The 115343-nt window shown below is 63.0% G+C and carries 84 protein-coding genes, 3 tRNA genes, 1 pseudogene and 1 riboswitch (2 of these 89 running past the window's edge); of the genes and pseudogenes, 37 read left to right on the forward strand and 51 right to left on the reverse strand.

Features of this window, described 5'->3' with window-relative positions; translation table 11 throughout:
* A protein-coding gene (locus BMY67_RS01540) for a metallophosphoesterase (RefSeq protein ID WP_245744831.1) crosses the window boundary here: on the reverse strand, nt 1-3673 show its 5' portion. The gene continues 248 nt to the left of window position 1, outside the view; 3673 of the gene's 3921 nt are visible here — the first part of the coding sequence; its start codon is at nt 3671-3673; the stop codon falls past the left edge of the window.
* A 244-nt stretch (nt 3674-3917) separates the two neighbouring features.
* Here BMY67_RS01540 and BMY67_RS01545 point away from each other — a divergent pair, with 244 nt between their 5' ends.
* Nucleotides 3918-5159, forward strand: coding sequence for a Pycsar system effector family protein (locus tag BMY67_RS01545; RefSeq protein WP_092767644.1), 1242 nt, complete (start codon nt 3918-3920; stop codon nt 5157-5159).
* A gap of 101 nt (nt 5160-5260) precedes the next feature.
* On the opposite strand, the gene BMY67_RS01550 is transcribed toward BMY67_RS01545, so the two are convergent.
* Nucleotides 5261-6433 (reverse strand): DUF2652 domain-containing protein, encoded by a 1173-nt coding sequence (locus BMY67_RS01550; protein WP_092767646.1) that lies wholly within the window; start codon nt 6431-6433, stop codon nt 5261-5263.
* Between the two features lie 99 nt (nt 6434-6532).
* On the opposite strand from BMY67_RS01550, the gene BMY67_RS01555 reads away from it, so the two are divergent.
* Nucleotides 6533-6604: transfer RNA gene (locus BMY67_RS01555), tRNA-Arg, on the forward strand.
* Nucleotides 6605-6769: 165 nt separating this feature from the next.
* Here BMY67_RS01555 and BMY67_RS01560 read toward each other — a convergent pair.
* The gene (locus BMY67_RS01560; RefSeq protein ID WP_092767648.1) at nt 6770-8434 is read right to left on the reverse strand and encodes a hypothetical protein; all 1665 of its coding nucleotides are present in this window, start codon (nt 8432-8434) and stop codon (nt 6770-6772) included.
* 179 nt (nt 8435-8613) lie between these two features.
* A complete protein-coding gene (locus BMY67_RS01565) occupies nt 8614-9321 on the reverse strand; it encodes a response regulator (protein WP_092767650.1) in 708 nt (235 codons plus the stop codon).
* 103 nt (nt 9322-9424) lie between these two features.
* Between BMY67_RS01565 and BMY67_RS01570 the strand changes: the two genes are divergently transcribed.
* Complete coding sequence (locus BMY67_RS01570) at nt 9425-10915, forward strand: nicotinate phosphoribosyltransferase (RefSeq protein WP_092767652.1); 1491 nt, start codon at nt 9425-9427, stop codon at nt 10913-10915.
* Between the two features lie 203 nt (nt 10916-11118).
* Here BMY67_RS01570 and BMY67_RS01575 read toward each other — a convergent pair whose 3' ends face one another.
* Complete coding sequence (locus BMY67_RS01575) at nt 11119-11595, reverse strand: hypothetical protein (RefSeq protein WP_143069659.1); 477 nt, start codon at nt 11593-11595, stop codon at nt 11119-11121.
* A 78-nt stretch (nt 11596-11673) separates the two neighbouring features.
* Nucleotides 11674-11838: a hypothetical protein gene (locus BMY67_RS19240; protein ID WP_177189644.1), complete on the reverse strand. Its 165-nt coding sequence runs from the start codon at nt 11836-11838 to the stop codon at nt 11674-11676.
* 367 nt (nt 11839-12205) lie between these two features.
* Here BMY67_RS19240 and BMY67_RS01580 point away from each other — a divergent pair, with 367 nt between their 5' ends.
* Complete coding sequence (locus tag BMY67_RS01580; protein WP_092767656.1) at nt 12206-13459, forward strand: AAA family ATPase; 1254 nt, start codon at nt 12206-12208, stop codon at nt 13457-13459.
* 1 nt (nt 13460) lies between these two features.
* Entirely contained in the window at nt 13461-14066 is a 606-nt protein-coding gene (locus BMY67_RS01585) for a DUF4276 family protein (protein WP_092767658.1), read from the forward strand.
* 64 nt (nt 14067-14130) lie between these two features.
* Here BMY67_RS01585 and mfd read toward each other — a convergent pair whose 3' ends face one another.
* Nucleotides 14131-17610 (reverse strand): transcription-repair coupling factor, encoded by a 3480-nt coding sequence (mfd, locus tag BMY67_RS01590; RefSeq protein ID WP_394333350.1) that lies wholly within the window; start codon nt 17608-17610, stop codon nt 14131-14133.
* A 322-nt stretch (nt 17611-17932) separates the two neighbouring features.
* On the opposite strand from mfd, the gene BMY67_RS01595 reads away from it, so the two are divergent.
* The 3 genes from BMY67_RS01595 (at nt 17933) to BMY67_RS01605 (ending at nt 20713) form a co-directional block, all read left to right on the forward strand.
* Nucleotides 17933-18145 (forward strand): hypothetical protein, encoded by a 213-nt coding sequence (locus BMY67_RS01595; protein WP_092767662.1) that lies wholly within the window; start codon nt 17933-17935, stop codon nt 18143-18145.
* A 193-nt stretch (nt 18146-18338) separates the two neighbouring features.
* Nucleotides 18339-19079 (forward strand): metal-dependent hydrolase, encoded by a 741-nt coding sequence (locus tag BMY67_RS01600; RefSeq protein ID WP_092767665.1) that lies wholly within the window; start codon nt 18339-18341, stop codon nt 19077-19079.
* Nucleotides 19080-19699: 620 nt separating this feature from the next.
* Nucleotides 19700-20713, forward strand: a complete 1014-nt coding sequence (locus BMY67_RS01605) for an NYN domain-containing protein (RefSeq protein WP_317040316.1) — start codon at nt 19700-19702, stop codon at nt 20711-20713.
* Between the two features lie 188 nt (nt 20714-20901).
* On the opposite strand, the gene BMY67_RS01610 is transcribed toward BMY67_RS01605, so the two are convergent.
* Nucleotides 20902-21366, reverse strand: a complete 465-nt coding sequence (locus BMY67_RS01610; protein ID WP_092767669.1) for a PaaI family thioesterase — start codon at nt 21364-21366, stop codon at nt 20902-20904.
* Nucleotides 21367-21438: 72 nt separating this feature from the next.
* Here BMY67_RS01610 and BMY67_RS01615 point away from each other — a divergent pair, with 72 nt between their 5' ends.
* Nucleotides 21439-21741 (forward strand): Mpo1-like protein, encoded by a 303-nt coding sequence (locus BMY67_RS01615; protein ID WP_092767671.1) that lies wholly within the window; start codon nt 21439-21441, stop codon nt 21739-21741.
* A gap of 69 nt (nt 21742-21810) precedes the next feature.
* On the opposite strand, the gene BMY67_RS01620 is transcribed toward BMY67_RS01615, so the two are convergent.
* The gene (locus BMY67_RS01620; RefSeq protein ID WP_245744833.1) at nt 21811-22281 is read right to left on the reverse strand and encodes a GNAT family N-acetyltransferase; all 471 of its coding nucleotides are present in this window, start codon (nt 22279-22281) and stop codon (nt 21811-21813) included.
* A 131-nt stretch (nt 22282-22412) separates the two neighbouring features.
* Here BMY67_RS01620 and BMY67_RS01625 point away from each other — a divergent pair, with 131 nt between their 5' ends.
* Entirely contained in the window at nt 22413-22901 is a 489-nt protein-coding gene (locus tag BMY67_RS01625; RefSeq protein ID WP_092767673.1) for a YajQ family cyclic di-GMP-binding protein, read from the forward strand.
* A 42-nt stretch (nt 22902-22943) separates the two neighbouring features.
* Entirely contained in the window at nt 22944-23717 is a 774-nt protein-coding gene (locus BMY67_RS01630) for a TerC family protein (RefSeq protein WP_092767675.1), read from the forward strand.
* A 49-nt stretch (nt 23718-23766) separates the two neighbouring features.
* Here BMY67_RS01630 and BMY67_RS01635 read toward each other — a convergent pair whose 3' ends face one another.
* From BMY67_RS01635 to BMY67_RS01645, 3 genes are all read right to left on the reverse strand, one after another.
* A complete protein-coding gene (locus tag BMY67_RS01635) occupies nt 23767-24564 on the reverse strand; it encodes a J domain-containing protein (RefSeq protein ID WP_092767677.1) in 798 nt (265 codons plus the stop codon).
* Nucleotides 24561-24977 carry a hypothetical protein gene (locus BMY67_RS01640; protein WP_092767679.1) on the reverse strand — a complete coding sequence of 139 codons (417 nt, stop codon included), beginning with the start codon at nt 24975-24977 and terminating at the stop codon, nt 24561-24563. The genes BMY67_RS01635 and BMY67_RS01640 overlap by 4 nt, the downstream gene beginning before the upstream one ends.
* 99 nt (nt 24978-25076) lie before the next feature.
* Nucleotides 25077-25619 carry an RNA methyltransferase gene (locus BMY67_RS01645; RefSeq protein WP_092767681.1) on the reverse strand — a complete coding sequence of 181 codons (543 nt, stop codon included), beginning with the start codon at nt 25617-25619 and terminating at the stop codon, nt 25077-25079.
* 314 nt (nt 25620-25933) lie between these two features.
* Here BMY67_RS01645 and mutS point away from each other — a divergent pair, with 314 nt between their 5' ends.
* From mutS to BMY67_RS01675, 6 genes are all read left to right on the forward strand, one after another.
* Nucleotides 25934-28660, forward strand: coding sequence for a DNA mismatch repair protein MutS (mutS, locus tag BMY67_RS01650; RefSeq protein WP_245744913.1), 2727 nt, complete (start codon nt 25934-25936; stop codon nt 28658-28660).
* 227 nt (nt 28661-28887) lie between these two features.
* Nucleotides 28888-28963: transfer RNA gene (locus BMY67_RS01655), tRNA-Gly, on the forward strand.
* A 48-nt stretch (nt 28964-29011) separates the two neighbouring features.
* Nucleotides 29012-29503, forward strand: coding sequence for an HNH endonuclease signature motif containing protein (locus BMY67_RS01660; RefSeq protein ID WP_092767684.1), 492 nt, complete (start codon nt 29012-29014; stop codon nt 29501-29503).
* Between the two features lie 8 nt (nt 29504-29511).
* Nucleotides 29512-29595, forward strand: a tRNA-Leu gene (locus tag BMY67_RS01665).
* A 141-nt stretch (nt 29596-29736) separates the two neighbouring features.
* Complete coding sequence (locus BMY67_RS01670) at nt 29737-30717, forward strand: AAA family ATPase (protein ID WP_245744834.1); 981 nt, start codon at nt 29737-29739, stop codon at nt 30715-30717.
* A 103-nt stretch (nt 30718-30820) separates the two neighbouring features.
* Nucleotides 30821-31051 (forward strand): hypothetical protein, encoded by a 231-nt coding sequence (locus BMY67_RS01675; protein WP_092767688.1) that lies wholly within the window; start codon nt 30821-30823, stop codon nt 31049-31051.
* On the opposite strand, the gene BMY67_RS01680 is transcribed toward BMY67_RS01675, so the two are convergent.
* The 4 genes from BMY67_RS01680 to BMY67_RS01695 form a co-directional block, all read right to left on the reverse strand.
* Complete coding sequence (locus tag BMY67_RS01680) at nt 31048-32313, reverse strand: lipopolysaccharide biosynthesis protein (RefSeq protein ID WP_092767690.1); 1266 nt, start codon at nt 32311-32313, stop codon at nt 31048-31050. The two genes, BMY67_RS01675 and BMY67_RS01680, sit on opposite strands and share 4 nt — an antisense overlap.
* Before the next feature lie 100 nt (nt 32314-32413).
* Complete coding sequence (locus BMY67_RS01685) at nt 32414-33652, reverse strand: glycosyltransferase (protein ID WP_092767692.1); 1239 nt, start codon at nt 33650-33652, stop codon at nt 32414-32416.
* 252 nt (nt 33653-33904) lie between these two features.
* On the reverse strand, nt 33905-35584 hold the full coding sequence (locus BMY67_RS01690) for a T9SS type A sorting domain-containing protein (protein WP_092767694.1): 1680 nt from the start codon (nt 35582-35584) through the stop codon (nt 33905-33907).
* A 306-nt stretch (nt 35585-35890) separates the two neighbouring features.
* The gene (locus tag BMY67_RS01695; protein WP_092767696.1) at nt 35891-38725 is read right to left on the reverse strand and encodes a TonB-dependent receptor; all 2835 of its coding nucleotides are present in this window, start codon (nt 38723-38725) and stop codon (nt 35891-35893) included.
* Nucleotides 38726-38879: 154 nt separating this feature from the next.
* Here BMY67_RS01695 and BMY67_RS01700 point away from each other — a divergent pair, with 154 nt between their 5' ends.
* On the forward strand, nt 38880-39785 hold the full coding sequence (locus BMY67_RS01700) for a YicC/YloC family endoribonuclease (RefSeq protein WP_092767698.1): 906 nt from the start codon (nt 38880-38882) through the stop codon (nt 39783-39785).
* Nucleotides 39786-40120: 335 nt separating this feature from the next.
* Nucleotides 40121-40666: a hypothetical protein gene (locus tag BMY67_RS01705; RefSeq protein ID WP_143069660.1), complete on the forward strand. Its 546-nt coding sequence runs from the start codon at nt 40121-40123 to the stop codon at nt 40664-40666.
* Nucleotides 40667-40995: 329 nt separating this feature from the next.
* Here the strand turns inward: BMY67_RS01705 and BMY67_RS01710 are convergent, their stop codons facing one another.
* From BMY67_RS01710 to BMY67_RS01760, 11 genes are all read right to left on the reverse strand, one after another.
* Complete coding sequence (locus BMY67_RS01710; RefSeq protein WP_092767702.1) at nt 40996-42303, reverse strand: M28 family metallopeptidase; 1308 nt, start codon at nt 42301-42303, stop codon at nt 40996-40998.
* A 126-nt stretch (nt 42304-42429) separates the two neighbouring features.
* A complete protein-coding gene (locus BMY67_RS01715; RefSeq protein WP_143069661.1) occupies nt 42430-42837 on the reverse strand; it encodes a VanZ family protein in 408 nt (135 codons plus the stop codon).
* A gap of 21 nt (nt 42838-42858) precedes the next feature.
* Nucleotides 42859-43239, reverse strand: coding sequence for a glycine cleavage system protein GcvH (gene gcvH, locus BMY67_RS01720; protein WP_092767706.1), 381 nt, complete (start codon nt 43237-43239; stop codon nt 42859-42861).
* 287 nt (nt 43240-43526) lie between these two features.
* Nucleotides 43527-50975 (reverse strand): T9SS outer membrane translocon Sov/SprA, encoded by a 7449-nt coding sequence (gene sov / locus BMY67_RS01725; RefSeq protein ID WP_245744836.1) that lies wholly within the window; start codon nt 50973-50975, stop codon nt 43527-43529.
* A gap of 207 nt (nt 50976-51182) precedes the next feature.
* Nucleotides 51183-51788, reverse strand: coding sequence for a Holliday junction branch migration protein RuvA (ruvA, locus tag BMY67_RS01730; RefSeq protein WP_092767708.1), 606 nt, complete (start codon nt 51786-51788; stop codon nt 51183-51185).
* A gap of 211 nt (nt 51789-51999) precedes the next feature.
* Nucleotides 52000-54276 carry an NADP-dependent malic enzyme gene (locus BMY67_RS01735; RefSeq protein WP_092767710.1) on the reverse strand — a complete coding sequence of 759 codons (2277 nt, stop codon included), beginning with the start codon at nt 54274-54276 and terminating at the stop codon, nt 52000-52002.
* Between the two features lie 152 nt (nt 54277-54428).
* Nucleotides 54429-55019, reverse strand: coding sequence for a hypothetical protein (locus tag BMY67_RS01740; protein ID WP_143069662.1), 591 nt, complete (start codon nt 55017-55019; stop codon nt 54429-54431).
* Nucleotides 55020-55272: 253 nt separating this feature from the next.
* Nucleotides 55273-57255 (reverse strand): LysM peptidoglycan-binding domain-containing protein, encoded by a 1983-nt coding sequence (locus BMY67_RS01745; RefSeq protein WP_092767714.1) that lies wholly within the window; start codon nt 57253-57255, stop codon nt 55273-55275.
* A gap of 199 nt (nt 57256-57454) precedes the next feature.
* Nucleotides 57455-58858, reverse strand: a complete 1404-nt coding sequence (gene gatA / locus BMY67_RS01750) for an Asp-tRNA(Asn)/Glu-tRNA(Gln) amidotransferase subunit GatA (protein ID WP_394333348.1) — start codon at nt 58856-58858, stop codon at nt 57455-57457.
* Between the two features lie 162 nt (nt 58859-59020).
* Nucleotides 59021-59404: a Sec-independent protein translocase subunit TatA/TatB gene (locus BMY67_RS19695; RefSeq protein WP_218144587.1), complete on the reverse strand. Its 384-nt coding sequence runs from the start codon at nt 59402-59404 to the stop codon at nt 59021-59023.
* Nucleotides 59405-59415: 11 nt separating this feature from the next.
* Complete coding sequence (locus tag BMY67_RS01760) at nt 59416-59649, reverse strand: Sec-independent protein translocase subunit TatA/TatB (RefSeq protein WP_092767718.1); 234 nt, start codon at nt 59647-59649, stop codon at nt 59416-59418.
* A gap of 309 nt (nt 59650-59958) precedes the next feature.
* Between BMY67_RS01760 and BMY67_RS01765 the strand changes: the two genes are divergently transcribed.
* Nucleotides 59959-60915, forward strand: coding sequence for a GAF domain-containing DNA-binding protein (locus BMY67_RS01765; RefSeq protein ID WP_092767720.1), 957 nt, complete (start codon nt 59959-59961; stop codon nt 60913-60915).
* A gap of 338 nt (nt 60916-61253) precedes the next feature.
* Here BMY67_RS01765 and BMY67_RS01770 read toward each other — a convergent pair whose 3' ends face one another.
* The 7 genes from BMY67_RS01770 to BMY67_RS01800 all read right to left on the reverse strand — a co-directional run bounded on the left by BMY67_RS01770 (nt 61254) and on the right by BMY67_RS01800 (nt 69406).
* Entirely contained in the window at nt 61254-62618 is a 1365-nt protein-coding gene (locus BMY67_RS01770; protein WP_245744838.1) for a murein hydrolase activator EnvC family protein, read from the reverse strand.
* Entirely contained in the window at nt 62602-63375 is a 774-nt protein-coding gene (locus BMY67_RS01775; protein ID WP_092767722.1) for a lipoprotein insertase outer membrane protein LolB1, read from the reverse strand. The genes BMY67_RS01770 and BMY67_RS01775 overlap by 17 nt, the downstream gene beginning before the upstream one ends.
* Entirely contained in the window at nt 63368-65185 is a 1818-nt protein-coding gene (locus tag BMY67_RS01780) for a tetratricopeptide repeat protein (RefSeq protein WP_245744840.1), read from the reverse strand. The genes BMY67_RS01775 and BMY67_RS01780 overlap by 8 nt, the downstream gene beginning before the upstream one ends.
* A 125-nt stretch (nt 65186-65310) precedes the next feature.
* Nucleotides 65311-66324 (reverse strand): sugar phosphate nucleotidyltransferase, encoded by a 1014-nt coding sequence (locus BMY67_RS01785; protein WP_092767726.1) that lies wholly within the window; start codon nt 66322-66324, stop codon nt 65311-65313.
* A gap of 135 nt (nt 66325-66459) precedes the next feature.
* Nucleotides 66460-66894, reverse strand: coding sequence for a dUTP diphosphatase (dut, locus tag BMY67_RS01790; RefSeq protein WP_092767728.1), 435 nt, complete (start codon nt 66892-66894; stop codon nt 66460-66462).
* Between the two features lie 91 nt (nt 66895-66985).
* Complete coding sequence (locus tag BMY67_RS01795; RefSeq protein WP_092767730.1) at nt 66986-68485, reverse strand: polysaccharide biosynthesis C-terminal domain-containing protein; 1500 nt, start codon at nt 68483-68485, stop codon at nt 66986-66988.
* A 129-nt stretch (nt 68486-68614) separates the two neighbouring features.
* Entirely contained in the window at nt 68615-69406 is a 792-nt protein-coding gene (locus BMY67_RS01800) for an enoyl-CoA hydratase/isomerase family protein (RefSeq protein ID WP_092767731.1), read from the reverse strand.
* A 244-nt stretch (nt 69407-69650) separates the two neighbouring features.
* Here BMY67_RS01800 and mscL point away from each other — a divergent pair, with 244 nt between their 5' ends.
* Both mscL and BMY67_RS01810 read left to right on the forward strand, forming a co-directional pair.
* Nucleotides 69651-70073 (forward strand): large conductance mechanosensitive channel protein MscL, encoded by a 423-nt coding sequence (gene mscL / locus BMY67_RS01805; protein ID WP_092767733.1) that lies wholly within the window; start codon nt 69651-69653, stop codon nt 70071-70073.
* A 178-nt stretch (nt 70074-70251) separates the two neighbouring features.
* Nucleotides 70252-70725, forward strand: a complete 474-nt coding sequence (locus BMY67_RS01810) for a hypothetical protein (RefSeq protein WP_092767735.1) — start codon at nt 70252-70254, stop codon at nt 70723-70725.
* Between the two features lie 145 nt (nt 70726-70870).
* On the opposite strand, the gene infB is transcribed toward BMY67_RS01810, so the two are convergent.
* From infB to BMY67_RS01830, 4 genes and pseudogenes are all read right to left on the reverse strand, one after another.
* Nucleotides 70871-73954 carry a translation initiation factor IF-2 gene (gene infB / locus BMY67_RS01815; RefSeq protein WP_092767737.1) on the reverse strand — a complete coding sequence of 1028 codons (3084 nt, stop codon included), beginning with the start codon at nt 73952-73954 and terminating at the stop codon, nt 70871-70873.
* Between the two features lie 448 nt (nt 73955-74402).
* A pseudogene (gene nusA / locus BMY67_RS01820) lies at nt 74403-75638 on the reverse strand (transcription termination factor NusA); the annotation flags it as partial.
* Between the two features lie 148 nt (nt 75639-75786).
* The gene (locus BMY67_RS01825; RefSeq protein ID WP_177189645.1) at nt 75787-76266 is read right to left on the reverse strand and encodes a ribosome maturation factor RimP; all 480 of its coding nucleotides are present in this window, start codon (nt 76264-76266) and stop codon (nt 75787-75789) included.
* A 120-nt stretch (nt 76267-76386) separates the two neighbouring features.
* Entirely contained in the window at nt 76387-79878 is a 3492-nt protein-coding gene (locus BMY67_RS01830) for a DUF7948 domain-containing protein (protein WP_092767741.1), read from the reverse strand.
* A gap of 149 nt (nt 79879-80027) precedes the next feature.
* On the opposite strand from BMY67_RS01830, the gene BMY67_RS01835 reads away from it, so the two are divergent.
* The 5 genes from BMY67_RS01835 (at nt 80028) to BMY67_RS01855 (ending at nt 85696) form a co-directional block, all read left to right on the forward strand.
* Nucleotides 80028-81161, forward strand: coding sequence for an endonuclease/exonuclease/phosphatase family protein (locus BMY67_RS01835; protein ID WP_143069663.1), 1134 nt, complete (start codon nt 80028-80030; stop codon nt 81159-81161).
* A 342-nt stretch (nt 81162-81503) separates the two neighbouring features.
* Nucleotides 81504-83003 (forward strand): cysteine--tRNA ligase, encoded by a 1500-nt coding sequence (gene cysS, locus BMY67_RS01840; RefSeq protein ID WP_092767744.1) that lies wholly within the window; start codon nt 81504-81506, stop codon nt 83001-83003.
* Between the two features lie 124 nt (nt 83004-83127).
* Nucleotides 83128-84138, forward strand: a complete 1011-nt coding sequence (locus tag BMY67_RS01845; RefSeq protein WP_092767746.1) for a M28 family peptidase — start codon at nt 83128-83130, stop codon at nt 84136-84138.
* A gap of 268 nt (nt 84139-84406) precedes the next feature.
* On the forward strand, nt 84407-84898 hold the full coding sequence (locus BMY67_RS01850) for a hypothetical protein (protein WP_092767748.1): 492 nt from the start codon (nt 84407-84409) through the stop codon (nt 84896-84898).
* Between the two features lie 21 nt (nt 84899-84919).
* Nucleotides 84920-85696: a MutS-related protein gene (locus tag BMY67_RS01855; RefSeq protein WP_092767750.1), complete on the forward strand. Its 777-nt coding sequence runs from the start codon at nt 84920-84922 to the stop codon at nt 85694-85696.
* Between the two features lie 94 nt (nt 85697-85790).
* Here the strand turns inward: BMY67_RS01855 and BMY67_RS01860 are convergent, their stop codons facing one another.
* Nucleotides 85791-86696 (reverse strand): S66 peptidase family protein, encoded by a 906-nt coding sequence (locus BMY67_RS01860; RefSeq protein WP_092767752.1) that lies wholly within the window; start codon nt 86694-86696, stop codon nt 85791-85793.
* A gap of 145 nt (nt 86697-86841) precedes the next feature.
* Between BMY67_RS01860 and BMY67_RS01865 the strand changes: the two genes are divergently transcribed.
* On the forward strand, nt 86842-87948 hold the full coding sequence (locus BMY67_RS01865; protein WP_177189646.1) for an alpha/beta hydrolase: 1107 nt from the start codon (nt 86842-86844) through the stop codon (nt 87946-87948).
* 193 nt (nt 87949-88141) lie between these two features.
* Here the strand turns inward: BMY67_RS01865 and BMY67_RS01870 are convergent, their stop codons facing one another.
* The 4 genes from BMY67_RS01870 to BMY67_RS01885 form a co-directional block, all read right to left on the reverse strand.
* Nucleotides 88142-89470, reverse strand: coding sequence for a homoserine dehydrogenase (locus BMY67_RS01870; protein ID WP_092767756.1), 1329 nt, complete (start codon nt 89468-89470; stop codon nt 88142-88144).
* A complete protein-coding gene (gene metX, locus BMY67_RS01875) occupies nt 89460-90488 on the reverse strand; it encodes a homoserine O-acetyltransferase MetX (protein ID WP_092767758.1) in 1029 nt (342 codons plus the stop codon). The genes BMY67_RS01870 and metX overlap by 11 nt, the downstream gene beginning before the upstream one ends.
* Nucleotides 90489-90642: 154 nt before the next feature.
* Nucleotides 90643-92022: an O-acetylhomoserine aminocarboxypropyltransferase/cysteine synthase family protein gene (locus BMY67_RS01880; protein WP_092769541.1), complete on the reverse strand. Its 1380-nt coding sequence runs from the start codon at nt 92020-92022 to the stop codon at nt 90643-90645.
* Between the two features lie 377 nt (nt 92023-92399).
* A riboswitch (SAM riboswitch) is annotated at nt 92400-92522 on the reverse strand.
* 349 nt (nt 92523-92871) lie between these two features.
* Complete coding sequence (locus BMY67_RS01885; protein ID WP_092767760.1) at nt 92872-93165, reverse strand: LysM peptidoglycan-binding domain-containing protein; 294 nt, start codon at nt 93163-93165, stop codon at nt 92872-92874.
* A 236-nt stretch (nt 93166-93401) separates the two neighbouring features.
* Here BMY67_RS01885 and BMY67_RS01890 point away from each other — a divergent pair, with 236 nt between their 5' ends.
* Both BMY67_RS01890 and BMY67_RS01895 read left to right on the forward strand, forming a co-directional pair.
* Nucleotides 93402-93821: a lipocalin family protein gene (locus tag BMY67_RS01890; protein ID WP_143069664.1), complete on the forward strand. Its 420-nt coding sequence runs from the start codon at nt 93402-93404 to the stop codon at nt 93819-93821.
* Between the two features lie 170 nt (nt 93822-93991).
* The gene (locus BMY67_RS01895) at nt 93992-96595 is read left to right on the forward strand and encodes an erythromycin esterase family protein (RefSeq protein ID WP_092767764.1); all 2604 of its coding nucleotides are present in this window, start codon (nt 93992-93994) and stop codon (nt 96593-96595) included.
* 24 nt (nt 96596-96619) lie between these two features.
* On the opposite strand, the gene BMY67_RS01900 is transcribed toward BMY67_RS01895, so the two are convergent.
* On the reverse strand, nt 96620-97714 hold the full coding sequence (locus BMY67_RS01900; protein ID WP_092767766.1) for a lysylphosphatidylglycerol synthase transmembrane domain-containing protein: 1095 nt from the start codon (nt 97712-97714) through the stop codon (nt 96620-96622).
* A 356-nt stretch (nt 97715-98070) separates the two neighbouring features.
* Here BMY67_RS01900 and dxs point away from each other — a divergent pair, with 356 nt between their 5' ends.
* From dxs to BMY67_RS01915, 3 genes are all read left to right on the forward strand, one after another.
* Nucleotides 98071-100011, forward strand: a complete 1941-nt coding sequence (gene dxs / locus BMY67_RS01905) for a 1-deoxy-D-xylulose-5-phosphate synthase (RefSeq protein ID WP_092767768.1) — start codon at nt 98071-98073, stop codon at nt 100009-100011.
* Between the two features lie 197 nt (nt 100012-100208).
* A complete protein-coding gene (locus BMY67_RS01910) occupies nt 100209-100757 on the forward strand; it encodes a YceI family protein (RefSeq protein WP_092767770.1) in 549 nt (182 codons plus the stop codon).
* Nucleotides 100758-100969: 212 nt separating this feature from the next.
* A complete protein-coding gene (locus BMY67_RS01915) occupies nt 100970-101479 on the forward strand; it encodes a Dps family protein (protein ID WP_092767772.1) in 510 nt (169 codons plus the stop codon).
* A 55-nt stretch (nt 101480-101534) separates the two neighbouring features.
* Here the strand turns inward: BMY67_RS01915 and BMY67_RS01920 are convergent, their stop codons facing one another.
* Genes BMY67_RS01920 through BMY67_RS01930 form a run of 3 tightly spaced genes read right to left on the reverse strand, consistent with a single transcriptional unit; the run spans nt 101535 to nt 104346 of the window.
* Nucleotides 101535-102059 carry a hypothetical protein gene (locus BMY67_RS01920; protein ID WP_092767774.1) on the reverse strand — a complete coding sequence of 175 codons (525 nt, stop codon included), beginning with the start codon at nt 102057-102059 and terminating at the stop codon, nt 101535-101537.
* Nucleotides 102056-103291 (reverse strand): AAA family ATPase, encoded by a 1236-nt coding sequence (locus tag BMY67_RS01925; RefSeq protein ID WP_092767776.1) that lies wholly within the window; start codon nt 103289-103291, stop codon nt 102056-102058. Before BMY67_RS01925 ends, BMY67_RS01920 begins: the two co-directional genes overlap by 4 nt.
* Before the next feature lie 53 nt (nt 103292-103344).
* Nucleotides 103345-104346, reverse strand: coding sequence for an SRPBCC family protein (locus BMY67_RS01930; RefSeq protein WP_092767778.1), 1002 nt, complete (start codon nt 104344-104346; stop codon nt 103345-103347).
* A gap of 79 nt (nt 104347-104425) precedes the next feature.
* On the opposite strand from BMY67_RS01930, the gene BMY67_RS01935 reads away from it, so the two are divergent.
* Entirely contained in the window at nt 104426-105187 is a 762-nt protein-coding gene (locus BMY67_RS01935) for an alpha/beta fold hydrolase (RefSeq protein WP_177189647.1), read from the forward strand.
* 13 nt (nt 105188-105200) lie between these two features.
* On the opposite strand, the gene BMY67_RS01940 is transcribed toward BMY67_RS01935, so the two are convergent.
* On the reverse strand, nt 105201-107336 hold the full coding sequence (locus BMY67_RS01940; protein WP_092767782.1) for a M48 family metallopeptidase: 2136 nt from the start codon (nt 107334-107336) through the stop codon (nt 105201-105203).
* Between the two features lie 314 nt (nt 107337-107650).
* Nucleotides 107651-108649 carry an aspartate-semialdehyde dehydrogenase gene (locus tag BMY67_RS01945; protein ID WP_092767784.1) on the reverse strand — a complete coding sequence of 333 codons (999 nt, stop codon included), beginning with the start codon at nt 108647-108649 and terminating at the stop codon, nt 107651-107653.
* Nucleotides 108650-108810: 161 nt separating this feature from the next.
* Here BMY67_RS01945 and BMY67_RS01950 point away from each other — a divergent pair, with 161 nt between their 5' ends.
* The 3 genes from BMY67_RS01950 (at nt 108811) to BMY67_RS01960 (ending at nt 114471) form a co-directional block, all read left to right on the forward strand.
* Nucleotides 108811-111417 carry a lamin tail domain-containing protein gene (locus BMY67_RS01950; RefSeq protein ID WP_092767786.1) on the forward strand — a complete coding sequence of 869 codons (2607 nt, stop codon included), beginning with the start codon at nt 108811-108813 and terminating at the stop codon, nt 111415-111417.
* Nucleotides 111418-111664: 247 nt separating this feature from the next.
* Nucleotides 111665-113152 carry a DUF1800 domain-containing protein gene (locus tag BMY67_RS01955; RefSeq protein ID WP_092767788.1) on the forward strand — a complete coding sequence of 496 codons (1488 nt, stop codon included), beginning with the start codon at nt 111665-111667 and terminating at the stop codon, nt 113150-113152.
* A gap of 110 nt (nt 113153-113262) precedes the next feature.
* A complete protein-coding gene (locus BMY67_RS01960; protein WP_092767790.1) occupies nt 113263-114471 on the forward strand; it encodes a DUF1501 domain-containing protein in 1209 nt (402 codons plus the stop codon).
* A gap of 24 nt (nt 114472-114495) precedes the next feature.
* On the opposite strand, the gene BMY67_RS01965 is transcribed toward BMY67_RS01960, so the two are convergent.
* Both BMY67_RS01965 and BMY67_RS01970 read right to left on the reverse strand, forming a co-directional pair.
* Complete coding sequence (locus BMY67_RS01965) at nt 114496-115206, reverse strand: hypothetical protein (RefSeq protein WP_092767792.1); 711 nt, start codon at nt 115204-115206, stop codon at nt 114496-114498.
* 94 nt (nt 115207-115300) lie between these two features.
* Nucleotides 115301-115343, reverse strand: partial view of a transporter gene (locus BMY67_RS01970; protein WP_092767794.1) — the final stretch only. The gene runs 827 nt beyond the window's last position; the window shows 43 of its 870 coding nt (coding positions 828-870); its start codon lies beyond the right edge, outside the window — the gene reads right to left on this strand; its stop codon occupies nt 115301-115303.

The following is a 115343-nucleotide window of genomic DNA, read 5'->3' on the forward strand; positions in this document are numbered from 1 at the left end:
TGGCAAACACCGACGAGCGGCCGGCGTAGCGGGTGCGGCGGTAGCCGCGCAGGTTGGTGGTGCCGCCCAGCGTGTTGGCCTGGTAGAAGCGGTAGTCGCCCAGGTTGCGGGTGGCCCCGATGCGGCCGGCCCAGGTGAGCTGGAACGGGAAGTTGGGCGAGAGGTAGAAGCGCGCCTCGGTGGCCAGGCGGCCGTAGTTGAGCTTCTCGCCGCCCAGCTGCCGGTTGTACTCGGCCGAGTTGTAGATGCGCAGGCCAATGCGCGGGTTTTTGGGCGAAGAGGCCACATCGAGATTGAGGTAGGCCTTGCCGCCCAGGTAGCGGTTGAGCTGGAAGTCGGAGGGCCGGATGCCCACAGCGGCGGTACCGGGCAGAACCTCGCCGGTTACCTTATCAATCCCCTCCGCAATCTTGCTGCCCACCTCATTGCGCGACACCCGAAACTGGTCGTACTGGGGGCCGAAGCCAAACTTGAGGAAGCTGAAAATGTCCTTTTCCAGCATCGGGTTCACGTACAGCCGCGAGAAGCGGACGCGGTAGGTGTCGTTGATGTCGCGGTTCGTTACCCGGCCCTCCTGGTCGGCCAGCACGTTTTTGGTGTCGTTGCCCAGGCCGAAGTAGTTGTAGAGCAGCTGCGGGCCGTAGAGCTGGGCGTCTACCCGCAAATCGAGCTTGCCAATCAGATCCACGAAGTGGCCCTTGTAGCGCACGTTGTAGGCGCTCTGCGAGGGCGAGTAGTTGGCCGCCAGGCTCTGCTCGGAGGCGTAGGGGTCTTTGCGGAAACCGTAGGTGCGGTAGATCACGCCGCCGCCCAGAAACAGCCGGTCATCCACGTTGTAGCCGAAGTACAGCGTGGGGCCGAAGTAGTTGAGCGTGTAGTCTTTGCGGTCGGTGCGGGTGTGCTGGTCGTAGCGGCTCACGTCGAGGCCGGGCTCCAGGCGCAGGCGGGCGTCGGGGCCGGCCACGATGACGTTGCCGGTGTCGGCGTCGAACACCTGGAGGTGGTGGGCCAGCCCGCGCACGTTCGAGCGGTCGACAATCGAGTCGCGCTCGGTGCCGCCGATGATGCGGATGAGCGGGCCCTTCTTCACGTCGCCGGTCAGCTCGTACTGGTCTTCGCCGGCAAAGCCGTAGAGGCGCAGCTCCTTGGTTTCCTTGTTGTCGAAGGTGCGGTCGAAGAGCATCTTCGTGAGCTTGCCTTCCTTGTTGATTTTCTGGACCGTGACGTGGGTTTTGCCGGGCAGGCGCTCCACCACAAACCGCTCGCGCTTCTTTGAGCCCTTCACCTCCGTTACCTTGCTCAGCAGGCCCGAATAGTCGGCGGCTACCTGGGGCAGCAGGTCGCGGCGGCTTTTCAGCTTGGCCACAATTTCGGGGCCGTGCAGGGCGTAGATATCGGCCGGGAAGCCGCCTTTGATGGCGTCCTCAATCACCTTATCGGTGAGGCCGGCTTTCATTTCCTGGGCCTGCTGCACCCACTGCTCGCGGGTTACTTCGGCCAGGTACACGCGGTCGTTGCTCAGGGCCGTCAGGTTCAGGCCCTTCCAGTCGGCGTAGTCGTAGCCGAAGTTCTGGAAGTTGCGGATGGCCCATTTGCGCGAGGCCAGGTAGGGCAGCAGGCCGTCGCCCTTGAAGAAGGCAATGTCGCGGTCTTCGGGCACGGCCGTGAAAATCCGGTCGCCGTCCTTCTGCTTCTTTTCGGCCCAGCGCCACTGGTCCTCGTGCCGGTCCCAGTCGCCAATCCACATATCAAACAGGCGCGAGCGGGCGAAATCCACCTGCTTCACGCGGTTGTCGTTGTCGTCGGTAATGCGCTCAAACACCTTGTCGGTGCCCACCAGGTTTTCGGCGAAGTCCAGGCTTTCCACGTTGCTCTGGTCGTCCTTGGCGTCTTCTTCGAGCGTGCCGGTTACGTTGCCAAAGCGGGGCAGGTACTGGCCCAGCAGCGGGTCCTGCGGAATGTAGCGCAGCTCGGGGTTGGTGTGCAGAATACCCGCGGCCGTGCCCAGCCTGGGCAGGGCCACGGCGGCGTAGGGGTGCTGGGCCGAAATCTGGTCCTGGAGCACGTCGGCGGCCGCGCCGGTGCGCAGCGAGGCCGGCAGCACGGCCGCCGGGTCCTTATCAATGCCGCGGAAGCTGAACAGGCGGCCTTCTTCGTTGCGCAGCTTGAGCGAAGTCGTCTGCTTGCCGCCGCCTACTTTGTAGGGCGTCAGGCCGCCCTTTTCGGTGGCCAGGTCGAGCACCGGAAACCTGACGGGCGTGGCCCACTCTTTCCGGTAATGCTCGCCGAACAGAAACTTATGAAACTTGCCGCGGTCGGCGTAGCGCGGGTTCACGGCCACCGTCACGGTCGAGTCGCGGAAATCGGGGCGGTTGGCCAGGGCCGCGGCACTGGCGCCGGTCGGCCCGTCGGCTACGGCTACCTCGGCCTGGCGGGCGTACATGGGCGTACGGAACACGAGGCGACCGGTGTCGCCGGTGCCCTCGGGCACGTAGTATTCCACCCACACCTCGCCGTTGTCGTAGTAGTTCACCCGCGAAAAGCCCTTCTCCTTGTCCGAAAACAGGGCATCGCCGCCGGAGCCGGGCTTTACGTGCTGGGTTTTGCAGCCCGAGCCACTGATGATGTGGTTGAGGGTGCCCTCCTTGAAATACTGGAGGTTGTGCTCGTGGCCGGCCGCGTACACAATGTTGGGGTACTTCTCAAAGATGTCCATCAGCCCCTTTTTATACGCCTGGTAGGCGGGGTGCGGAATATCCTGGCTCACGCCGCCGTACTTGCGGGCAAACGGGTAGATGGAGCCGATGACGGGCAGCGGCAGGTAGGCGTACTTGAAAACGATGGAGAGCGGGAAGATATGGTCGCCGAGGGTGAAGTAGCCGCCGTGGATGCCGTCGGAAAACAGCGGGTGGTGGGCTACTACCACAATGTTTTTGCCGGCGTTGCGCTGGATAATGTCTTCGAGGCGAGTGAAGAAGTCGGTTTCGTTGGCCACGCCGCAGTTGCTGTTGCCGCCCGCGGGCCGCTCGCCGCTGGTTTGCAGAAACCACTGCGAGTTGATGGCAATCATCACCAGATCATCCTGCAAGCGGATTTCCACGGGGCCGGGGCAGGCGTCGCGGGGCAGGAAGAAGTCGCCGGTGTAGGGAAAGGCCGAGGAGTCGGAGCGCAGGTAGTCCTCCACGAACTGCTGCTCGCGGTTGACCTGCTCGACGGCGCCGCGCTGGCCCTGCTTCCAGTCGTGGTTGCCGGGTACCATGTACTTCTCGCCCTGGTAGTCGCGCAGGGTTTTGAGCTGGTCCACCATGCGCTGCTCCGAAACTTTGCGGTCGAAGGCGCCCTCGCGGGGCAGGCCGTACTCGTAGATGTTGTCGCCCAGAAAGACGGTGGTGCTTTTCGCGCCGGCCGCCAGAATCTGCTTGCGCATGAAATTGAGCGAGGGCTCGCCGCCCTCGGCCTCAATCGTGGGCTTGCCCACGTCGCCAATCAGAAACATCGAGTAGCGGATGCGGGAGCTGTCGGGTGGCGTTTTCGATTCCCAGTTGACGCCCGCGCCGCGGTAGTTGGGCCGCTCGGGGTGCGCCGTCTGGGTCTTAACCTTCTTCTGCGCCCAGACCGGGGAGGTAGTGCCAAGCAGGGCCAGCAGCAAAGTCAGCAGATACTGTCGATTCATACAATAGATAAGGGAGTGCAAAGTCGGAGGGGGCAACCGCCGGGGCCGCCCGCAGGCAGCACAACAAAAAAGAGTGTAAACTTACCCAAGCCACTGCACAAACGCTGCCTGGACCGGGCCGGTGTGCTGCCCTACGCAATTCGCGGAAACACGGTTGGGCCCGGCGCGCCAACTTCCCGGCCCCGAATAGCGTTGTAAGCCCGATTGGCCCCCGCTACCTCTTCCCGCGCCCCTGCTCTTCCCGATGGAAACCGCTCTTACCCCGTCTCCGGCCAAGGCCGAAATCATTAAAAACGCCAAGGCCCACGTGCTGGCGCTGCTCGAAGAAAAGCTGCCCGGCAAGCTCGTGTATCATTCGCCCAAGCACACGATGCAGGTAGTGAAGGAGGCCCGCGCCCTGGGCGAGGCGGCCGGGCTGGAGGCCCCCGACCTGGAGGCGCTGGTGCTGGCGGCCTGGTTTCACGACGCCGGCTACATCGATACCTACGACGGCCACGAGTTTCGCAGCGCCGAGCTGGCGGGCGAGTGGCTCACCAGCCAGGGCTATCCGGCCGAGCGCACTGCGCTGGTGCAAAGCCTGATTAAGGCCACGCACCGCGACTCGGAGCGCCGCACGCAGTTGGAGCGGCTGATGGTGGACGCCGATATGAGCGGCATGGGCCGCGAAGACTTTTTTGCCAACGGCGAGCTGCTGCGCACCGAGTGGGAGGCCGCCCTGGGCCGCACCTTCAGCAACCCCGAGTGGGCCGAGAGCCAGCTCGATTTCCTGACCACCGCCCGCTTCTACTCGCCCGAGGGCAAGAAGCGCTATTCGGAGCAGTTCCGCGAAAACATCAAAGCCCAGCGCAAGGAGCTGAAAAAGAAGGAGAAAAAGCTAAAAAAGAAGGAGGAGGAGGCCGAAGGCACCTTTGCCGAGCCCAAGCGGGGCATCGAAACCATGTTCCGCACCATGTACAGCAACCACATGAAGCTGTCGGATATGGCCGACAAGAAGGCGAGCATGATGATTTCGCTCAACGCCGTGCTCATGTCGCTGATCATCACCTACTTCGGGGCCAAGCTGGGCAGCAAAACGGCGGCCCTCTCCAATGTGGGCCTCATTCGTAACCCCATTATTGCCGTGCCCATGGGCATACTGCTGGCCACGGCGCTGGGCTCGGTTATCACGGCCATCCTGTGCGCCCAGCCCGACGTCACGAGCTTCAAGTGGCTCAAGCGCAGCCCCCAGATTGCCACCAACCGCCGCGTGAACCTGCTGTTCTTCGGCAACTTCAGCAAGCTCAGCCTCGACGACTTCCAGGACGGCATGCACCAGCTCATGAAATCGGGCGAATCAGTGTACACCAACATGATAACCGATGTGTACTACCTCGGCGACGTGCTCACGCGCAAGTACCGCCTGCTGCGCCTGAGCTACACCATCTTCATGGTCGGCCTGATCCTGACGGCCCTCTCCTTCGGCATCGCGCTGCTGTATAAGATGTGAGTTAGGGCTTAGGTGATAGGGCTTATGATGACAGAACTTCCCCTAAGTCCTAAACCCTAAACCCTAAGTCCCTAAGCCCCTAAGCCCTACCACCTAAACCCCTAAGCCCTAACTTCCACCAACCCGGCCAGGCCGCGTACCGAGCGGCCCAGCCAGCGGTGCAGGCGGCGCAGCTGGCCGAAACGGACGAGGCGCGAGCTGCTGGCCACGTGGCCGTAGCGCAGCTCCAGCGTGAGCAGGCAGGCGTGCCCGGTTACGGGCTCGATATGGAAGAACAGCAGGGCGTTGGGGAAGAGCCGGAAGTGCGAAATCTTCTCCACGTAGGTGTAGCGGCCGTCGTCGTCGCGCAGCACCTGCACGTTCTGAAAGTCGATCTGGCCATTGAGCACATCTACCTTGTAGCTGGTGCCCAGGCGGCCGGCCTTGCTGACATCGAAGTGGCTGGCGGTGGCGCCGGCCAGCCAGCAGTGGCGCAGCCGCAGCGCCCCCACCACCCGCAGCACGTGCTCGGCCGGTACGGCCAGCAGCCGGCGCACCTTCAGGCGGCCGCCGCGGCCGGGCAGGGGCTCGTCGGTGGCGGCCGAGCCGGGCACCGAGGGCGCGCTTAGCAGCAGCCGCAACGGCGAGAGGTAGGCGTAGTGGTAAGGCGTGTGGCCCAGGTACTCGTAGTGCGTGGAGCCGGGCAGCAGGCGCGTCCAGGCGAAGGCGTGGGCCAGCTCGGCCGGTGGCTGGGTGCTGGTGTAGCCCTCCGAGAGCAGCACGTACTCGGCGCCCGGAATGTTGTTTTTCAGCAGCCGGTGCACCACAATCACGTCGTGGCCCATCAGCTTGGTGTACTCGCGGATGCGGGCCACGCTCACGCGGCCGTAGTGCACCACAATCTTGAGCGTGAGCACCAGCTCGCGCAGGGCGGCAGCCAGCTCCGAGTCGGTGTCCTGCTCCACCAGCAGCAGGTAGTTCTGAAAGTCGAGGTAGATGCGGCGGCACTGGCGCACCAGCTCCAGGGCCGAGGGAGGTGGGCCGAGCCGGTAGAACAGCACGGCGTCGCCCTGAATCTCGTTTACCTGGAGGTGCAGGATGTTGGCTTCGATGAGGATTTCGAGCAGATCGGCCACCAGAAACGGGGCCTGCGCGCTGCCCGACTGCTCGATGAAGCGCGTGAAGCCGCTGATGTCGGGAATGAAGAGCAGGGCCGGCTGCTGCCCGTCGAAGGCCGAGGTGGCCGCCGTGCCAATCTGCCGCCGGCGGGCCTGTAAATCTTCCAGTACGCCCATACAAGTGTGAAAAGAGCGCCTACGCAACGCCCGAGGCCGAAGATACGGGCAATTTGGCCCGCCTGTGCTTTCGGCGTACCTTTGGGGCCGGCTTGTACTGGCTGCGTAGTTTAATGGATAAAACGAGCGTTTCCTAAACGCTTGATATGGGTTCGATTCCCGTCGCGGCTACATACAGCAAATTTCAGGTTGCTATACAGGATGTAGAGACGCCAGATGTTGCGCCTCTACATCGTGTACCTGAACTCGAAATTTGCGCTAAAACCGCCCTTACGAATTCGTAAAGGCGGTTTTTCTTTTATCGAAATATAGGCAGCGGCTACCGCCTGCCCATCACTATTCCACTGCCAAGCGGCCGGCGTAGGGCTGGCCCAGCGCATCGGTGGTCTGCACCACATACAGGCCAGGCGTGAGGCCCCGGACCGAAAACGACGCATCGGGGGCCAACAAAGCGGTGCGCACGCGGCGGCCCAGGCCATCGAATACCTCCACGGGGCGGCCGGCGGGTAGCCCCCGCAACCGCACGCGGCCGTTGGCGGGGTTGGGCGCCAGAAGCAGGGCGAGTGGGCGTGCGGCCGGCGTGCCTAGCACGGTAGCCCCCAGCAGGGCCACGAAGCTGCCCGCTGCCGGAGTGCTAAGGGTCAGCTGACCGAAGGCAGCCGGGCTGCTGTAGCTGCCCAGTACCTGCACGGCCCCATTAGGGCCCAGGCCCAGGCCGGTGCCGTAGTCGGGGCCGGGGCCGCCCGCCTGCTGGGTCCAGCGCACCTGCCCCTCGGGCGAGTAGGCCGCCACTAGCACGTCGCTCTGGCCACTGCTGGTTAGCTTTTGGGAGCCCACAGTAATCGTTTTCGAGAAGTAGCCCGTTACGTAGGGCGCGCCGCCGGGGCCCAGCGTGAGGGCCAGCAGCCGGTCATCGTCGGGGCTATTAACGGTTTGGGCCCACTGCACCTCGCCGGTTGGGTCGTACTTGAGCAGGAAGCCATCGGAGCTGCCGTTGTTGGGCAGCGTGAACAGGCCGGCCCGCACCGAACCCTGCGAATGGCCCACCACGTACAGGTTGCCCGCCGCATCGGCCGCCGCCTGCCGCACATCGTCGGGCTGCGGACTGCCCAACTGCCGGGCCCACTCCAGCCGGCCGTCGGGCGCGTAGCAGAGCACCGCGGCATCCAGCTGGCCGAGGCTGCCGAGGGTGCCCCCGCCCGGCAGCTGCAAGCCCACCGTGAAATGGGGCAGCAAGTACACCCGGCCGGCCGGCGTGGCGGCCAGCAGGGGCAGGCGGTAGTCGTTGGGCCCGTAGGAGAAAGCGGCCCTGAGCGTCTCTACCTGGCCCGTGGCGGCGTTCAGGCGGGCCAGGTAGGCGGTGTTGGAGGTGAAGTTGTCGGGCGACGTGAGCGGGGTGGTGCCCAGTACGAAATAGCCCGTCATGGCACCCGTCAGGTACAGGTGGCCGCTGGCATCCAGGGCCAGACCTGAGCCTGCCGAGTAGTTAAAGTCGTTGCTCTGCTGCACCCATTGGGGCGCACCCTGGGGCGAGTAGCGGATGCAGAACGTTTTGGACTGGGTGGTGCCGCGGCTACTCAGCGCCAGGCCGCTGCCCAGGTCGATGTTGCCCACGAAGGCCCCCATAACGTAGGCGTTGCCGGCCGCATCCACCACCACGGCCGCCGCGCCATCGGCGCCGGCCGAGCCCAGCTGCCGTACCCACAGCACGGTGCCGTCGGCGGTGTACTTGGCCAGAAAACCGTCGGGGCCGCCCTGGCTGACGAGCGTGACGCCGCCCACGGTGGTGGTGTTGCTGAAGGTGCCGGCCTGGTAGAGGTTGCCCTCGGCATCGGCTGCCACCACGGTGGTGCCGGTAGCCATGTTGGCCCCGGCGCCCACGGCGCGCACGCTGGTCCAGGGCGGGGCCACGGTGGGTTGGGCCACCGCGGCCGAGGTGGCCGTCAGTAGCAGGCCCGCGAAAGAAGCGGCCAGACGGCCGGGCAGCGTAAAGAATGGCATAATAGGCGGAGAAGATAGGGGGTGAGAGGCGAAAGACAGGGGAACTACTGCTTGTTGCTACCTACCGGCCCGACGAAGGGTCGGGGGCAAGCCCGTTTTCTGCCTCGGGCCTTTGTTTCCAGTCAGGTAGTACCGCGCGTGCTGTAAGGCCGAGCCAACCGGCAAAGCAGAACCAGAGTTTACCCAATCAGGCCGGCGCGCATGGCGTAGCGGATGAGGTCGGCCGTGTTCTTGGTTTGGGTTTTCTCGATGATGTTCTGGCGGTGGGTTTCGATGGTGCGCTTGCTGGTGAAGAGCCGGTCGGCAATTTCGGCGTTGGTGAAGCCCTCGGCAATCTGCTGCAACACCTCCAGCTCGCGGCCCGACAGCTCGGCGTGGCCGCCCGTGGGGGCGGCCGGGGCGACGGGGGCGGGCCAGCCGCTGCGGGGCAGGTAGGGCAGGGCCGTCAGCGGGTCGGGAGCGGGCGTGCGCTCCACCAGGCGGCGCAGCAGGTTCAGCCCGATTTCGGTGCACAAGAAGGGCTGGTTGGCCGCCACCGTACGGATGGCGTGGATAATTTCGGTGCTGTCGGCGTTTTTGAGCACGTAGCCCAGGGCGCCGGCTTCGAGCATGCGGTGCACGTAGTTTTCGTGGTCGAGCATCGACAGCACCAACACCCGCACCTGCGGAAACTGCGCGCGCAGCAGGGGCATCACCTCGAAGCCGTCGAGCACGGGCATGTTGATATCGAGCAGCACCACGTCGGCGGGGGTGTGGGCCAGCAGCTCGAGCAGGGCCTGGCCGTTGGCGGCCTCGCCCACCACGTGCAGGTCGGCCTCGCGGGCCAGCAGGGCCCCAATGCCGTCGCGCAGAATCGTGTGGTCGTCGGCGAGCAGAATTCGAATCATAGGGTGGGGGCGGATAGTACAAGTATACTACGAAACAGGCGCTGCCCGGGCCCGAATTAAATTATCTGCGTAAGCTTGCCCGACCAATCGTTGCTTTGCTCCTATGAACCCAGCTCCCCTCTCGGGCCTCTACGCGCCCTCGCTCAGCCTGCTCACCGACTTATACCAGGTTACCATGGCCTACGGCTACTGGCAGCAGGACCTGCAGGATCGCGAAGCCGTGTTCCACCTCTACTTCCGCCGTCCGCCGTTTCAGGGCGGCTACGCCGTGGCCGCGGGCCTGGCCTACGTGGCCGATTTCCTCGAAAACCTGGCTTTCTCGGAGGATGATCTGACGTATCTGGGCAGCCTGAAGGGGGCCAAGGGCACGCCGCTGTTCCCTCAGGAGTTCCTGGAGTATCTGCGCACCATGGAGTTCAGCTGCGACGTCGACGCCATGCCCGAGGGCACGGTGGCCTTCGCCAACGAGCCCCTGATCCGGGTAACCGGGCCGCTGCTCCAGGCCCAGCTCATCGAAACGGCGCTGCTCACGCTCGTCAACTTCCAGACCCTGATTGCCACCAAGGCCGCCCGTATTCGCGAGGCCGCCGGCGCCGATACGGTGCTCGAGTTCGGCCTGCGCCGCGCCCAGGGCCCCGATGGGGGGCTTTCGGCCAGCCGCGCCGCGTATCTGGGCGGGGTCGATGCCACCAGCAACGTGCTGGCCGGCCAGCGCTTCGGCATTCCCGTCAAGGGCACCCACGCCCACAGCTGGGTGATGGCCTTCGAGGACGAGGAAACCGCCTTCACCGCCTACGCCCGCGCCTTCCCCGACGACTCGGTATTTCTGGTCGACACCTACGACACGCTCGAAGGCGTGCGCAAAGCCATCAAAGTGGCCCGCGCCATGCGGGCCGAGGGCCACGAGCTGGGCGGTATTCGCCTCGACTCGGGCGATTTGGCCTACCTGAGCCGCGAGGCCCGCGAGCTGCTCAACGAGGCCGGCTTCCCCGACGTGCGCATCGTGGCCAGCAACGACTTGGAGGAAAACCTGATTACCAGCCTCAAGTTGCAGGGTGCCAAAATCGACACCTGGGGCATCGGCACCCAGCTGGTAACGGCCTACAACCAGCCGGCGCTGGGGGGCGTGTACAAGCTGGCCGCCCTGCGCAAGCCCGACGACTCGGGCTGGGATTTTACCATCAAGCTAAGCGAGCAGCTGGCCAAAACCAGCATCCCCGGCATCCTGCAGGTGCGCCGCTACGAAACCGACAAAGGCCAGCCCCGCGCCGACATGCTCTACAACACCGCCGAGCCGCTGCCCGAAGGCCCCCTGGTCATCATCGACCCCCTCGATGCCACCCGCCGCCGCACCGTGCGCGCCGAAACACCCTCCCGCGAGCTGCTGGAGCCTGTGTTCCGCCGGGGCCGGCTGGTGCAGCCGCTGCCCCCGCTCTCCGAAAGCCGCGCCCGCGCCCACCGCGAAGTGCTGGCCCTCGACCCCAGCATCCGCCGCTTCCTCAACCCCCACACTTACCCCGTGGGCCTCGAAGAAACCCTCTACAACTACCGCAACCACCTGATTCTGGAAAAGCGCGGACTAGGTGCGGAGTAGAAGGGAAGTAGCAGAACGAGCAAAAAGGAACGTCATTCTGAGCGAAGCCGGAGGCGGAGTCGAAGAATCTCGCGTGCAATGGTAACCCTGTCGTCAGGAATTACTGTGGCACGCGAGATTCTTCGACTTCGCCTCCGGCTTCGCTCAGAATGACGTTCCTTTTCTCACTTCTCCCCAAATCACCACCTCACCACCTCACCACCTCACTTCTCGCTCCGGGCGGCCGTGTTAATCGTTTGGCGGGCCGACTGGTAGGCGGTGTAGAAGGCGGGCTGGGGGCGCTGGTAGCGCAGCAGGTACTTATCGAGGCGGTTGCGGAGCAGGTTGTTGGCCTGGCGCAGGTCGGTGCTGATTTGTTGCTTGAGGGCCTTGCCGGTGGCTACGGCGGTGCGGGGCGTGGTGAGCTCCTGGCGGAAGGTGTCGAGGGCGGCTTGCAGGTCCTGGAACTCCTGGGGCGTTACGTTTTGCCGGGCCAGGGGCTGGGCGTGCTCGGTGGCGCGGCGGTGCAGGTTGGCCCCGATGCGCAGCAGGTCGTTGTCGGGTTGGCGCTGGAGCTGCTTTTCGGTGTAGTCGGCGTCGGTGTGCAGGTTGATATCGTCCTGCTCGTCGGCCAGGGCCAGCAGGGCGGCGGCGACTTCGGCGGCGCGCCGGGCCAGTAGCTGCTTGGTTTGCTTTTTCACGGCGCCGGGCTGGGCGGGCGTCACGGCGTTGCGCTGGAGGTCGGCGGTGGGGTCGAGGGCCGCGACGAGGGCGGCCAGCTAATCGTGGGCTTTGCCGAGGGCCTGGTTGGTGGCGTAGAGGTCGGCGTGCTGGTCGAGCACGGCCAGGGTGGCTTGCAGCATGGCCAGCTTCGCCCGTTGGGTATCGTTAATAAGGGTATGAGGGTTAGGGAATTTACAGCCGTAATATAGAAACTGCCGCAATACGATGCGTCAGCGAAGCCCAGGAATATTTCGGCCGCCACCCCCGCGACAGGCCTACCAGCGCCCGCTACGACCCCACTCCGCCCCGCGACGACTTCAACGGCCATGTTATGGGTTCAACTCGCCACGTTATAGGTTCAATCGGCCGCGTTATGGGTTCGAACGCTCACGTTATAGGTTCAGCTGGCCGCGTTATGGCTTCGAATGCTCACGTTATATGTTCAATTGGCCACGTTATGGGTTCAACTGGCCGCGTTGTAGGCTGCATGCGGGGCGTGGTAGGTTTGATTGGCAATGCACGCCGTAGCACGCTGTATGTACTCTACATACATAAACCCGTACTTTGTAGCAACTACCCCTTTGCCCCATGACCGACGCCCCCGGCTACCCCCGCCTCACCTACCTGCGCATCAAAAACTACCGTGCTCTGCGCGACGTAGAGCTGCGCGACCTGATGCCGCTGACGGTGCTCATCGGCCCCAACGGCAGCGGCAAATCCACGGTCCTCGACGCGCTGGCGTTTCTGGCAGAAGCGGTGAGCGGCAACCTGCAACAAGCCTGGGAAAAGCGGAACCGGTTTGCCGGCATGCGCACGCGGGGGCAGGAGGGGCCGATTGAGTTTGAGGTGGAGTTGGATACTGAATCAGGGCTGATTAGATATTATCTAATCATAGATGGAGATGATAGTAAGCTCAGTATATCAGAAGAAGGATTCTACTTGCCAGATGGTCGAGTATTTGGGAATGGTAAACTCTTCAAAGCCTTCCCGTCGGAAAAAGGCACTACCACCGGACTAACCTCTGAATTGATTAATTCGGATCATGATAAAGAAGGCAGAGAAGTGCCTTCGGACAACAAGCAAGTTTATCTGAGTGGTGTAGGAACCTCAATGCTGGGGTATGCTTTTGCATACAATCTCAGAATTAGCCCTTACGCACATTCTGTCAAGGATTTACTCCAGTCCTACCGTTTTATCCACCTCACTGACGACCACTTAAAGGGCTACTCCGATGCCGGGCCGCAGGAGAAGCTGTCGTCCAACGGCGACAACTTGCCCAACGTCCTGTACTACCTGCACGAGCGTCACCCCGAGGCGCTGGCCCGCATTACGGCGCAGCTCCGGCGCTGGGTGCCGCAGCTGGCCGACGTGGTGCCGGAAATAACGTCCGACGAGCGGCTGCTGCTCCGTTTTAAGGATATGGCGTTTGAGAAGCCGCTGCCGGCGCAGTATATGTCGGACGGCACGATGCGGCTGGCGGCCCTGCTGACGCTGCTCTACGAGCCCAATGCCACCGGCCTGCTGGGCCTGGAGGAGCCGGAAAACGAGTTGCACCCACGCCTGCTACCCCGCTTGGCGGAGGAACTACTGAAGGCTACCGAAACGCGGCAGCTGCTGGTGGCTACCCATTCGCCGGCTTTGTTGAACAGTATGGAACCGGAGCAGGTCTGGATTCTGCACCGGGGAGCCGACGGGTACACGCAGGCGTCCAGGGTGGCCGATATGCCCGACATCGTGGCCATGGTGGAGGAAGGTTCGCCACTGGGCTATCTGTGGTCGCGAAACTTCTTTGAGGTAGGCGACCCGCTGGCTTCCCCTTCTGCTACGTCAACCCAGGAGTAAGATGCGCGTCGAATTTCTCCTAGAAGAAGAGTCGGCAGAGGCAGCGTTGAAAATCCTGGTGCCGAAGCTCCTGCCGCCGCATTACGTTGCCAGGTTTCGGGTGTTTGAGGGCTGTACCGATTTGCTGCACCAACTCACTGACCTACTGAAAGGCTACCGGCGTCGTATCAGTCAGCCTGGCCAGCAGGATTTGCGCATCGTGGTATTGCTGGATGCGGATGGCATAGCCGCCCGTCGGCTGGCCCAAATGGAGGCTTCGGCGGCCACTGCGGGGCTGTTAAGCTACGCCCAGGCATCGGCCGGGCAAGTATTTTATGTGCTGAATGCGTTGGCTGTGCAGGAGTTGGAAGCCTGGTTTCTAGGGGACCGACAGGCTATTCAGGCGGCTTATGCACGGGTGCACGCGCATCATTTCAGTGGCTTGCCCGCCGACCCTGACACAATTCCTGACGCGTGGGAAACCTTGCTGCGCGTTTTGCAAAAAGCAGATGCGCGGGCTAAAAAAGGGAAAGTACGGTGGGCTGAATCTATTGCCCCACACTTGGATATACCGGCGAATAAGTCGCCAAGCTTTCAGGATTTCTGCCAAGGGCTGGCGCTGTTGTAAAGCAAAAGGCCGCCTTTCCAATCTGGAAGCGCGGCTTTTTGCTTTAGAATAATCCTCAATCCTCCTACACCCCCACCGGCTCCTCGCTGCCTAGCTCGCTGAGCAGGCGCTTGGCGGCGGCCACGCTGGGCACGTGGCTGATGCTGAAGACGAGCTGCTGCTTGCGCTCCTTCATGCTGGCCGAGTTGGGGTGGGTCTGCACGTAGGAGAGGATGTTACCGAAGGTGTCGCCCTGGAAGTAGGCCTCGTTGTTTTCGGCCGGGATGTAGCCCTTGAGCACGTTTTTCTTGTAGCTCAGGCGCTCGAAGCCGGCGTGGCGGCCCTGCCAGCGCAGGCGCACGATGTCGGCCAGCTGCTCCACTTCGGGCGGCAGCGGGCCGAAGCGGTCGGTCATGCCGGAGAGCAGCTTCTGGAGCTGCTCAGGGCCTTTGGCGCGGTCGAGTTTGCTGTAGAGTTGCAGCCGCTCCGACACGTTGCTCACGTAGGTGTCGGGGATGAGCACCTGGAGGTCGGTTTCGATGTTGCACTCCTGCACGCCGGCGGGCTTGGCGGCCTCTTGCAGGCGCTGGGTGGGGTCGCCGAGGAACAGGTCGCGGAACTCGGTTTCCTTGAGCTCGGTCACGGCCTCATCCAGAATCTGGTGGTAGGTTTCAAAGCCCAGGTCGTTGATGAAGCCCGACTGCTCGCCGCCCAGCAGGTTGCCCGCGCCCCTAATGTCGAGGTCGCGCATGGCCACCTTGAAGCCGTCGCCGAGGTCGGAGAATTCTTCGAGCGTGCTCAGGCGCTTGCGGGCATCGGAGGGCAAACCGGCCACCGGGGGCGTGAGCAGGTAGCAGTAGGCCTTTTTGTTCGAGCGGCCCACGCGGCCCCGCATCTGGTGCAAGTCGCTCAGGCCAAACAGGTGGGCGCGGTTGATGATGATGGTGTTGGCGTTGGGAATGTCGAGGCCGCTTTCGATGAGGTTGGTGCTCACCAGCACGTCGTACTCGCCGTCCACGAACTTCATCATGCGCTTTTCGAGCTTGTCGCCCTCCATCTGCCCATGAATGTAGGTCACGCGGGCATCGGGCACGAGGCGCACAATCATGCCGGCCAGCTCCTCGATGTCCTTGACGCGGTTGTGCACGAAAAACACCTGCCCGCCGCGCTTGATTTCGCGGGCCACGGCGTCGCGAATCAGCAGCTCGTCGAACACGTGCAGCTCGGTTTGCACCGGCTGGCGGTTGGGCGGGGGCGTGGCAATCACGCTCAAATCGCGCGCGCCCATCAGCGAGAAGTGCAGGGTGCGCGGAATGGGCGTGGCCGAGAGCGTGAGCGTATCCACGTTCACCTTCAGCTCCTTGAGCTTGTCCTTGGTCTTGACGCCGAACTTCTGCTCCTCATCAATAATGAGCAGGCCCAGGTCCTTGAACTTGATGTCTTTGTTGGTGAGGCGGTGGGTGCCGATGAGGATGTCGGTTTTGCCCTCGGCCACCCGGCCCAGCGTCTCCTTTATCTGCTTGGTGCTCTTGAAGCGGTTGACGTACTCCACCGTTACGGGCAGGGCCGAGAGCCGCTCCCGAAACGTTTTATAGTGCTGCATGGCCAGAATGGTGGTGGGCACCAGCACGGCCACCTGCTTGCCATCGGCCACCGACTTAAACGCGGCCCGGATGGCAATTTCGGTTTTGCCGAAGCCCACGTCGCCGCACACCAGCCGGTCCATGGGGTGGGGCTGCTCCATGTCGTGCTTCACGTCTTCGGTGGCCTTGCCCTGGTCGGGGGTGTCTTCGTAGATGAAGCTCGACTCCAGCTCGGCCTGCATAAACGAGTCGCGGGCGAAGGCGTGGCCGGGGGCGGTTTTGCGCTTGGCGTAGAGCCGAATCAGCTCGGCGGCAATGTCCTTCACCTTCTTCTTGACGGCCTTTTTCTTGTTTTCCCACTCCGGCGAGCCCAGCTTGCTCATGGTGGGCGGCGTGCCCTCGGCCCCGCTGTACTTGGCAATCTTGTGCAGGGCGTGAATGCTCACGGTCAGCACGTCATCATCCCGGTAAATCAGCCGGATGGCCTCCTGCATCCGGTCGTTTATCTCCACCTGGGTGAGGCCCGCGAACCGGGCGATGCCGTAGTCCTGGTGGGTTACGTAGTCGCCGGGTACCAGGGTGCGCAGCTCCTTGAGCGTAAGGGCCTTTTTCTTGGAGAACTTGCGGCCCTCCTGGGCCCGGTAAAACCGCTCGAACAGCTGGTGGTCGGTGTACACGAGCAGCTTCAGCGTCTCGTCGATGTACCCTTCGCGCAGGCCCAGCAGCAGGTGCTGGAACTGCACGTTGTTGTCGAGCTCGTCGAAAATGGTGCGCAGCCGGTCGGCCTGCCGCACCGATTCGGCGGCGATGATATTGGTGTAGCCCTGGGCCTGGTACTCGTTGAGGTTTTTGAGCAGGCGCTGGAAGTCCTTGTTGAAGCTGGGCTGGGGCCGGGCCGCGAACTGAAACTCCTCGCCGCTCTTGAAGTAGAACCGCTTGCCAAACTCGGCCACCGCGAAGCCTTCCAGCAGCTTCTTGAAGCTCTTGCCCGACTCAAACAAATCGGCCGGCTTGCTCACAATCTGCATCCCCGCCGCCCCGGCCAGCAGCTCCTGAAAGTTGGCCTCGGCCCGCTCAAAAGACTCCGTAACCACGTCCAGCGTCTGGCGCAGGTCCTTGGCCCAGATGGCCGTATCGGCCGGAATGAAATCGAGAAACGCCTCCCGCGTCTCCTGCAACAGCTTGGTCTGCACGTTGGGGATGATGCTCACCTGGCTCTTCTTGTCCACCGACAGCTGGCTCTCGGGGTCAAACGTGCGAATCGTCTCCACCTCATCCCCGAACAGCTCGATGCGGTAAGGCAGCTCGTTGGCGTAGGAGAAAATGTCCACGATGCCGCCGCGCACCGCGAACTGCCCCGCCTCGTACACGAAGTCGCTCCGCTCAAAGTCGTACTCGGCCAGCATCTCGCTGATGAAGTTGACATCGAGCTTGTCGCCCACCTTCACGATAAACGTGTTGGCCACCAGGCTTTTCTTGTTGATAACTTTCTCGAACAGGGCCTCGGGGTAGGTGACGATGAGGGCGCCCACCCCACCCCCCGACCCCGCCCTCGCTTGATGCGCGACATCCTCCGGGAGAGGGGGAGCCTGACGATTGTCCTCAGATATATTTACATCAGACTTTGGTTTTTTATCGGGACTGGCTCCCCCTCTCCCGGAGGGGAGGGGGTCGGGGGGTGGGGTGCGCGAGTTCAACCGGTTCAGCACCTCGGCCCGCATCAGCACGTTGGCGTTTTCCGTTTCGTCGAACGCATACGGCCGCTTGTAGGAGCTGGGGAACATGAGCGGCTCCTCGTCGGGCAGCAGGTGCTGGAGGTCGGCCAGGAAGTAGGCGGCCTCGTCGCGGTCGTGGAGGATGAAGAGCTGGGGCTGCTGGGGGTAGGCCTGGTGCAGCGCGGCGGCCAGCACGGCATCCTGGGAGCCCACCAGCCCGCGCAGGTGCAGGCGGGCGGGGGCCTCGGTGTCAGCGGCTTTGTCCAGCGAGCGGCGGGTGGCCGGGTTGAGGCGGGCGCCCACGGTCAGCACGGTGGGGTCGAGGAGGTAGAGCTTGAGGAAGTCGGAAACCTGCAAAGGGAGGAGCGGCTAAGGCGAAAGTCAGAGTAAAGGCACGGCAAACCTAGTGCGGCCGGCAACGGTAGAAGCCCGGCCGGAGGGAAATCCGGTCGGGCAGTACGGGCACACGGCGCGGCGGGCGCGCTAGTCAATACCACCGCCGGCCCCCGAAAGTTTCCGCCGCTTTTACTTGTTCGCGTCGTACCTTCCGGCCTCACGCGGCACCAGCGGCGGCCCCGCACGTAAAGCTATGGCAGACAAGCAACCAGCCCCGGGCGAGCAGGAGTGGAACGGCATCGTGCAGCAGCTCCGGCTGATATGCGAGCACGTGCAGCAGGATGGCCCCCTGCCCGAGCAGGAGCAGGCCCAGGCCGAAAATGCCTTCCGCCAGTGCCTGGCCCACCTCGAAAACCAGGTGCAGGATATGCGCAGCGGCCTGAAAGGCAGCGGGGGAAGTTTTTAGGATATAGAAATTAAGCCCGGAACGTCATGCTGAGCGAAGGCGAAGCCGTAGTCGAAGCATCTCGCGTGTAACAGTAATCCTGCCGTTAGAAACTAGCACTGCGGTAGAGATGCTTCGACTACGGCTTCGACTACGGCTTCGCCTTCGCTCAGCATGACGTTCCTTTGTAACCGTTCATTTCCTCCCCCTACAATTGCGCGGTTCTTCTCACCTGGCCATTGGCCTGATTACCGGCGTGGCCGTAGCGGGCCTCGTGCCGGGCGTGCCCTTCTCGCCGGCCGGTATTGCCCTGGCCGGCTTCTCGGCCCTGGCTCCCGACCTCGACCACCCCAACTCCCGGCTTAGCAAGCGGCTCGGCTTCGCCCAGAATTACGTGCGCTGGGCCTTTGTGGCCGTGGCCGCCGTGGTGGCGGCCTATGCCCAGTGGCAGCTCACCCCCGGCCCCGACCGGCGGCTGGCCTTCACGGTGGCGCTGGCCTTCGGGCTGGTGGGCGCGGCCATGCAGGGCGAGGCCACCCGCAAGCTGGCGCTGCTGTTTACGGGCCTGTGCACGGTGGTGGCGGGGCTGTACACGGGCTTCGTGTGGCTCAGTATGCTGGGCTGCTTTATTGCGCTGGCGCCCTTCACCAGCCACCGCTCCTACACCCACACCATCTGGGCGGCGGGGGCCTGGACCTACATCGGCCACCTGGCCAACCAGAGCCTGGGCTGGCACGGCGTGGCCCTGTTTGCGGGCGGCGGCTACCTCTCGCACCTGCTGGCCGACTCGCTCACCAAAGCGGGCGTGAAGTGGTTTATGCCCGTGTTCGACCGGAGCCTGGGAATCCCGCTTATCCGCACCGGCTCGGGGAGCGGCAACATGCTCGAAGTGATTATCTGCGTCGTGTATGGGGCGCTGGTGCTGGGCCTGGTGGTGGGCCGGTTGCAGTTCTGACGCGCAGGGGCCGGCAGCGCGGCCAGCCGGGATGGTCAATTCGGTTTGTCTGCTGAAAGAGGAGGTTGGACAGTGAAAATACTGGTTTGACCGAATTCTGCGGCCGAGCTTAGTGTTGAAAGGTATCTTTCGTCGGTCTAACTCAAAAGCCCCGCAGTCGGTGGGAACAGGAGAGGAGGAAGGTAATTGGATTTATACAGGAACGTTCGGCAGAATACGGTGACCATCAGGGCAGCCAGCCGCGGCCAGTTAAGGGATATTAAGAAATTAGTATTCTATAGATTGGCTTAAAAGCCGGATATGCTTTACTATTGCACTGCAATTCGTAATCACTTTATAAGCGGTTCTACCAGCCAGTGCCCGGTAGCAACCCCTGCAAGCAGTCCCGTGGCCGCGGGTTTTCAACCGGCCAGCCAGTTGCCCCGATAAGCGGTTTAGCTGGCCCTCCGCTCCGCTGCCGGATGCAGGCGCTCCATTTCCGCCATGGGCCGGCGTTCTATCGGAACCGCAACAACCTGTACCTTTACTCCGGCTTCGGCTGTGTAGCTAACCGTTCTTCTTTCGACCACAACCATTCCGCATACTTTTTTCGCGCTTAACCAGATTTCTTTATGAACCAGATGAATAGCCCGCTGATCAGGATTGGTATTTTCTATGATGGCAACTATTTCCTGAAAATCAGTGATTACTACTACTTCCAGCACGATCGTAAAGCCCGTATCAGCCTCGAAGGCCTGCATGAGTTTATCCGTCATCAGGTAGCCGAAGAAGAGGATGTCGACGTGCGCCTGAGCCAGATCATCGACTCGCACTTCTTCCGCGGCCGCCTCTCGGCCACTGAGGCCCGCGACAAGGACCGCCTGTTCCACGACCGGCTCCTCGACGATATCCTCATGAACATGGGCATCGCCACCCACTACATGCCCCTGAAAACCCGCGACGGCCGTCTGCAGGAAAAGGGCATCGACGTGTGGTTGTCGCTGGAGGCCCTGGAACTGTCCATCCACAAGAGCCTCGACGTGGTGGTGCTTATCGCCGGCGACTCGGACTACGCGCCCCTCATCAAGAAGCTCAACACCGTGGGCACGCGCGTCATGCTGCTCAACTGGGACTTCAAGTACACCGATTTCAAGGGCGAAAACCGCGTAACGCGCGCCTCGCAGCAGCTGCTCGACCAGGCCACTTACCCGGTGCAGATGCACGAAATCATCGACCAGGGCCTCACCGACGGCGACGACCTGATTGAGTCGCTGTTTGTGAACACGCCCGAGCCGGCCGCTTTCCCCAGCACCAAGCCCGTGCGCCCCACCGGCCCCACGGCTGCCGGCCCGGTTGGTACCATTGGCATGAGCACCATCAAAAACCTTAAAAACGGCTTCGGCTTCGTGGTGATGCCGCCCAACAACCTGTTCTTCAGCTACGCCGATATGGCCGAGGGCGACTTCAACGAGCTGCAGGAAGGCGACTGGGTGGAGTTCACGGTAGGCCGCAACCACCGCGACGAAGACTGCGCCCGCAACGTGCGCAAAGTCGATGCCCCGCCCATCATGGACCGCGACGAGGACGAAGACGACGAGGATGGCTACGGCGACGAGCGTGAGCACGAATCGGCCAGCTCGCCCGAGCGCATGTAGTTTTTTTGAGCTGTTAGCTGAGAGCTATTAGCTGTTAGCTTTCGTTCAGAAAGACTTTGCTTTCGCCTAAAAAGAAGGCCCCGCACTCAACCGTGCGGGGTCTTTGTCGTTTTTCAGCTAACAGCTAACAGCTAACAGCTAACAGCTAACAGCTAACAGCTAACAGCTAACAGCTAACAGCTAACAGCTCAAGAAGGAAACAGCAAGTCGCGGAAGTCGCGCTTGGTGGCGGGGTAGCGGTTGAAGGTGCCCAGGCCGCGAGCCACCACGAGGTTGTTGCGGGTAAGGCAGCGGATGGTGGTGGTGCTCACAATCAGGGTTTTGCCGGCGTGCTCGATGCTGCCGTGGGCTTCCAGCTCGTCGTGCAGGTGCACCGGGTGGAAGTAGTTCATCTTGAACTCGACCGTGGACACCAGCTCGGCCGCCGTGAAGGCCAGCGAGAGGGCCGCCGCGCCCAGGGCCGCATCCATGAGGCCGGCCAGCACGCCGCCGTGGCAGGTGTTGGGCGAGGAGAGGTGCTCGTTGAGCACGCGCATGGTGTAGCGGATGTTGCCCGGCTGGTCGACGTGCAGCGTCATGCCGTTGGCGCGGCCGTAGTGGTTTATCTGGTTGTAGGTGGCAATGAGCGTGCTGATATCGGGCGGGGTATCCATGGGGCGGAGTAGAGCTGGGATGAGTTGGAAAAGGTAAGTACTTTACATTCTCCATCCGCTATTGCCCTGCTTATGGCCAGCTCGCTCACCTTCGCCGAGTTTTACCCCCGCTACCTGCGCGAGCATAGCCGCCGGGGCACGCGCATCCTGCATTTCGTGGGTACTACGCTGTTTCTGGCGCTGCTGCTCGCGGCCCTGCTGCTTGCGCGGCCGTGGCTGCTACTGGCTGGCGTAGTAGCGGCCTACGGCTTTGCCTGGGTGGGCCACTTCTTCGTCGAGCGCAACCGCCCCGCCACCTTCCAGCACCCCCTGCTTTCCCTGCTCGGCGACTTCCGCCTCTACTTCGACCTGCTGCGCGGCCGGGAGAAGTTTTAATTATAGAGCTGCAAGCTACAGGCTGCAAGCTGACGTTCAACATCAGCTTGCAGCCTGTAGCTTGCAGCTCTATAAAACCTTGCGCATCAGAAAGTGCGGGATTTGGCCGAAGAGCAGGTGGGAGGGCGCTACCACGGCGTAGCCGGCCCGCTCGTAGAACGGCACGGCTTCGGCGCGGGCGTGCAGGATGAGCTCGGACAGCTGCTGCTGACGGGCGGCGGCTTCGAGGTGGGCCAGCAGATGCCGGCCCACGCCGCGGCCCTGCCAGGCGGGCGCTACGGCCATAAAGCGCAGCTGCCCCTGCCCGGGGCCCGACGCGTGCAGCCGGCCCACCCCCACGGCTTCCGGCGCCGCGCTGCCGGCTGCCGCGCCGGGGGCCAGCAGCAGGGCGTGGGTGGTCGTGGGCGCGTCGTCGTCGGGGGCGCGCTCCGAGCCGGGGAGCTGCTGCCAGGGCTGGCGCAATACTTCGTAGCGGAGGCGGTAGTAGGCGGCCCAGTGGGCGGGTGTCTGGGGCGTGATGATGGGCAAGATGTTGGACATGCGCGGCGCGTACGTAGGGGAATAAAGCGCAAAGGCTACCTTGGCAGCCCGGCCGGCGGCGCGCCCCTATCTTTGGCGGCCGTTTCTGCGTTAAGGTACTCTTTCCCCTTCCTTCATTTTTCCTTCTTCCTATGCCTTCTTTCGACATCGTGAGCAAAGTGGACCCGCAAACCCTTGAAAACGCGGTGAACACGGCCAAAAAAGAGCTCCAGACCCGCTACGACCTGCGCGACACCAAGGGCGGCATCGAGCTCGACAAGAAAACCAATGTCATCACCCTCACCTCGGAAAACGATATGCGCATCCGGGCCCTCGAAGACATTGTGCTCACCCGCCTTGTTAAGCAGGGCATCGACGGCACGGCCCTCGACTTCACGGCCGAAGCCCAGGCCAGCGGCACGATGATGAAGAAAACCGTGAAGGTGCGCGCCGGCATCGATAAGGACGCGGGCCGCAAAATCATCAAGGCCATCAAAGACGCCAAAGTGAAAGTGGAGGCCCAGATGCAGGACGACCAGGTGCGCGTATCGGCCAAGAAAATCGACGAGCTGCAGGCCGCCATTGCCGTGCTCCGCAGCGCCGACATCGGCCAGCCCCTACAGTTCGTGAACATGAAGTAGGGGGGACGGCACCAGCCCTCAGAAATTCGCTAGCAACGCCCGATGCACTTCGACTTCTCGGTTTTCTCCCAGGCCCATACTTGGGTGAGTCTGCTCACGCTCACGTTCATGGAAATCGTGCTGGGCATCGACAACATTATCTTTATTTCCATCATCGTCAACCGGCTGCCGCGCGAGCTGCAGGCGCGCGGGCGCACCATCGGGCTGCTGCTGGCGCTCGTCTGCCGCATTGGGCTGCTGCTGAGCATCAGCTGGATTGTGGGGCTGAAGGCGGCGCTGTTCACGCTCAACCTGCCCTGGCTCGACGAGCCGTTTGGCGTGAGCGGGCGCGACCTGATTCTGCTGGCCGGCGGCCTGTTTCTGATTGGCAAGAGCACCACCGAAATCCATACCAAGCTGCAGGGCGAGGAGGAGGAGGAAACCCAGGCCGGGGCGGGCCGCGCCAACATGCTCAACATTATCTTTCAGATCATCCTCATCGACATCGTCTTCAGCTTCGATTCCATTCTGACGGCCGTGGGCCTGGTGGACAACGTGCTGATTATGATTCTGGCCGTGATTTTGTCGATGGGTGTGATGATTGCCTTCTCGGGCGTGGTGGCCGATTTCGTCAACCGCAACCCCACCATCAAAATGCTGGCCCTGTCGTTCCTGATTATGATTGGCGTACTGCTGGTGATGGAAGCTTTCCACAAGGAAATCGAGAAGGGCTACGTCTACTTCGCCATGGCCTTCTCGCTGCTGGTCGAGCTACTGAACATGCGCCTGCGCAAAAAAGCCCCGCCCGTGCACCTGCGCGACTCGCCGTATGATTAGAAGTGAGACAGTGAGAGGTGAGACAGTGCTACCGTCTCACCTCTCACTTTTAAATTACCAGCAAACAGATTCCGAGGAAGAACAGGCCCACGCAATTCACGAAGCCCGCCGAGAAAGCCTGGTCGGGTCGGAACTGCCCCGACAGCACTGCCCCGGCCGTGGCCAGCACTACCAAAGACAGCAGCCACACCATCCGGAAGTTGTTGACTGTGAACTGGCTGCCCTGCGTGGCGCCCGACTTCACGTGCACCTCCCGGACCTTGCCCAGCCAGGGCGTCTGATACACGTCGAGTAAATCGCCGACCGCCAGCTCTACGTCGGCCTGGCTTCGGATGCGGGCATTATCGGTGGTGGCTACAAACTCGCGTTTGCCGGGGTAGTCAATCTGCCTGATGCTCTCATTGGCCAGTAGTTGCGAGCGGCCGCAGTCAATCAGCACGGCCAGCGCAACCAGCAGGCTAAGCCAGGCTACCACCCGAAACTTTGGCAGCGCCCGCGCAAACTGCGCCGCATACAGCACGTGTAGCGGGGACTTGGGGGGCCGCCGGAAACCGGCCGGCGGACGATGGTGCGGGGCAGTGGGGCGCGGCGGCGTGGCCGGGGCCGGCCGTGGGGCGGGCCTTTGGGCCGCCGTGGCCCGCCACTCCAGGGCCGCGTCGTAGGCAGCGCGGCGGGCGGGGTTACTCAGCACCTCGTAGGCATCGTTCACGGCCAGGTAGCGGGCGTGGGCGGCCGGGTCGGGGGTGCGGTCGGGGTGCGTAATCCAGACCAGTTGCCGGTACGCCCGCCGGATATCCGCCGCGCTGGCACTGGCGGGCAGACCCAGCGTGGCGTAGTGCGTGCTCATGGGACCAGGCAGAGGGCGGCCACGGCGGCGGCCTGGTCCTGCACCCGGCGGGTGGCCAGCTCCAGCAGCCGGCGGTTCAGTTCGGGACGGTGCTGGCGGTAGAAAGCCGTTTCGGCGGTTGTGAACAGGCCGGTTATCAGCCCCACTACCGTGTAGCGCAGCTTGGTGTTGCGGCCCAGCAGCTCGGCCAGCAACCGCACTTGGTCGGCAGGAGCGGCCGAGGGCAGCGGAACGTGGTGGTCGCGCACAAAATCGGCTACCACGGCCAGTAGCAGTGGGTTCTGGAGCTTGAGCACGGGCCGCAGCGTGGCATGCAGGAAGTCGCCGGGCGTGGCGGGCGTGGCGGTGGTTTCGGCTGCCACCACGGGGCGCAGGGCCAGCAGGGCGGCATCGGGGCGGAGGAAGTCAGGCATTGGTGGCAAGATAAGGTAGGAGTGCCATTCACCAGCTTTGGGCAGCGGCTGGAGAGCAACAAAAAGCCGCCCGATAAGCTGTAAACAGGCTTTAGCGCTTCAGCTAGCTCTTCCTCCGCTCATTGCGCCAATAAACTCCCATAGTACCACGCCGGCTGCTACGCTCACGTTCAGGCTGTGCTTGGTGCCAAATTGTGGGATTTCCACGGCGGCGTCGCATAGCGCCAGCACTTCATCATCGACCCCGAACACTTCATTGCCCATCACCAGCGCGTAGGGCTGATCAGCTGCTATGATGAAGTCGGCCAGCAGTATGCTTTCCGTGGTTTGCTCCACCGCTACCAGCACGTAGCCGGCCGCTTTCAACTGAAGCAGCGCCTCCAGGGTAGTGGGCGCATACTCCCAGACCACCGACTCAGTGGAACCCAGGGCCGTTTTGGTGATGTCGCGGTGCGGCGGGCGGCCGGTGATGCCGCAGAGCCAGATTTTCTCGACCGCGAAGGCGTCGGCGGTGCGGAAGGCCGCGCCCACGTTGTGCAGGCTGCGCACGTTGTCGAGCACGAGGGTGAGGGGGAATTTTCGCGTATTTTTGAAGTCGGCCACCGTCAGCCGGTTCAGTTCATCCATCGAGAGTTTGCGCATCCGGCAAAGGTAGGAACGCCTGCCGGGGCGCGGGGTGTTATTCTGGCGTTGCGCCTCACCCCCCGGCCCCCTCTCCGAAAAAGGAGAGGGGGTACGTTCAACGGCTGCTGGACTGGAACCGCCGCCAGAACGTGCTACCGTGGCTCCCCCTCTCCCCCTGGAGAGGGGGCCGGGGGGTGAGGCGCAACGCCAGAACAACGTTACCGGCAACTATCAACTATCAACAGGCACCTGATTTGAAAGTCCTCAAAGAGAAAAAGCCCGTCAGAACGCACGGCACGCTGGGGCCGCCCGCCGTGGCCGATACGCCGCTGATGAAGCAGTACCAGCAGCTCAAGCAGACCTACCCCGGGGCCGTGCTGCTGTTCCGGGTGGGCGACTTCTACGAAACCTTCGGCGAGGATGCCGTGACGGCCTCGCGCATCCTGGATATTACGCTCACCAAGCGCGGGGCCGGTACGCCCTCAGAAACCCCGCTGGCCGGCTTCCCGCACCACTCGCTCGATACGTATTTGCCCAAGCTGGTGCGGGCCGGGCAGCGCGTAGCCATCTGCGACCAGCTCGAAGACCCCAAGCAGGCCAAGGGCCTGGTGAAGCGCGGCGTAACGGAGCTCGTAACGCCGGGCGTGAGTCTGCACGACAACGTGCTGGAGCGCCGCAGCAACAACTACCTCTGCGCCGTGCATTTTGGCAAGCAGGAGGCCGGCATTAGTTTTCTGGATATCAGTACCGGCGAGTTTCTGGTGGCCCAGGGCACGGTGGAGTATCTGGGCAAGCTGCTGCAGAACTTCCAGCCGGCCGAGGTGCTGTTCTGCAAGAAAAGCCGCCAGGAGTTCGAGGGCCATTTCGGTCCCGACTACTGCCACAACACGCTCGAAGAATGGGTGTTCGGCCACGACTACGGCTACGAGCAGCTCACGCGGCACTTCAACACCACCTCGCTCAAGGGTTTCGGCATTGAGGGGCTGCGCGAAGGCATTACGGCGGCCGGCTGCGTGCTGCACTACCTGGCCGAAACCAAGCACACCGACGTGGGCCACATCGGCAGCATCGGGCGGCTGGAGGAGGACAAGTACGTGTGGCTCGACCGGTTCACGGTGCGCAACCTGGAGCTGGTGCAGGCCCAGCATCCCGGTGGCGTGCCGCTGATTGATATTCTCGACCAGACCATTACGCCCATGGGGGCGCGGCTGCTGCGCAAGTGGGTGGTGCTGCCGCTCAAAGAGCCCGCCCAGATTCAGCGCCGCCTCGACACGGTGGAGGCCCTGTTGCAAACCCCCGAGCTGCTGGAGAATTTGCAGCAGCAGCTGCGCCAAATCAACGACCTGGAGCGGCTGATTTCCAAGGTGGCCGTGCGCCGCATCAACCCCCGCGAGCTGCTGCAACTCGCCCGGGCCCTGGAGGCCATCGGCCCCATCCGCGACGAGCTGGCCGCCTCGGGTATCAAGGCCCTGCAAAAGCTGGCCGACCAGCTAAACCCCTGTGCCGCGTTGCGCGAGGAAATCCAGCTCAAAATCCGGGAAGACGCGCCCATTCTCACCAACCAGGGCGGCGTGCTGCTTGACAATATTGACAAGGAGCTGGACGAGCTGCGGGCTATGGCCGGCTCGGGCAAGGACTACCTGTTCCAGCTCCAGCAGAAGGCCATTCAGGAAACCGGCATTTCCTCGCTCAAGGTGGCCTACAACAAGGTGTTTGGCTACTATCTCGAAGTCACCAATGCCCACAAAGACAAGGTGCCGGCCACCTGGATTCGCAAGCAGACGCTGGTAAATGCCGAGCGCTACATCACCGAGGAGCTGAAGGTGTACGAGGAGAAAATCCTTAACGCCGAGGAGCGCCTGTTCATCATCGAGCAGCGCATCTACACCGAGCTGGTGCTCACGGCTGCCGAGTACGTGCCCCAGGTGCAGCAGAACGCCCGCGCCATCGGCGTGGCCGACTGTCTGGCCTCGTTCGCCGCCACCGCCCGCCAGCACCGCTACGTGAAGCCGGTCGTGGACGACTCCACGACGCTCGACATCACGGCCGGCCGCCACCCGGTAATCGAGCGGCAGCTGCCCCCCGGCGAGCAGTACATCCCCAACGACCTGCGCCTCGACCAGGACGAGCAGCAGATTGTGGTGATAACCGGCCCCAACATGGCCGGCAAATCGGCCCTGCTACGCCAGACGGCCCTGATTGTGCTGCTGGCCCAGATAGGGTCCTTCGTGCCCGCCGACGCCGCCCACGTGGGCGTTATCGATAAGATTTTCACCCGCGTGGGCGCCTCCGACAACCTGAGCAAGGGCGAAAGTACCTTCATGGTGGAGATGACCGAAACGGCGTCCATTCTGAATAATTTATCAGATAGAAGCCTGGTGCTGATGGACGAAATCGGGCGGGGCACGAGCACCTACGACGGCATCAGCATTGCCTGGGCCATCGTGGAGCACCTGCACAATTCGCCCCGGGCGCGGGCCAAAACCCTGTTTGCCACCCACTACCACGAGCTCAACCAGCTGGCCGCCGACTGCCCCCGTGTGCGCAACTACCACGTGGCCGTGAAGGAGGCCGACAACCGCATCCTGTTCCTGCGCAAGCTGCGCGAGGGCGGCTCCGAGCACAGCTTCGGCATCCACGTGGCCCGCATGGCCGGCATGCCCGCCGCCGTGGTGCTGCGGGCCAACGAAATCATGCACCACCTGGAGCAGGAGCGGGCGTCTACCGGCGTCGAAACCGACCAGCCCACCGAGTTCGACGATTTGTTGGTGGGGCTCAATGAGGATGCGGACGACGTAACCGGCGGCAAAGTAGTGCCCCTGAACGGCCGCGCCGAAACGCCCGCAGCAGTCCGTTCGGCTGGCCCCAAAGCCCAGCCGGCCGCCGCCGTGCACTCGGCTCCGCGGCCCAGCTTACAGCTCAGCATGTTCGAGCCGGCCGACCCAGCGCTGGAAAAGCTGCGCGAACTGCTGGAGAAACTTGATGTGAATACGCTGACTCCGATTGAGGCTTTGCTCAAGCTGAACGAGTTGAAGCTGGCAGCGGGTGGCGGCAAATAGCCCCCGGAACCGGCGGCCCGGCCCGGCTCCTGGCTGGTCGGGCCGGCGGGCCGGGGCTGGTTTAGGCAAGGGCCGGGCTCGGGGATGAAAAATTTTCTAGCTGACAATCAAAGCAAAAGCCTCTAAATGGCCTCATGCAATCGTTTTTTTTAGGGGCGGGCCTTGACTTCACAGTTTGCTGTACTACCTTTGTCACACCAAAACGCTCCAGGGCGTTTGAATCTCAAGCGAGAGTAGCTCAGCTGGTAGAGCGCGACCTTGCCAAGGTCGAGGTCGCGAGTTCGAACCTCGTCTCCCGCTCCAACACGAAAAACCTGCCCCATCCGGCAGGTTTTTTCGTTTCTTGCCGGTATGGCCAATATCCGCAAGTGTACTTGCTCCGATGCTGAGTTTCAACAGGCCGTAGCCGAGTGCCTCTCGGTGCGGCAGGTGCTCAGCCGCATCGGGCTGGTGCCGGCCGGCGGCAACTACAAAACCGTACACGCCCGCGTCGCCCGCCTGGGACTGGATACCAGCCACTGGACGGGGGCCGCCTGGAACCAGGGGGAGCGGTTTCGGGCGTTCGGAACGCCTTTTTGCTGGGACGATATTCTGGTTGAAAACTCGACCTATGCCTCCACCTTCCGCCTGCGTAAGCGGTTGATTGAATATGGCTTAAAGGAGCACAGGTGCGAGGCTTGCACCTTATCGGAGTGGTTGGGGGAACCAATTCCGCTGGAGCTGCACCACGTCAATGGCGTAAATAACGACCACCGTTTGGAGAATTTGCAGTTACTTTGCCCAAATTGCCATGCGCTGACCGACAATTACCGCGGTAAGAATCAGAAGCGAAAAACAAGCTAACTGCTTGAGCCGGAGTGGTGAAACTGGTAGACACGCGACACTTAAACTGTCGTTTCCGTGAGGAAGTACGGGTTCGATTCCCGTCTCTGGTACTTTCGAGAAGCAGCCCCGCCGGCGTGGGGCTGCTTTTTCGTTTGGTACACTATCGGGCACAAACGGCGGACCACTGCCGACTCTGTCCGAAGCCAGGTTGTTACCTTTAGGGCTGCCACTGCCGCCTGCCGCCCCTGCTTATGTCTTCTCCGATGCTTTCTTCCAACGATTACCAGCAGAAAATAAAGCAGGCATTTGCCGAGATGAGCAAGGTGGTGGTGGGCCAGCAGTACATGGTGAACCGGCTGCTGATTGGGCTGTTCACTGGTGGGCACGTGCTGCTGGAAGGCGTGCCGGGGCTGGCCAAAACCCTCACTATAAGCACGCTGGCCAAGGTGCTGCACCTGCACTTCCAGCGGGTACAATTCACGCCCGACCTGCTGCCCTCCGACTTGGTGGGCACCATGATTTACAACCAGAGCCGCTCGGAGTTCGAGGTGAAGAAGGGGCCCATTTTCGCCAATCTGGTGCTGGCCGATGAGGTGAACCGCTCGCCGGCCAAGGTGCAGAGCGCGTTGCTGGAGGCCATGCAGGAAAAGCAGGTAACTATCGGCGAGACTACCTACCCGCTCGATTTGCCCTTTCTGGTGCTGGCCACCCAGAACCCGGTGGAGCAGGAGGGGACCTACCCGCTGCCCGAGGCCCAGGTCGACCGATTCATGCTGAAGGTGCACGTCGACTACCTCAAGAAAACCGACGAGCTGGAAGTAATGCGGCGCATGGCCAACCTGAGCTACGCCGACGATGTGTGCCCGGTGCTCACCCGCGACGATATCTTCGGCATTCGTCACCAGATAAACCAGGTGCAGATTTCCGAAACCCTCGAGAAGTACATCATCGAACTGGTGTTTGCGACCCGCAAGCCCGCCGAATACGATTTGCCCGAGTTCCAGCAGTATCTGCAGTTTGGCGTGAGCCCGCGGGCCAGCATTGCGCTGCACCGGGCCGCCAAGGCCGTAGCGTTTCTCGACGAGCGCGACTACGTGCTGCCCGAAGACATCAAGGACGTGGCCGCCGATGTGCTCAACCACCGCATCCTGCTCAACTACGAAGCCGAAGCCGACGGCATCCGCACTCAGGATATGATTGAGGCCATTCTGCGCAAGGTGCCTATCAGCTAGCGGTGGAATGGAGAGCTGGTGGAAGAGTGGATTGGAGGTGTAAACTGCCGATTGCGCCACTCGTGCCATAAAGAATACCCGATCCAGCCCACCAACTCCCGCTTTGTTTAAGCTCAGCAAAACCCTGCGCGGGCTTGGTAGCCTGCTGCGGAACTCCCAACTGCTCAGCCGTATGCTGGCCGCCGAAACTAACTGGCAGGTGCAGGCTTTGCATCATGCGGAGCGCTGGGGCGCAATGGCCGCGGGCCGGCCGGTGGTGCCGCCACCCACCCGGCTCCCCGATCCGCTGGCCAATCCGGTGCCGGCTTTTGAGGTGAGCGTGCGGGTGGCTTAGCGCTGCCGCAACAGCTGCCAGGCGCGGGCCACGTCGGTGGGGCCGGGCAGGAAGGCGGTAATGCCCAGGCCAGTGACGCGACGAAAGTGCCAGACCAGGAAGGCCGTGGAGGCGGCGTAGGAAAAGGTGGAGGCCAGCGCCGCGCCCGCAATGCCCAGGCGCGGAATCAGCAGCAGTCCGCCGGCCACGGTTACTACCAGGCCCACCAGCGAAGCCATGTTGTTGAGGCGGTACCGGGCCCGGCCGCTGAAGTAGCTGGTAATCAGCATCTGCACGGCCATGATAACCACGCCCGGAGCCAGCAGCCGCATGACCGCCTGGGCCGGGCCGAATTCGCGGCCAAAGGTGGCCGTGAGTACGGCCGGGGGCATGGCTACCAGCACCAGCACTGCCACGGCCGTGCCCAGCACCGCCAGCCGCCCCACGCGCAGCGCCGAATCGGGCAGTGGCCCGGTGCTGGTGGAGTTGACCAGGTCGACGTACTGTACCAGCGCCGCGCTGCGCGGAATCAGCCAGATGGCTTCCATGAGTGAGACGCCCACCGAAAGCACGCCCACGGCCCGGGCGTCGGCGAAGTAGGCCACGAAGTAGTAGCCCAGCCGGTAGTTGACGAAGGACAGAATATTGGAGAAGTGGGCCCCGCGGCTGTGGCGGGCCAGCTCGCGGGTGGTGGCCCGCAGCCGCCGGCCGTGGCGGCGGCGCGGGTCGGGCAGGCGCAGCAGCGGCCCCAGGCTCAGCAGCCACGGCAGCCCGAAGGCCAGGTAGGCGGCGTAGTAGTAAGTCTCGACGGCCACCCAGCGCCCGCCGGCCCAGAAGGCGGCCAGTAGGGCTCCAGCCAGCAGCGCCACCTGCGCCAGCGTGAGCAGGTTGTAAATGGTTTCGCGGCGGCGCCCCAGCAGCAGGGCGGTATTGATGGAGAAAAAGGCCTGCAGCAAGCTCAGCAGCCCCAGGTGCAGCAGGTACCCGGGCCCGGGTTGCCGCAGCAGGCCCACCGCCGCCGTGCCCACCGCGCACACCAGCGCCGCCCAGCCATAGGCGGGCAGCAGCAAATGCCAAAGGTTGCGGCGCGGCGCCAGGTAAATCAGCGAGGAGCCCCCCAGCAGCCCGATAAACAGCAGAATAGCCGCGCAGTCGGTAACAAATAAACTCACGGCGCCCCGGCCCGCCGCGCCCAGGTAGCGCGCCGTCAGCCACACTATTCCAAAGCTGATCAGGGCCGTGGCCAGGCGGGTGGTAAAATTTTGAACGACGCGGCGGAGCATGAAGGGCAGTTTGGCCGGTGAGTTGAGGACAAGGCGCTTGGTGGCCGCAAGAACGTCATTCGAAGCCTGTAGCTCTCATGCGCCACATGGCGTTCTGCCACTAGCCGCTAATCACCGCCGCGTACACCTGCCGGAAGGCGGCGCCCACGGCCGGGTAGCTGAAGCGGGCCAGGGCCGTGGTGCGCATCTGCTGCTCATCGAAGCGCCCGGCCGGAGCCCGCAGCACTTCCAGCAAGGCCTCGTAAAGCGCCTGTTCGTCGGTGGGCGCTACCAGCAGGCCGGCCGAACCGTCGGACGGAATCAGCTCGGGGATGCCGTTTACGCGGGTGGCCACGGCGGGCAGGCCGCTGGCCTGGGCCTCAATCAGCACGCAGGGCAGGTTTTCGTAGTTGGAAAACAGCACGAAGGCCTTGGCCCGGCGCATTTCGGCCGCTACCTGCTCCAGGCTCAGCTTGCCCAGAAACTCCACCGTGCCATCGGCCAGCAAACCCAGCTCGGAAGCCAGCTGATGCATCTGCGCCTCGGCCAGACCGTAGCCAGCAATGCGCAGATGCACCTGCAGCTCGGGGTGTTGGGTGCGCAGCCGGGCCACGGTACGCAGCGTGCCGCTCAGGTTTTTGGCCTGCTCGGTGAAGACAGCCACGTTCAGCAGGCCCCGGCGCCGGCCCGGCTCGGCGGGCAGCTCAAACAGGTCGGTGTCGACTACATTGGGAACGATGGCGGTGCGCGGGGCCCGGCCGCCCAGCCGTTCCATGGCCCGTCTGAAGTTGTCGGAAACGGGAATGAAAGCGGCGGACCGGCTCACCAGCCATGCTGCCAGGCGGCCCCGCCACCAAGCGAGCCGGTAGCTATTCACTGCCAGAAATATCGACCAGTGCTCCGTTACAACATAAGGAATCCGGTGCCGCCAGCGCAGCCACAGCGCCCACAGGCCCGTGCGCAGCAGCACGTGCACGTGCACTAGGTGGGGCCGCTGGCCCTGCCAGTGCCGGCGCACGGCCCGCCAGCCCCGGCCCATGCACACCAGCCACAACCCCAGTTTCAGCAGCTTGTCCAGCGGTGCCAGCCCCGTGGGGCGGGCACGGTAGTAGTAGCGCCAGGTGGGCACCGGGCCGCTCAGGTCCACTTCGCTTTCGATAAGGCCGGGCAGCGGCCCCCGGGCCACGGCCGCAAACACCACCGCGCTTTGCAGGGGTTGCTGCGGCGTATTGGTGGCGGCAATGGCGGCTACGTGTCGGGCCACGAAGTCGCCGTCCTGGTCGTCGTAGCGGTGGGGGTACCACTTGGGCAGGTGCAGAACGCGCAGCAGAGGCAGGGGGGAGGAGGAGGCAGCAGGCACGGCCGCAAAAGTACGTCCGGCGGCGGCAGCATCATTTTCGCACCCACCTAAAAAGAGCTGGCTGCCCCAGGGCAGCCAGCTCGGATAAGGAGATTAAGGATTGAATAGCTGTTTCTATATTTAAAGACGCCAAGTTGCAGCTCGCCGTCAGGTAATTAAGCACAGTGAAATAACAGCCAGTTGCCTGGTGTAGAACATCACACAGCGGCCGAAAAACCGCAGCAGCCTCCTGCTTAGCCGGAAGATCAGCCGCTACTTCACCACCACAAACCGCACCGACTGGCTGGTTTCGCCCGTCGTGACGGTGGCCAAATACACGCCGGCCCGCAGGGTTTCGGGCAGGCGCAGCGCCTGGTCGCCGCTGGGCAGCGGGGCGCCGGCCAGCACGGTGGCCACCGGGCGGCCGGTCAGGTCGAACACCTGCACGGTGGCCGGGCCGCCGCGGCGCAGGCTGAAGCGCAGCTCGGCCGGGCCGTTGCTGGGGTTGGGTGCCACGGCCAGCTGCTGGAGCTGGTCGGAGGTGGCTTTGGCGGTGCCCGTGGTTACGCCGGGGGCGTTGTAGCAGGTTAGCTGGGGGTTGAAGTTGGTCCAGCCGGCGGCCCAGTTGCCCGTGTTGGAGCCGGTGGCGCCCTCCGGCGCGAAGGCCCCGCGGTAGCTCACCTTATCGAAAAACGCATCGGCCGCCTTGCCCGTGAACCCGGCCCCGGCGCCCAGCTTCGAGGTGGCCTTGGGCTGGAAGAAGGGGTTGGTCAGGTTGAAGTTCTCGGTGGCTAGGTTCAGGTCGGCCACGGTCGAGGTCAGGTCGTTGCCGTTGTCGGTCAGCAATTTCTTCGCGTCGTAGGTGCTGCCCGTTACCACAGTGGCCACGCGGGCATCGGCGAAGCCGGCAAACACGTTGTTGCGCAGCTGCAGCGCGCCACTGGCGGCGTTGCCCTCCGCGGCCGCGCCATCGAGCAGCAGCCCCACCGGGTAGCCCGCCACCACCGAGTTGTAGATGCTCAGGGCCGAGTTGCGCCGGATGTGCATGGCCCGCTTGAAATTGGCGCTGAGCGTGCCGCTAGCAGGAGCAATGAAGTTGCTGATGTTGGAGAAAACAGCCGCCGTCTGCGGCGAGTTGCTGGTGCCGTTGGCGTCGTTGTCCGACTCGAAGGCGTTGGAGCCCGACACGTCGGCGATGTTGGGGTCGCGCAGCGACAGGCCGAACTGCACCTTGCCCGCGAAGCCGTTGTCGGTGTCCCATTCGTCGTCGGTGCCGCGGAAAGCCACCAGATACTTGGCGTTCACCGTGCCCCCAAACCACTCAAACGAGTCGTCGCCGGAGTAGGAAACCTGGATGTGGTCGAGGGTGGTGCCCGCGCCCACGCCGGCCAGCGTCAGGCCGTTTATTTCGTTGTCGGTAGTGAAGGCAATGCCGGGGAATTCGATGCGCACATATTGCAGCGCGCCCGAATTATCGTTGGGGTCGGTGCCGCCGAAATAGGTGTCGGGCGTCAGGCCGCCTTCCAGCTTGGGCAACGGCTGGCCGGGGGCCGCCGGAATGTTCTGCGGGGCCTTGCCGGCCAGAATCAGCCCGCCCCAGTCGCCCCGGTCCCGCTCGCCGGGCGCCTGGTTCGAGGTGAATACGATGGGCCGGTCGGCCGTTCCGCGGGCCTCAATTTTAGCGCCCTGCTTGATGGTGAGCGTGCCCTTCGAGGCCTTATCGCCCTTGATGATGGTACCCGGCTGAATGGTGAGCGTCGCGCCGCTTTCCACGAACACGAAGCCCTTGAGCAGGTACACGCGGTCGGCCGTCCAGGTGGTGTTGCTGGTAATCGAGCCCGATACCTCGACCGGCGCCGGGGCCACGGGGCAGGTGGTCTGGGCCCGCAGCGGGCTAAGGGTGCCGGTTACAGCAGCGGCGGCCAGGGCCAGCGAGAGTACAGTCTTTTTCATAGCATCAACGGAAAGAGGTGAGGTGAAAACGAGTGGGTTTCTTACCCTGTAAAGGTCGGGCAGCGGCAGCGCAGAGGCGTTAGCGGGCCGTTATCATTGGGTTACCGAAATGTTGTGTGATGCCGGGCGTGAGGGTGCCGGGCGACTGCGGTGGCCGCCCGCCGTAGGAGCGGGGCTTGCCCCCGCCCGCCGGTGAACGATTATCGTTGAACGATTGCGTTGACACGGTGCGAACGGCGGGTTGCGTTTTGTTCTGGGGTAGTACCGTTCAGCGGCGGGCGGGGGCAAGCCCCGCCCCTACGGCGTCTAAAACCGGTAGGTCAGGCCGGCGGTGGAGTACTGGCCGCGGCGGAAGCGGGCAAACGCGCCGCCATCGGCCCCCGTGATTTTACCGTCGCGGTTCGAGTCGTAGTACTGGCGGGTGTACTGGTTGAGCAGGTCCTGGATACCCACGCGGATGCTCAGGTGCGGCCCCACGTTTTTGGTAGCTGCCAAATCGATAACCTGACGGGGCAGCTCGAAAATGGTGAAGTTCTGGGTGTTGCTGCTGGCAAACAGAATGCGCGGGCCGATGAGGTTGTACTGGGCCGACACCTGCCAGCCGCGGGCATCATCCTGGTAGAAAATGCCCGTGTTCACTACGTAGGGCGACTGGCCCTGCAGGGCCCGCCGGTTGAGGTTGTCGGCCACCTGCTCATCCTCGCTCAGCGTCACCCGGCTCTTCACCAGCGAGGCGTTCAGCACGAAGGCGAAGCGCTGCAGAAACCGGTTTTCGGTGATGTCGGCCAGGCCTTTGCGGGCTTCCAGCTCCACGCCCACATCGTAGGCGCTGCGGGCATTGGCGAAGCCCAGCTCCAGCGAGCTACCGGTGGTCGAGCCGGTTACCTGCTCGATGGCGTCGGTGAACTTCTTGTAAAATATGCCCACCGACAGCAGCTCGGCCTTGGTGGGGTAGAACTCGTAGCGCAGGTCGGCGTTGTAGATTTTGGCCGTGCGCAGGTCGCGGTTGCCCCGAATCAGGGCGTTGTTGTTGAAATCATAGTAGGCGTAGTCGGCCACCTCCCGGAACTCGGGGCGGTTGAGCGTGACGCTGCCCGCCAGTCGCAGCAGGCTCCGCAGGTTGAAGTGGTAGGTGCTGTTGAGCGAGGGCAGCAGAAAGGTGCGCTTCTCCTCGTAGGGCGCGGCGCTGGCCAAACCCGAGCGCACAAACTTGCGGTTGTACTCCATCCGCACTCCGCCCGACACGTTAAGCCTGTCGGAGAGCGGGGCCACGGCGCTCAGGTAGCCGGCCGCCAGCAGGTTGTCGGCGCTATAGCTGTCCTCGTCGCCGGTGCCCTCGCGCAGCGTGAAGCCGATGTTGGCATCGAGGTTTTCGGGCGCGAAAATCGTCTCAATCGGCAGCTGCAGCAACTCGTAATTGAAGCGGTTGGGGCGGGCCGGCACGTAGGAGAAGAAGCGGCTGACGTAGGTGCGCTCCTTGTATTCGGTGTAGAAGCCGGCCCGCAGCTTGTACTGACTCTCGCGGGTGGTGTCGCGCCGGCTGCTCAGGCGCTGCTCCCACTGCCCGCTGCCCATGTAGGTGTTTTCGCGCAGTCGCGAGTAGTACGACGATACATCCTGCTGGGAGCCGATCGGGCTGATTTCGACCTGAAAAGGCTGGGCTTCGTCGCCGGGCAGCGGCACGTCGCGGCCGGTGCGGTAGCGGCGGTAATCGGGCTCGTTGCGCAGGACGTAGTTGTAGCCCGTCTGCCAGGTCAGGGTGGTGTTTTTGGCCGCGCCCAGCTCGTGGGTGCCGGCCAGCTGGCCCGAGTAAATGGTGCGGCTCTGGTAGTGCAGTGCGTGGTTGTCGCGGGCCCGGCCGTCGCCGCCCTGGGCAAAGTCGAGGCCCGTGCGGTGGGTTACTTCGTCGGTGCCGTACTGGTTGAGGAAGTTGCGCAGCTCCAGGCGGTTGTAGTCGCCCAGACGAGCCTGCCAGTTATGAATTACGCCCAGCCGGCTGGCAGTCTGGGCCTGCTCGTCGGTGTAGTTGTAGATGTAGCTGCCGGTGCCCGTTTCCAGCCGCTGCCGCTGCACCTGGTACTGCTGGCGCGTGTTCGAGTACGACACCGACGTGACGTTGCTCAGCTGCGCGCGGCCCAGTTCGTAGCGGCGCGTCAGGCCCAGTGAGGCCCGCAGGTCGGGCAGGGCGGTGCTCAGGGTGGGCTTCCAGTTGTTGTCGAGGGCGCGGGCAGCCTGCAGCAGCTGGGCATCGGAGAGCGGGTTCTGGCTGTTGTAGGGTTCGGTGCCGATGGTGGCGGGCATTTTCCGCTCGCCGCCATCGTAGCCGGCCCACTGGGTGCGGCTGCGCAGGGGGCTCTGCTGGTAGCCGCTGCCAAATGTGGTGCCCGCCCGGTGCCAGGCCGATACCGACAGGCTGGTGGTATTTTCGAGCACCGAGTTTTTGGTGTACACTTTCACTACGCCGCCGCCAAACTCGCCCGGCAGCTCCGGGGCGCCCGACTTGAAAATCAGCACCCGGTCAATCACCGACGAGGGCAGAATGTCAAACGAGAAGGAGCGCGTATCGACTTCGGAGGAGGGCGTGAGGGCATCGTTGAGCAGCACCGTGTTGTAGCGCTCGGCCAGGCCCCGAATCACGATAAACGAGTTGTTCTGGATGGTAACACCCGGAATGCGCTTGACCACCTCGGCCGCGTCGCGGTCCAGGGTCTTCACAATCTGGTCGGAGCTCATGCCGCTCACCACCACTTCCGATTTCTTCAGGTCCTGGAGCAGGGCCACTTCGGTGCCGGTCTGTTTCTGGCCCGTTACCACCACTTCGCCCAGGCTTTGGCTGCTTTCTTCGAGCGCGCCATTGAGCGTGGTCGTCTGGCCCTCGCGCAGCACCGTGCCGGGGAAGCTCAGGGGCTTGTAGCCGATTGATTGCACGCTGATGGTGTAGGTGCCGGGCGCAGCCGTGAGCCGGTAGGTACCGTCGAGGCCCACGGGGGCGGCCTGGGTGGTGCCGGTGATGATGACGGTGGCGCCGATGGCGCCTTCGCCGGTTTTTTTATCACGAATCGTTCCGCTCAGGGTGGCCTGCTGGGCCCGGGCTACCTGGCTTAGTATCAGCAGGAAAAACAGCGTAAGGGTGCGTTGCATACGGGGCTCGAAAAGGGTTTGACAAAACTACCCTGGCCCTGTTATGGTAATATTGCGCGGCGGTTATGTTTGCGTTATCCTCGTCACCCGCCCCGCATCTGCCCGCCGAAAGACCTACTTTCGCGGCTTCAAACCGCCAGCCCCTTCTTTGCCCATGCTCCAGTCCATGACCGGCTACGGAATCGCCACCCGCGAAACCGACCACTACGCCGCCACCGTCGAAATCAAGTCGCTCAACTCCAAATCCTTCGATCTGACCCTGCGCCTGCCCCGCTTTCTGCAGGACAAGGAGCTGGAAATCCGCAACCTGCTGGCCAAAAGCCTGGTGCGCGGCAAAGTCAACCTCAACCTCGATTTCGCGCGGCCCCGCGCCACGGCTACGGGCGGCTCCATCGTGAATGAGGCGGCCGTCAGGGCCGCCTGCCAGGAACTGCAGGCCCTGAGTTTGCGCACCGGCCTGTCGCTGGAGCAGGTGACGGCCGTGGCCCACGCCCTGCCCGGCTCCCTGCGCCTGCCCGCCGCCGATGCTACGGCCGCTGCCGCCGAGCCGCTGGAAACCGAAACCAGCTGGGACGAGTTGCTGCCGCTGTTGCACGAGGCCCTGGAGCGCCTGCACGAGTTCCGCCGCGCCGAGGGCCGCGCCCTCACCGCCGAAATTCTGGGCTACGTGGAGCACATCAGCCGGCTGCTGGCCGAGGTGGAGCGCCACGACCCCAGCCGCGTAGCGCAGGTGCGCCAGCGCCTGCAAAGCCATCTGGCCGACATCTCCGCCAACGAGCATTTCAACAGCATCCGCTTCGAGCAGGAAATTCTGCACTATATAGAGAAGCTTGACATTGCCGAGGAAAAGGTGCGGTTGGGCAACCATTTGCGCTACTTCATCGAAACGGCCCATCTGCCGGAGCCCACGGGCAAGAAATTAGCGTTTATTTCGCAGGAAATTGGTCGGGAAATCAACACAATCGGTTCCAAAGCCAACGACTCGGCCATGCAGCACCTGGTGGTGAGCATGAAGGAGGAACTGGAGAAAATCAAGGAGCAGATCAACAATATTCTCTAGCACCAAAACCGAAACGAGCTTGCCAGCGTAGTTGATTAATATAACTTTAAGAACATTTCTGTGTATATGACATTCCTGTTATTATATTAAGTATTTTCAAGTATTCGCTTATATTACATAAAAATAATTCTTCTGGTCGAAACTCCCGTCAGGCCCGCTAATCCGGCTTTATTGGGCAGTTAAGGCTCCTCAGCAAGTTCGGATGCAGGTTGTTTTTCACGGAATGACTTGCGCTTCGGATTTTTAATCGTAAATTGTGTTATCCAAGCAGCCCGGCAAGCGCCTTGCCGCTGGATTTCCTCACTTCGCAACCCACCTTTTTTCAGCCTACTTCTATGAAAAAAGCACTACTTACCCTACCCGTACTCTGCCTGATGGTGCTGCTGATGGCGGCCCGTCCCTTCGCTGAAGTTGAGCTGATTAAAAAGCGCGTTCTGAGCGAGCGAGTGGAAATCCTCATCCCCAAAGGCTTTGAGGTGATGAGCGAGGAGCAGATGGAATTCAACTACGCCAAGTCGCAGAGCCGTCCGAGCGTCATCTACACCAACAACAAGGAAGTTAGCCTGTCCTTCTCCTACACCGACAACACGGCGGATCAGGACATGGTGGACATGTACCACGATAACTTCTACAAGATTTACGCCAAGCAGTACAAGGGCGCTACCTGGTTCAGCCACGGCGTGAAGGAAGTGAGCGGCCGCAAAGTGGGCTACCTCGAGCTGATGAAGCCGGAGCTGGGCCGCGAGTCGTACACCTTCATCTTCTTCACCGATGTGGAAGGCAAGCTGCTGATGTGCACCTTCACCTGCGCCGACCGTCAGAAGCCGGAGTGGGAGAACGTAGCCAAGCAGATCATGGGTTCGTTCAAGAGCAACAGCTAAGCCCGCGCCGCTAGCCCGGCCACCAAAACAACAAACCCTTCACCCGGAGTTTGCCTTACTGGCAGATTCCGGGTGAACTGCTTTTGGGGCAATCAGAAAGCAACGCGCAGCAGAGGATGGAGGAAAAAGATTGTCATTCGGAGCGGAGCGAAGAATCTCGCTGGCCACGGTAAATAGATTAAACCGCCTGTCATTCGGAGCGGAGCGAAGAATCTCGCTAGCAATAGTAAGCCCTGATGATAGGGTTAGCATTGTTAGCGAGATTCTTCGCTCCGCTCCGAATGACAGGCGGCTTCTTGCTTTTCACCCCTTACTTTCCATATATCCCCTTACTTGCCACCAGCCGCGCCGGCGCCGTTCAGAAAATCGCGCAGCAGCCCGAACACGGCGCGGAAAGCCGTGAGCGGCAGGGTTTCGGGGCGGTCCTGCACATCGTGGTAAGCTGCAATGCCGCCGCGGGTGTAGAAGAACAGGGCCGGCACGCCGCGCTCCGAGAAGGGAAAGTGGTCGGAGTTGGCGGCCCGGCCGCGGGCGGCCAGGGAGGGTACGTAGCCGCCCGCCGCGTTCAGGCGCTGCAGGCGGGCAAACTGGCCCTCAAACACCCGTCCGTTTACCACCGTGAGGCCCTCGTCGCCGGTGCCCAGCAGGTCGAGGTTGGCCAGCAGCCGGATGCCGGGCAGCGGAATCAGCGGGTGCCCGACGAAGTAGCGCGAGCCGACCAGCCCGGCCTCCTCGGCCCCGAAGGCCAGAAAGGCCACGGAGCAGGCGGGGCGGTTTTCGGAGCGGGCGTAGTGGGCGGCCAGCTCCAGCAGCATGGCCACGCCGCTGGCATTGTCGTTGGCCCCCGGGAAGTAGGTGTCGCGCCCCAGCCGGCCCAGGTGGTCGTAGTGGGCCGATACCACCACGAACGAATCGGGGTGGGCGGTGCCGGGCAGGTAGCCAACTACGTTCTGGGTGCGGTAGGCGGGCTGCAGGCGCGCATCAAGGCGCAGCCGGACGCGGCGGGCGGTGGCGGGCCAGGCGGCGGCCCGCACCTCCAGCCGGGGCCGCGGCGCCTGCTCGCCGGCCACGCTGGCCGTGAGCTTGCCGGGTACCAGCGTAAGCTGGGCGGCGGCCGTGGCCAGGTGGGCCTGCACGGCGGGCGGCAACTTGGGTAGCCGCCCGGCCTGGGCGTGGGTCAGCACCAGCACCGCCTGAGCCAGCGGCCTGGCCAGCAGCGCCTGCTGGGCCTCGGGCTGCGTGAAGACCAGCGAATCGAGCTGGTACACCGGGCCGCGCACTTCGCCGGGGCCCGAATCGGGGGCGGCAATGAAGTCGAGACCGGGGCGCAGTAGCTGGTCATCGGCCCGCAACTCGGCGCGGCCGGGAAAGGTGTTGACGGGCAGCGTGAAGAACTGGTAATAGTCGGGGGCCAGGGGCTGCAGGCCCAGCTCGCGGAAACGCTGCTGCAGGTAGGCCGCGGCCCGCTGCTCGCCCCCCTGCACGTAGCCGCGGCCGTGCAGGTCGGGAGCCGTGAGGCGGGCAATGGTCTGCCGGGCGCGGGCCATGTCCTGGGCGGCAGCCGGCGCGGGTGCGGCCAACGCGCTGCCCAGCAGCAGGGCCAGCAGGGGAGCGGAAAGAAGCAGTTGCCGGACCATTGCAGGGTTTTGGGTAGGAGCAGCGGTGGAAGTGAAACGCCCGCAGGCTGTAGGGGGCGGGAACAGCCAACGGCCAGCGCGGCTAAGCTCCGGCCCTACATCAGTATAGGAGGTAGAGCTGAAAACTTATTGCCAGAAACGGCGGGTAAACCACATGAAGGCGGTGCCGGCCAGTGCGCCCAGCGCGTCGCTGAGCAGGTCGGACCACTCGCCGTGGCGGCCCAGGGCCAGCAGGTGCTGCAGCACCTCAATCAGCGCGCCCAGGCCCACGGCCAGCGCCAGCACCAGGCTGAACGCCCGTGCCCGCAGCCCGGCCGACCACGGCTGCCGCCGGGCCGAGAACGTGGCCAGCACCGTAAATACCGCGAATACGAAGCCGTGGGCGGCCGTGTCGAAGGAGAGCAGCTCCCAGCGCGGTGTATCGGGCATGTCGGCGGCGGGCGTGAGGGTGCTCACCAAAATAAACACCGCCCACGCCAGCGGCAGCCCCACCAAAGGGCGCCGACGCGGCGGGGGCGGCGTTGCAGCGGGCAAAACCAACGGCAGGGGCGGCGCTTAAGCGCCTACCAGCTCGCCGTAGGTTTCAGACGAGAGCAGGCCGTCCAGCTCCGAAGCATCGCTCATGGAAAGCTTGATGATCCAGCCGTCGCCGTAGGGGTCGGAGTTCACCAGCTCGGGGTTGCCGTCGAGCTTGTCGTTGATTTCGAGCACGGTGCCGCTGAGGGGGCTGAACAGGTCGGAAACCGTCTTAACGGCCTCAACGGTGCCAAACACGTCGTTCTGGGCTACGTCCTTGTCGAGCGTGTCGATGTCGACGTACACGATGTCGCCGAGTTCTTTCTGGGCGTGGTCGGTGATGCCGATGTAGGCCACGTCGCCCTCAACGCGGACCCACTCGTGCTCTTTGGAATACTTCAGGGAGGCGGGCAGATTCATGGGGTGGTGCTTAGAGAATGAACTGAAAAGCGGGACGCGCCGCGCCCCGCTTCAAAAGTACAGGTAATTCGGTGAATGAGTGACTCGGTGAATGAGTGAAGTAGTTCTCTTAGCCTGAGCACAACGAAGGACCTATACAGGTGCTAACTTCTGATGTTACCTTCTGTATAGGTCCTTCGCTCCGCTCAGGATGACAGATGAAGAATGACAAAGGGGTTCACGCATTCACCGATTCACTCATTCACGCATTCACCAACTCGCTCATTCACCGAGTCACTCATTCACCGCTACTGCGACAGGCTGTAGCGGAGCTGAATGCCGGCCTCGGTGGAGGTGTTTCGGAAGGCGTTGCCGGCTTTGGGCGTGGTGATGTTCTGGGTGAAGAAGAACTGCAGGTTCAGGCGCTGGTTGAGCACGTAATCGACGGTGGGGCGCAACTGCACCTGGCGGGTGCCGGCCGTTACCTGGCTGGAAGCCCGGCCGATGCTGACCGGTTTCCCCGTTTTGGCAGCCTCATCTTCGTCTACCACATCGAGAATGGCGCGCTGGATGGCGTAGTTCTCGCTGATGCTCAGGTCGAGGCGGGCGTTAAGCTCGTTGCGCAGCACCCGCTGCTCGCCGCCTATCTTGAAGGGCAGCCGGAACTTGTTGGTGGCGAAACCCGCCCCAATCACGATGTCGTTGCGGCGCAGCTCCGTCACCTGGGCCACGGTCGAGTTCAGGCTGATGGTGCGGTCGACGCGGTACTCCAGGCGCCCGGTGAGGCGGCCGGTGGTCTGAAAATCAACCCCGATAAGCGGGGCCAGCCGGTCGGCAATGGTTACCTGCCCGATGATGTAGTAGGGAATGAACCGCTTGCTATCCGCGTTGAATTCAGTAGAAAGGCCACCGGGCTCCTCTTTATAATCGAGCGAGGTGCTGTAGCCCGCAATGTTGTAGCTGGAGCTGTACACGTGGTTGAGGCGGAACGAACGGAAGTAGCGCTGCACCAGCGGGATGTCGGAGAGGCCGTTGTAGCTGATGTTCCAGTTGGGCAGGGGCAGCTGGGCGAAGGGCTTGAACTTCTTGGCCTTGTAGCCATCCGACGAGCGGCCTTTATAAGCATCGATAAACGCCGGCAGCAACACATCCTGCGAGTTGTAGCCATAAGTACCTTGCGGGTTTTGCTTAGCCGCTTCCAACCGCTGCTGGATGACCTCGCGGTTCTGCACGAAACGCTCGAAGGCTTTCGACACGGTACCCGCGCTGCTCAGGTCGCCAAACATCGTCTGGATGGCAATGAACGAGGTGCTGAACGTGCCGTTGCCCAGCGGATTGCTCTGGCGGGGCGTGGGGTCGCTTGGGTCGGCCACGAAATCATCATTCACCAAACGGCGGTAGAACACTTGGCGGCTGCGCACGAGGTTGCGGCGGGCATCGAGCTGAATGTTGAAGTCGCGGATGGGCTCCAGGGTGGTGCGCAGCGTGAGGGCCTCGGTGAGCAGCGAGCTAAGCGGGGTGTTGAGGTACTGGCTCTGGTCGGTGTACCAGTTGCGGCGGTAGGCCTTGCCGAACAGGCCGTCGAGGTCCTGCTGCTGGCCCAGAATGAAGGGTAGGCCGGGCGCATTGAAGCCATTATTAAACCCGAGGAAGCGGGTGCCGGGCAGGTAGCCGGGCAGCAGCGTGCCGTTGGAGCGCACGTAGGTGAAGTTGAGCGAGCGGGCCGTCATCAGGGAGCGCAGCACCGCCTTCAGCAACCGCAGCTCAGGGCCTTTGGCCGAGTCGGCGGCGGCGGTTTCGGGGCCCGCGCCGGCGGCTCCTACCACGCCGCCCTTGGCCGTTTTGGGCTCGGTGGGCTGCTGGCCGGGCGGCGGGGCGTTGTTGATGATGTTGAGGAAGCGCACCTTGTTGTAGAGCTTCACCAGGTCGATTTTGCCGTTGGTGCTCAGCTCGCCGTTGTTCTCGATGGTGTTGCCCAGGTTCAGCGGTACTGTCTTGCTACTGTCATTGGGGTCGGGCCGGGTGAGAGCCGTGGAGGCCGCCTGCCAGCTGTAGGTAGCTGCGTAGCGGGCATCGGCCGAAAGCCAGTCGGTGAGCGGGAACTTGTCGAGTGGCAGGCGGTAAGTGAGGGCGACGGTCTGGTTGAAGTTGGTGGTGCGGCCGCCGCGCAGCAGGTTGTCGCGCAGCTGCTGGCGGTTGTCGCGGGCAATCTGCGAGTCGCCGATGGTGGTGCCGGGGCCCTCATCTACCACGGCCCGGTTGGTGGCCGTGTAGTCGAAGGCCAGGGCCTTGGTCAGGTCCCAGCGCAAATCGTAGATGCGGCTGAAGTAGAACACCTTCTGGAACACCCCCGGAATGTCGCCCCGCACGGGCACCTGGCCGGGTTCGAGGGTGCGCTGCAGAAACCGCTCGTTGTAGCGCCGGTCCAGGTCGGCCCGGAACGAGAAGCGCGAGGGCAGGGGCGTGAAGTTGACTTCCTTGAACAAGGCCAGATAAGGCGAGTCGAAGGCCTTCACCTTGGCCAGGGGCGTATAGTTGCGCGGGTTGGCCTGGTACACGTAGGCCAGGGCGCCGGTGTAGGTGCGGGTGTAGTCGCGGTCGGTGCGGATGTCGGTGTGCCGGCGCTCGGTCAGCGAGTAGCTCAGGGCCAGGTTTTCCACGTCCCAGGGCTGCACTTTCTTGTCGGGGTTGGTGCGCTCCTTGCGCACATTCAGCAGCGAGATGCTGCGCTGGCTGGTCTGGTCGATAACCTCGCGGCGGTAGGCGGCGCGCTCCTCGGCGTTGTCGAATTTCTCCAGGCTCTGCTCCAGGCGGGTGTCGGGGTCGAGCGGGTCGTACTTGGGCGCGCGGCTCTCGATGCCGGCCTGCAGCAACACCGGCACGCGCAGGCCCAGCTTCTCCGGGAAAAACTTGTCGGCTGCCACCGTGGCATTCACGTCGCCGCGCATAATGTTGTCGATGGAGCGCTGCTGCGGGCGGTCCTGCAGGCCCCCGAAGCCGGTGGTCACGTAGCTGCCGGTGGCCGTGATGTTGGCAATATCGGCCAGCTTGGTGTTGAAGCGGGCGGTGGCGGCCCAGCCGCTCTCGTTCTCAAACTCGGCCACCCGCAGCTCGTCGGCCCACAGCGTCAGCGACTGGTTGGCGCCGTCGTCTTTCGGGTTCAGCACCCCAATCATGGCGCCCTGCACCGACGACAGGTCGGGGTTGCCGACCACCGTAATCCGGACGCCGTCGGCCAGCTCCACCACGTAGGGCGTGCCGTAGTTCACGCCGGCCTTGTTGCGGGCGGCCTTGGCATCGACGAATGCCTGCAGCGACAGGTCGATGCGGTTGGCCAGCGGCCACACCTGGTCGACGGTGTAGGCCGTGCCCGTAGCGCCGGGCTGGGGCGTCAGCTCCAGCGGCAGCGAGTATTCGTAGTAGTTCTGGGTGTAGTCGGTGCCCAGGCGCACGAAGCCGCGGGCCTGGCCGCTGCGCAGGTTGCGGTCCTGGGTTTCGGCGTGCAGAAACAGCTTCAGGCGCTTGTAGCGCAGCATGTTTACCGTCAGGTTTTTGTAGGCCGCCTTGGCGAAACCGTCGCGCAGGCCGCCCACTACCAGGCGCAGGCTCTGCTCGTTCTGCTGGCGGCTGGTGGTGCTGGAGCCGTACTCCTGGTCGCGCCGGATGTTGGGCGGCAGCAGGTACGGAATCGAGCCGGCACCGGCCTGCTCCACGCGGCCGTTCTCCTCAATGCTCACCGTCGAAATACTGAATTCGTCGGCGTCGGTGTCGGGGCTGAGGATACCGCCGGGCTCGGCAATTTTGGTGAGGTAGCGGCGCCACTGGTTGGCCACAAACTGCGGCTGCACCATGCGCAGCACCACCGGCTGCTTCCAGCCCGTCAGGTACATACGTAAAAACCGAATCGACTTAAAGCCGAAGTCCTGGCCATCGGTGGTGCCCACGGCCCGGTCGTACTGCCGGATCGGAATCCGGAACTGGTACCAGGTTACGGGCTCGTTGTTGGTGTCATCGTTAGTGTTGGTTACCTTATCAACGATGTAGTTCTGGCCCACCTGCAGGCGGTTGCTTTTGAGCTCCAGCTTGTACTCGTAGTAGCGCTCAATCTCCGAAATCACATTGTCGCGGTTCAGGTCCTCCTTGTCGGGGTAGGCCGTCGAGCTCAGGCGGCTGCCTTCGGGCGAGTTGCCCTCCATGCCGTTGTAGTCCTTGTAGCGGGCCAGGATCTTGGCATCGGCCTGGTCGTAGCTGGGGTCGAGGTGGTGGCGGAAGTTGTCGCCGGCCGGGTCGGCCACGCCGGCGTAGCCGGGGGCCACGGTCTGCTCGGCCGCATCGTTGATGCCGTCGAGGCCCACGTCCTGCTGGGCGCGGGCGCCGGCGGCGGGGCTGAAGGCATCGGTCAGGAAGGGCTGGCGCGAGGCCCGGCCCCAGGGCGTGGCAACCGTTTCGAGGTCGAGGTTGGCCGGGTTGGCCGGAATGCCGTTCTCAAACTCGTACTGGTTGTTATCGGCCAGCACGTCTTCCGACACCGAACCCAGGTTCACGAACAGGTCGCCGCCGCTGGTATTGTTCTGGCTGTGCCCGTCGTTATCGACGATTTTGCCGTTGTCGCCCGTCAGGAAGGGATCCATGAGCCAGAACTCCAAGTACTCCACGTTGGCGTTGTCGAAGTCGGTATCGAAGGATATTTCGCGCGAAATAGCCGCCTGCCGGGTCATATTGGCCGTTTCCGAAGCATCGGCAAAAAACGTGGGCCGGGCCCGGTTGAAGTCGGGCGTGTAGTTGTACTGGCCGCGCTGGTCGGGGAAGTAGGCCAGGTCGAACGTGGTTTCAAACGAGTTGCCGTTGGCGCCCAGGTTGCGGTTGGGGAACACCTCGTCGCGCTTAACGCCGCGCACGTAGTGGTTTTTGAGCTCGGCCACCCCAATGTTATTGGGCTTGCTCTGGCCGTTGGTGTAGTAGGTCTGGTCGACGGTGTACCAGGCCAGCTTGGCGCGGTTGTAGGCCGTGGCCAGACCGGTGGTGGCCCCGTTGCGCAGCGGCAGCGGGGTTGAGCCCAGCCGCCAAGCCACCGCGGCGTTCAGCCCGCCCAGCGTGTAGGGCGTGCGCGCATTCTCGAAGTCGTCGAGGTACGACACCCCGTTTTCGCCGCCGCTGTTCTTGCTGCCGAGCTTGCTCTGGCTGGGCAGCAGCTGGGCAAACTCGCCGCTGAACGAGACGGTGGATATTTCCTTGGTCGATATAAACGGCAGCGCGTTGAGGTAGCGGGTGAGGGCCCGCGACTCGCGGCGCATGTTCACGTCGAAGCCGTAGATGGTGTTGTTGCCCGGCTCGTCGCCAATATTCACGCGGTTGATGCCGGGGGCCTGGTTTTCGCGCAAATGCAGCACCGTGGCCCCGAAATACATGTCCGACGACACCCGGTAATCGAACCGCGCCCCAATCAGCTTGCGGGGCTGCACCTGCACCAGGGCGTTCTTTTCAAACTCCACCCGCAGCTCGTTGGCCGAGTTCAGGTAGGCCGGATTCAGGATTTTCACCTTGGCCTGATCGTAGAAAACCTGATAATCGACGCCCTCCTGGAGCAGCGTGGAGCCCGAGCGCACCCGCACCGAGCCTTCGGCCACGCCAATGCCGGGCAGGTTAATCTCGTCGGTGCTGGTGGCCTGGAACCGACCGCGCAGGTAGAATTTGTCCTTCTCCTGGCGCTGCTGGGCGTCGCTCTGCACCTGGTTGTACAGCTCGCGGTAGGCGTATTTGCGGGCCAGCTGCTGCTCGGTGGTCGAAGCCACCGTATCAAACTTGCCGGCCAGGTAGCTGCCAAAGGGCTCAATTTCGGGGAAGATGATTTTGCCCAGCTCGGTATCGACGGTGATGCCGGGGAAGAAGTCGAAGTTGCCGTCGGGGTTACGGTCGTTGTTGGGGTTTACGTTGTCGAGGTTGAATACCTCAATCAGCGGCTTGTTGGCAATGTTCTGGCCCTCTTTCAGCGAAATCAGGTCTACGCCCGTCGCGTCGTCCTTGTACACAATCTGCAGCTCAAATTTGTCGCGGTTGAGCTGCTGGGCGTTCAGTGGGTAGATGTTTTTCATCATCAGATCCCAGGTCGGCAGGTTACGCGTGAGCAGGTTCCTATTGGCCGGGTTCTGCTGCGGGTCGGCCTGGCCCACGGCGGGGTTGGTGGCCTTGAGCATCTTGAGAAAAATCACCTGGTCGGTGCCCACCTGTGAGTAGTCGTTCTGAATTTCGCCAACGGTGTAGGTTTTGCCGTTGTAGAGGTACTGGTACGACACGCCCAGCACCTGCTCGGGCAGCAGCTGGGTGTTGATAGAGAGGTAGCCCAGCTGGGCGTTGTAGGTGTACTCGCGCGGGTCGAGCTTACGGGCCCGCACGTGCTCAAAGTCCTTGTTCTTCTCCAGCCCCAGGGTGCGCAGGTTGTCGTCTACCTGCAGCTCCTGCCGGAAATTGGGCAGCGCCCGGATGGTGCTCAGCTCGGTGTTGGCCTGGTTGTCGGCCAAAGCGTTGGGCCCCGCGGCCTTCAGGAACTGCCTGCGGTACACGCGGGTGGGCTCGGCCACGTCCATGAGCGTGACGACGTTGCGCAGGTTGTCGCTCTGGCGGTTGTCGTTGGTCACCCACACTTCGAGGTAGGTGATGTTGATGCCGCTCTGGATGGTGGGCAGGTTGCGCAACGAGTTGTCGTACCGCTCCCGAAATGCCTGACTCAGGAAGTAGTGGCGGTCCTTCTCGTACTGGCTGGCCTTGATTTCGAACGGCCGGCTCTGGCCCCCGTTCTGGATGCGCACCTCATCGGCCTGGCCGCGCAGGGTGCTGGCAATGGTGGTTACGCCGAGGCGGCCGAACTGGAGCTGGGCCTTCACCCCGAACAGGTTCTGGCCCCCGGTGATAAGCGAGTTGTTGAGCGGCAGACTCACGTTGCCCAGCTCCACCTTGCGGATAATATCGGTGTCGAAGCCCGTGTAGTCGAGCTTCATGTTGTTTTCGAAGTCGAAGGCGGCCTTGGTGTCGTAGTTGAAGGTCAGGCGCAGCTTCTGCCCAATCTGCCCGGTCAGATTGAGGTTCATGTTCTGATCGAACTGAAAGTCGCCGGTTTTCTGCTGCCGCAGCGTCAGGGTGGGGTTTTCGTTGCGGTTGCCGCGGTAGCCCATGCGCAGCGTCACGGCCCCCTGGGGGCGGATGTCGACGTAGCTGCCCCCGAAAATGCGGTCGGCCATGGGACCGAGGTAGATTTTGGGAATCAGGCGGCGGTTGTCGGGCTGGTTGGGGTCGCCGGCCACGCCGCCCCCGCCCGACCGCTCGCGGAAGTAGTCGCGCACGGCCTTCTGCTGCTGCCAGCGCGAATACTCCTCGAACGTCATGCGGCTGGGGTCGCGGAAGTCGAGGCCTTGGCCGATGCCCTCGCGGATGTCGAAGTTCTTAAGGCTGTCGTCGGGCTGCACCTGCAGCTGCACGTTATCGGGCAGGGGCAGCACCAGGGGCGAGCGGCGGCGCTGGTTGGAGAAGCGCGAGCCGCGGCGGTCGGCGGGCGCTACGCGGGGCCGGGTGCCGGGCTGGTAGCGGGTGGTATCGATGCGGGGCGTATCGGCGGCAGTCGGGCCGAAACCCCACTTGCCGGCCGGCCGTAAACCAGCCGGCAGCCAGTCGGCCCACAGCTGGCCGAGGCTGAATGAGGCGGCCGCATCCTCCGCCAACGGCGAGGCCTCCGACCACCAGGCCACCAACGAAACCAGGACCACAAAGGCGCTGGCAGAGAACTTCTTACCGGTAGTCAAACGTCAATATCCGTCGAGAGAGTTGTTAGTTGTCAGTGGTCAGTTGTTAGTGTCGGTTAAGCTGTTTAGATACTAGTTGTTAGGGACCGGGGCGGACATGTGTTCCGTGGCTTTAGCTCCGTAAACTCCTTAACCACTAACAACTAATCACTGACAACTAACAACTAAGCCCTAGCCAGACTTCAGAGCGAATTTAATCAATTCCTCTACTGTCAGGTCGTTGCCGTGCTTGCGCTGAATCTGGTCGAGCGACTTTTCGGCCGCCGCCCGCGCGAAGCCCAGCATGACTAAAGCGGCTAACGCCTCCGAGCGGCTGGTATTGTGCGCCTTGGCCAGCGGCACGGTATCGATGCCGGCTTTGGCCAGCAGTTCGTCCTTGCGGAACTTGTCTTTCAGCTCCAGAATCACGCGCTGGGCCGTTTTGGGCCCCACGCCCTTGATGCTTTGAATGGCGCGCACATCTTCGCTCACAATGGCCTGCCGGATTTCGCCCACCGACATCGACGACACCATCACGATGCCCGTGCCCGGCCCGATGCCCGACACCGAAATCAGCTGCATAAACAGCGCCTTCTCGTTGGGGTCGAGGAAGCCGTAGAGCGTCTGCCCATCTTCCTTGATATGCTGGTAGGTGTAAAGCTTGATTTTCTCCTCCTCGGCCGGCAGCTTGGCGTAGGTGGCCAGGGAAATGCGGATTTCGTAGCCTAGCCCACCCACGTCGAGAATGGCCTGGGCGGGGTCTTTGTAGGCGAGCTTGCCGTCAACGTAAGCAATCATGCGGGGTGGGAGAGGAGTAAAAACAGGTGGAACCGGCGCAACGCGGCCGTAGCCGCTTTGGTGCCAAGTTAGGCACTTTAGAAAGGAAATGGTGAGATGGTGAGATGGTGAGTTTGATGTTCGGTAACACTGCTTGCGCAACATGCGCCGGTAGGCCCCTCGAACATCAAACTCACCATCTCACCATCTCACCATTTTCACCATTTCCCTTCTAAAGTCCCTTATTGCCCGGCTGCTGGGCGTCGACGACGGCAATGGCGGTCATGTTCACGATTTCGCGCACCGAGGCGCCGAGCTGCAGAATGTGCACCGGCTTGCGCATGCCCATCAGCACCGGCCCGATTACCTCGGCGCCCCCGATTTCCTGGAGCACCTTGTAGGCAATGTTGCCGCTGATAACGTTGGGGAAAATGAGCGTGTTGGCCCCGCCTTTGGCCGCCAGCGGCGAAAACGGGTACTGCTCCTGCAGCAGCTCGGGGTTGAGGGCCGTGTTGGCCTGCATCTCGCCGTCGAGCAGCAGCTCGGGGTAGCGGGCTTTGGCCAGTTCGGTGGCGCGGCGGGCCTTGTCGGGCAGCTCGCCGGGGTTGGAGCCGAAGTTGGAGTAGCTGATGACGGCCACCCGCGGCTCGGCATCGAAGAACTTCACGGCCCGGGCTGTGAGGCCGATAATGTCCACCATTTCCTCGGCCGAAGGGTCGATGTTCACGGTGGTGTCGGCGAAGAAGAACGGCCCTTTGCGGTGCTGAATAATGTACATCGAGGCCACCCGCTTGGCACCCTCGGCCACCCCAATCACCTGCAGCGCGGGCACAATGGACTTGCCGTAGTCCTTGCTCAGGCCCGTGATGAAGGCGTCGGCGTGGCCGGCTTCCAGCATCATGGCGCCAAAGTAGTTCCGCTCGCGCAGCAGCCGGCGGCCCTCGTAGAGCGTAATGCCCCGGCGCTGCCGCTTCTGGTAAAACAGCTCGGCATACTCCTCGCGCTTGGCTTCCTCGCGGATGATGTCGATGATTTCGCAGCCCTCCAGGTCGAGCGAGGTTTCGGCCGCAATGCGCTCAATTTTGTTGCGGTTGCCCAGCAGAATGGGAAAAGCAATGCCCTCCTCGCGCAGAATCTGGGCGGCCTTGAGCGTTTTGTAGGTGTCGCCCTCGGCAAAAACCACCCGCTTGGGGTTGCTGCGGGCCGCCGACGTAATGCGGTTCATCAGCTTCTGGTTCACGCCCAGCCGCGCCCGGATATCGTCCTCGTAGCCGGCCCAGTCGGTGATGTGCACGCGGGCCACGCCGCTGTCCATGGCGGCTTTGGCCACGGCGGGGCTCACGGTGGTAATCAGGCGCGGGTCGAGGGGCTTGGGGATGAGGTAGGTGCGGCCGAAGCTGAGCGTGTTGTCGCCGTAGGCGCGGTTCACCATCTCGGGCACGGCCTCCTTGGCCAGCTCCGAGAGGGCGCGCACGGCCGCCAGCTTCATTTCCTCGTTGATTTCGGTGGCCCGCACATCCAGCGCCCCCCGGAAAATGTAGGGGAAGCCCAGCACGTTGTTCACCTGGTTGGGGTGGTCGGTGCGGCCGGTGGCCATAATCAGGTCGGGCCGGGTAGCCATGGCTATTTCGTAGCCAATTTCGGGGTCGGGGTTGGCCAGGGCGAACACAATAGGGTCGGCGGCCATCTTCAGCAGCAGCTCGGGCGCCAGCACGTTGCCCGCCGACAGGCCCAGGAACATATCGGCCCCCTCCAGCGCCTCGGCCATCGTGCTGATAGGCCGCTCGGTGGCGAAAAACAGCTGCATGTCGGCCAGATCGGTGCGGGCGGGCGTGATGAGGCCGTCCTTGTCGAACACGACGATGTTTTCGCGCCGCACGCCCAGGGCCAGGTACAGGCGCAGGCACGAAATAGCCGCCGCGCCCGCCCCGCTCACCACCAGCTGAATCTGCTCAATCTGCTTGCCCACCACTTCCAGCGCGTTCAGCAACGCCGCCGACGTGATGATGGCCGTGCCGTGCTGGTCGTCGTGCATGAGCGGAATGTTCATCTGCTCGCGCAACGCCGTCTCAATCCGGAAGCACTCGGGCGCCTTGATGTCCTCGAGATTGATACCGCCAAACGTGGGCTCCAGCGACTTCACGATGCGGATGAACTCGTCGGGGTCGGTGGCATCAATCTCGATATCAAAGCAGTCGATGCCCGCGAACTTCTTGAACAGCACGCCTTTACCCTCCATCACCGGCTTCGAGGCGTCGGGCCCGATGTTGCCCAGCCCCAGCACCGCCGTGCCGTTGCTGATAACGCCCACCAAGTTGCCCTTGGCCGTGTATTTGTACACGGCATCCTTGTCGGCGGCAATTTCCTTGCACGGCTCGGCCACGCCCGGCGAGTAGGCCAGGGCCAGATCGAGCTGGGTGCTGACGGGCTTGGTGGGCACCACCTCAATTTTGCCGGCGGGGGTGCGGGAGTGGTAATCGAGGGCGTCCTGTTTGTTTATCTTGAGCATGGGGCAGGGCAATGGTTGAGCTTCCGGATGAAAAGCAAGGAAGCAAGATGCGGCAAAATGAGCCGGCTTCAAAGGTACAGCCCCCGCCCGGAACCGAAAAGCCCCGAACCGGGCACGATTCGGGGCGGAGTGGGCCAACTGAGCGGTGAGGGCTAAGGGCGTAGGCGAAGCTCCGTGAAGCTGCCGTGCACCCGCAGGTTGCCTTCGCGCCGGGCGTCGGGATTGTAGTCGGCGTAGTTGCGGAAGCTGAACACGTCCCGCAGGCCCGCCGCCTTCACTTCGTACGTACCGCTAACGAGCTGCCGGGCCGCGTCGTAGGCCGTGATGGTCAGCGAGCCGCTCAGCTGATTCTGGTTGCCCGATACGGTATTGTTGGCGGTGTTGGTAGAAGGCGTGAAACGGATAAACATCACCTGCGCGTCGCCCTGGCTGGCATCGGGCTGGGAAGCCAGCGTATAAGTGCCGGTCAGCCCGGGTTTCTGCCGGCTCCTGGCCAGCGCAAATCCCACTCTATCGGCCGGCCCGCTACTGCCTCCTCCCCCGCTGATTGTAATGATGAGGCGGTCGGGAAGCAACTCGGCGCTGGGTTCATCGGCCACGTAGCTCACCGAGCGCGCTTCGGGCGAGCCCGCATACTCAAAATTGACGTTGAGCGTGGCAGCCTGGGCCGGTTCGGCTACTACAGCAGGAGTGGGCGCCGGGTCGCAGTCTTTTCGACAGGAAGCACCCAGCAACGAAGCCATAAGCATAGCGGCGAGAAGTATAAGGCGGGATGACATAAGTGGGAATCGTGAAGATGAAAGGGTAGCAGGCCGTTGGTAACAACCGTGCCAGTAAGCATCGAAAAGGTTCCTGCTGAGCTGGGTTTTTTGTGAGCCTGAGCTTTTTCGTGCCTTTACAATGAGTAGGAGGAGCAGGTTGCAGCTCAACTTCACCAAAAAGGAGCACCCGTTGAGTGCTCCTTTAAGATTCTCTGCAAACGGCGCGGCTGCCTACTCAGCCACCCACCACCAGCTTCTGCCCCGGCTGCACGGCGTCCGACTTCAGGTTGTTTAATTCGCGCAGGCGCTGCACCGTCAGGCCCTGGTAGCGGCGCGAGATGTTGTAGAGCGTGTCGCCGGGCTGCACCAGGTACAGGGGGGGCGCGGGCGGCAGGGCCGGGGCGGCGGCTTTTGCTGCCGGGCGGGCGGCGCGGCGGGCAGGAGCCTGGGCCACGGCGGCTACTTCGCGCGTGGCTTCCACCAAGTCAGCCACGGCGGCGGTAGCGGCGGCTTCGTTGCTGGGCTTCAGCGTCAGCTCCTGGCCGGGTTGTAGCACGTAGCCGCTCAGTTGGTTCCAGGCCTTCAGCTGGGCCACGGTCAGGCCATTGGCGGTGGCAATCTTCTCCAGAAAATCTCCCGGCTTCACCACGTAGCGGCCCGGCATAGTATCGTCGTCGGTAGCCGCCGTAATAGCAGCCACCGCCCGCCGCACGTCGGCGGCCGGCTTAGCCGGGGTGCGGGCCAGCACTTCGGCCGCCGAATCCGGCCCGGCCGAAGCTTCTGCGGTGGCTGGTTTGCTGGCAGCTACCCGCACTGGCACCACCGCCGGCCGAACCGCCGTCGCGGCCAGTGCCGAAGTTCTGGCGGCCGGCTCGGCCACCGCTGGCAAAGCCCGGAACAAAACCAGCTGCTGCCGGCCGGCCAGCGAGGAGCCGCTGCCCAGCTTGTTCCAGCGGCGCACCTGGGCCGGACTAACATCGTAACGGGCAGCCACCGAATTCACCGTCTCGCCGCGCTTTACCGTGTGGCGCAGGCGCTCGAAGCGCGGGGCTGCCGGAGCTGCTGCCGCCGAAGTGGCGGCCAGGTTGCGGCCGGGCAGCGGGGTGGTGCCGCTCAGGGCCACGAGGCGCGGCGCCAGGGGCTGGGGCAGCTCGGCCAGCGGCCGGCAGTAGTCGAACAGTGCCTCGCGGCTGGCCGTGGCCACCAGGCCGGCGCGGGCGGCGGCGGGCAGCTGCAGCGTGTAGTTGCGGTAGCCGGCCGGCAGATAGGGCTTGCGCAGCTCGGGGTTGAGGCGCAGCAAAGCCAGCGAATCGGGGGCCCCAATGGCCTGCGCCAGCCGGATCAGGTCGAAGGGGCGGCCGCCGAGCTGCAGCGTGTCCATCTGCTGGGCATACTGATACTTGAGCGTGGGGGCATGCAGCTCGTGCTCCCGGGCGTACTTCATGGTGTACATGATGGCCGTGAAGGTGGGCACGTAGTTGCGCGTTTCGGCCGGCAGGCTGCTGTGTACTTCCCAGTAGGTGCTCTTGCCGGTACGCTTCATTACGCGCTGCATGTTGCCGGCGCCCCAGTTGTAGGCGGCCAGCACCATTTCCCAGTCGCCGAACACCCGGTACAGGTAGCGCAGGTGCTTGCAGGCGGCTTCGGTGGCTTTTTCGGGGTCCATGCGCTCATCCACCCACTCGTCGCGGTGCAGGCGCAGGTCGTTGGCGGTGGGGCCCATGAACTGCCACAGGCCCGTAGCGCCCACCCGCGACTTGGCCGTCGGAATCAGCGACGACTCCACCACGGCCAGGTACTTGAGGTCGAGGGGCAGGTTGTACTTGGCCAGGTACTTTTCGAAGAGCGGGAAATACAGGTTTTCGCGCTCCAGCACCCGCTGGGTGTAGCTGCGCTGCCGCTCGGTAAACAGCTTCACGAAGCTCATTACGTGGTTGTTGAACACGTGGGGCACGTCGGTTTCAAAGCAGCTCACCCGGTCGCCTACCAAATCGCGCAGCTCGGGCGGGGTGCGCAGCCAGGCCAGCCTGGCCGAGTCGGGCGCCAGGGGCAGGGCAGCGGCCAGTGAATCGGGCAGCAGCGGCAGGGCCGTCATCACCGAATCGGGGGGCAGGGCAACGGGGGGCTTGGGGGCGGCGGGCCGCACCTGGGCCCGGGCGGCGGGGGCCAACGCGCAGGCCAGCAGAACGGGAGCGGCAAACCGCAGCAACTTCATCATGCTAACTCACTAAAAAGGACAATGGCCGGCGGGCCCAAACGCAAAACGCTGAGCCACAACCCAGCGTTTTGCCAAAAATAGCACAGTTTCGCAGAACTCCCAGCCTCTTGACTTAAAGCGGTACTTTAAATCTCGGCCGTTAGCTCTTAGCTGATAGCCAGTAGCTGCATTCAGGCAGCTAAAAGCAGCAGGCCGGTGGTTATTGACCAACGGCTAAATCAAGCGAGTTGGCGAAGGCCAGCAACTGCGACTCGCGGAAGGCGCCGCTCAGGATCTGCAGGCCAATGGGCAGGCCCTCGGAGTCGAGGCCGTTGGGCACCGAAATGGCCGGTACGCCCGCCAGCGAGGCCTGCACCGTGAAAATATCGGCCAGGTACATAGCCAGCGTGTCCTTGTTCACCTCGCCGATGCGGAAGGCCGTGGTGGGCGTGGTGGGCAGCACCAGAAAGTCGTAGTCGCGCAGCAGCTCGTCGGTTTTCTCCTTGATGAGCCGGCGCACCCGCTGGGCTTTGGTGTAGTAGGCGTCGTAGTAGCTGGCACTCAGCACGAAGGTGCCCAGCAGAATCCGGCGCTGCACCTCGGGACCGAAGCCCTGCGAGCGGGTTTTCTTGTAGAGCGACTCCAGGTCCGTCACGTCGGGGGCGCGGTAGCCGAACTTCACGCCGTCGTAGCGGCTCAGGTTGGAGCTGGCCTCGGCCGTGGTCAGGATGTAGTAGGTGGGCACAATGAAGTCGAGGTAGGGAAACTCCACCGCCTCCACCACGTGGCCCTGGCCGCGCAGCTGTTCCAGCGCGCTTTCGGTAGCCGCCTTTATCTCGGGGTTGAGGCCCGGCCGGTCCAGGCAATCCTGAATGTAGCCGATGCGGTAGTGCGGGGCGGGCGTCAGCTCCTGGCTGTAGGCGGGCACCGGGCGCTGGCTCACGGTGCTGTCGAACTGGTCGGGGCCGGCCATTACTTCGAGCAGCAGGGCTGCGTCTTCCACCGAGCGGGTGAGTGTGCCAATCTGATCAAACGAGGAAGCATAGGCCACCAGCCCATAGCGCGAAATGCGCGAGTAGGTAGGTTTGAAGCCCACGATGCCGCAGAACGCCGCCGGCTGGCGCACCGAGCCGCCCGTGTCGGAGCCAATCGAGGCCAGGCACATATCGGCCTGCACGGCCACGGCCGAGCCGCCCGACGAGCCGCCCGGCACCCGGTCGGGGTCGAGGGCGTTGCGGGCCGGCCCGAAGTACGACGTTTCGTTGGAAGCGCCCATGGCAAACTCGTCGCAGTTCTGGCGACCAATCAGAATGGCGTCCTCGTCGAGCAGCCGCTGCACGGCCGTGCCCGTGAACAGCGACTTGAAGCCGTCGAGGATGTGGCTGCTGCTTTGCAGCGCGTGGCCCTCGTAGGCCAGCACATCTTTCAGGCCGATAACCATGCCCGCCAGCTGGCCGGCCGTGCCGGCGGCCAGCTTGGCATCTACGGCGGCGGCCTGGGCACGGGCTTCCTCGGGCCACACTTCCAGGAAGGCATTAAGGTTTTCCTGCCGGGCAATGTTGTCGAGGTAGTACTCAACCAGCTGCTGGCACGATACGGTGCCGGCGGCAAGTTCGCGGCGCACTTCGGAAAGGGAATCGAAACGTCTCAAGACGAAGAAATTAAAGGCGGGGCCTGCAAGGCGAGGCGGAAGCGCGAAAATAGCACCCCCACCGCTAAAAACAGAACCGCCGGCAGATTTTGGCTGCCGGCGGTTCGGATAAAGCGTGGGGGCGCAGAACTGAAATCAGCTAAGCTGGTCGAGGCGGGGGCGCTCAGCTTCAGGAGCGTTGGCCGCCGGCTCGGGCGTTACCACGGGCGCAATGCCGCCATCCATGGGCGGGGCCAGAATGGGGGCGGCCTCGGCTACCGGCGGGGCGGGCTGATAAGCCTGCTGCGGCTGCTGCTGCTGAAACTGCTGCTGATAGGGCTGCTGCGCGGGCTGACCGTAGTTCTCTACCTCGCTGCGAATCTCGCGCGAAGCGTCTTTGAACTCGCGGATGCCTTTGCCCAGGCCCCGGGCCATTTCGGGAATCTTGTTGGCCCCGAAGAAAACCAGAACAACGACGAGAATGAGAATCAACTCACTGCCGCCGATATCACCCAGAAACAAAAAAACAGGCGTTTGCATAATGGAAGGGGTTATTGACGGGGCGCAGCCGGGTCGTTGGGGTTGGTTGGGTTCACGGACCGGTCGCGGAATTCAGGCTTTTCTTCCTTCGAAGCGTCCTTGAACTCGCGGATGCCCTGGCCCATGCCCCGGAACAGCTCCGGAATGCGCTTGGCTCCGAAAAGCAGAATGATGGCGAGGCCAATGAGCAGGATTTCGGTACCACCGAAGTTACCGATTCCGAGCAGGAGGGTGGCAAAGTTCATATGGGGCAGGCCAAGGGCCAGAGTTAGAAGGTCAAAGCACAGTATACGCAACGGGTGCGCTCCTAGATTGGTAAAGGTACCGCATAATTCGAAAAACAGTTCCGCGCCAGCCTACATTCCGGCGCCGGGTGCAGCGGGTCGGCGGTTTTCATCCGGCCTTCATGCCGCACGGTTAAAGCCAACCAGAAAACGAGGCAGTTGGGCCGGCAAAAGGGGCGTTTTAACGGTTTTACACCGCCAAAACGGCGCCAGCGCTGTTATTTAGTAAATCCGGAAGCCATTGGCTCCCTTAATTTTTATTGCACCGCTATGCTATTGGAAGAATCGACATTTCCTCCCAAAACGCAACCGGGCCATTCACGGGCTCAGGAAATCCGTCGGCTTGCCGCCCTTCAGTCCTACGAAGTCCTGGACACCCCGCCCGAAGCCGCCTTCGACGATCTGGTGCGCCTGGCCTCCTATATCTGCAACACGCCCATTTCGCTGGTTTCGCTGCTCGATGGCGAGCGGCAGTGGTTTAAGGCCCGCACCGACCAGAACTGGCCCGAAAGCACCCCGCGCGAAATGGCTTTTTGCCAGCATGCCATTCAGGGCTGCACGCTTTATGAAATTGAGGATGCCACGCTCCACCCGCTGTTCGAGCACAACGAATTAGTAACCGGCGACCCGAATATCCGCTTCTATGCCGGCTACCCGCTGCTTACGCCCCAGGGCGATGCGCTGGGCACGCTCTGCGCCATCGATACCGTACCCCGCCGCCTCACCGACAGCCAGCGCAATGCCCTGGCCGTGCTGGCCCGCGAGGTAGTGGCGCACCTGGAGCTGCGCCGTGCCCGCCTCGAACTGGAGCAGGAGCGCCTGAAACTCGACGACCTGCTGCGCCTGGCCAACGATACGGCCGAAAACCTGTACCTGAGCAAAAGCCAGAACGAAATCTTCATCAAGCAGGACCACAAGCTGATGCGGCTTAAAACCGCCGATATCCGCTACATCGAAGCCCTGGGCGACTACGTGAATATCTTTGCCGGCTCGGAGCGGTTCACCATCTATAGCACGATGAAGGAGCTGGAAAGCCGCCTGCCGGTCCGCGACTTTGCCCGCGTGCACCGCAAATACATCGTGCGCCTCGACCGCATCATTACCATCGAAAGCGACGCGGTGCTGGTAGAAGCCGACCGCGGGGCCGAAGGCGGCCCCAGCCTGCTGCCCGTGCCCATCGGCAACTCCTTTAAAGCCGCGCTACTAAGCCGGCTCAACCTGGTGTGAGCCGCGCGGGCTGCCCGACAGCAACCCACAAACCCGGCCCTTCATCGAGAGAAAAGGGCTGTTGGGCGAAATTGGGGCATGCCAGCCTCCGCACTCCGGTATCTTTCGCCTGGTTATCGGGAGTTTACCTCATCCGCAACGGCTAGCAATAGCCGCCTGCTGATGGCGGAGGGATTCCGGTAGCTAAGTTTGTTTTCATAGCTCGGAAAGCCCGGTTCCTTTGGAGCCGGGTTTTTTATTTTAGGCACTGAGGATCAGGAAGTAGCAGGCGGGCATCAATGCCCCATGCCAGATAAATGAAGAGTCGCGTTTCCTCCCTGCTCCCTGCTCCCTGCTCCCTATTTCCGGCCGAGCCAGTTTTCGGGGTTGAGATTGGCGCTGTTGTGCCAAACCTGAAACTGCACTTCGGAGGTGCCCTCGGAATTGGTGGACACCGTGCCTAGGGTCTGGCGGGCGTCGATGGTTTGCCCTTCACTGACGCTGACATTGCGCAGCTTGGCATACACCGTGAAATAGTCGCCGTGCTGCACCATCACGATGTTGCCCATGCCCGGCACGCTGGCTACCGTGAGCACCTTGCCACTGAAAACGGCCCGCACCGCCTCGCCCGAATTGGTCTGAATATCGACGCCGCGGTTCTCGACCACCACGTTTTTGAGCACCGGGTGGTTGTGGCGGCCGAAGCGCTGGCTGATGAACCCCTTGCCCACGGGCCAGGGCAGGCGGCCCCGGTTGTCGGTGAAGGAGGCGGCCAGCTTGGCGGTTTCGGGCGTCAGCGTTACGCGGTCAGTGCGCTCGGCCCGGGTGGCGGCGGCTTCTTCGGCGGCGGCCGTGGCCGGGGTGCGCGAGGTAGCGCCGGGGCTGCGGCCCGCATTGGCGGCCACTTCGGCGGCGCGGGCTTTGGCGGCGGCCCGGCGCGCGGCTTCGCGGGCGGCGCGGGCAATTTCCTCGCGCACGCGCAGCGCAATCAGGTTGTCGAGCCGGCTGATGGCGCGCTGGCGGTCGGCCAGCTCCTTGCGCAGGCTTTCTTCCTGCTGCGTGAGCTTGACGATTACCTGATCCTGCTGCACTTTAAGCGTGGTCAGGGTTTTCTTTTCCGAAAGCTGGGTGTTCAGCAGCGAGCCTTTCTGCTGGCGCTGCTGCTGCAGGCCGCTGAGCTGCTGCCCCAGGCGCCGCTGGGCCTGGGTAATCTGGGTGGCCTGGGCCTGGCGCACCTCGGTGTACTGGCGGATGTAGCGCAGGCGCAGCAGAAACTGGTTGAACGACTCGGCCGCGAACAGAAACATGAGGCGGTTGTAGCCGTTGGCCGTTTTCGAGCCCGCATAAATCAGGCGGGCATACTCGGCCTTGAGGCGGTCCAGGCGCTGGCGCGTCTGCTGCACCTGGCCCTCGGTCTGCTGCACGTCGCCCTCAATGTAGCGCAGCTCCGAGCTGATGTTTTTGATAACGCCCTGCTGCACCACCAGCTTTTCCTGGATGGCGTTGAGCTGCCCCACCGAGGCCTGCTTTTTCTGCTGGGTCTGGGCCAGAATCCGGCTGGTTTCCTGAATGCGCTTGAGGTTGGCCCGCCGCTCGCGCTCCAGCTGGGCCTTGCTTTTTTTGGTAGTCGGGACTTTTTTCTGGGCCTGCGCCACCGGCGCGGCCGCACCGGCCAGCAGCAGCGTCAGCAGCAAAAGCACGCCCGGTTTACTTCTTGCGCGCATAGCCTTTGGGTACGGAGAACGGGAATTGCAGCCGGCCCTTGTCCAGGTCCACGGCCCGGTAAGTCAGGGTGATGACGGTGGGGGCCTGTTGGTCGGGCTGCTGCACCTGCACCTGGGTTTCGAAGGCGAAAGGCTGGGGGTTGCTTTCGAGCTGGCGGAAATCGGCGTAGTCCACCGTCAGCTGGTGAGCCCGCACCGAATCCTGCACCAGCAGCTGGCGCGGGCGGCCCTGGGCCAAATCCACGAGCTGCATAATCAGCAGGCCGGCCTGGGCGTAGCGCACGCGCTGCACCGTGCCCTCGGTGGTTACGGCCGGCTGGGTAGCGGGGCTGAGCGGGGCCAGGTAGTTGCCCAGCAGCAGGGCCTGCAGCATGTCGAAGGTGACGGGTACGTTCAGCCGCTTGCTCAGGTAGGCAAAGTCGCCGGCGTAGTACTCGCGGTGCAGCTTATCGAGCACCTGCACCGAGTCGCGGGTGATGTAGAGCCGCCCGCCCTCAATGCCCAGCAACGACGCCGACAGCCAGATAACGCTGTCTTTGCGCATGCGCAGATTAACGTTGGCGCTCTGGTCGCCGAACTGGGCCTTGCCCTTGGCGGTCATGAACTGGAAGTCGAGGTTGGTCGCCTTTACCGCCTCGGGCACCGGGTTGGTGGCCGAGGGGCTGGTGGCAGTTGGCAGCAGCTTTTTGGTGCAGCTGCCCAGCAGCAGGGGCAGGGCCAGCAGTACGCTCAGCAGCAGCGCGGGGCGGTTATTCATAGAGTTTCTTGTCCTTTATTTTGCGGTTGATAAGCGCCGAAGCGCCGCCTTTCTGGCTGGCGCGTTGCCACTCGGCCACTGCCTTGTCTTTGTCGCCGAGCTGAAACAGCACGTCGCCGTAGTGCTCGACAATGGTGGCCTCAGAGGAGAAGCGCAGCGCTGTTTCCAGGGCCCGCCGGGCGCCGGCGTAGTCTTTGAGCTGGTAGAGCACCCAGGCGTAGGTGTCGAGGTAGGTGGGATTTTCGGGGAACTGCTTTACCAGCTTGCCCGCCATTTCCCTGGCCTTGTCCAGCTTCTCGCGCCGGAGCGACAGAAAGTAGCTGTAGTTGTTGAGGGCCTGGGCGTTGTTGGCATCGAAGGTCAGGGCCGCTTCGTAGGCCGCGTCCGATTTGGCGTAGTCCTTGAGCTCGTGGTAGGCGTCGCCGAGCTGGGTATCGAACTGGGCCAGCAGCTCGGGGTTGTCGGTGGCCAGCTTGCGGCCGTATTCGAGCGACTTCACGGCCTTGGCCGGCTGCTTTTCCAGCTGGTGGCCCACGCCGTTGTAAAACCACAGCGGCGCCTGGTTCGGGAACAACTCCAGCGCCTGCCCGGTATGGGCCAGCAGCGAGTCGGTCTGGCTCAGCTCGGCGTCAATCAGCACCACCTGCTGCCAGATCTGGTAGCGCGAGTTGTCGAGCTTAATGGCCTTGAGGTAGTTGGCGCGGGCGGCGGCGCGGTTGCCGGTTACAGTTTCAATGTCGCCGGCAATAGAAAACGCCTTGGCCTCGCGCGGATGCACCCGCACCGTAATGGCGGCCAGCGCGCGGGCTGTTTCGTTGAGGCCGGGGCTGGGCAGCTGCTTGAGGTACTCAATCAGGATGCGCACCTTATCGTCAATATCGAGGCTGGGGCTCTCGAATGCCTGTTTCAGCTGGCGCTCCGATTCGGGCCGGTTGTTTTGGAGCCGGTACACATCGGCCAGAATCATGCGGGCCCGGGGGTTGTCGGGGTCGACGCGCAAAGCCTGGTTGGCCACTCGCACGGCGTCGTCGAAGCGGCGGTTGGAGGCGTAGAGCTGGGCCTGGGCCAGCACGTAGCGCGGCTCATCGGGGTTCGACTTGATAAGCGACTCGCCCTCCTGCAGGGCCTGGTCGAGCTTGTTCTGGCGCAGGTAAATCTGCTGCTTCTTGAACGATATTTCGTCGAGCGGCCCGAACTTCTGCTCGGCCTGCCCGAAGGTAGTCAGGGCCTCATCGAGCCGGCCCTGGGCCACGTACAAATCGGCCAGGTTAAAAAGGTAGTAGTTGGAATCGGGCACCCGCTCGATGAGGGTGGTGTACACTTTGGTGGCCTCCTCGTATTGCTTCTGCGAAGTGTAAATCTGGGCCAGCAGCAGGTAGTAGTAGGGGTTCTGCGGATCGAGCCTGACAGCGGCCCGCCCAAAATTGGTAGCATCCTGCAGGTTGCCGCTCAGCAGGTTGGCCTCGGCAATCTTGTAGCTGACGGCCGCGTTGCCGGGGCTCAGGGCGTAGGCTTTCAGCAGGCGCTCCAGGGCCTTGTTGTAATCTTCGAGCAGCACGTAGCGCACGCCATCCACGAAGTACGCCTCGCTCATTTCGCGCTCTTTGGGCGTGAGCTCGCGCGGCTGCCGGGCCGCCGCGTCGAGGGTTGCGCGGCGGGCCAGCTCCCGGCGCTCCTTGCGGCTGAGCTTGGCCGGCGCGGCGTTGGGCCGGCCGGGCGCCGGGGTTGCTTTTTGCTGGGCATACCCCGGCCCGGCCAGCAGCAACAAACTCAGCACCAGGGGCAGCAGCAACGCGCGGAAATGAGGCATAGGGAAAGCGGGCAGGCCGAAGGTAGAGCGGCCTGCCGTGAAGATAAAGAAAAGGGCGGCGGTTGGTAGCTAAGCCGCCCAAGGCTGCCGCTGCCAACCGCCGCCCGCCATTTGCCTAACGCTGTTTACAGCCGCATGGTATTATAATCGCCCACGCTTAAATCCAGCGACTTGCCGCTGAGCGTAGCGTGCGAGCCAATCATCGAGCCCGCTACGTTGGCGTGCTCCACCGTGGCCGACTGCTGCACGATGCTGTTGGCTACCACCGAGCCCGTGATGCTGCTGCCCGCGCCTACCGATACGTGCGGACCTACTACTGAGTTGGTAATAGTCACGTTTTCACCCAGATACACCGGCTCGATGATGACCGAGTTGGTTACCTGGGCCGAGGCGGCCGTCAGCTTTTCGCCGCGCTCCTGCAGGAACTCCAGATAGCGCTGGTTGGTGTACACGGTGGCGTCCTTGTTGCCACAGTCGAGCCATTCGGTTACGCGGCCGGGCACGAACTGGGTGCCCTTGTTTTTCATGTTTTCGAGGGCATTGGTGAGCTGGTACTCGCCTTTGTCCATGATGTTGTTGTCGAGCAGGTACTGCAGTTCGCGGCGCAGATATTCGCCGTCCTTGAAGTAGTAGATGCCGATAATGGCCAGGTCTGACACGAATTCCTGGGGTTTCTCCACGAAGTCGGTAATCTGGCCCTGGTCGTCGAGCTTCACCACGCCGAAGGGCTTGGGGTCGTCGACGCGCTGCACCCAGATGGTGCCATCTACGGAGGTGTCGAGGGTGAAATCGGCCTTGAAGAGCGTGTCGGCAAAGGCTACGACCACGTGCCCGTCGAGGGCCGACTGGGCGCAGAGAATGGCGTGGGCAGTGCCCAGGGCCTCATCCTGGTAATGAATGGTGCCCTTGCCGCCCACCGACTCGGCAATCCTGATCAGGTCCTGCTCCACATCCTTTCCGAAGCTGCGCCCGATAATAAAGGCCACTTCTTCCACCGGCTCATCGCATACTTTGGCAATGTCCTCCACCAGGCGGTGCACGATGGGTTTGCCGGCAATAGGAATCAGGGGCTTGGGAACGGTGAGCGTGTGGGGGCGCATGCGCTTGCCCATACCAGCCATCGGAACGATGATTTTCATGCTGAAAAGAGGTTTTAATTATGAGTTTTTAAGTATGAATTCTGAATTGATAATTACGAAAGGCAAGCCGGTGCAGTAAATGAGGGGTAAACTCAACTTGTACCAATTCAAAATTCATAATTAAAAATCCATGATTCAGGCGGAGCCTGTAGACCCGTAGCCACCCGCCCCGCGGCCGGTTTCCGACAGGGCCTCGACCGGCTGCCAGGCTACCACCTCGTGGCGGGCCACCACAAGCTGGGCAATTCGCTCCCCGTCCTGCACCACAAACGCCTGGTCCGAAAGGTTAACGAGCAGCACCTGCAGCTCGCCGCGGTAGTCGGCGTCGATGGTGCCGGGGCTGTTTACCAGGCCGATGCCGTGCTTGTAGGCCAGCCCACTGCGGGGTCGCACCTGCATTTCGTAGCCCACCGGAATTTCCAGAAACAGGCCCGTAGGGATGAGGGCGCGCTGCAAAGGACCTAACGTAACCGGCGCGGCGAGGTTGGCCCGCACATCGAGGCCGGCCGCGTGGGCCGTCTGGTACTCGGGCAATGCATGGCGCGAGCGGTTGATAACGGGAATCTGCATAAAGGCAAAGGTAAGTTTTGAGCTGCAAGCCGCAAGCTTCCCGAACTGACTTGCAGCTTGTAGCTTGCGGCTTGCCTCTTAGGCTTGCCGCTTAAATACTCCGTAGCCGCCGGCCTTCCACTACGGCTACCAGGCCCACAAAGCCCAGCGTGAGCAGGGCATGGAAGCCGTAGCGGCCCCAGCCGGGCGCTACCGGCACGTACCAGCTCAGGGCCACGATGCCCACGGCCACCAGCAGCCAAACCAACAGCCGTGCTACGGGGTAGGGTACCGGATAATGCCGCTCGCCCAGCCACCAGCACAGCGCGGCCATCATAAAGTAGCAGGCCAGCGTGGCCACGGCCGAGCCCATGTAGCCCAGCACCGGAATAAGCAGGAAATTGAGGGCGATGGTGAGTATGGCTCCAGCAAAGCCCAGGTAGGTGCCGTAGTAGGTTTTGTCGGTGAGCTTAAACCACACCGACAGGTTCCAGTAGACGCCCAGAAACAGGTTGGCCAGCAGCAGCACCGGCACCACGGCCAGCCCCTGCAGGTACTCGGGGCTGCGCAGGAACACCTTCGCCACCAAATCGAGGTTCACGCTCACGCCCACAAACAGCATGGCACAGCACAGCGTGAACCACTTGAGCACCAGGGCAAACGTACGGGGCGAATTCTTGTCTTCACTCTGGGCAAAGAAGAACGGCTCGGCCGCGTACTTGAACGCCTGAATCACCAGGCTCATCAGGATGCTGAGCTTGTAGCAGGCCCCGTACACGCCCACCGCTGCCAGGCTGCTCTGGCCGGAGTAGAAGTTCTTGGGCAGCCAGATGGGCAACAGAATCCGGTCGAGCATCTCGTTCACCATGCCTGCCAGACCCATCAGCATAATCGGGTAGGCGTACCTGAGCATGGGCCGCAAAGGCTCCAGGTTCAGGCGGAAGCGGAAGTCGGTCAGCTCGCGGCCCAGCAGCAGCAGCGTGAAGGCGCTGGCCGCCGCGTTCGAGATGAACACGTAGCCCACGCCCATGGTGGGGTCGTAAATAGCCTGCACCAGCGGCTGCAGCGCCGGCAGGTACTTGCCGGCCAGAATATCGGGGCAGACGACGATGAAAAATAGGTTCAGGCCCACGTTAAGGGCAATGTTGGCCAGCCGGATAGCGGCAAACTTGCGGGCCTTGTTTTCGAGGCGGAGGCGGGCAAAAGGCAGGGCCGTCAGCGCATCCAGCCCCAGAATGGCGGCAATCCAGTAGGCGTACTGCTCGTGCCCGGGCGGCAGACCCAGCAGGCCCATCAGCGGGCGGGCCAGCAGCATCAGCAGCAGCGTCAGTGCCACGCTGCTAAGCAGCAGCAGGGTCAGCGAGCGGTCATAAAGCTCTTGGCGGTCGGTGCCGGGGCGGTTGGCGAAGCGGAAATACGTGGTTTCCATGCCGTAGGTAAATACCACGTTCAGAAACGACACGTAGGCAAACAACCCCGTCACGATGCCGTACTCGGCCGCCGCAAAGCGTGCGGTGTACACGGGTACGAGGAAGAAGTTGACCACCCGGCCGACAATGCTGCTCACCCCATAAATAGCCGTCTGGGACGCCAGCTTCTTCGCTAAACCCATCTTTTTTGAATTATGAGTTATGAATTTTGGATTATGAATTACAAACTGAAGAAGCCGTAATGACGGGCCATTTCAAAGACAGGCAACCCGTATGGCTTCCTCCAATTCATAACTCAAAACTCATAATTCCTAATTGCCGGTAAAGGCCGCGGGGCGCTTTTCGAGGAAAGCGGCGGTACCTTCTTTGAAGTCGTCGGAGGCGAAGCAGCGGGCGAAACCCTGGGCCTCGGTCTGGTAGCCGTGGCGCTGCTGGTCGTAGTAGGCATTCACCGAGTCGAGGCACAGGGCCACGGCCAGCGGGGCCTTGCCCAGGATGCGCGCCAGCAGCTGGCGACTGAAATCGAGCAGCTCGGCCTGGGGCACCACGTGCGTAACCAGGCCCAGGCGCAGGGCCTCCTCGGCCTTCACCATGTCGGCCGTCAGCAGCAGCTCGATGGCCTTGCCCTTGCCCACCAGCTGGGCCAGGCGCTGGGTGCCGCCGTAGCCCGGAATCAGGCCCAGGTTCACCTCGGGCTGGCCGAAACGGGCGTTGTCGGAAGCTACCCGGATGTGGCAGGCCATGGCCAGCTCGCAGCCGCCGCCCAGCGCAAAGCCGTTTACGGCGGCTACCACGGGCTTGGGGCTTTCCTCAATCCGGCAGAAGATTTCCTGGCCCCGCTCGGCCGCCTTGCGGGCGGCCATTACGTCGAGCCTTGCCAGCTCGGCAATGTCGGCGCCGGCCACGAAGGCCTTCTCGCCGCTGCCCGTCAGCAGAATGCCACGCACCTGCTCGTCCTGAAGGGCCTGCTGGAACGCGTTGCCGATATCCTCGATGGTGGCCGCGTTCAGGGCGTTGAGCTTGTCGGGGCGGTTGAGGGTGATGGTGAGGATGCCGGAAGCGGCATCGAGGTCGTAGAGCAGGTTGGCGAAAGTGGTGGGCATGGCGGTGGGAGAGGGGCTAAGGAGTGTACCGGAGCGGGGCCCAAAGATAGAACGAAATGCCGCGTCCCGTCTGGCTGACAGGCCGGCTGGGCGCCTGAAAGGCAGGGTTGAGCGAAAAACCCGGCTGCGGCCCCCGGTAAACGGCCACCTTTGAACTCCGGCATTCAGCGCCGGCCTCGCAAATAGGAAAAATACTATCTTCAAGCCGCGTCTCTCTTTTTTCACCCTCAACCAATTTCCGCGTATGGGCTTCGTTTCCGAATTCAAAGAGTTCATTTCCAAGGGCAATGTGCTCGATCTGGCCGTCGGTGTTATCATCGGCGGAGCCTTCGGTAAAATCGTTACCTCGCTCACCGACGACATCCTGATGCCCATCCTGACGCTGCTTACCGGCGGCCTCGACTTCAAGGAGTGGTACCTTTCGCTCGATGGCAAAACCTACCCCACGCTGGAGGCGGCCAAGGCGGCCCAGGCGGCTACCATCAACTACGGCCTGTTCATGAACGCCGTTATTACCTTCCTGCTGATGGCCTTCGCCATCTTCTGGCTCGTGAAAATTGCCAACCGCTACAAGAAGCCCCAGGAAGTGGTGGTAGCCGACCCCGCCCCGACCAAGGAAGAGGTGCTGCTCACCGAAATCCGCGACGCGCTGCGCAACCGGGCATAAGGCAGGCAGCCTGTCATCTGCAAAGCCGGCGTTGGCTGCCCTCGGGTGGCCGGCGCCGGCTTTGCTGCGCGTAGGCCCGGCGGGCTGGTGGCCGCCTGTTTTTGGAGGCTTTGAACTAACTTCGCTGGCGGCCAGTTCGTTTGCCGTACGTGTAACCGCCGTTCTTTTCGCTGTTTTAATGAACAAGTTGCTTTCTCTGCTGGCGCTGGCCGCCGCTACCTGGGCTGCTGCCCCCGCCGCCCGCGCCCAAACCGCCGTGCTCGACGGCCAGACCCGGGAAGAAGCCCAGGCCCGGCAGGCCACCCAAAAACAGGCCCGCAAGCGCGGCAAAGCCTCGGCCGACGACGTGGCCAACATGCAGCGCCGCATGAGCATGAACTCCGAGGAAAGCAAGCGCGACCAGCAGCGGGAACTGCTCGACGCCCGCTCGGGGGCGGGCAACTCCAGCCTCAGCCGCGGCGCCGGCCCCGACCGCCAGTACGATAAGGGCACCGGCGGCTTCACGGTCCGTAAGTTCAAAGACAAGCGCGTGGGGGCCAAGCCGCCCAAGCGCGGCCAGACCCGCCAGGGCGGCTACGTCAACCCCAAGGGCAAGCCCATGACGGACAAGCAACGAAGCAACCGGCGCAAAAAGCACTTCCTGTTCTTTTAAGCGGCGGGCTGAAAGCTGCCCGTTTCACTTCTCATAAAGGCCACGGCCCCCAACCTGCTAACAGGTTGGGGGCCGTGGCCTTTACAGGATCAGTAGGTTGAACCGGAGAGGCTGGCAAGTACTGGCTGCCAGCACTCAGCGCAAACTACAGCGTCCGCTTGATCTCCTGCTCTTCGAAGCCTTCGATGTTGTCGCCTTCCTGCAACTCGTCGAAGTTCTTGAGCGAGATACCGCACTCGTAGCCCTGGCGTACTTCCGACACATCGTCTTTGTAGCGCTTGAGGTCCTTGATTTCGCCCGAGTACACCACAATGCCGTTGCGCACGAGGCGCACCTTGGTTTTGCGGGTAAACGTGCCGTCGGTTACCATACAGCCACCGATGGCGCCCACCTTGGTAATGTTGAACACCTGGCGAATTTCGGCGTTGGCCACCACTACTTCCTTCACCGTTGGGGCCAGCATGCCTTCCATGGCATCCTTCACCTCATTGATGGCGTTGTAAATGATGGAGTACAGGCGGATATCAATCTGCTCCTGCTCGGCCAGCTTACGGGCACTGAGCGAAGGCCGCACCTGGAAGCCGATGATGATGGCGTCGGAAGCCGAGGCCAGCAGTACGTCGGACTCCGAAATAGCGCCCACCCCTTTGCTGAGGATGTTGACGGCAATTTCCGGGGTGCTGAGCTTGAGCAGCGAGTCGGCCAGGGCTTCCACCGAGCCGTCCACGTCGCCCTTTACAATCACGTTGAGCTCCTTGAAAGAGCCGATAGCCAGACGGCGACCAATCTCGTCGAGGGTGATGTGCTTCTTGGTGCGCATGCTCTGCTCGCGGGCCAGCTGCTGCCGCTGGGTGGCCAACTCACGGGCTTCGCGCTCAGTCTCCATTACCTGGATTTTATCACCGGCCTGGGGTGCGCCCGTCAGACCAAGAACCTGCACCGGCGTGGCCGGGCCGGCTTTCTTCATCTTCTTGCCGCGGTGGTCGGTCATGGCTTTCACGCGGCCAAAGTGCGGACCAGCCAGCACAATGTCGCCCACTTCCATGGTGCCGGTCTGCACCAGAATGGTGGTTACGTAGCCGCGGCCCTTGTCGAGCGAAGCTTCGATAACCGTACCCACGGCCTTGCGGTCGGGGTTGGCTTTGAGTTCGAGCAGCTCGGCTTCGAGCAGTACTTTCTCCAGCAGGTCATCAATGCCGGCACCGGTTTTGGCCGATACTTCCTGGCTCTGATACTTGCCGCCCCATTCTTCTACCAGAATGTTCATCACCGACAGCTCTTCGCGCACCTTATCGGGGTTGGCGCCGGGCTTGTCAATCTTGTTGAGAGCAATAACAATCGGCACACCGGCCGCCTGCGCGTGGTTGATGGCTTCCCGGGTCTGGGGCATCACCGAGTCGTCGGCCGCTACCACAATAATGGCAATGTCGGTGACTTTGGCACCCCGGGCCCGCATGGCCGTAAAGGCTTCGTGACCCGGCGTATCCAGGAACGTTACGCGCTTGTCCGACTTGGTCATCACGTCGTAGGCCCCGATGTGCTGGGTGATGCCACCGGCTTCGCCTTTGGCAACCGTGGCGCTGCGGATGTAGTCAAGCAGCGAGGTTTTGCCGTGGTCGACGTGGCCCATGATGGTCACGATGGGGGCGCGGGGCTGCAGATCAGCCTCATCATCCTCAATCTCGGCTACCGTTTCCTCTTCCTCCGCCGACAGGAACTCAATATCGTAGCCGAACTCGTCGGCAATTACGGTAATGGCTTCGGCGTCGAGGCGCTGGTTGATGGAAACGAACATGCCCATGTTCAGGCATACCTTAATCACTTCGTTCACCGACACGTCCATGAGCGAGGCCAGGTCGTTGGCCGAGATGAACTCGGTTACCTTCAGCGTCTTGGAGTCCAGTTCGTTCTGCGCGCGCATCGCCTCGCGGTCGTCGGCGGCGTTGCTGCGCTTGTCGCGGCGGTACTTGGCGCGGTTCTGCGACTGACCACGGCCGCCGCTGAGCTTGGCCAGCGTGGCTTTGATCTGCTCCTGAATCTGCTTGTCGTTCTGCTCGGGCGTGAGCGGTGCGGCCGGCTGGCGGGTATTGGTGTTGCCACCACGACCACCGGCTCCGCGGTTGGCTGCTGGGCCAGTACCCGTTGGGCGGGCACCCTGGCCAGTGCCGGTAGGGCGGGGGGCACCAGTACCACCCGTCTGGCCAGGGCCATTCATTGGGATGCGCTGGCGCTTTTTCTTGTCGGCGCTGAGGCCGCTCTTGCGCACGTCGGACGAGGCTACCGGGCGGGCTCCCCGGCCGCCGCGGCGCGACGAGTCGGTGGGCAGCTCGATTTTGCCCAGTACCGTCAGGCCCTTGAGCTGGTCGGCTTTGGCGACAATCGTATTGTCTTCGGCGGGCGCGTCGGCAGCCGGAGCCGTCGGCGTAGCGGCGGCCGGGGCTGCTGGCGCAGTAGCGGCTGGCTTGGCTTCGGCTGCCGGCTTCGCTGCCTCTGCTGGCTTCGCTGCGGCCGGAGCCGGAGTCTCGGGCGCTTTCGCTTCCGGGGCCTTGGCTTCGGCTGGGGCTTTCACCTCGGGCACTTTGGCCTCCGGAGCTTTGGCTTCGGCTGCTTTAGGCTCCGGGGCTTTGGCCGCGGGGGCTTTCACTTCGGGGGCTTTGGGTTCGGCCGGCTTCTCGGCGGCTGCGGGCTTCTCAGTCTTGGGGCGCACGGGGCGGCCTTTCGAGTCGAGCTCGATTTTGCCCAGCACCTTCAGACCCGGCACACGGTTGGTGTCGGCGGCTTCGGGAGCAGCGGCAGCGGCAGGAGCCGCGGCGGGCTCGGGTGTAACCGCAGCCGCGGGCTTGGCGGCCGGCGCCTCGGGGGCAACTGGCTTGGCGGGGGCCGGTGGGGCGGCGGCAGCGGGAGCAGGCTTGGCGGGTGCCGGCTCGGGCTTGGGCTCGGGAGCCGGGGCAGGCGTCGGCTTGGCGGCTTCGGCCGCACGCGACTGAGCCGCAGCAGCTTCTAACTCGCTCTGCCGCTTGGCCTGGCTGACTTTCTCGGCTTCCTTCTTATCCTGCACCGACGACGCAAAGGCCTTGTTGAGCATAGTTACCTGCTCGGCCGTTAGCTTGGTCGTGGGTTTGTTTTCGATGGACTGCCCTTTTTCCGTCAGGTAATCCACAATCGTGGAGGTGCCAACGTTCAGGTCTTTGGCCGCCTGATTTAGCCGTTTAGTTGATGCTTCCGCCATTCTGTGCTCGCGAACGATGCTCTTATTCAGTTGCAAAGGTACTACATTAAATCTTGCCGGGCGACGCTGAAATCAAGCCACCCGGCCTGATTTCAGCGTCCTTGCCGTACCGGCCGCCGCGCACTCATTGCGCGGCGCCGGAATTTGGTGAATCGTCGGTTTTAAGCGGCTCCGAATCCGCGTCGGCGGCCGTTGCGGGCTGCGTTGCGGTGGTTTCGGCGGGCGCCTGGTCGGCCTCGGCTGGTTCGGCCGGGGCGTCGGTCATGTCAACGGCATCGGCCGAAGCGTGGGCTACCGGAGTTTCGTCGGCTGCGGCCTCGTTGCTGTCGTTGTCCGGGGCAGCGGGGCTGTCGGCGGCGTTGTCCGGAGTGGCGGCACTGTCGGTGGCCGGCGCGTCGTCTTCGTCGTCGGCGAAGCGGGGGCGGGGCTTTTCAGACTCGGCCTCGTCGTCGAACTCGTTCCGGATAACACGGAACAGCTCCTCAACAGTTTCCTCTTCCAGCTCCGTGCGGCGCACAATGTCTTCCATGTTCACTGCCAGTACGGCGCGGCCGGTATCGAGGCCGATTTTCTTCAGCTCATCAATGATCCAGCTTTCCACTTCGTCGCTGAACTCGTCGAGGGCAATGTCCTCCTCGAAGTCGCCGGCGTCGCGGAACACGTCGATTTCCATGCCCACCAGCCGCGAGGCCAGCTTGATGTTGGCGCCGCCGCGGCCGATGGCCAGGCTTACCTGGTCGGGCCGCAGGAACACCGATACGCGGCCGGTCTGCTCGTTGATTTTCATCGACGTGAGCTTGGCCGGCGACAGAGCCCGGGCGATGTAGAGCTCCAGGTTGTCGGTGTAGTTGATGATGTCGATGTTCTCGTTTTCGAGCTCGCGCACCACGGCATGAATCCGCGAGCCTTTCATGCCTACGCAGGCACCAACAGGGTCAATGCGCTCGTCGTAGCTCTCGACGGCCACTTTGGCCCGCTCGCCGGGCTCGCGCACGATGTTTTTGATGGTGATGAGGCCGTCGAAAATCTCAGGCACTTCCTGCTCCATCAGGCGCTCCAGGAAAGCCGGCGCGGCGCGCGACAGAATGATTTTGGGCGTGCCGTTGAGCACATCCACGCGGTGCACCACGGCGCGGATGTTGTCGCCCTTGCGGTAGCGGTCCTTCGGAATCTGCTCGCCCTTGGGCAGGCTCAGCTCGTTGTCGTCCTTGTCGAGAATGAGCGCCTCGCGGCCCCACACCTGGTACACTTCGCCCACCACAATTTCGCCCACCTGATCCTTATAGGTCTGGTACAGCAGGTCGCGCTCCAGGTCCTTCACGCGCTGAATCAGCGTCTGGCGGGCCATGAGCACGGCGCGGCGGCCGAAGTCTTCGAGCTTTACTTCCTCGGCCACTTCCTCGCCCACCTCAAAGTCGGGCTCAATCTTCTGCGCCTCAGCCAGCGGAATCTTGTCGAAATCCCAGATATCCTCCGAGTTGTCGTCCACGATTTCGCGGTTGCGCCAGATTTCCAGGTCGCCCTGGTCCACGTTGAGAATAACGTCGAAGTTGGAGTCGTCGTCGTACTTCTTGCGAATCATCGTGCGGAATACTTCCTCCAGGATGCTCATCATGGTGGGCCGGTCGATGTTTTTCGAGCGGGCGAATTCGGCAAACGATTCAATCAGGACGCTGCTGTTCATAAATCACTGATTTAAAATGATTTTTTTGATTTCGCTGATTATTCACCGCTCATTAAATTTCATTTCCGCTGCTGGCAAGGGGCTAACCTAAATTGAGAACAGCCCGCCAGAATCAGTGAAATAAGATCAATCAGCGCAAATCAGCGATTTACTTAAACGAAATGACCACGACGCCCTCGGTGATGTCGGCGAAGGGCACGACCACTGCGGGCAGGGTTTTTTCCTTGTGTTTTTCTTTCACGATTTCGGCCAGCTCGATGCCGGCGCCCTCGGGCAGGATGGCTTCGAGCTTGCCGGTTTTCTCGGTGCCGTCCTGCAGCTTCAAATGCAGGGTGCGGCCCACGTGGCGGGCGTACTGGCGCGGGTCGCGCAGGGGCTGGTCGGCGCCGGGCGAGGTTACTTCGAGCGTGTAGCTGAGCTCGTCGCCGTAGTGCTCCTCGATGCGGCGGGCCAGCCGGCGGCTTACCTGGGCGCACTCATCAATGCCCAGGCCCTGCTCGCCGTCGAGCGTGACGGTTACTTTGGGCCGTACGGAGTCCGAAACGGTCAAATCTACCGCGAACAGGGTGCCTTCAAGGGGCAGACTATCGCGCAGCATTTCCAGCAGCAGGTTACGGTCGAGGGTCATAGGCAGCGGGCCCGGGTAGGGGCAGGAAAAAGAAAGAGGGGACGATACGTCCCCTCTGGTCTTGCGTCAACTTGTGGGGCAAAGGTACAACAAGAAATTGCCGCAAACAAGCCGCCGACGCTACCGCAGCACGGTCAGCCAGCCCTTGGCGGTGCGGCCGTCGGCGTCTTTCAGCTGATAATAATATACGCCATCGGGCAGGCCCGTGGCCTGCCAGTCGTCGTGGTAGTCGGCCGTTTCGTACACCTTGCTGCCCCAGCGGTTGTACAGGCTCAGCTGCGTGGTGCGGCAGCTGAAGTAGGGCATGAACGTCTGGTTTTCCTTGTCGCGGTTGGGCGTGATGATGTTGGGCACGAAGGTGCGGTTGACGATAACCGGCGCGAAGCTGGTTTCGACGGTGCAGTTGGCGTAGCGGGCCACCAGGCGCACGGTGTACCGGCCGGGCTGGGTGAATACGTGCTCGGGGTTTTCCTCCGTCGAGTGGGGGCTGCCGTCGCCAAAATCCCACTCGTAGGTGCCGCCCGTCAGCACCGGCTTCATGGTGAGCGTAAGCGGGGCGAGGCCGGTGAACTGCGGATACCGCTCGCACACGGGCACCTGCAGCGGCGCGTCGGTGGTGGGCGAGGGGGCCAGCAGCACCCGCCGGGTGGCTGTAACGGCGCAGCCGCTCTCATTTATGGTGTAGGTGAGCGTGAAAATGCCGCCCCGCAGGCGGGTATCGGGGGGCGTGAACAGGCCGGCGGCCGTCACGCCGGGGCCGCTCCAGGTGCCGCCCGCCGGCGTGGCCCCTGTCAGCTGGAAGGGCGTGGTTTCGTAGGCGCACAGCGTCAGGTCGGGACCGGCTTTGGGCACGGCCGGGGCATTGACGGTGATGGTGGTGCTGGCCGCTCCGCAGGCCAGCGTGTCGCTGATGGAGTAGGTGAGCGTGAACGTGCCCGGCCCCGACAGGCGCGGGTCGAAGGTGCTGCCGCTCAGGCCCCGCGGGCCGCTCCAGGTGCCGCCCGCCGGCGTGCCCTGCAGCGTTACCGGGCCGGCCGTGGCGCACACAGGAGCCAGCGGGGCCAGCGTTACCGGTAGCGGCTTGGCCACAATCAGGGCCATGGGGCGGGTGCTTACGCAGATGCCGGTGGCCTGCACCGTGTACTGGAGCACGTTGCGGCCCACCAGCTCGGGCGTGGGCCGGAACTCGTAGCGCCCATCGGGGCGGCGCACCACGCCGGGGCCGCTCCAGGTGCCGCCCGCCGGTTGCCCGCCCAGCAGCACCGGCCCATCGGAGGCGCAGGCGTAGCGGGTGGCGCCGGGGTCGGCGGTAATGATGTCGAAGTTGATGGCAAAGGCGGCGTTGTTGCAGTTGCTGCTGCCGTTGCGGTCGGTATAGAAACTGGCGCCCGGCGGCACCGGGAAACCCTGGGTGCCGCCGCAGCCGCCGCACACGGCCTGGTACACCACGCCTTTCTTGCTGAAGCGCGATGTGCCGCCATCCACGTGCTCGCCGCGGCCGCCCTGCTCGCCATAAAACGTGGCGTATTCGAGCTTGGTGAGGCCGGCCGCGAATTCAGCCAGGTAGAAGTCGTTGCCGTCGGTGGTGCGCTGGGCGGCGTCGGGCGTAACGGGCAGGTTGCGGGTGGTGCCGGTGCTGTAGCCCCGGTTGGTCGAGCCGCCCCAGCCCGCCACGTACACCCGCTCGCAGTCATCGACCAGAAAAGCAGTGGGCGACAGTTCGTGCTCCGACTGGGCCGAGCCGAACGTGGTGCTGAACATGGTGGTGCTGAGCGTGGCGTCGAGCTTATGAATAAACTGCTGGGCGCCGGGCGTGCCGTAGAGGCCGGGCGTTTTGGGGTAGGCCTTGGAGTTGGTCTGGCCCAGCACGTACACGTCGCCGCTGTTGTCGAGCTGCACAAAAAAGGCCAGCTCGTCGGCCGAGGTACCCAGGTAGGTGCCGTGGCGCAGGCTGCCGCCGCCCGGGGCCAGGGCCACCACAAAACCCTCACGTCCGCCCGCCGCCTGGGGCTGCAGGCTGCCCGCCACCGTGGGGAAATCCGTGCCGGTGCTGGCGCCGCCCACGTACAGCAGGCGCTCGGGTGTGAGCTGCAAGGAAAAGGCCGCATCGGCGCCGGTGCCGCCCAGGTAGGTGCTCCAGTTCAGGCGGTCGAGCAGGCGGGGCAGCTGGCAGACTACCGCGTCGGTGGCCCCGCGCAGGGTTTTCTGCAGGGCCCCGGCCACCGGAAAGTCGGCGCTGCTGGTCGTGGAGGCAATGTACACGTTGTTGTCGCCGTCCGTGAGCACGTCGCCCCGGAACTGGTCGCCGTAGTTGTTGGCCAGGTTCAGGTTGAGTCCGTCGTTGGCCGAGCCGCCCAGGTAGGTGGCGGCCAGCAGCCGGTTGCCGTCGGGGCCGAGCGTGGCCACAAACAGGTCGGAACCTTCGGGGTAGCCCGTCTGGTCGAGCACCCCGCCGCCCAGCGGGTTCACCGGCTGCCCGCCCCGGAAGGAGCGCTGGGCCGCCGGCGCAATTACGGGGAAGTTGTTTGAGCCGGTGCTACCCAGAATTACCAGCTCGTTGCGGCCGTTCACGACCAGGCTGTGGGGCGCATCGGTGCGGGCCCCGCCCAGGTAGGTGGCGTAGAGGCGGGCCGCCGGGCCGCTGGTGGTTACCTTATACTTGATGATGGCCACGTCGGCCATACCCGCGAAGCTGGTCTGGAACGCGCCCGTTGATACCGGGTAGCCCGGCCCGAAAGCCACGCCGCCCGAGTACATATTGCCCTGCGCGTCGTAGGTGGCCGTGAAGCCCCAGTTGTCGGCCAGCGAGCCGGTAAACGACGAAAACAGCACAGTCGGGTCGATGGTCAGCGACAGCTTGGGGTCGTAGCTGCCCAGGCGGAAGCCCACGGTGGCGCCCCGCAGCTCGAAGCGGCAGCTCACGGGCAGCCGCCGGCCCGCGGCTGTGGTCTGCCAGGCCAGGGGCGCCTGCTCGACGATGGTGCCCACGCTGGTTTCAATCAGCAGCTGGCCCTCGGCCGAAAGGCGTACGGCGTCGGGGCCGGCGTAGCGCAGGCGGATGTTGTCGGGCTTGGCGCCAGGGGCCAGCTCGAAGTCGTACTCGAGGTGCTGGCCGGCGTTTTCGTACACCCGCACCTCAATGCCGGGGTACACGCCCTGGTAGCGCACCTGCCGGTAGCCGGTTACGCCGCTGGCCCACTCGCGCGGGTTGCTGCCCAAAAAGTAGTTGCGCGTGCCGGCCGTGGCCTGCTCGGGCAGCAGCGCGGCCCGGGCGTTGCCGCCCTCAAACGACACCGTATAGGCATGGCCACGGGCCTCGGCGGGCGCCGCCGTAGTCGGCCGTGGCTGGTCGGTGTCCCCGCCTTCGCTCTGGTGATGGTTGAGCTGCCCGAAGGTGGCCGCGCTCAGAAACGAATAGGTGAAGCCGGTGGACGTAAGGTAGAGCCGCCCGCCGGGCAGCTCGGCCTGGTAACGCACAATTTTGGGCCACTGGCCCTTGTTTTCTACGAATTCCAGCGTTTTTCCGGGGCCCGGCGCGGCAGCGGGGCGGGGCGCGCCGGCCAGCGGCAGGTGCAGCAGCAAACACAGCCAAAGCAGTAGTAGTCTATTCATATAGAGAAGGATAAAATGCCCGGGAAGATACAAAACCGGCCGCGCAAACCCGTTATAAACTTGGCTGCCAACAGGGGCCGGTAATGCGGGGCCCGACCGGAAGAACTACCTTTGCTTACCAGCCGAAGGTTGGTAGAAAAGAGTTGCCCGTGCGTCGTTCGTTTGCTTTCAAGTGCACTTTGCTGGTGATGGGGTGGGTGCTGCTGGCCATTGCCTGCGAGCAGCTGCCAGCCTACACTTTCTGGCCGGCCATTTTCGGGGCCCTCACGCTGCCCGTGGCCCTGGCCCTGAACCTGCTGGCGGCCGGCTACTGGCTGCTGCGGCGCTGGCCGGTGGCGCTGTTGCCGCTGGCGCTGGCCGTGCTCACGTGGCCCCACTTCCAGCGCGGGCTGGCTTTGCACCCGTTGCGCCTGACCACGGCCGCCGAGCCGGCCACCGCCGGGCCGGTGGTGCAGGTGCTGTCGGCCAACGTGCGCATCTTCAACGTGTACCCGCAGCTGCGCAACAACGGCCTGCAATCCTCGAAGGAGATGGTGCGCTGGCTGGCCGAAAATCCGGCCGACGTACTGTGTTTGCAGGAGTTCTACAACGAGCCCATCGGCACCAAATCGGCTGATGGCAACGTGTTCCGGACGATGGAGAAAATCGGCAAGCAGGCCGGGCGCGAGTCGTTTCTGTCGAAGACGCTCACCAACGGCGCCGGGGCCGAGTTCGGCATGGCCATCTTCTCGCGCTTTCCCATCGTGAGCCGCGGCACCATTCAGTTCGGCAAGCTCACCCAGAACCACGGCATGTGGGTTGATCTGCAGCTGCCCAGCCAGGATACCATCCGGGTGTACAGCTTCCATCTGCAGAGCATGAGCATGGACGAGCGCGACATCGTGGACAGCTACTCCAGCAAGTCGGGCCTGAAAAAGAAGGGCTTGGGGCTGCTGCGGCGCTTCAAGCGCGGGGCCGTGCTGCGGCACGCCCAGATTGATACGCTGGTGGCCCGCTTCGCCAAGTGCCCCTACCCGATGCTGCTTTGCGCCGACCTCAACGACGTGCCCTACAGCTACAGCTACGACCAGCTGGCCGACCACTTCCAGAACGCCTGGACGGCCGTGGGCAACGGCGTGGGCAGCACCTACAACGGCCGGATTCCCTTCCTGCGCATCGACAACCAGTTTGCCAGTCCCCGCTGGCAGGTGCGCGACTTCTGGGTGAACTACGAAATCCCTTACTCCGACCACTTCCCTACCACGGCCACCTACCAGCTGATGCCGAAAACGGAGCCGCAGTAGCAGTGGGTTGGAATGGCCCGTGGTGCTGAACAATGCGGAACGCCGCAGGAGGCTTAATCACCCCGCTGTTTTATACTGGCTGCTGGTCTTTATAAACCACCGATTGAACTTTATAGACCAGCCAATCGGGTTTTTGTGCCGTTTGAGTTGGCTTTTAGACTTTGTTCGCCATAATTCGGGCCGATTGGTTGGGGTTTTGTTGTTTCCCCGCACTCTGGAAAACTGCCGTTACTTTTGCATCGCCCCCACGCACGCCCAGACGTCGCCTTCAACCAAGCGGAATTCCCTGTAAATCAAAAACGAAAGCGAATAGCTATCAGCTGTTAGCTAACAGTTCAATATATGTCTCTCTCGCTCTACAATACGCTTACCCGCCAGAAAGCCCCATTCGAACCGCTAAATGCGCCCTTCGTGGGCGTGTACCTGTGCGGCCCGACGGTGTATAGCGAGGCCCACGTGGGCAATGCCCGGGGCCCGGTGGTGTTCGACGTGCTCACGCGCTACCTGCGCTACCTGGAGTATACGGTGCGCTACGTGCGCAACATTACCGACGTAGGCCACCTCGTTGACGATGCCGACGAGGGCGAGGACAAAATCGGCCGCATTGCCCGCGCCCGGCAGGTGGAGCCGATGGAAGTGGCCGAGGGCTACACCAACCTGTACCAGGACCACATGGCGGCCCTGGGCTGCCTGCCGCCCGACATCACGCCCCGCGCCAGCGGCCACATCATCGAGCAAATCGAGATGGTGGAGCAGATTATAGCCAACGGCTTCGGCTACGAGGTAAACGGCTCGGTGTACTTTGATGTGCCCGCTTACAACGCCGCCGGCAACGAATATGGCAAGCTCTCGAACCGGGTGGTGGAGGAGTTGCTGGCCGGCTCGCGCGACAACCTCACGGGCCAAGACGAGAAGCGCAGCCCGCTGGATTTCGCCCTCTGGAAGCGGGCCGATGAGCGCCACCTCATGCGCTGGCCCTCGCCCTGGGGCGAAGGTTTCCCCGGCTGGCACCTCGAATGCTCGGCCATGAGCCGCAAGTACCTCGGCGCCGAATTTGACATCCACGGTGGCGGACTCGACCTCATGTTTCCGCACCACGAGTGCGAAATTGCCCAGAGCCAGGCCTGCGAGCACCCCACCAACGAGGCCCGGGTGTGGATGCACAACAACATGATTACCGTGAATGGCCAGAAGATGAGCAAGTCGGCAGGCAACTTCATCACCATCAGCCAGCTGTTCAGCGGCGAGAATGAGGTGCTGGCCCAGGCCTACTCGCCCATGACGGCCCGCTTCTTCCTGCTCCAGGCCCACTACCGCAGCCCCGTCGATATTACCGACGAGGGCTTGCAGGCCGCCGGCAAGGGCTACCGCAAGCTGATGAACGGCCTGCGCCTGCTCGACAAGCTGCAACTGCCCCAGGGCCTCGGAGCCGCCGCCGACACCAGCGCCGCCGACGCCGAGCTGCGCAAGCTGGCCGCCGACTGCTTCGCGGGCCTCAACGACGACCTGAACACGGCCCGCACCCTGGCTAGCCTGTTCAACCTGCTGCGCAAGCTGAATGGCTACGCCGCCAAGCCCGACACGCTGGCCCAGGTGAGCCCCGCCGCCCTGGCCGAAGCTACCGCCACCTACCGCACGCTGGTGCAGGACGTGCTGGGCCTGCGCGACGAGCCCCGCGCCAGCGCCGAGGACCTGCTGGGCCTCACGCTGCACTTCTACCAGGAAGCCAAAGCCGCCAAAGACTACGGCAAGGTCGACGAAATCCGGGCCGCGCTCAAGCAGCAGGGCATCGTGGTGAAGGACACCAAAACCGGCGTCGACTGGGCGTACAGTGAGGAGTAGGAAAGCGGCAGGCGTTGAGCTGCAAGCCGCAAGCTGCAAGTATCGGCCATAGGAACAAAAGCTTGTAGCTTGCGGCTTGTAGCTCAACGCCTACCGCTCCATTTATTAGAAGCGTTTCTGTCCCATGAAAACCATCCTCCGACTTGCCCCGGCCGCGCTGGCGGGCCTGCTGCTGCTCACCGGCTGTCCCGGCCAGAAAGACACCACCGATACGGTGGCCACCGAAGCCGCCGCCCTGCCCAAAACGCCCGCCTTCAACGCCGATTCGGCCTATGCTTATACGGCCCGGCAAGTGGCTTTCGGGCCCCGGGTGCCCAACACGGCGGCCCACGTAAAAACCGGCGACTGGATAATCGGGCAGTTCAAGAAGTATGGCCTCACGGTGCAGGAGCAGCCTTTTGAGGCGAAGGCTTTTGATGGCAACATTCTGAAGTCGCGCAACATTATTGCCCGCTACAACCCCGCGGCCCCGCGCCGGGTTGCCGTGTTTGCCCACTGGGACACCCGCCCCTTCGCCGACAAGGACACCGAGAACAAGAACGCCCCGCTCGATGGCGCCTCCGACGGGGCCAGCGGCGTGGCCGTAGCCCTGGAGCTGGCCCGCGTGCTGGCCGCCCAGCCCGATAGCCTGGCCCCTGGCGTAGGCGTCGATTTCATCCTCTTCGACTCGGAGGACTATGGCTACGACGGCGTAACGCAGGCCGACAAAAAGAACCTGCTCGGCAGCCAGGATACGTGGTGCCTGGGCTCGCAATATTGGGCCAAGAACGTGGTGCCCGCTAACTACAAGCCCAACTTCGGCATCCTGCTCGATATGGTAGGGGCGAAGGGCGCCAAGTTCAGCCGCGAGGGCCTCTCGCGCGAAAAGGCCCCCGACGTGGTGGAGAAAGTCTGGAATACAGCCTCACAGCTCGGTTTTTCCGACTTTTTCCTCTTTGCTGATGGTTTTTCGGTTGACGACGACCATGTGTACACCAACCAGGCCGGCGTCCGGACCATCGACATCATCGACTTTCTACCCAACGGCGAGTTCCAGCCCTACCACCACACCACCCAGGACAACATGAGCGTCATCGACCGGCGCACCCTCCAGGCCGTGGGCCAGACAGTGCTGACGGTGATTTACGGCGAGTAGTTTTTGAGCTATTAGCTTCCGCCGAATGAGGCGGATGGTGGCCCTAAGTGGCCCAAGCGGCTTTTCTAAAAGTGAATCTGAAATGCAAAAGAGCCCTGGCAACGCAAGCTGCCGGGGCTTCTGGCGTTACTGCTTTTCTCACGGCTCATTACGCGGCACATCATCGAGCAGGAAATCAAGCCGGACTACCCGCAAAATTCTGCCAGTCAGAACAAAAGCTAATAGCTATCAGCTAAAAGCCAACAGCTCAAAAAAGCAGCTCCAAAAAATGCTCCTCGTTGACGACCTGCGGCTCGATGCCGATATCCTGCCGCTGTTCAACTTCACCCACTGCCACGCGGCCGAGAAAGCGGTGCGCGGGCTGTTGCGGGAGCTGCCGGCCAGCCCGGAGCTGGTGCGGGAGAAACAGGCGGTGTTTCGGGCGCTGCTGAGCCAGTGGGACGTTATCGGCGAGTTCAGCTACTCCCGCATTCAACTGGCCGAAGTGCAGCGGTTTTTGCACGAAGTGGTAAGCGGGCAGTTGGTGCTGGAAACCAGCCGGGTGCGGCTGGCGGCGCGGCTGCTGGTAAGTGAGGAAACGCGCTACCGCACCCGGGCCCGCTACGTGCAGGCCATTACATTACTGCACCGGCTGGAGCAGCACTATTTCCGCCGCCTGGAGCCGGCCGGACTGCCGCCCTTCGCCTGCGCCCGCCTCGCCCTCATCACCCGGTTTCTGGAGCGCTTCAGCCTGAACTCGGTCGCCGAAGCCGTGGCCTAGGACCAGTTTTCGGCCGCCCGCATGGTGGACTTCGCCCGGCAACTGCACGAGGTAAGCGAGCAGGAACTAGCCGAATTCTGGTCCGCCTTTTTCTGGCTCGAAGCCTGCTGGTCGGTGGCGAAAGGCCTGCACCAACTGGGCTTCACGTTTCCCGGGTTTCAGTCCGCCGGCCTGTATTTAGCCGATTTCTACCATCCGCTGCTGCCGGCTCCGGTGAAGAACACGCTGGCCCTCGACGCCCACGACAACGTGCTGCTGCTGACGGGGCCGAATATGTCGGGCAAATCGACCTTGCTTAAGGCCCTGGGGCTGTGCGTGTACCTGGCCCACGCGGGCCTGGGCGTGCCGGCCGCCACGGCCCGGCTGCCGTTCTACTCGTCCATCGTGGTGGCCATCAACCTGGCCGACAGCCTCAGCGGCGGTTACAGCCACTTCCTGGCCGAAATCCGCAACCTGAAAGCCGTGCTGCAAGCTGCCCAGGGTCCGGGCCGGGTATTCGCCGTGTTCGATGAGCTGTTTCGGGGCACCAACGTGGATGACGCGCTCGATATTACCCGCGCCACCGTGGCCGGGCTGGCGGCCTTTCCGCGCTCGTGCTTTCTGATTTCAACTCACCTGCTCCAGCTCGAAAGCCAGCTACCTGCCCAACCCGGCCGCCGCACGTTCTGCATCGAATGTAATTTGCAAGATGGCCTGCCGGTGTTTTCCTACCGCCTGCAACCCGGCTGGTCGCAACTTAAAATCGGCCGGATTCTGTTCGACAAAGAAGGCCTGCCGGGGCTGCTAAAGCGTCTGTAGCGCGAAAATCTGTTTCGCGACGAGCACAGCGAGTAAACTGCCAGAACGTACTTACGGGATACTCGCTGTGCTCGTCGCGAAACAGATTTTCGCGCTACAAGCTCGTCAAGCTCGCCCCGGCCTCGTCCACCGTCAGCCGAACTTCCTGGCCCACTACCAGCGCCATATTCTGCGGCTCGTGGCCGACGGGGAAGCTGTGGGCTACCGGGAAAGCGTACCTGGCGGCGTAGTGCTGGATGATTTCGCCCGGCGTGCGGCCGAAGGGGATGGTATTGTCCTGGGGGTTGGTGAAGTGGCCTACTAATAAGCCGGCCAGGCCGGCCAACTTGCCGGTGCGGTCGAGGTGCACCAGCATCCGGTCGATGGCGTAGAGGTACTCGTCGATGTCTTCCAGGAACAGAATGCGGCCCGCTGTCGATACGTCGGAGGCGGTGCCGGTGAGGGTTTGCAGGATGCTCAGGTTGCCGCCCACCAGCTCGCCGGTAGCGGTGCCGAAGCGGTTGAGCGGGTGGGCCGGCACTTCGTAGGCCAGGGCCTCACCAAACAGCGCCCGCCGCAAACTCGCCAACGATTCGGTCCCGCCTTCCTGGTTGAACAGCAGCGGCATCACGCCGTGAATGCTCTGAAAGCCGCGGGCCAGCAGGTGGCAGTTGAGCGTGGTAATATCGGAGAAGCCGGCCACCCATTTGGGGTGTTGGGCAAACTGGGTGAAGTCGAGCCCATCGATGATTCGGGTGGTGCCGTAGCCGCCCCGGGCGCAGAAAACAGCCCGGATTTCGGGGTCGTCGAGCTGCTGCTGGAGGTCCTGGCGCCGTACTTCGTCGGCGCCGCCGAACTGGTGCTCGGCCACGTTGGTGCTGGTGCCCAGCCGCACGCGCAGGCCCCAACTTTCGAGCGTGGTTACGGCCGCGGCCAGTTCGGCGTGCGAGGCCGCCCGGGCGGGGCAGACGATGGCTACCTGGTCGTGGGGGCGGAGTGGGGGCGGGGCGATGGTAGGCATGGGGGCAAAAGTAGCTGGCCGTTGATAGTTGTTGGTGAAAGAACGTCATTCAGAGCGCAGCGAAGAATGACGTTCTTTCACCAACAACTAAACTCCGTCCCTTCCACGTTACCCACCCGTGCGCTTACTTCTCCTGTTTTTCCTCTTGATTGGCCTTCTGGCCCCCACCCTGCTGCCAGCCCAGCCGGCCCCGCCCGATACCACCCGGGGCCGCTACCACCGCCCGCTGTTCAGCCAGGTGAAGGTGCGGCGCAACGTGGAGTTTGCTCAGGTGAGTGGCCTGCTGGGCCAAACGCAGCCGCTCTACCTCGATTTCTACGAGCCGGCTGGCGATACCGTGCGCCGCCGCCCGCTGGTGCTGCTGGCCCACGAAGGGGCGTTCGCAACCGGCACCCGCGACGATGCGGTGATGACCGAGTTGTGCACCCGCCTGGCCCGGCTGGGCTACACGGCCGCCAGCATCGACTACCGGCTGCTGTTCTTTCCCTTCGACAGCGTGGGCATCGGCCGGGCCGCCATCCGGGCCACCCAGGACATGCGCGCCGCCGTGCGCTTCTTCCGCCACGACGCCGCCACGGCCCGGCGGTTCAGGGTCGATGGCCGCTACATTTTCGTGGGCGGCTCGTCGGCCGGGGCCTTTATGGCCCTGCAAACGGCCTACCTCGACAAAGCCGCCGAAGTGCCCGCCTACCTGAACCTGGCGGCGCTGGGTGGCCTCGAAGGCAGCGGCGGCAACGCGGGCTACAGCAGCCGCCCACGCGGCGTCATCAACCTGTGCGGGGCCCTGGCCCGGGCCGAGTGGCTCCAGGCCGGCGACGCGCCGCTGCTCAGCATCCACGGCACCCGCGACGGGATTGTACCCTACCAGCGCGGCCTCATTGGCGGCCCGCTGCCGGCCCAGGTGGTGGCGGGCAGCGCGGTGCTGCGCCGTCGCGCCCAGGCCGTGGGGGTGCCCAACGTGTTGCGCCCCCTGCGCGGCGCCGGCCACGTGCCCTACTCCTTCGAGCCGACGTATATCGACTCGGTGTTCGTGCCGATGCGCGACTTTCTGCGCCCGCTGCTCGGAGCCGGCGCGCCCGGCCCGCTGCTGGCCGCCGCCCTCAACCCGCGCCGCACCGCCGTAGCCACAGCCGCGCTGCCCCCGCGCCGGGTGCCGCTGGCCGCCACCCCGGCCGACTCGGTAGGGGCGGCCCCGCCGGAAAACCTGCCGCTGCCGGCCGCAGCTTCGGCGGCTGCCGGGTCGGCGCCCTAGGTTTCCGATAGCGGCTTGGAGAACGAGATGTAGAGACGCGACCCTTCGCGTCTCAATCGTTGCGGACGTTAGGGAAGTCGCGTCGTACGGGCCGTTCAACGCCGAGACGCGAAGGGTCGCGTCTCTACAAGCCCTTTGCCTCAGTTTTGCAGCCTGTTTTTCAGAAACGAAAAAACAGGCTGCGAAACCCGGCCTACCAGCCGCGGCCGGCCGTTTCCAGCGCCGCTTCGGCCGCCTCAGTTGCTTCGGCGGCCTCGCCCACGGGCCGCAGCTGGCCGGTGCGCACGATGAAGGCACCGTATTCGCGCAGCAGGTCGCGGTGGGTGATGAGGTGGGCTAGGGCCACGTAGCCGACCACGTAGCCGTCCTCGTCGGCTTCTTCCGACACTTCGCTGAAATCGAGCAGGTCGATGAGCCGGGGCTCGGCGGTGCGCAGGTAGATTTCGATTTCCAGGTCGGTGGCGTGGGTGGGCGGGGCGGCGGTTTTGGCGTACTGGTAGGCGAAACCCTGGCGCAGGGCGGCCAAATCGGCCAGCACGGCCGAGCCGGTGGGGTGCCCGCCGGCCCCGCGCCCCCGCAGGAACTGCTCGCCCGCGAAGTCGGCCTCGATGACCACGCCGTTGAACTCCTCATCCACCCCAAAAAGCGGCGACCCGGACCCTACCAGCTGCGGAGTGACCAGGGCCGTCACGCGGCCGTCGGGCAGGCGCTGGAGGCCGGCCACTACCTTTATTTTCTGGCCCCGGCTGGCGGCAAAGGCAATATCGGTGGCGGCAATGCCTTCGATGCCCAGGTTGAGCACCTGCTCGGGGTCGAGGAATACCCCGTAGGCGTGGGCGGCCAGCAGCACGGCCTTGGCGCGCGGGTCGAAGGCGCCCATATCGAGGCTGGGGTCGGTTTCGGCGAAGCCCAGCTGCTGGGCCTGGGCCAGGGCCGGGGCGTAGTCGGTGCCGCTGTTGCCCATGCGGGTGAGCACGTAGTTCGACGAGCCGTTGAGAATGCCCGTCAGCCGCCGCAGGGGCTCGGCCCCGAAGTAGGCGTCGAGCGTGCGGACTACCGGAATGCTGCCGCACACGGCCGCCTCATATAATAAGGTGCTGCCGTGGGCGCGCTGCAGGGCCACCAGCTCGGGCAGGTGGCGGGCCAGCATGGCCTTGTTGGCCGTTACCACCCGTCGGCCCCGGCGCAGGGCGGCGGCTACGAACGTAAAGGCCGCGGCGGCATCGTCAATCACCTCCACCAGCACGTCGAGCGAGTCGTCGGCCAGCAGCGCGGTGGCATCGAACTCGAAGCGGCTGGCCGGCAGCGGGCGGAGCTTGGTCGGGCTCTTCACCACGATGCGGCTGATAACGAAGCCGCTGGCCGGGTGCCGCGCCAGGATATCGTGCAGGCCCTGGCCCACGCAGCCGAAACCGATAAGGCCGACGCGCCAGGGCCGGGCCGCCGCCGCAGCGGCAGGAGAAGCGGCGACGGCAGCCGCGGCAGGAGCGGAATGAGACGGGGCAATAGCGTTAGTGGGCATAGGTCAGCGCGTGAAATCGTTCGAGGAAGCGGATAATTTGGGCGGCCTCCAGCAGGAAGCCGTCGTGGCCGTAGGTTGAGTCCATTTCGGCGTACATGGCCCCCGGAATGTGGCGGGCCAGCTCCTGCTGCTCGGCCACCGGAAACAGCACGTCGGAGGTGATGCCGATGACCAGCGTGCGGGCCCGCACCCGGCCCAGGGCCGCCGCCACGCCGCCCCGGCCGCGACCCACGTTGTGGCTGTCCATGGCCCGGGTGAGGGTCACGTAGCTGTAGGCGTCGAAGCGGGCCGCCAGCTTGTCGCCCTGGTAGCGCTGGTAGGCGGCGGCCCGGAAATCGGTGAGCAGTTCGTCGGTGGGCTCGGTTTGGGTGCGGCCGTAGGCGGGGTAGCTGCGGTAGCTGAGCAGGGCCACGGCGCGGGCTGCCCGCAGTCCGGCCGCGCCCCCGGAAGGGGTATTCTGCTGGTAGGTAGGGTCGGCGAAAACAGCCAGCCGCTGGGCCTCATTGAAGGCAATGCCCCAGGCCGAATGCCGGGCGTTGGTGGCCAGCAGCACCAGGTTTTCAAACACCGCCGGCTGCTGCACCGCCCACTCGATGGCCTGCTGCCCGCCCAGCGAGCCGCCCACCAGCGTATGCACCCGCGCCAGCCCCAGCTCCGTGCGCAACGCCTCGTGGGCCGCCACCATATCCCGGACGGTCAGCAGCGGAAACGCCTGGAAAGCCGCCTGGCCGGTTTCGGGGTCGGGCGTGAGCGGGCCGGTGCTGCCGTAGCAGGAGCCCAGCACGTTGGCGCACACGATAAACCAGTCGGCCGGGTCGAAGTACCGGCCCGGCCCCACCAGGCCCGGCCACCAGTCGGCCGCGTCGGCGTTGGCCGTCAGGGCGTGGCACACCCACACCACATTGTCGCGGGCCGCGTTCAGCTGCCCCCAGGTCTGGTAGGCGACGGTGGGGTGGGTTAGCTGGCCGCCGTTTTCGAGGGGCAGCGGGTGCGGGAGTTGAAAGTGGTGGGTCGGCATGTGGTGGTTTTTGAATTCTGACGTTTACCCCACCCCCCGGCCCCCTCCCCTCCGGGAGAGGGGGAGCCTGACGCGAGCTAGAAGGCGAGTTCGAATAATTCGTTGAACGCACCCCCTCTCCCGGAGGGGAGGGGGCCGTGGGGTGGGGTGGCGGCTACACTTCCAGCGGCTGCTCGCGCTCGGCTACCGGCTCGGGCAGGGGTTCGTCCTGGATAGTATCGGGCGTGGCGGCATTCTGAACGGCGTCGAAGGCCTGCTGCAAATCGGCCCGGATGTCGTCGAAGTGTTCGATGCCGAGCGAGAGGCGCAGCAGGGTGGGCGTGACGCCGGCTGCCTGCTGGGCCTCTTCGGAAAGCTGCTGGTGGGTGGTGGCGGCGGGCTGGATGATGAGCGTTTTGGCGTCGCCCACGTTGGCCAGGTGGCTGATTAGCTTCAGGCTGTCGATGAACTGCGTGGCCGTGTGCTTGCTGCCTTTGAGGGCGAAGGTGAGCACGCCGCCGTAGCCGCGCTTGAGGTACTTGCGGGCCAGTTGGTGGTAAGGGCTGGAGGGCAGACCGGGGTAGTTCACGGCCTCCACCTGCGGATGCTGCTCCAGCCAGGTGGCGATGCGCAGCGCGTTTTCCACGGTGCGCTCTACCCGCAGACTCAGCGTTTCAAGCCCCTGGAGCAGCAGAAACGAGTTGAACGGACTCTGCGACGGGCCGAAGTCGCGCAGCCCTTCCACCCGCGCCCGGATGATGAAGGCGATGTTGCCGAACGGCCCGTTTTTGCCGAACGTGTCGCTGAACACGAGGCCGTGGTAGCCCTCAGAAGGCTCGGAGAACTGCGGAAACTTGCCGTTGCCGAAGTCGTAGGTGCCGCCGTCCACGATAACGCCGCCCACGCTCGTGCCGTGCCCGCCAATCCACTTGGTGGCCGACTCCACCACGATGTGCGCGCCGTGTTCCAGGGGCCGGAACAGGTAGCCGCCCGCCCCGAAGGTGTTATCCACCACCAGCGGCAAATCGTGCTCGCGGGCAATGGTGGCAATGGCCTCAAAATCGGGAATGCTGAAGCTGGGGTTGCCGATGGTTTCGAGGTAGATAGCCTTGGTGCGTTCGTCAATGAGGGCCGCGAAGGCGGCGGGCTCGTCGCCGTTGGCGAAGCGCACCTCGATGCCCAGGCGCTTGAAGGCCACCTTGAACTGGTTGTAGGTGCCGCCGTAGAGGTGGGTCGAGCTCACGAAATTGTCGCCGACCTGGAGCAGGTTGTTGAGGGCGATAAACTGGGCCGCCTGCCCCGACGACACCGCCAGCGCCGCCACGCCGCCTTCCAGCGCCGCCACCCGCTGCTCGAACACGTCGGTCGTGGGGTTCATCAGGCGGGTGTAGATGTTACCGAATTCCTTGAGTGCAAACAGGTTGGCCCCGTGCTCGGCGCTCTTGAACACGTAGCTGGTGGTCTGGTAAAGCGGCACGGCCCGCGAACCGGTAACGGGGTCGGGCTGCTGGCCGGCGTGGAGTTGCAGGGTTTCGAAGTGGTGGCTGGAGGACATGGCTATTTCGTTTTTAGTGGTTGGTTTTTCGTTTTTCGGCACCGGTTTTGGCGCACGAATCCAGGGGTTGCGGCGGGCAAAATCCGCGAAACGGGCGCGCCGGCCCGAAGCCAGAGCAGGCACAAGCAGGAAGCGCAAGGGGGAGAGGAGGGCCACCCGGGGCCGGGCTTGGGCAGGCGGCTTAGGCGGCCGGGGCTAGCAACAGCTGCAACAAGCGCAACAACAGCCGCGCATTCGCATTCGGGCGGCGGCCAGTAGGGCCGGGGTGGCCGGGGCCGAAACGCCGAAAGCCCACGGCCAGGCGGCGGGCCCGAAGGCGGCCGGAGCGGTGGGGGAAACGGGGGCGAAAACGCGGAGGGAGTGGCTCATGGACTGGAAGGTTATAGTCCCCGCCGCCGTACTGAAGTTCGGGCTGGTCGGGCAGGCATTGGCACCTTTCGCGCGGTCGAAGGTTGCCAGTGGGTCAGGGAGCCTGTGCTCTCGCCACTTCTGTATAAATCCTATGAAAACTAGTCTGCCGCGAGCGGACCAGTACCGGGTTGGTGTTGCAAAGGTATAAGCATGATTTTATAATATGCAAGAGAAGTCGCAATTATATTTGAATGCTTATTCCTAGGTGTAAATCCTGCTAAAATCGACTTAATAACGCTGATAAATAACGATTTATAAATGCGCCCGGTAAACTACGTACGCATAGTCAGGGCACCTGATGCGCCGCGCGGCTGTACCTGAAGGCCTGATTTTTGGCATAAAAAGCCTGCCCTGAAACCGCGTAACCGACTACTGCGAGCACAGAAAAAGCCACTCCTGGCGGAGTGGCTTTTTGAATATTTCCGCGAAGCGGCTAGCTTACATCTTGGGCATTGTCAGCACCTGGCCCACTTCAATGTGGTCGGGGTTCGAGCCGATGGTCGACTTGTTGGCTTCGTAAATCTGGTGCCACTTGCTGGCGTCGCCGTAGTGGTTCTTGGCAATTTTCGAAAGCGAATCGCCGCTTACTACGGTGTAGGTATCACCGGCCGCCGTGGTGTCGGCAGCGTTGGCGTTGTTACCGAAGAAGTCGGTGTTGCCGCCGGTAGGAGTAGTGGTGGGTTGAACCGGCTGTTTTTCGCCTTTGTCTGAGAGGAAATCGAAGAGTCCCATGATAGTAATGCGTTAGGTGAAGGAGAGAGCAATGGGGCAGCTGCTACTGTGCGGCTTGGTCGCCCGGCCTTCTTACGCCGTGGCAGGCAATAGGTTGTGCCACTTGGCCTGCACCCATACGTTGCCCGGCTTCTCCCCCGAACTTATTGGCCAACGCTACCGTAAGAGGCGCATTAACGGCGGCCGCTGACGGCCATCATTGCGCTCCAACCCTTCACCTATTTTTCTCTCTCCCCATGAAAGTTCTTACCTCCTCCTCCTCCCGTCTGCTGACGGGTCTGTTCATGTTCGTTCTGCTCTTCACGGCCGCCTGCGGCAGCAAGGAAGGCAAAGTAGAAGGCGTAAACATGCTCTACGGCACCAACAGCAAAACCTGGAAAACCGACAAGGAAACCACGGCCGCCGGCGACAAAATCAAGCAGACCGACGCCATGGACGACCAGCGCGTGACCTTCTTCGCCAATGGCCAGTACAACATGAGCTCGGGCGCCCAGACCATGAACGGCAAATATACCTTCGACCAAGGCGCCAAAACCATCACCATGATGCCCGATGGCGCCGGAACGTCGAACACCTTTACGGTAGTGACGCTCACCGACGACAAGCTGACGCTGAAAGGCACCGACGGCACGGAGCTGCATTTGGAAGACGAGTAGTCGTCCGTTCGCACAAGCTAATTTGCAAAAAGCCCCTTCTGTTTCGGCAGAAGGGGCTTTTTCGTGCCCGCAGCCGCCGGAGCCGGGCGGGCGGCCGTAGCAGCAGCGGCTCGGAAAATAGTTTGCCTACTTTGCTGGGAAATTTACCTTTTGGCAGCATCCGAGTATTTATGAAACGACTTTTCCCGGCTGCCTTTGGCCTGCTACTGACTGCGCTGAGTGGCGCCAACGCGCTGGCCCAGACTACCCCATCCGCCGCCGCTGTAGCTCCATTGCCGCTGCCCGTGCATGCCATCCGCACCATCGACCCCGCGGACGCCGACTTTACCGACCTGGAGTTTCTGCGCCAGGAAATTGGCGGGGCACGGGTGGTGATGCTGGGCGAGCCCACGCACGGCGAAGGCAACGTGACGGAAGCTAAAATCCGGCTGATCCGGTTTCTGAAGGAGCGTTTGGGCTTTACTACGGTGGCCTTTGAAAGTGGCTTTTACGAGCTGAACCGAGCCCAACAGGAGTTGGAAAAGGGCGCGTCGGCGGCTGAGGCGTTGGACAACAGCGTGTTTCCGGTCTGGACTGGCACTCAGGAGTTTCAGCAACTGCTGCCATTGCTGGGCCCGGGCGGGTTGAAAGTGGCCGGTTTCGATGGGCAGCTGAGCGGGGCCTACCAGGAGGAATTGCTGGAGGAGCTGCAGGATTTCCTCAAGCCCGAGAAGGGGGCCGATGGCATTGCCTACGACTACCTGGAGGAGTGCGTGAGCATGATGGGGGAACACTTCATCTTTCCGCCCGCCAATAGCCTCACCATTTTCAACCTGCAGATTGGCAAAGCCCGCAAGCTGCTCGAAAAGGTGGCGGCCGGCCCCGATGCTAAGCGTCGCGCGCGGGCCGCGTTCTGGCTCCAGAACCTGCGCAGCCTCCAGGCCATGGCCCGCGACTACGCCACCAACGACCCCGCCGCGAAGGATTCGGCTGAGTTCAAGGCCTCTGATAATAACTCGCGCGATGCCCAGATGGCCGATAATCTGCTCTGGTACCTGCGCCAGCACCCGCAGGAAAAGGTAGTTTGCTGGGCGGCCCTGCCGCACGTGGCCAACCAGGTAGAAGCGCTGGCCGATGCCGAAATCCAGACGTTCCGGCCCATGGGCCGGGCCGTGAAGTCGGCGCTGGGCGAAGACGCCGTGTACGTGCTGGGCACTTTATCGGGCGGTGGTGAGTACGGTTTTGGCCCCTGGGGGCAGCATAGACCGGTTCCGGTGCCAGCGGCCGGCAGCTTGGAAGCAGCGCTGTTGGCGCAGGGGCAGCCCTACAGTTTCATAAGCCTCAAACACACCGCAGCTGGCAAACAGCTCACCACCTACGCTTTTGAATACAAGCCGTTTGCCGGGCTGTGGAGCCAGGTTGTAGATGGCTTCCTGTTTCTGCGGAGCGTAAACCCGCCCCATCCGCGGGTAACGCTGGCTTCTGCAGTAGAAAAGGATGCTGCTCCGGCCGACACGTTGGCCACCGCGCGGTTTGGGGGCCGCATCAACCCGGCTATGAAACCGGTGGTAGGCAAAACCAGCGGCGCAGCGCTCATGCTCAGCGGCGTTATTCTCGACCGTAAAACCGGCCAACCGGTGCCCTTCGCCACCGTGGCCGTGCCGGCCCGCAGCGCCGGTACCGTCTCGGACGCCCAAGGTCGTTTCCGGCTCGAAGCCCGCCGGGGCGAGCTGGTGCAGGTGAGTAGCATCGGCTACGAGCCGGCCACGCTGGCCGCCGCGGCCGGGGCTGCCGCCACGGTACGGCTGGTGCCAGCCGCGTTTGCCCTGAGCAACGTGCGGGTAAGTGCCCAGTCGCAGGACCCGAAGCGGATCATGAAGAAGGTGATTAAGGCCGCCGCCGCAAACTATGAGCAGCAGGACTATACTCAGCAACTCTATGCTCACCGACGCGTCACAGGATTTGATACGCTTCGTCACGAAGTAGAGTATACCGCGCAGGAATGGACCCCCGCTGGTTATCATCACTGGGCTGGCGGTTTCCTTTTCCTGGAAAAGCAGCCCATGATCAGGGTGCAGGAGAAGCAGGTGGCCACCGGTACAGACAACCCCGACGCGTACCGCGAAGCTGGCTACGGCTTTGCCGGGGGCTTCGACCCGGTGCGGGTGTTGCCGCTGTTCAAGACGAAAACGATGGGCAAGTTCCGTTTGCAGCTGGATAGCATTGAACAGCGGGGCAACGAAACCTATTATGTCATCAGTTTCGCCGCTAAGCGGGCCAGCCCCCGAGCTGTTGGCTACCACTTCATCAGCGGCTATTCAGGGAAACTTTACATCCGGCAGCAAGACTACGCGGTGGTGCGCTACGAAAGTTTGATGCAACACGATACCATGCAGGTAAACGCTATTGCGCGTAAATATTCCGGCCGCAACAACTCTTTTTCCCGCATTTTCCCGGCCGTATTCAACGACCACCGAGCTACCCAGATTGTAACCTATCAACAAGGTGACAATGGCCGCTACTACGCCGCAACTAGCATAGCACGCACCCTTAAAGTTGGCCATGTGCTGGGTCGCCAGCCATTTTATATCCAGCAGACCTGCGACGCAGCTTATTCCCCTCCTACGGTAATATCAGCCGCCGAGGTACCCGATCGGAAAGCGCAACCTGAGTTGCACGGTGGCGGCATCGGCATCTACCAGTTGCCCAAAGTGCCCTACCATCCCGAGTTCTGGCAAACCTACCAGCGCCCCATGCCCGCCGAGCTCGCCCCGGCCTTGGAGGTCACGAAATAGCCGGCCAGGAAGGGCAAAAAAGCGCTAGGCCTCCATTTCCTGCCGGGCCGCTTTTTTGCCGTAGATGCGGGCCACCCAGCGGGGCAGGAACACGGCGCCAAGCACCAGGTAGAGGTAATAGGTGGTGATGCGGTAGAGCAGCACCATGAAGTTGGTCATGGTAGCCGTGCCGATGAACTTGCCGAAGAACGTGGGGAAGGCTCCCTCGGCAATGCCCGCGCCGCCGGGCGTAATGGCAATCAGCAGGATGACCTTGTAGGTGAGGTTGCGGCCGAAAATCAGCCAGAACTCGGTCCAGCCCACATCGATAAAAGCCCCGATCAGGCAGCCGATAACTAGGTAGCGGGCCGTCCAGACGAAGAACGTGCTTAGCGAGGCCCGCAGCCAGTACGCCCGGCCGTTGCCGCGCAGCTCGGCCGAAGCCTGTACCAAATCGTGGCCCAGCTGGTAGGCGCGGCCCCGGAACCGGCGCAGCACCCGCGCCGAAAACAGGCGCACCAGCAGCCGCCGCACAGCCCGAGGGTTGATGAAAATGGCGTACACCATTAGCAGGGCGTAGGCCGTTACGAACACGTAGCTCAGAATAAAACCGATGCGCAGCGTGGCAATCAGGCCGCCGTGGAGCGACTCGTGGGGGTAGAGCGTGTCGCCCCCGATGAGCACCACCACCGGCACCATGAGCACGTAGTACATATTATCGAGCATGGCCGTGGCCATGATGTAGGCCACCGAGCGGCCCAGCGGAATACCCTCTTTGTGCAGCAGTACCGGCGCTACGGCCGTGCCGCCCACCGCCGAGGGCAGAATACACGACGAGAACTCCCAGAGCATAATCACGTCGAGCGAGGCGCGCCAGCTGAGTACCTTTTGGGTGAGGTAGCGGATGCGGTACACGTAGCCGGCGTCGCGGGCCAGTAGCACCAGCACCATCACCAGCAGCCACCAGGGCTTGGCGTTGGCCAGCGCGTCGAGGTCGCCTGGTTTGTAGCTGCGCCAGAACATGAAGCCCACCACGCCCAGGCCAATAAGCACCGGCAGCACAATCCGCGAGGGCCGGAGCTTGTCGAGCAGTTGCTGGTCTTCGGAAGTAGTGGCGACGTCGGTGGGAAGTTGCGGCATAGGGCAAAGGTAGGGAAGTGGGGGAGGTAGGGCAGTAGGGATAAAGGAACGGTCATGCTGAGCGAAGCGGAGCGTAGTCGAAGAATCTCGCGTGCAGTGGTAAATCCAACGTCAGGATTACTGTTGCGGTAGAGATTCTTCGACTACGGCTGCGCACCCTGGCTCAATTCGCCACATGCTCAGAATGACCGTGCCTTTATCCCGCCACCCGGCCCTACCTCTCCCTTTCATCCGCCCCCACAGAAAACCCGTAACTTTGCTCGTTGCCTTATACTGCGCCGGCCCCGGGCATAACTTTCGGGGCGGGCGGCGGTTGCAACGCTACTTATCCCTTTTGCCTACCTACCCCTGCGCGCATGATTGTTGAACCCGGGCCCCTGCTGGCGGAAATTAATTCCCCCGACGACCTCAAAAAGCTCAGTCCCGACCAGCTGGTCCAGGTGAGCCAGGAACTGCGCCAGTTCATCGTTGATTCGGTTTCGATTTACGGCGGCCACTTCGGGGCCTCGCTCGGCGTAGTCGAGCTGTCGGTGGCGCTGCACTACGTGTTCAACACGCCCTACGACCAGCTGGTGTGGGATGTGGGCCACCAGGCCTACGGCCACAAAATCCTGACGGGCCGCCGCGACCGGTTTCCAACCAACCGGCGCTACAAGGGCATGTCGGGCTTCCCCAAGCGCAGCGAAAGCCCCTACGACGCCTTCGGAGTGGGCCACAGCTCCACCAGCATCGGGGCGGCGCTGGGCATGGCCGTGGCTTCCGACTATAAGGGTGAGTTCGACCGCCAGCACATTGCCGTGATTGGCGACGGGGCCATGACGGCCGGCATGGCCTTCGAGGCCCTCAACCACGCCGGCGTCGAGAAGTCCAACCTGCTGGTTATCCTCAACGACAACTGCATGAGCATCGACCCCAACGTGGGCGCGCTCAAGGAATACCTCACCGACATTACCACCTCGCGCACCTACAACAAAGTGCGCGACGAGCTGTGGAACGTGCTGGGCAAGCTCAGCAAGTTCGGCCCCAACCCCCAGCAGATTGCCCGCCGGGTCGAGCAGGCCATGAAGGCCACGCTGCTCAAGCAGGGCAACCTGTTCGAGGCGCTCAAGTTCCGCTACTTCGGCCCCGTCGATGGCCACGACGTGCAGCACCTGGCTACCATTCTCGAAGACCTCAAGCACATTCCGGGCCCCAAGCTGCTGCACTGCGTGACGGTGAAGGGCAAGGGCTACGCGCTGGCCGAAAAGGACCAGACCCTCTGGCACGCGCCGGGCCTGTTCGACAAAATCACGGGCGAAATCTACAAAAAAACGCCCGACAAGCCCCAGCCGCCCAAGTACCAGGACGTGTTCGGGCACACGCTGGTGGAACTGGCCGAGGCCAACGCCAGCATCATGGGCGTAACTCCCGCCATGCCCTCGGGCTCGTCGATGAACCTGATGATGGCCGCCATGCCCGACCGCGCCTTCGACGTGGGCATTGCCGAGCAGCACGCCGTGACGTTCTCGGCCGGCCTGGCCACCCAGGGCCTGGTGCCGTTCTGCAACATCTATTCCTCGTTCATGCAGCGCGCCTACGACCAGGTGCTGCACGACGTGGCTTTGCAGAACCTGCACGTCGTGTTCTGCCTCGACCGGGCCGGTTTCGCCGGCGCCGACGGCCCCACCCACCACGGCAACTACGATTTGGCCTACATGCGCTGCGTGCCCAACCTGGTAGTGTCGGCCCCGATGAACGAGGAGGAGCTGCGCAACCTGATGTACACGGCCTCGCTGGCCGAAAACGCCGGCCCGTTCAGCATCCGCTACCCGCGGGGCGAGGGCGTGATGCCCGAGTGGCGTACGCCGCTGAAGAAAATTGCCATCGGCACCGGCCGCGTGGTGCGCGAGGGTGAGGGCGTGGCGGTGCTCAGCATCGGCCACATCGGCAACTACGCCGCCCGCGCCACCGAGCAGCTGCGCGCCGAGGGCCTCAACCCCGGCCACTACGACATGCGCTTCTGCAAGCCCCTCGATGAGCAGCTGCTGCACGCCATCTGCGGCCGCTACCGCGCCCTGGTTACCGTCGAGGACGGCTGCCTGCCCGGCGGCTTCGGCTCGGCGGTGCTCGAATTCATGGCCGACCACGGCTACGCGCTACCCGTGCGCCGCCTCGGCATCCCCGACCGCGTAGTGGAGCACGGTTCCCAGGACGAGTTGTACAAGGAATGCGGCTTCGATGTACCCGGCATTGCCACCGCCCTGCGCGAGCTGAGTGGTAAAGCCGTGCAGCCGGTAACGGAAAAGGTGCTGCTGTAAAGCCGCCCACTGAAAGCCAAAAAGCCGGTGCAGCCATAGCTGCACCGGCTTTTTGGCTTTTGGGGTAGATAGGCCGACAGAAATATTTATCCATGTAGGTACATCATTTAAAATAATGTTGCTACATTTGTTGCGCGCTGGTTGGCTAACAGGCCCGCCGGCAGTCCACATTCAGTTGAACCTTAACCATTACCACCATGGCCACGACCAAATGGGCACTTGACCCTACCCACTCCGAAGTTCAGTTCAAAGTAAAGCACCTTGTTATTTCGACCGTAACCGGCTCGTTCAAGCAGTTCGAGGGCGAGGCAGAAACCGAGGGCGACTCGTTTGAGGGTGCCCAGGTGCGCTTCTCGGCCAAAATCGACAGCATCGATACCAACCAGGAGCAGCGCGACGAGCACCTGAAGAGCGCCGATTTCTTCGACGCCGCCACGTATCCCGAGCTGACGTTCGTTTCAACTTCCTTCACCAAAGTCGGTGGCGACGACTACAAGCTCACCGGCGACATGACGGTGCACGGTGTAACCCAGTCGGTGACGCTGGACGTGGAGTACGGCGGCCAGGCCGGCGACTTCTACGGCAACCAGAAGGCCGGTTTTGACGTGACCGGCAAAATCAGCCGCAAAGATTTCGGCCTGGTTTGGAGCGGCATCACCGAGGCCGGCTCCATCGTGGTCGGCGACGAAGTGAAGCTGGTGGCCAGCCTCCAGTTCATCAAGCAGGCCGTGGCCGCCGCCGTATAGCGCCAAGCTCCTGTAACCTGGCAATCAAAAGCCCCACCGGATTTGTCCGGCGGGGCTTTTGGGCTTTGGGCCATTGCGTGGAAAATGAGTGGCCGGCCCGCCGGGCTGCCAGCGCAACTCCATGGCAAAACAGCCGAATTTTGTTGCGCCGGTCAGCGCGGTACTGCGTTACAGAAAGGGTTTCATATTCATTCACTTACCTGTGTACCAACATGGCAACTACCACCGAGCAGATTGATTTGCTGGCCACCCCGTCGGATTTAGACGAAGCGGGCCGCGAAAAAGTAGCCACCGGCCTGCAACACCTCGTGGCCGACGCTTTCGCGCTGTACGTGAAAACCAAGAACTACCACTGGCACATGTCGGGGCGCAATTTCCGCGACTACCACCTGCTGCTCGACGAGCAGTCGCAGCAGATTTACGCCATCATCGACCCGCTGGCAGAGCGCACCCGTAAGCTGGGTTTTCTCACGCTGCACTCCATCGGCGAAATTGCCCGCCTCCAGCGCATTCAGGACAGCGACGACAGCTACGTAACCCCACTGGATATGCTCACCAACCTCACCGACGACAACCGCACCCTGGCCCACCACATGCGCGAGCTGCACGGCCACTGCGACGACGCCAAGGACGTAGGTACGGCCAGCCTGCTCGAAGAGTACATCGATGAGGCCGAGCGCCGCATCTGGTTTCTCTACGAAGCCACCCGCCCCGTAGAGTAGCCCGGTTTACGGGCATAACCCAACGCCCCGCTGGACTCCGGTCCGGCGGGGCGTTTCAGTTGAATTCGGTGCTGTCGTCAATGAACAACTCTACAATTACTTCCGGCACCAATAAGTTGAGTTGTAGAATCCTTGCCTCAATGGCGGCACCCCGGGGCGGCCGTTGCTCCGCGAAACCTACACAAGCCACGGCCCGCACCGAACTGTGTGGCGCGATGATACCGGCCCGAATAAATGCATTGATGGCGGCAGCTAGTTGAGGAATGCACTCTTTGAGCCGGGAAGCCCGGTTTTTGTTTGTGCCGTGCTTGAACTCAACAAAATGGATTTCCTCGCCACGCACCAAAGCACAGTCGCACCGTTGCGAGTCGCTAGAATTGTAAAGACAGTGGTCGATTGCTATCAGATGCACTGCCACTGCGCTGGCATTGCGAACTGTTAAGTCGGTTGGCGCGAGCATCGCCGTTCGGTGTCGGCAGGGTTGGTTGCCCTCCTGGTCATAAATATAAAACAGCCGTTCGGTATGGGTGCTGACGCAAGCCGCCGACGCTGGAAAATGCGCGAGGAGCCGCTCAATCATTTTACTGCTACAGATTTAGATAAGCGAATCAGGTTATCGAAGGCATCAGCCGCATCGCCCGATAAGTTATCAAGTCCATTATCATCAATCAGCCCCAACTCCTCATTTACCAACGATTGAACACCACCATTCTCCACCTGATAACAGGCGAATTCCTTAGGGTCAATCCAGCTGGCTTCGGGTACTATGGCCGCTACTTCTTCTTTGCGGTCAGGATGCTTTTCGGCTACTTGGTAGGCGTAAAGTAGCAGGTTGAGATGGGAGAGAATGTACGGGCTGTGCGTGGTTATCGTCAGGTCGTTCTCGCCGACCGTGCATTTCTCTACCAGCCAGTTCATCAGACCCTGCTGCGCGGTCGGGTACAGGTTGAGTTCAGGCTCTTCAATGATGAAACTCTGCGCCTGCTCCTTCTGCCGCGAAAGATGCTCTAGAAGTACCATCATTGGGGTAACGGATTGGATGCCGCTGGCAGTTTCTAGAAGCATTAATGGTTCTTCACGTTCTGGTATTTTTATAAAATCTCTGCCATCGATGTGTTGATATATTACATTGAAAAAGGGAATGTGTAGCTCCGATACATTTTTTCGAGAGGTGGAGAATGAGTTGGCAAAGTCTAGCAATGCTTTTGGTAAACCAATATCATCTCTCATAAGTCCTGCCCATGAGTACTCTATTGCTGCAATAAAGATTCTTTCTGATGGAGTATAATATACTTCAGATACAGATATTGTGTTTCTTGTTTCTTTATTAAATAATATAACTAAACCGTTAATAATTTTATCAACAGATATTGATTTATCTATTTTTGCAACTGATTCCACTAAGGTATTAAATGTCTCTTTATCTAAATTATTTATTAAATCTTCTTCTTGGCTTGGAATATTTTTATCTAACCATATGACAAAGCCCTTCTGATAGCTGCTTATATAGTTATCAATAGCTTCTGACGGAAAAAGAAGACTTCCTCTACTCTTGGAAGAATCATGGTATCCTTTAGTGTTATTCCATACTACTTTACTGTCTTCACCCCAATATGAGTATAGCCCATAATTATGTAAATTCGACGTGTCTATGGGTTTGTTTATCACAAGTTGTTGTCGAAACACCGCCGCCAACTTCGCCAACGTGCTCTTCCCCCTACCCGTCGGCCCAATAAACACGGTTACCCGCTTGAAGTCCACGGTAGCGTCTTTAATAGGGCCGAAGTTCTTGACGGTGAGTTGCTCGTTCATAGCGGTAGGGCGTTGGGGCCGCCGGAGGGGCGGCAGATGCTAAAGATACCGTTCTACGGGCGGGCGGCCAAGGCGGTGGAAGCGGCATCCGTTTCGCATCGGCGGCGGATGACTTCGAGGATACGGCGCTGGATTTCGCTCATGATGTAGCCGGTCCAGAGGCCGGCGTAGGGGTTGATGCGGGTGCTCAGGCGCTGGCGGCTGTACAGAATAAGGCGGGTGCGGCCGGGGCCGGCGGGCTCCAGTTCGTAGGTGCCGCGCAGCACGTCGAAAAACCGGCCGCCCACCGTCACGTGCTCGTCAAACGTGGTGGGCGGGATGGTGGCGGTGTTGGGCACGATGCTGAACGAGATGCGCCGCTGGGGCTCCCACACGTCGACGGTTTCCAGGAACTCCACGCCCCGCTCGAAGGTGGCCCGGCGCACGCCCCCCACGCCCTCGTGGCTGAGCGTGGCCTCAATGGGCCGCGGGAAGCCCAGCCGGTCCACCAGGCTCGGGCCCAGGTCCTGGGCCGTAATGGGCGGTACCCGCACGATGTGCCGCCACACCACGGCCGCCGGGGCCTCAATCACCACCGTGTTTTCAACCCGGCGGTACTCGTCGGGAGCCGTGAACTGGCTTTCGACGGGGGCCAGCACGAAGGGCAGCAGGGCGAAGGCGGCCACCACGTAGGTTTTGGTCTGCTCGTCGCGGTCCGTGGTCAGGCCGTAGTAGATGCAGGCGCCCAATCCAGCCGTGAGCATGAAGAGCGGGAAAATCATCAGTACGCAGATCATGCCTTCCAAGTGGAAAAGCAGCGCCGTAACCAGAAACAGCAGCACCGTCAGGAACGGTGCGAATACCAGCCGCCACCATTTGGAGGCAGTGCGCGGGGTAAAGTGGGCGGTTACGGCGCCCAGAGCTGCCGGAATCAGCAGCAGGAAGCACAGCATCAGCAGGCCCCCGGCATCGTTGAAGTAGTTGCTGGCGAAAACGAAGCGGCCAAGTAGCGCCATGAATAAACCCGCGCCGCTGGCAATCAGGTAATGATAGTACTGTCGCTTGATAAAGGCCATGCGGGGGAGAGGTAGCGGGAACGGATGCGGCAAAAGTGCGTATTTGTCGGGATTACGCCGCCTTTTCCGCCCGCTGCTCATGCCCCACGCCAAAAAAGCTACCCTCGTCTTCCTGCACGGTTTCGCCGAAAGCCCCGCCATCTGGACCGATTTCACCCGCGGCTTCCCGGCCCACTACCGCCTGCTGATGCCCGCCCTGCCCGGCCACGGCCCCCAGCCCCAGCCGGTAACCGACTACTCCATGGAGGCCCAGGCGCAAGCCGTGCTGGCGCAGCTGGATGCGGCCGGAGCCGAAAAGGTGCTGCTGGTAGCCCACAGCATGGGCGGCTACGTGGCCCTGGCCCTGGCCGATGCGCACCCCGAGCGCGTCGCCGGCCTGGTGCTCTTCCACAGCACCGCTTTGCCCGATACCGACGAAAAGCGGGAGAACCGCACTAAAAACCAGGACTTCATCCGCCGCCACAGCCTCGATAAGTTCATGAACTCCTTCATCCGGCCGCTGCTGGCCCCGGCCAACCGCGAGCGGCTGGGCACCGAGCTGCAACAGCTCGAAGCCATCGGCAAGGCTACGCCCGAAGTCACCATCCTCGGCGGTCTCGAAGCCATGAAGCACCGCCCCGACCGCACCCAGGTATTGCGCGACGCCCGGTTTCCCGTGCTCTTCATCAGCGGCCACGACGACCCGGCCGTGCCCCTCGATACGCTGCTACCCCAGCTGGCCCTGCCCGCCCAAAGCCACGCCCTGCTGCTGCAAGGCGTGGGCCACCTGGGCTTTATTGAGGCGCCGGAGCTGACGCGGCGGGCAGTGCTGGATTTCGCGGCGGGGGTGTTTGGGAAGTAGCTTGAGTGACGGGCTATTTATTCGCCGTTGTGGCAGCCTGCGCCTCTGCCTGAGACCGGACCAGTTCTTCCTGCAAGCGCAGTAGTACGCCTAAGTTTTTAAAGTAGAGGCGGTTGAGGCGGTCATCGGCATGGCTAAGGAAGCCCATAAACTCATCCAGCCATTCCCCCGTCAGATGCACCGGCCCCGGCTCAGGGCTTTTGTGCATGATGTAGGCATGCAGGGTGGGGAAATCCTGCAAGTGCGTCAGGGGCATCATCAAAACCGCTCGGGTTGCTTCCACGGCTTGCAGCAGGGCCTGCCGGCGCTGCTCGAACAGCTTTTGATAGTGTTGCACTCCTTCCTCCGAAACGCTTCCGTGTTTGTTGATGGCATCGAGCGACTCTTGCATCTCGCTGCCGATGTCGCGCGCGCTGACCCATAGCTGCTGAATGTGAAACTGGAACTGATAGCGCTCCAGCCATTGCGCACGCCACGCCGGGTTTTCAGCCGACAACTGCCAGTGCAAAGCAATGCTCTGGCGGTCGAACCCAGCCAGCCACTCCGCGTACTGCGTCTGCTCCTGCTGGAGCCGGGCAGCAACTGCTGGAGCTTCAGAAGCGGGATAAACAACTCCGGCAACCGTAAACTGCCGGTCCTTGGTGAGCTTTTGCTCGAACAAACTCAGCTTGTCTAAATCGGCGCGGCGGGATGCTGCCAGGGCTGCCCGGGCGGGTAGTTCCTGCCCGAAAAGTACCTGGTGGGCCTCCCGCGCCGACGAGTCGGGTAGCGAGGTGGTGGCTATTTCGGCAAATGAAGCCGGGTCGAGGAGCGTGAGCAAGCGGATATCGTAGCTGCCCGCGTATTGGGGGTGGTAGGTAAGCTCCGCGCGTTCGGCTCGTAGGAACTCCTCCACCTCGGCGGCGGGCAGTAGGGTAGGAGCCGTGGTGGGCGCAAACTCCGGATACAGGGTGTGCGTAACCGTGCGGCGCAGTTCGGGCGGGTTACCGAACAGGAGCCAGGGCGAACGGTCGTCGGTTGGCCCGGGAATGCCGAAGGCCAGGGCTCGTTCCTCGCGCAGATAATCGTCGGGGTGGCTGGAGTACATGGCCACTACCTGCACTTCGTCGGGGGCGAAGCGCCGGCCCGGGCTGGCGGCCGTTACCAGCTTGGCCGCGGCCTGCGAGCGTTCGGCTAGCTGCTCCTTCAGGTACAGGCTCTGGTGATAGAATATATCATCGGTAGCTAGCTTGTGCTCCAAAGCCGTACCGAGCTGGCTCAGGGCCTGTTGTAGAGCAGTGCTGGTTGGCCCCAGCTGGTACAATGCCTGGCAGATAGCTTCCGAACCAGTCAGGCGTACGGCCATGCGGTCGGCTTCAAATTCCATCTCGCGCGAGAGCGACGCGTGCACCAGATGAATGCCCTGGTAAGCCAGCTCCAGCACCTTCCGAACCACCCAAACCATGCCCGTCATTCCCCAGGCTGCCGCCGATATGCGCAAATCCAGCGCCCGCCATTTGGCCAGCATCTCATCCCAGGCGTCGCGCTCGAATACCATGTCGTGAATGATGCGGCTGGTGGTGTGGGTGTAACTACCCAGCTTCATGCTGCGCTGGGCAAAGTGTCCGAACTCGTGGGCCAGTACGGCTTTGAACTCACTCAGCGTAAGACCGTTTACCAGGCCAAGCCCAATGAGTAGGTTTTTGCGAGTGGGCCAGAACAGGCTGCGCCAGGTGCTGTCGTAGGACACCGATGCGTTTACCTCCCCATTGACGTAGATATGCTTGGGCATATCGGCACCCGACTCGGCGCAGAGCTGCCGCACGAACCCGAACAGTTCGGGGTGCGCCTCGGGCGCCAGCAGGTACCGGTTGTCGGGGTCTTGGGGGGCAGCTTTGAATAGGAATTTTACCAGAAACGCCACTACCATACCCGCCGCCCCAATGATACCCAGGTGTAGCAGTGCCGTCCAGAGACCATAGCTGTCGAAGCGTAGCGTCAGGGCAAGGTAAACCAGCCAAAGAGCACCAGCCAACAGGGTAAAATACAGTGTCAGGAACAGCAAAATACTACCCATCATGGCCGCAATCAGCAACCGGTAACGGGCGTTGGAAGCCGTAATGCCGGCCGGCAAGGAAGTAGGAGAAGGGGGGTATAGCGTTGAATCCATGAACGAATAGCCGAAAGAGAATAGGAAAGCCCGGCTGAAAAATAGCCAAGTGGCCGCTATATCAAAAGAGTGTGCTGGAGCGCACGCAAAAAAAAGTCCTGCGGCTCCGAATGGTGCCGCAGGAACTGGTTTCTGTTCTTAACCTCGATTTGCTAAGAAGCTATTTGAGTTAGCCAAGAACGGTGTAGAGACGCATACTTGCGTCTCGTCGTTGAACGGTTGTATGGAAACAGCCAACATCAGCAACGACGAGACGCAAGATGTTGCGTCTCTACAACCCCACTGGTATTCCAGAAACTAACTCAAACAGCTTCTTAGGGCTTCAGCAGCCCCATTTTCAGTAGTACCTCGGCAATCTGCACGGCGTTGGTGGCGGCGCCTTTGCGCAGGTTGTCGGCCACCACCCACAGGTTCAGCGTCTTGGGCTGGGTTTCGTCGCGGCGCAGGCGGCCTACCAGCACGGCATCCTTGCCGTGGGCGTCCCGGGGCATGGGGTACACGTTATTCTGCACGTCGTCGACCAGCTCCACGCCCGCGGTGCGGCGGAGCAGTTCGCGCACCTCGGCCAAGTCGAATTCCTGGGCAAATTCCACGTTTACGGCTTCCGAGTGACCACCCATCACGGGCACGCGCACGGTGGTGGCAGTGAGGCGGATGGTGTCGTCGCCGAAGATTTTCTTCGTCTCGTTCACCAGCTTCATTTCCTCCTTGGTATAGCCGTTTTCCTGAAACACGTCGATGTGGGGCAGCACGTTCAGGTCGATGCGGTGGGGGTAGGCGGGGCTGTCGGGCGTCTGGCCGGCGCGCTCCTGCAGCATTTGGTCCACGGCCTGCTTGCCGGTGCCGGTTACGCTCTGGTAGGTGCTTACCACAATGCGGGTGGCCTGGTAGCGCTTGTGCAGCTCGTTGAGGGCCACCACCAGCTGAATGGTAGAGCAGTTGGGGTTGGCAATGATTTTATCGTCGGCCGTGAGCAGGTGGGCGTTGATTTCGGGCACCACCAGCTTCTTCGTCGGGTCCAGGCGCCAGGCCGAGGAGTTGTCGATAACCACCGTGCCGGCCGCGGCGAACCGAGGGGCTTCCTGCAAGGAAATAGCGCCGCCGGCCGAGAAAATGGCCACCGCCGGGCGGGCCGCCACAGCCTCGTCCACGCTCACTACTGTATACTTTTTGCCCCGGAATTCGATTTCCTGGCCCACCGACCGGGCGGAGGCAACGGGTAGCAGTTCCGTGACCGGGAAGTTGCGCTCGGCCAGCACTTTGAGCATCTCGGTGCCCACCAAACCAGTGGCACCCACTACGGCTACTTTCATATTATTTATTAGTTGAGTGGTAAAGGTAAAGCCGTTATCTTCCCCGTGGTTACTGACTTTGGCTTGCTTCGTTTTCTGGCAGCGGTTCGCTCGAGGATGCGCAGCGGGCAAAAGTAAGGCCGCCAGCGCGCACCCTGAGCCCACCACTGCGAGAAACCCCGATGAAAAAACTGCTACTCCTGCTGCTGTTGTTCAGTTTCGAGGCTCAGGCCCAGCTAACCGACGATTTCGCCGACGGCGACTTCAACCAGAATCCGGCCTGGACCGGCGACGAAACCGCGTTCCAGGTGAATGCGGCCCGCCAGCTGCAAAGTAACGGTCCGGCCACGGGGACCCAGCTCCAGCTGATTGCACCCTGCCAGGCCAGCACCGGCACCAGCTGGACCTTCTGGGCCAACCTGAAGCTGGCCACCAGCAGCGGCAACTACGCCGATGTGTGGCTCATGGCCGACCGCGCCGACCTGAAAACCAGCGGCACTCGCGGCTACTTCGTGCGCCTGGGCGGCACCCCCGACGAGGTGGCCCTATTCCGCCAGGATGCCACCGGCAGCCCCGTCTACGTCGTCAATGGCCAGGACGCCACGCTCAACTCCAGCACCAACAACCTCGTGCGGGTGCGCGTCACGCGCTCGGTGCAGAACGTCTGGACCCTGGAGCGCGACCTGACGGGCGGCCAGAGCTTCGTGAGCGAGGGTACGGCCACCGATGCCACCTACCAGCGCAGCACCTATTTTGGGCTGACGCTCACGTATTCGTCGGCCAACGGCAAGGCGTTTTACTTCGATGATTTCCGGGTGCTCGACGCCACGCCGCCCGCGGCGGTGCAGGCCGCCGGCGTGGGTCCGCGGGCTCTCGATGCCACTTTTAACGAGGCCGTGGCCGCCACCCAGAACCCCGCCAGCTACCAGCTGCCCGGCGGCCCGGCCGTAACCGCCGCCCTCCGCGACGCGGTCAACCCGGCCCTGGTCCACCTCACGCTGGCCGCCGACCTGCCCACGGGCGGCGGCACGCTGGAAGTGCGCCAGGTAGCCGACCTCTACGGCAATGTGGCTGCTGGCCCGCTCACGGCTCCGTTCAGCTTTGTGGGCGTGCTGGCCGGGCCGCAGTTCGGCCAGCTGCTCATCACCGAAATCATGGCCGACGAAACGCCCGTGGTGGGGCTGCCGGCTTCTGAGTACCTCGAAATCCATAACCCCTCGGCCACCCGCCCGCTCGATCTGGCGGGCGTGCGCCTGAGCAAGGGCGGCAGCACGGCCAACCCGGCCGTGTTTCCGGCCGGCGCCACGCTGCTGCCGGGCGAGTACGCGGTGGTGTGCGGCAGTACCCGCGGAGCCCAGTTCACGGCCTTCGGGAAGGTGTTTGCTCTCACCAATTTCCCCAGCCTGAGCAACGCCGGCGACCAACTGGTGCTCACGGGCCGCGCTGGCCGCACGCTGTTCGAGGTGACATACTCCGACAGCTGGTACAAGGACGGCCGCAAGAAAGACGGCGGCTGGAGCCTGGAAATGGTGGACGAAACCAACTTCTGCGGCGGCAGCGAGAACTGGACCGCCAGCAACGACCCCAGCGGCGGCACCCCCGGCCGGGCCAACTCGGTGCGCACCGCCAACCCCGACCGCACCGCCCCGGCCCTGCTGCGGGCCGTGGCCCTGTCGCCCACGCTGGTGCGGCTGTTTTTCAATGAGAAGCTCGACAGCACCGCCGTTGCCAACCCCGCCCGCTACACCTTCGCGCCGGCCGTAGGCATCAGCCGCGTGCTGCCCCTGGGCCCCGATTTCCGGGTGGTGGATTTGCAGCTGAGCACGCCGCTACAGCCCAGCCAACCTCTGACGCTGACTGTGCAGCAGGCCACCGACTGCGTGGGCAACGCCAGCGGCCCGGCCGCGGCGGTTACGCTGGCCCTGCCCGCCCCGGTAGCGGCCGGCGACGTGGTTATCAACGAAATCCTGTTCAACCCGCGCACCGGCGGCGTCGATTTCGTGGAGCTGCTCAACCGCTCGGCCAAGTACCTGAACGTGCAGGGCTGGCAGCTGGGCAGCGAGAAGCCCGACGGCGCTGTGGATCAGAAACCCATCAGCCCCGGCCCCTACGTGCTGGCGCCCGGCCAGCTGGTCGTGCTCACTACCGACCCGGCCAACATCCAGCGCTATTACCCCAACAGCTCGGAGCCGGCCAACTTCCTGGCCCTGCCCAGCCTGCCCTCGTACCCCGATGATGCGGGCATCGTGGTGCTGACCTCGGCCACCAACGAGCCGCTGGACCGCTTCGCCTACCACAAAAGCATGCACCTGAAGCTGCTCGATGATCTGAACGGCGTGTCACTGGAGCGCATCCGGCCCGAGGGGCCGAGCACGGGCGAAAACTTCCACTCGGCGGCCAGCGCCGTGGGCTACGCTACGCCTGGCCGCCCCAACTCGCAGTACCAGCAGGACCCCGGCGGCGACCAGACTTTCCGGATCGAGCCCGAAGTTTTCACCCCCGACGAGGACGGCCAGCAGGACCTGACCACGCTCAACTACGCCCTCGACCAGCCCGGCTACGCCGCCAGCGTCACGATTTACGATGCCCAGGGCCGCCTGGCCCGCCGCCTCGTGCGCAACGAAACGCTGGCCACCAGCGGCTTTTTCCAGTGGGACGGCCTCACCGACCGGGGCCAGAAAGCCGCCGTGGGCTACTACATCCTGCACATTGAGCTGCTGCGCCCCAACAGCGGCGAAAAGCGCGAGTACCGCAAAACGGTGGTAGTGGGTGCCCGGATCACGGATTAGCACGGATTTTAACGGATTTCACGGATTTTGTAGACGGGCTGCGGATTTTGTAGACGGGCTGCGGATTTTGTAGACGGGCTGCGGATTTTGTAGACGGGCTGCGGATTTTGTAGACGGGCTGCGGATTTTATAGACGGGCTGATTATTACTGTTCAACGGGGCCGTCTACAAAATCCGTGAAATCCGTTTAAATCCGTGCTAATCCGTGGTCTTTAAACCCAAGCGGCCGGCTTGCGTCCAACCGGCCATGACGACCAAAAACGCGACGACCACCACGCAACGACAGCTCCAGCACCTGTACTGGCGGGCGGGCTTCGGGCCCACAGCGGAGCAGCTGGCGGCCGGCCTGAGCCCGCGGCAGGCGCTGCGCCAGTTGCTGCAAGACTCCCGCCGGTTCGAGCCGCTCGATAGTCCGGCCATGCGCTATGCGGCGCCGCTGCCCACGCCTTCGGGCGAGATGATGCAGGCCAAAGGCCAGCCTCAGGCGGCGATGGTGACGACGCCCGATCAAACGGCGCGGCCCGCCGGGGCCGCCGTAGGCAAGCGGACGCCGGAGCAGCGCAAGCAGCAGAACCAGGGCCTGCGGCGCGCCTTTTACGCCATGAATACCGGCTGGCTGACGCGCATGGCCACTTCGGAGGCCCAGCTGCGCGAGAAACTCACCTTCTTCTGGCACGGCCACTTTGCCTGCCGGGTGCGCCGGCCCGATGCCGCTTTGCAGCTCCACAACACCATCCGGCGGCTGGCGCTGGGCAAGTTTCCGGATTTGCTGCTGGCCGTGAGCCGCGAGCCGGCCATGTTGCAGTTCCTCAACAACCAGCAAAACCGCAAACAGCGCCCCAACGAAAACTTCGCCCGCGAAGTGATGGAGCTCTTCACGCTGGGCCGCGGCCACTACTCGGAAACCGACGTGAAGGAGGGTTCCCGGGCCTTTACCGGCTGGGGCTACAACGGCCAGGGCCAGTTCGTGTTCCGCGAGAAGCAGCACGACGACGGCCCCAAAACCTTCCTGGGCCGCACCGGCAACTTCGGTGGCGAAGAGGTGTTGCGCATCATTCTGGCGCAGCCCGCCTGCGCCGAGTTCATCACCACCAAGCTCTACCGTTTCTTTGTGAACGAGGTGCCCGACCCGGCCCACATCCGGCCGCTGGCCCAGGCGTTTTTTAAGAGCGGCTACGACATTTCGGCGCTGCTGGAGCAGCTGTTTTCGGCCGACTGGTTTTACGATGCCGCCAACGTGGGCACCCGCATCAAGTCGCCCGTGGAGCTGCTGGCGGGCATCAAGCGCACCCTGGGGCTGGAGTTGGCCAATGAGCGGCCGCTCATCGTGTTTCAGAAAGCATTGGGGCAAACCCTGTTTCAGCCGCCCAACGTAGCCGGCTGGCCCGGCGGCCGCGCCTGGATCGACTCTTCGTCGCTGCTCTACCGGTTGCAGCTGCCGGCCGTGCTGCTACGCAACGCCGCCTTCGACGTGCAGCTCAAGCAGGACGAAAACGACCTCGACCCCAACCAGAGCCGCGCCGCCCGCACCTTTGATGCGCCCGTGAAAACCACCGTGCAACTGGCCCCGCTGCAACGGTTGCTGGCCGGCACGCCCGCCGCCCAGCAGCCCGCCCGCCTCAGCGAAATCCTGCTGCAAACCCCCATCCGCCCCGAAAACCTGGCCCTGGTGCGCGGCGAGCTGCGCGACATGACCACCGTCCTGCTAAGCTTGCCCGAGTATCAGTTGATGTAGGCTTCTGCGGCGTGCCGGAGACTGAAAAAAACGGTCATGCTCAGCATGACACCGCTCTTGCTTGCCCCAACATACTATATCCGCTCATCCATCCTTACCAAACCACTGCTATGACCTCCCGCCGCGACTTTCTGAAGGCTTCCACGCTGGCCAGCACGCTGCTGTTCGTGCCCAGGTTTCTGCACGCGCTTGATGCCCAGGACCTCAAAAGCCTGCGCGACGCCGGGGGGCGCCGCCTCGTGGTGGTGCAGCTCAGTGGCGGCAACGACGGCCTCAATACCGTTATTCCCTTCGAGGACGACCTGTATTTCAAGGCCCGGCCCACGCTGGGCATCCGGCCCCAGAGCGGCATTCTGACGCTCGATAAGGGCCTCGGCTTCAACCCGGCCATGCGCCGCCTCAAGGGCCTCTACGACCAGGGCCACGTGGCCGTGCTCAACTCGGTGGGCTACCCCAACCCCGACCGCAGCCACTTCCGTGCGATGGATATCTGGCAGAGCGGCTCGGGTTCCGATGAGAGCCTGACCACCGGCTGGCTCGGCCGCTACCTCGACTCGAACTGCGCCCCCTGCGCCCGGCCCTACAACGGCCTGGAAGTCGACGACACGCTGAGTTTGGCCATGAAGGGCCGGCAGCGCAAGGGGCTGGCGCTGAAAAGCCCCGAGAAGTTTCATCAGCTGACCCAGGGCCGGCTGCTGGCCAAAATCGGCCGCGAGCAGCCGGCGGGCAGTGTTTCGGAGCTCGATTACCTGTACAAGACGTTGGCGGAAACCGCCTCTTCGGCCGATTATCTGTACCAGAAAAGCAAGGTGTATACGTCGGGGGTGGCGTACCCGAACAGCGAGTTCGGCAAGCGCCTCAAAACTACGGCCGAGCTGATCAACTCGGGGGTAGAGTCGCGGGTGTTTTACGTGTCGCTCAGCGGCTTCGATACGCACGTGCGCCAGCAGGAGCAGCAGGCCCGGCTGCTCGGCGACCTGTCGGAGGGCCTGGGCTCGTTTGCCGAGGACTTGCAGAAGGCCGGCAATTTTGATGATACGCTGGTGCTGGTGTTCTCCGAGTTCGGCCGCCGGGTGAGCCAGAACGCCAGCAACGGCACCGACCACGGCACGGCCAACAACGTGCTGCTGCTCGGCGGCGGCCTGCGCCGCCGGGGCATCCTCAACAATGCCCCCGACCTGCGAAACCTCGACGCCGGCGACCTGAAGTATCAGCTCGACTTTCGCGCCGTGTACGCCACCGTCCTGCACGACTGGCTCCAGGCCGATGATAAGGCTATTCTGGGCCGCAGTTTCGAGCGACTGAAGGGGCTGGTGTAGGGCTGGATTTGAGCTGTTCGGCGCTTAAAGCCGGGGCTGCTTCGAGATGTACAAGGTCCCTTTTTGGTCGCCGCAGAACTTGAAATCCCGGCCCTGCCCGCACAATGGAGCACTGGCCGCAATGTACAGGCGCGACTTGGCATCGAAGTACAGGCTCTTTAATTGGTGTTGCTGGGGTAGCGTCAGGTGCTGGCCGGTGGAGGTTTGAACTCCTAGATAGTCGATGTATACAGTGGACGAGTTGGGGCCAACTGGCGTTTCCTGGTACTCGATGCTATATTCGGTGCCAGTGGCGGCCGTAGCGCGGTTACGTTTCACGCGCAATGCCAGGGAGGGCCGCCAGTCGCGGTAACGTTGCCAGGTCAGCCCCTGGTTCAGGCTAAAAACTTCCGGGGAGAGGGCGTATTCCGTGTTGGTATTCGAGCCGTAACCGCCACCGGCCGCCAGCGCCAGCAGCGTGTCCTGCTGCTGATAAAAGCCGCGTATCCCTATTCTATTCGCATAATCGCCCGTTTGCCACGTCTTGCCCCGGTCCTTGGTTTGGTAAACGGTGAAACTCGTGGTGATAGTCAGCGTGCCGTCAATGTCACCGGCTACGGCTTCAATTGCGCGGTCGTCGGGGGCTCGCAGGGCATACCAGTCGGCATACTCGATTACGGTAGGCTGCGCTTCCTTGTCTTTCTGACAGGCGGCGAGCGATACAACCACTAAAGCGCCGACGAATAAGGACTTCATAGTGAAATGATAAGGAGCAGAGGACGAGGCGAAGGTAAGGTATTTCTGCCCTGACCAAGTCCGAAAATCTTCTCTATACTTATCAGAAAACGTCTTACCGCCGCACTACGAAGCCTACGAAATACTCCCGGTCGGCC

It is taken from the genome of Hymenobacter actinosclerus (assembly GCF_900111515.1).
In the GTDB taxonomy this organism is placed as follows: Bacteria; Bacteroidota; Bacteroidia; order Cytophagales; family Hymenobacteraceae; genus Hymenobacter; species Hymenobacter actinosclerus.

Bases quoted from the DNA above. Each gene is read 5' to 3' on its own strand.
- BMY67_RS01545 (WP_092767644.1), top strand. From the start codon at position 3,918: ATGGAAACCGCTCTTACCCCGTCTCCGGCCAAGGCCGAAATCATTAAA.
- BMY67_RS01855 (WP_092767750.1), top strand. From the start codon at position 84,920: ATGGTGGACTTCGCCCGGCAACTGCACGAGGTAAGCGAGCAGGAACTA.
- BMY67_RS01695 (WP_092767696.1), bottom strand. From the start codon at position 38,725: ATGCAACGCACCCTTACGCTGTTTTTCCTGCTGATACTAAGCCAGGTA.
- BMY67_RS01550 (WP_092767646.1), bottom strand. From the start codon at position 6,433: ATGGGCGTACTGGAAGATTTACAGGCCCGCCGGCGGCAGATTGGCACG.
- BMY67_RS01580 (WP_092767656.1), top strand. From the start codon at position 12,206: ATGACCGACGCCCCCGGCTACCCCCGCCTCACCTACCTGCGCATCAAA.
- BMY67_RS01845 (WP_092767746.1), top strand. From the start codon at position 83,128: ATGAAAACCATCCTCCGACTTGCCCCGGCCGCGCTGGCGGGCCTGCTG.
- BMY67_RS01595 (WP_092767662.1), top strand. From the start codon at position 17,933: ATGGCAGACAAGCAACCAGCCCCGGGCGAGCAGGAGTGGAACGGCATC.
- BMY67_RS01795 (WP_092767730.1), bottom strand. From the start codon at position 68,485: ATGGGTTTAGCGAAGAAGCTGGCGTCCCAGACGGCTATTTATGGGGTG.
- BMY67_RS01770 (WP_245744838.1), bottom strand. From the start codon at position 62,618: ATGCGCGCAAGAAGTAAACCGGGCGTGCTTTTGCTGCTGACGCTGCTG.
- BMY67_RS01955 (WP_092767788.1), top strand. From the start codon at position 111,665: ATGACGACCAAAAACGCGACGACCACCACGCAACGACAGCTCCAGCAC.
- BMY67_RS01925 (WP_092767776.1), bottom strand. From the start codon at position 103,291: ATGAACGAGCAACTCACCGTCAAGAACTTCGGCCCTATTAAAGACGCT.
- BMY67_RS01625 (WP_092767673.1), top strand. From the start codon at position 22,413: ATGCCTTCTTTCGACATCGTGAGCAAAGTGGACCCGCAAACCCTTGAA.
- metX (WP_092767758.1), bottom strand. From the start codon at position 90,488: ATGCCGACCCACCACTTTCAACTCCCGCACCCGCTGCCCCTCGAAAAC.
- BMY67_RS01810 (WP_092767735.1), top strand. From the start codon at position 70,252: ATGAACAAGTTGCTTTCTCTGCTGGCGCTGGCCGCCGCTACCTGGGCT.
- BMY67_RS01645 (WP_092767681.1), bottom strand. From the start codon at position 25,619: ATGCGCAAACTCTCGATGGATGAACTGAACCGGCTGACGGTGGCCGAC.
- BMY67_RS01670 (WP_245744834.1), top strand. From the start codon at position 29,737: ATGTCTTCTCCGATGCTTTCTTCCAACGATTACCAGCAGAAAATAAAG.
- BMY67_RS01620 (WP_245744833.1), bottom strand. From the start codon at position 22,281: ATGTCCAACATCTTGCCCATCATCACGCCCCAGACACCCGCCCACTGG.
- gcvH (WP_092767706.1), bottom strand. From the start codon at position 43,239: ATGAATCTGCCCGCCTCCCTGAAGTATTCCAAAGAGCACGAGTGGGTC.
- BMY67_RS01660 (WP_092767684.1), top strand. From the start codon at position 29,012: ATGGCCAATATCCGCAAGTGTACTTGCTCCGATGCTGAGTTTCAACAG.
- BMY67_RS01690 (WP_092767694.1), bottom strand. From the start codon at position 35,584: ATGAAAAAGACTGTACTCTCGCTGGCCCTGGCCGCCGCTGCTGTAACC.
- BMY67_RS01710 (WP_092767702.1), bottom strand. From the start codon at position 42,303: ATGGTCCGGCAACTGCTTCTTTCCGCTCCCCTGCTGGCCCTGCTGCTG.
- BMY67_RS01850 (WP_092767748.1), top strand. From the start codon at position 84,407: ATGCTCCTCGTTGACGACCTGCGGCTCGATGCCGATATCCTGCCGCTG.
- BMY67_RS19695 (WP_218144587.1), bottom strand. From the start codon at position 59,404: ATGCAAACGCCTGTTTTTTTGTTTCTGGGTGATATCGGCGGCAGTGAG.
- BMY67_RS01740 (WP_143069662.1), bottom strand. From the start codon at position 55,019: ATGGCTTCGTTGCTGGGTGCTTCCTGTCGAAAAGACTGCGACCCGGCG.
- BMY67_RS01880 (WP_092769541.1), bottom strand. From the start codon at position 92,022: ATGTCCTCCAGCCACCACTTCGAAACCCTGCAACTCCACGCCGGCCAG.
- BMY67_RS01940 (WP_092767782.1), bottom strand. From the start codon at position 107,336: ATGGATTCAACGCTATACCCCCCTTCTCCTACTTCCTTGCCGGCCGGC.
- BMY67_RS01610 (WP_092767669.1), bottom strand. From the start codon at position 21,366: ATGGATACCCCGCCCGATATCAGCACGCTCATTGCCACCTACAACCAG.
- BMY67_RS01570 (WP_092767652.1), top strand. From the start codon at position 9,425: ATGAACCCAGCTCCCCTCTCGGGCCTCTACGCGCCCTCGCTCAGCCTG.
- BMY67_RS01680 (WP_092767690.1), bottom strand. From the start codon at position 32,313: ATGCTCCGCCGCGTCGTTCAAAATTTTACCACCCGCCTGGCCACGGCC.
- BMY67_RS01830 (WP_092767741.1), bottom strand. From the start codon at position 79,878: ATGAATAGACTACTACTGCTTTGGCTGTGTTTGCTGCTGCACCTGCCG.
- BMY67_RS01640 (WP_092767679.1), bottom strand. From the start codon at position 24,977: ATGCCTGACTTCCTCCGCCCCGATGCCGCCCTGCTGGCCCTGCGCCCC.
- BMY67_RS01935 (WP_177189647.1), top strand. From the start codon at position 104,426: ATGCCCCACGCCAAAAAAGCTACCCTCGTCTTCCTGCACGGTTTCGCC.
- BMY67_RS01920 (WP_092767774.1), bottom strand. From the start codon at position 102,059: ATGATTGAGCGGCTCCTCGCGCATTTTCCAGCGTCGGCGGCTTGCGTC.
- BMY67_RS01860 (WP_092767752.1), bottom strand. From the start codon at position 86,696: ATGCCTACCATCGCCCCGCCCCCACTCCGCCCCCACGACCAGGTAGCC.
- BMY67_RS01765 (WP_092767720.1), top strand. From the start codon at position 59,959: ATGCTATTGGAAGAATCGACATTTCCTCCCAAAACGCAACCGGGCCAT.
- BMY67_RS01885 (WP_092767760.1), bottom strand. From the start codon at position 93,165: ATGGGACTCTTCGATTTCCTCTCAGACAAAGGCGAAAAACAGCCGGTT.
- BMY67_RS01895 (WP_092767764.1), top strand. From the start codon at position 93,992: ATGAAACGACTTTTCCCGGCTGCCTTTGGCCTGCTACTGACTGCGCTG.
- BMY67_RS01585 (WP_092767658.1), top strand. From the start codon at position 13,461: ATGCGCGTCGAATTTCTCCTAGAAGAAGAGTCGGCAGAGGCAGCGTTG.
- mscL (WP_092767733.1), top strand. From the start codon at position 69,651: ATGGGCTTCGTTTCCGAATTCAAAGAGTTCATTTCCAAGGGCAATGTG.
- BMY67_RS01565 (WP_092767650.1), bottom strand. From the start codon at position 9,321: ATGATTCGAATTCTGCTCGCCGACGACCACACGATTCTGCGCGACGGC.
- BMY67_RS01705 (WP_143069660.1), top strand. From the start codon at position 40,121: ATGAAAAAAGCACTACTTACCCTACCCGTACTCTGCCTGATGGTGCTG.
- BMY67_RS01630 (WP_092767675.1), top strand. From the start codon at position 22,944: ATGCACTTCGACTTCTCGGTTTTCTCCCAGGCCCATACTTGGGTGAGT.
- dut (WP_092767728.1), bottom strand. From the start codon at position 66,894: ATGCAGATTCCCGTTATCAACCGCTCGCGCCATGCATTGCCCGAGTAC.
- BMY67_RS01915 (WP_092767772.1), top strand. From the start codon at position 100,970: ATGGCAACTACCACCGAGCAGATTGATTTGCTGGCCACCCCGTCGGAT.
- dxs (WP_092767768.1), top strand. From the start codon at position 98,071: ATGATTGTTGAACCCGGGCCCCTGCTGGCGGAAATTAATTCCCCCGAC.
- BMY67_RS01560 (WP_092767648.1), bottom strand. From the start codon at position 8,434: ATGCCATTCTTTACGCTGCCCGGCCGTCTGGCCGCTTCTTTCGCGGGC.
- BMY67_RS01910 (WP_092767770.1), top strand. From the start codon at position 100,209: ATGGCCACGACCAAATGGGCACTTGACCCTACCCACTCCGAAGTTCAG.
- cysS (WP_092767744.1), top strand. From the start codon at position 81,504: ATGTCTCTCTCGCTCTACAATACGCTTACCCGCCAGAAAGCCCCATTC.
- BMY67_RS01735 (WP_092767710.1), bottom strand. From the start codon at position 54,276: ATGCTCAAGATAAACAAACAGGACGCCCTCGATTACCACTCCCGCACC.
- infB (WP_092767737.1), bottom strand. From the start codon at position 73,954: ATGGCGGAAGCATCAACTAAACGGCTAAATCAGGCGGCCAAAGACCTG.
- BMY67_RS01965 (WP_092767792.1), bottom strand. From the start codon at position 115,206: ATGAAGTCCTTATTCGTCGGCGCTTTAGTGGTTGTATCGCTCGCCGCC.
- BMY67_RS01775 (WP_092767722.1), bottom strand. From the start codon at position 63,375: ATGAATAACCGCCCCGCGCTGCTGCTGAGCGTACTGCTGGCCCTGCCC.
- BMY67_RS01785 (WP_092767726.1), bottom strand. From the start codon at position 66,324: ATGAAAATCATCGTTCCGATGGCTGGTATGGGCAAGCGCATGCGCCCC.
- BMY67_RS01780 (WP_245744840.1), bottom strand. From the start codon at position 65,185: ATGCCTCATTTCCGCGCGTTGCTGCTGCCCCTGGTGCTGAGTTTGTTG.
- BMY67_RS01890 (WP_143069664.1), top strand. From the start codon at position 93,402: ATGAAAGTTCTTACCTCCTCCTCCTCCCGTCTGCTGACGGGTCTGTTC.
- BMY67_RS01760 (WP_092767718.1), bottom strand. From the start codon at position 59,649: ATGAACTTTGCCACCCTCCTGCTCGGAATCGGTAACTTCGGTGGTACC.
- BMY67_RS01930 (WP_092767778.1), bottom strand. From the start codon at position 104,346: ATGGCCTTTATCAAGCGACAGTACTATCATTACCTGATTGCCAGCGGC.
- BMY67_RS01745 (WP_092767714.1), bottom strand. From the start codon at position 57,255: ATGATGAAGTTGCTGCGGTTTGCCGCTCCCGTTCTGCTGGCCTGCGCG.
- BMY67_RS01605 (WP_317040316.1), top strand. From the start codon at position 19,700: ATGAATAGCCCGCTGATCAGGATTGGTATTTTCTATGATGGCAACTAT.
- BMY67_RS01945 (WP_092767784.1), bottom strand. From the start codon at position 108,649: ATGAAAGTAGCCGTAGTGGGTGCCACTGGTTTGGTGGGCACCGAGATG.
- BMY67_RS01615 (WP_092767671.1), top strand. From the start codon at position 21,439: ATGGCCAGCTCGCTCACCTTCGCCGAGTTTTACCCCCGCTACCTGCGC.
- mutS (WP_245744913.1), top strand. From the start codon at position 25,934: ATGAAGCAGTACCAGCAGCTCAAGCAGACCTACCCCGGGGCCGTGCTG.
- BMY67_RS01960 (WP_092767790.1), top strand. From the start codon at position 113,263: ATGACCTCCCGCCGCGACTTTCTGAAGGCTTCCACGCTGGCCAGCACG.
- ruvA (WP_092767708.1), bottom strand. From the start codon at position 51,788: ATGATTGCTTACGTTGACGGCAAGCTCGCCTACAAAGACCCCGCCCAG.
- BMY67_RS01825 (WP_177189645.1), bottom strand. From the start codon at position 76,266: ATGACCCTCGACCGTAACCTGCTGCTGGAAATGCTGCGCGATAGTCTG.
- BMY67_RS01870 (WP_092767756.1), bottom strand. From the start codon at position 89,470: ATGCCCACTAACGCTATTGCCCCGTCTCATTCCGCTCCTGCCGCGGCT.
- BMY67_RS01700 (WP_092767698.1), top strand. From the start codon at position 38,880: ATGCTCCAGTCCATGACCGGCTACGGAATCGCCACCCGCGAAACCGAC.
- BMY67_RS01950 (WP_092767786.1), top strand. From the start codon at position 108,811: ATGAAAAAACTGCTACTCCTGCTGCTGTTGTTCAGTTTCGAGGCTCAG.
- BMY67_RS01635 (WP_092767677.1), bottom strand. From the start codon at position 24,564: ATGAGCACGCACTACGCCACGCTGGGTCTGCCCGCCAGTGCCAGCGCG.
- BMY67_RS01900 (WP_092767766.1), bottom strand. From the start codon at position 97,714: ATGCCGCAACTTCCCACCGACGTCGCCACTACTTCCGAAGACCAGCAA.
- BMY67_RS01800 (WP_092767731.1), bottom strand. From the start codon at position 69,406: ATGCCCACCACTTTCGCCAACCTGCTCTACGACCTCGATGCCGCTTCC.